The sequence below is a fragment of the Trinickia sp. Z7 genome, assembly GCF_056498045.1.
This window is the reverse complement of the sequence record NZ_JAUEQW010000016.1, coordinates 1-102,429: the sequence shown is the minus strand read 5'-3', so window position 1 is coordinate 102,429 and position 102,429 is coordinate 1. Positions and strand designations below refer to the sequence as shown.

The following is a 102,429-nucleotide window of genomic DNA, read 5'->3' as shown; positions in this document are numbered from 1 at the left end:
CCGCTTGCCGCTGCGCCGTCGTTTGCGTCATCTCGCACCTCCCTCGTTACCCGGTAACCGTCGATATGAAACATGTTACCCGGTAACGGGGCCCCTTACGACGTGTGGCGGATCTAGCGCTTACAATTGACCAATCTGTCTTCTGCTGGGGGCCGGTGCGTCGATAACCTCCGGCATGCCTTCGGCCCAGAGATGTATCTGGGAGTGGAAACGCGACATCTTCGTTACGAAGAACCCGACGCTGCGCGATTCAGTTGAAGAGTTGTCACTTCCCGGTACCCGCCGCATTATTCAAAGCTGGATTGACCAGCAGCCTAACTACCCGGTAGATGGCAGTGCCGAGGAATACTCGTTTTACGCTGAAGAATGCTATCCGACCTCGCTTGACCGTCGAGCCTTCTTTCACCATTTCATCGCAGCAGCCAAACCACACGTTGGTTACAAACTCACCGCGTTGCTCGCGGACGCTGGTTGCGTTCGCACCGTCTGGACGACGAACTTCGATAGCCTCGTAGCGCGCGCCTGTATGGCTGCCAATGTTGTATGCGTCGAAGTCGGGATAGACACGCCGCATCGCGCCTCGCGCCCACAGAACGGCGACGAGCTGCGGCTAATTTCCCTGCACGGTGATTTTCGATACGACTACTTGAAGAATTCGGTCGCAGAGCTTCAGGAGCAGGACGCTATTCTTCGCGAGGAATTCCTGCACGAGCTCAAAGACCACGACCTGGTAGTCATCGGCTACAGCGGCCGTGACCAATCGCTGATGAGGGTTCTTTCCGCCGCATACTCTGCTCATTCCAGTTGCCGGCTTTATTGGTGTGGCTACGGCGCCGAGCCAGCGGCCGAGGTCCGGCAGCTCATTGGTTCAGTCGACCCCGCACGCGAGTCTGCGTTCTACATCGATACCGTCGGCTTCGACGACGTAATATCGAGGTTGGCTTTGCGCCGCCTGTCGGGCGAGCGACTGGAGCGGGCAAAGAAGGTCATCGAGGCGGCGTCGCCGACCGTCGGGCAAAAAATGGCGTTCGCGGTACCGCCGCTGCCTGTCAGCGCTCTGGTAAAAGGCAACGCCTACCGTCTCGGCTATCCTAAGAACGCTCTCAAACTTGACCTGGCACTGCCCGAGCAGGGCAGTTGGCGAGACTGGCTTTCTGAGCGGATGCCGCCTGAACTTGGGCAAACCGTGGTATTCGAAAAGGGGGCGCTGTGTCTCGGAGAAATGGCAGTTGCCTCGCGTGTGTTTGCCGAGGCACTTCGAGTATCGCCGACCCGTGTAGAGATTTCGGACGAAAACATCGTTTTTGACGGCAGAGTTACATCCCTGTTTCGAAGGGCGCTCGTAATGGCAGCAGCAAGAACGCTCGACGTTCATACAGACTGCCGCCGGCGAATCTGGGAGCCAGTTCACTACCAAACGCGAGACCTGGACCGCATTACCTATCGGATACATCGAGCGCTCTCCATTAACATCGTCGGTGTGGACGGTGTCCCCCACGTCGTGCTAACGCCGGAAATTGTCGCAACGACCGAAGATGGCGAAGTCGCACCACTCGAACCGCAGAAGGCGCTTCGAGTGGCGATTTACGGATTCCAGCACAACGACAAGTTCGATGGCGACCTCATGTATTGGGTGCGCCAGTTGGTAGACAAAGAACTGGAAGCCGACGGAGACGGCTCGTTCACCATTTCGAAAATCCCTCTGTACGCAGGACTCGCCCAGAAGGGCAAGTCCGCACTCCCGCCGAACCTCGCGAGGCATGCCAAACAGAACGGCATCATCGTTGCCGACGCGCCGCTCGTCTTTGGTGCGAAAGTCGGCAAGTCCGAAGCGCGCAATCCAAACCCGCTACACGGGTTGGTCATGAACCGCCCGTGGGACCATTCGCTGACCGCGAGCCGGCTGTGCCCATCGACTGTAACCGCTGTCATCTGCCCCACCGATTTGTCCGGAGGATTTGAGCGCTTCCTTAAAGGTTTGCAGGAGGTCGCGCGCCCAGAGCAAAGCGAACGGGACTATCTGCACGACTTTCCAGGGTTTCCCGCTGCCTTCGGGTTGCCACTTCGAGTGCCAGCAAGAGGCGATACGACTTGGGTGACTTTGGACGATGGTGTCTCGACCGACGCTCTAACCGGTGCCAAGCAGCTTGCGCACAGGATATGCGAGGCGCTCGACCACCTGCGCCGAGCCCGACCAAGCGATACGGTTCTTGTATTTGTGCCGCGGAGATGGGAATCCTTCAAGCTCGTCGACACTCCGCACGAGCGATTCAACCTCCACGACTACATCAAGGCCTACGCCGCGAGGCATGGTCAAAGTACTCAGTTCGTCCGAGAGGAAACGTCCCAGAATCCCTATACCTGCAGAGTGCGATGGTGGCTCTCACTCGCTTTATATGTAAAGGCAATGCGTACGCCGTGGCGCCTCGATGCGCTCGATGAAAATACCGCTTTCGTGGGCATTGGCTACAGCCTCGACGGCGATGCTGACAGAGGAAACCATGTCCTGCTCGGATGCAGCCACCTCTATAGCGCTCGCGGCGAGGGACTCCAGTTTCGACTTGGGCGCATCGAAAATCCGGTGATACGCGGCCGCAATCCATTCATGTCTGAAGACGATGCACGGCGGACCGGGGACACCATAAGACAGTTGTTCTACGACTCGAAGATGCACCTGCCAACGCGTGTCGTCATTCACAAGCGCACGTACTTCACGGAGGAGGAGCAGCGCGGACTGGTGCAGGGTCTGGACGGGGTCAAAAATATCGAGCTGATTGAAATCAATGTAGAAGACTCGCTCCGGTATCTCTCGTCCAAGGTGAAGGACGGTAGATTCGAAATCGACACGTTCCCGGTGTACCGGGGAACCACCATCATTGAGAGCGACGACACGGCACTACTTTGGGTACATGGCGCAACACCAAGCGCACAGAACAAGTACTGGCGGTACTACCAGGGCAAGCGACGGATTCCTGCACCGCTCAGAATCCGTCGCTTTCTCGGTCAGTCAGACGTCGTTCAATGCGCCACAGAGATTCTCGGGCTCTCGAAGATGAACTGGAATACGCTGGATTATTACTCCCGGATGCCCGCGACGCTGGATTCCGCCGGAAGCATCGCAAAGTTCGGCGCTTACCTTGATGGCTTCACGTCCGCTCCGTACGACTATCGGCTGCTGATTTAAGCGATTGAGAGCTCTGGCCGCATGCCTACCAACTACGGAGACTCTTGGTGAATAAGACGTTTCAAATAGCTCGTTTGCTCGGCGTGACCCACGGTATCGGCGCAACGCCCAATCCTCGCCGAGTCGGTCACGTTCCGAAATTGGCGGTCACGTTCGCGAGATACGTACCTATGCGATGGATTGTGATGTAGCAGCGGCAGTGTGGGAATCAACGGGAATCGCGTCAAGCTGGCAATATTTCCGCTGTTGGGGCTCATCACGGCGCTTGAGCGACATGGAGGAGGGAACCTCCATCATGCGTCGCAATCGTAGATGTCGCTATATGTCGCATCCTTGACTACAAAACATCGACAACATGACTCACAAGTCCATCTTGGCCTGCGAAGTGGGCCGCCGCCAGTACTGGACCACCAGCGACATTCACGTCTTCAAGACATTGAACACATGGTCTGGGTGCGAAGAGGATGACATCAATGTTCGAGACGTCCCGCAATTCAAGCGATGGAAGCGCATCGTCGAGACCCTTCTCCAGGCGTTGCACGATGAAAAGCATGTTCTTGTCATCATGGACACAGCTCATGCCGCCGACGAGATGGCCATCCGGCGCCGACTCGCCATTGGTTTCTTGAAGGAATATGTAGAAGAGCGCGCCAAGCACCATCAGGCGTTGGACCTTCTCGTCGCGAATGGCTTCTCCTTCGATGAAGCCTATAGCATGCTACGACCGATTCACTGACGGATACAGACTCTCGCCTATTTCCAAAGATGGGGGCGTCCCGCGCACGTGGATTTGACTGCCCAGCGTCTGGACCTTTAATTAAGACGAGCCATCGAAGGATGGGGCTCCGAGGCTTTGCTCGCTTGTGGCACGCCTCGTCGTGTGACGCGTGCGCTTCTTTTGGAACTTGGCGGGAGCGACTGGCGGCAACGATGGTAGCGGGGCGGGCGTGAGCGCGGCCACTTGAGGAACCGCCGTCGCTTGCGCTTGGGAAAAACCGGTACCAAAATTCCAGAACGCGATGAATGCACATGCCGTGGCTCCGACGACAACTATTCCTCCCACCAGAAGGCCAACTCTCAGCTTCTTTCGCAGCGCGGAAAGCGTGGCGCCGGAGGCAATCGCACTCTTGTTAGCTTTAGCGGCTTCAGCCTTTGCTGCAGCCAAATTGTCATTCGCCGCCTTCAGGCTTCTTTGCGCATCGGTCAGCTCGCCCTTCAGTGTATCCATTCGTGTCGCAATTTGATTCGCTCCTGCCCGTTGGTCGACAACTTGCTGTCTCAAACGCGCGACCTCCTCGTCAGCTTTCTCAAGACGCTTTTGATATTCATCTCGCATTGCATTTCTGTCTGCGTTCGCCTTGAGCAGATTCTGTTCAAGCTCTCGAATCAGTTCCTCCAGAAACTCTTTTGAGCGTCTGTCACTGATGACTGTTCCTGCCAAGAAGCCCCCTTGCTCCAATATTCCGCAAATCCAATTCACATGCTCCTCTTCGCGCTGCGCCGTGCTGTCATTTTCATGGCGGTATTCGAAAAATTCGGGAAGTTTGACCTCAACGACGGGTATATCAAGCTCCCGCAGTTGCTGTTGTTTTTCGACGGGCACCGCGTGTTTGTGGTGAACCTCGATGTACACCTCGCCCTCCCACCGCGTTGCGAGGTTCGTTGCCGACGTGAACCGAAGGTATGCGTCTGCGAAGTACTTGCCATCGTCAAACACAATTTCCTTTTCAGTTTCACCAGCGTGCATTTCGATATTATGCTCCCCGAGCCCGTCGAGCTTTAGCCGGGTTCGAGTTATTTTCGAAATTGCGTCCTTGAACAAACGGTGTGACAGCGACTCTCCCGGTCCGCCCTTTGCTTCGTCGGCTTTGTTCTTGTACTTAAAGAATGTCGTTCCGCTCTTGAGAACCACATGTTCCATCGGCCACCTTGAGCCCGACTTATGGGGACTCCAATAGGTCTTCCCGAGCGGTTTGCCCCCGTGTGGAATACGTGCGGCGCGTTCATGAGTGGCGCTGACGTGGGCTTGCCCGGTTTTATTCACATATGCCCAAGGATGTTCTACTGCCATCGTTTCTATCCCGTAACATTTAGCGCCGAGTGGCTCACTATCGGACCCGTGCAGAAGTGCCGCACCAAGACTTACTACCCCACTGAACAACGGCACTGTCCCACGAAAACTTTAGGGTGACCGGTCTTGTCATAATGTAACCTGTCGAGTGGTCACAGTATTTCGCAGCCCCAGTTATACCGTAACTCAAAATGACGCGCCCATTTCGTACGCCAGACGTTCAGGTGTTGTTTCGCCTAAGCTCACTTTGCGAGAGTGGTCGGAACCTGCCATACGTCAACGCGGCCATCAGGGCGCTCTGCTACCAGGTCGTCGAGGCCCTGCGGGGCGACTGTGTCTTCATCGCACTCGAAACGAACGCGAGTGTACCGCGTCGGGGAGTCCAACCAATCGCATAGAAGATTCACTCCCTGCATGGTCTGGTAGACGTACCCCGCAGCGATAATGGCCGTAGTTTTGACTTCTGCGCTCATAACCCGCGCCTCCACCGTTAAACCACTTTTGCAAAGGCGAACAAACTTATCGCTGGGCCGGCCGTGAAATCGGCCTCCGCCGTCGATAGCCGGTCACGGATTCATTGCCGATGGTTGATGCCAAGGAGGGTGTGAGCCTCCGCTAACGCTTCATCTGCTTCCCGCTTTCGCGCACCATATTCTGTCGCGAGCGTGGTCGTGACCTTTGCGAGGCCCTCGACGGCTATCCCTAGCGGCCCAGCTAGGGTCTCCAGTCGTTTCCGTAGCCAAGCGCGCGAGGCAGGGACAACTATCGCTACACACAATGCGGCCAGCACGCCCAGCCAAACCTCGCGAGGAATTTTCGCCATCGCGATTCTTGCTTTGGAATAGAAGAATTTTGCTGCGCCGGACAAAGCATTCAAGCTAACGCCGCCGAGCATGTAGCCGCTGACCTGAAACGTCACCTGGACGGCAGCTGCGCGCGAATAAGCGCGCAAAGTTGCCATGACGGCGATGGGGGGCACACTGGTCCCCCCCATGCCCGCGATGTCTTTGTCAGCTGTGACGATGGTTGCATTGATTTTTTCTTGCAGGCGGATATATGGAATGTCCTTTGGGTCTCGGTATTCGAGATTGTCATTGGGGATGCCACCAACATCCACAAAATTGATTCGCGCTCGCAAACGTGCCCAGTGCTCACGCAGTTCCTCAGGCTTGGCGCCCTTATTGACGATGAGCGGGATGTACTTATCTACTTCTATTTCGAGGAAAGTCGGAGCCCACGCAACCACAGTCTCGACCTCGAGGACTTCAAGAAGGTCGGAACGCACATCTGGATTCTTTCGCTTGATGGTCGCCCAAGTAAGCTCTCTAATGACGACGTTCGCATCGAGAATCAAATCGACCTGGAAAAGAGATGCCAAAAAAGCCAGCGGCGCACCATCGCTATATAACTCTCGGAACTCTTTTAGTGTGTCGGACTGAATGTGGCTGTCGCGCATGGAGTCCCCGTGTTCTCTTCCCGTCAGTATTGATATATCGCCTCGGCTACCCGCTCAGGTTGTCGAGGTCGATGCTGAGTACTCGACATATTAGCGGATTAGAACACCTTTCCGCCGGCCAAGACGAACACGAAGCACTGTTGGCACGGTGCAACGTTTCCGCGCACGATGTTCGCACCATGGCCCGGTAGCTGACGCGAGGCGACCGCGGCGTCAGGACATGCAGAATATGACGAGGTACCTGTAAATTTATCGGTGCCAAAGGGCAATGTGCTGCGCGTCGACTCGAATGGTTCCCAGCCAGAAGTAGTTCGCTGATGGAGGCGAAGGTCTACAAAGGCTATTCGATTTGGGGACATGCTATCCGGCAAGGCCACGAATACGCTGCCAGCGGCACCGTGACCCGAAATAACAAGCTAGTTGAAACATCCGGTGTGCTGGGCACCTTCGAAAGCGAAGACGAGGCGCAACTCGTCGGCCTCAACTGGTGCCGCGCGTGGGTAGATAGTCATGACTGAGGGTGGCCGTGCAAGACTCGTAAGCAGACCTCGTCCCAATCGGGCTCTTTGCGAGCCACGCTGACAAACAGTAACCCGTCAGTAGATGCTAGACTGCCGCGAACACCACAGCGCCTTGATGACCGACCTCGGCAAAGAACCGCGTGAATCGATACGTCTCTCCGTTGATGCTCAGTTCGTTGAGACCAGACTCCGTGGATTCGAGAATGGTGTCAGCGAGGTTGCTCTGAATCGCGCCGCACTTAGGCAGGTCCTCGTCCGACATGGTTTCGTCGCCGACGTACAGCGTGCAGTTGCCGCTGCTTTGGCTTTTCAGCATGATGAGGTGCCCGCCTCTATCCAGGGTAAGCTCCAAGTACTCGCATAAAGTCGCCATTGCTTCCACGCTTGATGCGACATCATGTCCAGAAGTCGACCTCATTGCTACCCCCCGAATTTCTACCATGCACTAGCTGTCATCGTACTCCACGTAACCACCACGAGGAGACCGAGGAACTCGGTGGATGCATCCGACGATGCGCTGGCGGTGTGTCGCAAGGACTCGGTGGGATGCCATCTGGTGGGCAAGCCGGGCTAGCCCAATAATTTGTCGGCGCTGTGGTGTCGCTTCCTCGTGACGCGTAAAGGGCGGTCTGCCGTAGGCTTTAACAGTACCTTCGACAAGGCTGATGTGGGCGAGCAGAGAACGACGCGTCCTCGCCATCGAAGCGACTGCTTCTTAGCGGTGGCGTTTCGCGGCGTGTCCTAGCGAAACTCCTGGCAGTAGTCGGACGCAATGTTGGCTGCCAGACGCAGCGCCATACGGTACCGCTTCCCACTGCGCATTGCGTGCAATACGCTTTTGTCGCCAAGTGAGCCCCTGCGACCAACCAAAAAAAGATATTTCGCAATCGGCGGAATGTCAGGCGCCAGGCGTTTCAGAAGCTTCTTGAGTCGGTGCTGGTCGAGCGAGCCCTCGGCAAGCACCGCCGGGAAGTACGGTTTGCGACCAACTATCACTGAAAACACTTCTCCGCGCAGTTCTAGTTGTAGCAGCCGAGCGCAGGATATCCCTTTTTGTCGGCAAAACAGCCTAGGCGCCAAGAGCTCTCGACTGCGCACAAGCTGGCGCCGACGCCGGCGTACATTCCCGTCGTAAATCGCGATTCTCGGCATAGGAACAGCCCTCACTCGTACGTTACTGATTTCCTTCCGACCTGGATTTTTCGGCGGATGCGCCTTTTTCCTGTGCTTACAACCCCGCTAGCCGGAAGTTGCGTTGTGAGTCCTGCGTTGTAGTCGCGCGCGAGCCGGCCTGGCCACACCTCGATGTGCAGTCGTCTAAAGGTCTGCGCGGCAATCACCTCGAACGGCGCCGCCGGTGCCAGTTGGCCGGTCCATTTGTTTATTCGTGTTTTGCAGTACACCCCACGGCTGACGCGCAGCAGGCGTCCATCGTTGACCATCTTTGCAAGCACGCGGCCGACTTGCGCAGGGCTGCCGAGCGATGCAACATCGGAGCGCAAAACGACGACACCCGCGCGGCGTTTTATCGAACGCGTGATTCGGGCCTCAAGCTTCATCTCTGAACATCGCTTGTAGCTTCACTTGCAGCTCGGCCAGCACCTCCGGTGCGCTGATTCCAAGCACTTCATCTGTATGCACTAGGTGGTCGCGGCACCATGCTGGCCACCCGAAATCGTCATCGTCGATGGCGAGCCACGCCGCCGGACGTCTGCGCACTACGTCAGCCCATACTTGCACGCCTCGCGGTGCCACACGAAAGAACTCGTCATCCATGCCGCTGTGCCACGTTGCGCCTACGACGCGCTCTCGCAATCCCTCCGGAAGGCGCCGAGCTACTTTGTGAACGCTCCGATAGGCGCGAACCCACGACGTGCTCAATACAATTTTCACGGAGGGATAAGGCGTAAGAACATCCTCGAGCAGTTGAGCATTCTCGAACAGTCGATGCCCCGGTGGGGATGCAACGTAGGGACCAAGTCCCGCTCGTACCCTGACGTTTTGCGGCATCAGCGTACCGTCGAAATCGACGTAGAGCACATTACCGCCAATGTGGCGGGGTGGTGGGATGCGAAAGTTCGGCTCCCCGGGTAGCATCAGTAGAGCCCCGGTCCTTGCAAGACACGAGCGAGTTCGCGCAGCGCCCTGCATGCAATCTTCCCTCGCTGCTTGCGGTGGGCCTCTGCCTTTTCATCGGCACCGGTCATAAGCTGATGGAGATAAATTCAGTAAATGTCGATGACGCATGCGTGCTGGAACGACGCGTTTTCAAATTCGAGAGCTTTCGGACTCGTCGCACTGTATCGGTTGCGCGCGTAGCCTCTGGGATTTGCGATGACACGGCACTTTCCAACCCTGTAATCAAAAGAATCGTGGACGTGGCCATGGAACCAGAAATCCGCCCGCTCAACCAAATCTGTTAGGTCACTCACAAAGGCTGCGTTGGTAATATCGCCGGCATACCGCGGATGTACGGACGAGGGGTGTACTCCGTGATGCGTGACCACGACTGTCTTGCCGTCGTAGGGCTGTTGAAGCTGCTCCCCTAACCAGGCGCGAGCCTTCGCGTGTTCACGAAGTGCATATTCTGGGCGGAAGCGGTCTCCGACTGCTGTACGGATTACACGATGGTCATTAAGATGGCGCTGCGCACTCTTCATCGCTTGACGCTGCAATTGAGCGCCGAAGAGAAGGTAGTCCGTCCACAGGATGCAGCCGAGAAATCGGACGCCTCCGAAATCGACGATGTCTCGTTCGAGAAATCGAATCGAGGTGTCTTGCGTTCGCTCCTTCAGCCTCATGAAGGTGTCTTCATAACATTCATGATAGAACTCGTGATTTCCGGCGACGTAGATGACAGGTACTGGCCAGGCTCCGAACAGCTCGACCGCGTCGCTTGCTCGGGTGATGTCGCCAGCCAGCACCAGCACGTCGACCATGTGCGCGTGCTTTATCAGGGTCTCGCCGGGGAATTGCTTGGCAAGCAACTCCAGGTGCAGGTCAGAAGCAAGCTGGATTCGCATTCGAACCTGCCTTCATGGCTTTTCCCCGTGTGGCTGTGCCCAAAGTGTTGGTATCGCGGCAGCCGATACTGCTATGTCGACATCGAGCGGATAGTGACGCAAGAGGCACACGGCGAGCGACTGAACGAGACCGGCCACTGAGACCTCTTCGGCCACCGCGAGTATCTCGAGAAGGGCTCGTGTCTCGACGACAGCCTTCGTGCGCTCATAGGGCGTGGTCATCCTTTGCTCCCGTCAACGGTGTCGACACACGGGGCAGTCAACAGCCCGTCCGTTACGTCGCGGCGTAGCCTGCGCGTCTCCAGTGCCGGATAGACCAGCCAGCGAACTCAACAACAGACTCGTTGCTGAAGGGCTTCGCTCGAGGGGTCTCCATGGCGCGCGCAAGAACCGCAATAAATATTGCGTTTAATCATATGCGCTGGACAAAGAAAAGCAAGGACGACGCACACGGCGTCACAGGCCGGCCGATGCTCTCGCCGCCGCGACCAAGTCTTCCGTATCGATGTAGCGCTCAAGGCTCCGGCTTCCCAGCGTGGCCAAACACTGCAGCGTGAGCGCGAGCGATGCGGTACCTTCAGTCAGATGAGCGACGAGTGTGCGTTCGGACACGCTGACGCCAATCGATTGCAAACGTCTCGTCAGTTCTGCTGGTGTTACCCAAGGCTGGCACGCGAACTCGGATGCGAGTACGGCTGCCGCGCGGCTCTGCCAATTCCCTTCGAGTTCCATCGCGCTCGACCATTGCGCGGGAGGTTGGGCGCCCGATATCTCAATGATTTGCAGGAGAAGGGAGAGCTTCGGAGAACCCCGGAAGAGCTTGCTCAGCAAGGAGCCTTCGGTTTCGGAAACGCCCGATGCCGAAAGTGCGCTCGCGAGTTCGGCGTAGCTCAGGTCTTTGCGTGCAAGCGCGACCTTAATGACGCGACTGGCAAGGCGAGTCCACTGAGTATCTGGCTGCACGAAATGTCTTGACCTCTTTGAAGGGCCTACTATGATAAAGACCGCAATGAAAATTGCTGTTTATGGTGACTCGACGAGATGCCGTCGCTCGCTTGCGGGCGGCAGCGTCCCCATTCGCGATTCATTTTACGAGGACTGTTCCGGCGCGGCTAGCGCCTCAGGATTTTTGGCTTCCCGGGAGACTGTCGCTTACCGCGCTCGGGCTTCGCTTTCGACGTTTCTTAAAGGGCGAGTTGTCACGTTCGGGGAGACGTTACGGCCGGCGCATAGGGCGCGAACGGACGGTGTCTAACCCTTCCTGCTGAGGTCACCGATAGTTGCAAGCGTACCGCACGCGTTTTGGGCCGACGCAGTTTGCGTAACCGCACCTCTAAAACGCTCGCGCCGCAGCACGCCACAATGCATAGCCCCATCTAAATTTTAGATACCGGGCCCCCTGTCTATACGCCTCGTGAACATATTTTGCGAGGACACGATGACTGACGGTAGCAACGCATACCTTTGCTTTGGCCCTTGGTCGGTTGACGGACCAGAAACCCTTGGCAACTGCGTCTGGATAGGAGGTGTGCGATGAGCCGCACGCCTGCGTACTATGGCCGTCGCAGTCGACTGAGCGCGGCAAATACCGGAATCCGCCACACGGCATCAACCTACGGTAAGGCGAAGTTCGGCACTTACAGCGAGAAGGCGGACGGCCACCTGATTGTCGAATCCGATGCCGAGCGATTTGTCACGCATCTGTTGGCGATTGACCCGCGCGTCAGAGCTTTCCAGCCTCAGCCGTTTTGTGTCGACCTGATTGACCAGCGCCTGCTTTTCACGCGAGAAGCTGTGCGCGAGGCATGGCATAAACATCGCGACGTGTCCGGCCCGAAGTTCTATACCGTCGACTTCAGTATCGACTGGCAAGACGGCCTCCACCACGCCATCGAGGTCAAGGCAGAAGGCTTCGAAGGCGACGACGTCTATTGGGACAAGGTTGCACGCGCTCGCCCGGTTCTGGCCGCCAACAACTATCCCCTGCGCACCGTGGTTGTTCCGGCGAACACGTCGCATCCTATTCGGATGAATTCGCGGGTGCTTAAACAAGCCGCCCACCATGTCCGCTCGCACCTGAACGAAGAACTCATTGAGAGGGTCACACGGCGCTGCGAGGACCATCCCATCTCGCTCCAAATGCTGTGTTCGGACCTCGCACTTTCTCCGTCGCTCATCCCCGTCCTGCTCGTCGGCGGCGTGCTCGCGGCAGACCTAGTTCGTCATCCAATCTGCGGCGCGCTCGAGCTGTCCGTCGCGTATGGCGACTTGGACCATCTCTGTCTTCTCGAAGGAGTCGAACGATGACCCGCACACTGCTCCTTCACGACCGGCTCGCTCCGCCCAGGAGTCACGACGCCTACCTGGAGGTCCTTGACCCCAGCCCGCGGCTTGGATACGTCAAGGTATTTGATGCTGAAAAGCGCGAGGACAGATATGTCTCGTTGGCGAAGATTCTCGCCGACATCTACGCCGGCGAGCTTATGCTGCTTCGCCTCGGCAAGCCACGTTTCAGTCATGCGGCGCAACCCGACGACAATGCGCTTCATGAACGAAGCATCTTCATTCGTGAGGCAATGCGGCGCATTCATTCCATCGAGAAGCAGCGAGGCCTAAGCTTTCGGCAGGCGTATCTCCTCGCCGCAGAACAGTACGGCAGTGAGGCTGCCTTGCCGCCGTATCCATTTCCACCCCAGTCAACGATGTACCGGTATCGAAAGTCGGAGATGGCAGGACTGCCCGTACTTCGCGGCAATAAAAACAAGGGAAATCGCGAGCCCCGATACCCCAAGGAAGTCGTCAACACGATTTGCACGGTCGCGGAACAGCACTACCTGGTGCCTATGTCTCGCTGGTCGCTGAAGAGAGTGACTGACGATGTCAACCTCAAGGTGCATGGCACATTTTTGCCAGCTACTGGCACGGCGATAACCGCCAGATACGTCAAGAACACCATTTTGCGCTTTGCTAGTGCAGACCCCCAACACGACCGAATGCTCCCGACGGATGCCGTGTCTGGAAAGTCATTTGCGAAAAGGCGTATCCGGGCGGAAGTGCCGTTCGAGCGCGTCGAGCAAGATGCACTGCACCTTCCGTTCGTCGTCGAGACGCCGAGCGGGGTGACCAGCCAGCTCTACCTCGTGCATGCCGTCGACTGCTGCACGAGTTACCCACTCGGCTGGCACTTAATTGTCGGCGCTCCGACCGACAGGGAGTCGCTCGCGTGCGCGGAAATGTATATGGCCCCTGTCAAGCTGAAACGCTTCAAGGAAATGGGCATCGACCACGACATGAACGTATGCGGCACGCCGGGGCAGCTTGTCTTTGATAACGGTCCAGAAGCCAAAACCAGTCGCATCCAGAATTTGGAAAGGTTGGGGGTAGATGTAAAGCATTGCAGGGCCAGGGCCGGGCACGAAAAGCCCTACATCGAACGCCTCAATCGCTCGCTCAAGGAAGCGCTGGAAGGGCTGCCGGGCTGTACTCGTATGGACGGAAAAGACGGCCAACGCGACCCCATTGCGTTGGGCGACCAACTTATGACGCTGGATGAACTCGAGCGCTGGATTGTGCGCTGGTTTTACGAACGGTGGATTCACGCTCCGCTTGAGCGCTTGCAGTGGGATGCCGTCCTCTCAGGGTTGTCCAAGGGCGACACGCCGGCCGCGCGCTGGAAGTATTTCGAGGAGTCGTGCTTTGCGATTTCACTTCCGCCCTCACGTGCCGAATGGCTCGCAGCACTTTACGAGCATACGGAGCGTCGGTTGAGCCGAAAGACGGGCATCACGATAGACGGGCTGCATTACAAGGGCGACCAAATCGGGCCCCTGATTGCCAGATATGGTGAGCAGCGGCCGGTTAGAGTCCTTTTCAACCCGGACGACTTTCGTCGCGTTTATGTCTACGAGGGCGATGATTTGCCCCTTATTGCGCTGTTATATGAGCACCTGACACCCGAGACGCCAGCTTGGTCATTCAGCGAGGCGAAAGAGCGGTTCAACAAGCACAAATCTAGCTTCAGTCCGTCCCCGCAGGCGGAAAAGTTCGACCGCGATATGCATGGGAAAGCCGCGTCCGACTCCCTTGCGCCCAAGCGCAAGAAGCCGAGCAAATATGACAGAAATCGGGAAACCGCGCGCCGAGAGAAGGAGGCCAGGGCTATTGAGCGTGCAACCAAGCAGCCGAGCCCGCAGCTTCCGCCAGCCTTCACGTCAGGCGGGTCGAATGCAGGTCAGGTCACGCCATCCACCGCTGTGTCGCCTGTCAGTCAGATGCTCGGCGAGGTGTCCCTGCTTCCCTTGGTGGACCGTGAAAGCGGGGATTTGTTGAAATGACACCTGCACAAAAGCTGCGTCGAAATATTGAAGGTTGCGAGCTTCAGCATTTGTTGTTCGTCGAGCACTTCAGACCGCTCCGGCAGCGCATCGAGGACGCCATGGACGGGGGAGCAAGCCGTATCGAGCGCGTGATGGGGCCGTCGCGGGTTGGCAAGACTATGCTCATCAACGCATTGCGACGGGCCTTTCCCGAAACGAGGGTGGACGGGCGACGCCACGTGCCTGTACTTGTCGTGCCCGTGCCCACGCCCGTATCGCCGCTGCTGCTGCCGTCTAGCGTTCTCACCGCGCTAGGCCTGCCGGTGCAACGAAGTATCACGTCGGGCGCGATGGGCAACCGCATGCTGGACCAGTTGAAACTCGCCGGCACGCGCACCGTGATTTTCGAAGAGGCAAGTCACCTGGTCGAACCGGGTGCGCGCGTGCCGCCGCGTTCGGCGGGAGACTGGTTCAAGGCACTGGCGGACTCGCACAATCTGACGGTGTTTCTGTTCGGCGTGCCGCGTCTCGAGCGTCTCTTTGAACATAACGAACAGTTGCGCATGCGCGCGTCGGCGCCGCGTCGCTTTTTGCCTTACGACTCCCGTATTGTTGAACACATGAATGCGTTCCATGTCTGCGTAATGACCTACGCAAATCTTTTTAGCGAGTCCGGCTATCCAATAGCTTTGCCGGCACATGCGCTCACATACCAATGCTACCTCATGACTGGCGGGTTGACCGGAGTACTAAGTCGGTTCATGCAGGAACTCGCGAGCCAAATGGCGTATGAGTCTCCCAGACTACTTACGTTTGATGACTGCAAGGCGGCAGCGAATGCTATCGAAGCCGCCGGTTCGCGCCACTTTCGGGCATTTGCGAATCCGGAGTCCATGCAGGCGGATGTCGCCCCCGCTGCGCTTCACCAAGCTTTCGTGCAAGTGATGAACGACAACGACCTTGCTGTACAAATCATCGCTGAACAGGTCGGAGGCGCCCGGTGACTCTTGTCCTAACTTATGCGCCGCGAGATGACGAATCGGGGTTCGGCTACTACCGGAGGCTTGCCGCGGATAACATCCTGTCTAACTGGCGCGAGCTGGCAGGACTCGCCGACATACAACGCAATCGAAGCGCATTGCTCGCGCAAGCTGATTTTGTCGCCGGACAGCTTGGCCTCGAAAGCACATGGGCACATTTTGCAAGCCAGCAGGAGGCTGTGTGCCGCAGATGGGGGCGCCTGCATCGAACCCAGAACGACGCTATTTGTCCGGAATGCCTCGCTGACGAACCGTATCTGCGTCATTATTGGGAGCATGCTTACGTCACCGCGTGCCCTCACCACCGTATCCGCCTCGTCGACAGATGCAACGACTGTGGGGAGTTGCTCTCGTCGAATCGTTACCACATCGACCGCTGCGATTGCGGCCATGAATTGCGCGCGCTTCCCCGCATCGAGTCCACCCCTAGCCAGCACTGGCTGTCGACATTGATTGCGAGCGGCGGCAAGCAGTCCGGCGGTATAGAGCCAGTTGTGTGCGCCGTGGATGTCAACATCCTCGGCGACGTTGTGCGTCTGCTCTGCCTGTATGCCGACCCGGCGTTGCCGCCACTTCGTAGAAACGCTGCATTGCCGAAATCCGTCGACGAAGCCATCGGGTTGCTTGAGCCCCTCGAAGGTCTACTGGTCGAGTGGCCGGCAAAGTTCACGTCGCATGTGGAGGGGCGTATAAGAGCCGGTCGGCCGGATGCTCGAACTCTTAATACACTGCTTGGCCCCTGGTACGTCAGCCTTCGAAAACTTTGTCAGGGTACGGCGCTTGAGCTGCTCCTCAAAATCGTCATCGAAGTTGCTGCCGAGCGATTCGACGGTGTGCTCGGATTGGACTCCGCAAAAGCGCTCGTCGAGACCGCAACGGACCACATGCGCGCACCCGATGCCGCCAAGGCCATCGGCGTTAGTGCGTCTCGTTTGCACACCGCAATTCAGGCGGGCGAGTGTGACTACCGCACGCGCCGCGTGGGAACCCGCGGACACGTCTACGAAGTCCCAAGCGCAGAAGTGTCCCGTATCCAGCAACGGCGCCGTGAGTGGATAAGCGGTGCGCAGGCTTGCGAAACGGCAGGCGTTCCGTCGTCGGTGCTCGAGCACATGATGGCCGCCGGCGTGATTCGCTCGGACATCAACTGGCGCCATGACATCCTGAAGGGCGGTCAGGTCGAGCGCCGCTCGCTGCTGGGACTGGTCGAGCGCGTTCGCGATGCAGCCGAGCCTGCTGCAGCCTCCGATGACGAGAGAGTCGTATGGTCAGCATTCACCAGTCGACGTATGGGCGACCGTCAGGCTATCCAGAACCTGATGCAGGCAATCGCTGACGGCAAGATAAAGGCGGTCGTTCGCGGCCGCCGACTCGGCGACATGGCTTTTCGCCGTGACGACGTCGCGACGTACTTCGGCACGCCGTTGCTCGAAGCAGGTATGTCGATTCAGCAGTTGTCGAAGTTCACCGGCTGGAAGTGGGAAAGCATCTCACACTGGATAGACCAGGGCCTGCTCGATTCGCAGTCGATTGTGCTCCGCGGCCAGCCGTGCCGCGTGGTACTGCCTCATCAGCTGCTGGCCTTCCGGCAGACGTATGTGCCTCTTGCAGACCTCGCTCGCGGCATGGGCACGAAGTCGTCGGCATTGTCGAGGTCGCTGTCCGGCATTGAGCTTGTTGGCGCCCAGCAGCTTCCAGGTGGAAATGCGCGCGGCGGCCTGGTCCGGATTTCAGACCTCGGGCGACTGGCTGTTCTCGGGGCGAGAGCTGGGCACGACCTGTTTGTATCCGCATCGTTGACACAATGAGAAAGCAAGCGAGCGATACGTCGAACCATCGGCGTGTCGCCTGGCCGGCATATACGTCGCCAGCCATGCACAGGTCGGGCTCGCTCGTTTTGCCGCCAGGACTTTCGGCAAGAAACGCGAAGGGTATGACGTTCCACCACCAGGAGACTACGATGCCCATCTGGAAACCACGCCCCGCTTCCGAATTGCCGAAGATTCCGTTATCTCGATGGCGCATATTCGAGACGGAGGATGGGAGCCGGCATTTTGTTGGCGTGGATATGCTTGACTCGTCGGGGCGCGTCAGCTCCCCGATAGTGACGTTCGACCCTGTCACCTTGCAGGGTACGACTCAGACGGGACGCATTTATGAGCTGGTCGGCAGGAAAGGCTGGTCATTGAATGTTGAGTACGTCTGGAAGAGGTGGTGCGAACTGTACGAGGTCACGTCGTACACCGACGTCACCGAACGCCTGCTTGACGGAGCTGACGATGACAATGCCATATGAGCGCACGAAAGCCGTTATTGAGACGCGAGAGCTGTTACAGCTGCTCGCCGCTTCCGACGACGTAGCCAGCGGCATCGATATTCACGCAATTGCGGTACGGCTACTTCGGCACTACCCGCTGGACGTCGACCTCGATATTTCCGCTGCAGCACTGCCGGGAGTCTGGGCGGCCCCTGAACATTCGCAAGTTAGCGCAGCAGCAACTCCGGAATATTCAGGACGTGCGCGGTCCGGCGGCGGAGCCGACATGCAGCAACCTAGGAGCAGATGATGGCCGAGCAGCATGTGGTTCCTGACGATTTCCCCAGAGAGCCGTGGCCCGGAGTCGTACCCGGTGCGCAGCCCAAGCTTCTGGTGCACGAGAAGGACGGGCGGTATTGCATCGGTCTCACAGACGATGAGTTGTGGACGCGCCATGAGGTCTGCGAAGACCTCGCGCGCCAGCTGGCGGCATATACATCGCGAAAAATGTCCGAGCACGGCTGGCCGTTGGACGATGCGCTCGGGAAGGTCGAAAGGAGCGTGAACGGCAAGGTCAGCGCCGGTCAATGAGATTTTTCTCCCGCGGAGATTGCGTGGGTGATGAAGCGCACGCGTGCGTTACTGTCGGGGCCGGAGAACGGCAACGATAGCGGGCAATGAACATCGACCTTGTACCGAAGAACGAGCGCGATTCTCTCGCGCTCGTAGGAGAACAGGCAACCACCGGACGGTGGTCGAACGAGGGCCGTCTTCATCGCCAGCTTCCCAAGCATCACCCGAACCAAAGGAGATAAGACATGAAGCGGCTCAACCCATTCGCCGAATCGCTTCTCCGCTTCGCATCATCGCAGAGGAATATCGACCGGGTGGCGATGCGGCTCGGTGGGACCGTCTCGGTCCTTGCTGCAGCACTCGCCGCCGCAATCACGGTCGTGCTGATACTACGGTGAACCATCCCTGGCCTTACAATCGTTCTCCACATCGCGCGGGGCCGCAGTTGAAGGGCCCGACTTCACCAGGACAGACCGACAGCACAGCTTCCACGGGCTACGCTTTGCCCGCATTTAGCGCGTCAAGGTCTGTGGGAACTGCCGCAGCAGACTTTTCTGCCCACTCCCGGAATCTCGGGTTAGCCTCGAGCTCGACTTGCGTCGGCAACCTAACCTTTTTTCGCGCACGAGCATCATCCATTCCCGCGGCAATTACCGGGTTCCATTCGCTATAGCTGTACCCGATTGACGGATGGTTCACGCGGATGACAACAACATCATCAGGCAACTCTGGAAGCCACGCTTGCATTGCTTTGCCCAGTACGATGATGGCATCCGGTCTCACAACGTCGACGACCTCGGGCAATGCCTTCGCCGCAGTCCTCCAGGCATCCGGACTTGGCCGGTCGCCTGCGCTCGGAACAAATTCCTGCACAAAATTATAGAAGACGACATCCTCCCACACTGCGGCACGGTCCGCGGCCTTCAACTGATGCGCCGCGGTCAACCCGAGAAGTGTGCAGGCGGTTGTGGTGAAGAACCTACCTTTCGCCTTCTGCCCCAGCCACCTTACCGTTTCGGCCGTGACACTTCGGCGCAAGTGATGCTCCGGTCCGTAGTGGGATTCCCCCAGAAGCATCAGCCGCAGACCACGAAATCCTGTGGTCGCATAGTTGGCGCCAATCCAGGGTTCGAACTTTACTTGGCTCATAGTCTCTCGCTTTCCTTCCGCGTAGGCTCGCGGCCGTGCGTCGGTCGCGAAAACCAGACTCTATTCGAACGAGGAAACCATACACAAGCGAAAATCGCGACCTAAAAATTATTTTTGCTCCCAGAGCGAGAAACGCTTCCTCAAAGGATTCTTCGCCCGTGGCGTACAGCCAGCATAGAAGAGGAGTTTTCGATGGATGCGATTTACGGCACGAACGCTGTCTCCATGGCAACAGTCTGGGTGTGTCGGGAGTGCTCGGCACGCGACCCCGTAGTTGGTCGAATGTGCAAAGGCCCGTGGGGCGACGCCATCGCTACGCTACGGCAAACATTGCAGACACGCGAAGTCTTCCAGTCGAGACAAAAATCCAGACATTCGTTGGTCGGCTTCGACATCTGGTTATCCGCGATTCCGTACAAGCAGAGATGGCAGCTGAGCAACGCGCCCTCGCCGCGGCTAAGGAGGCCGAGCGCGTGAGACTGGGCGAGATTCGCCGAGTTGCGCTTGACCAATTGAAGCATGTCGAGGAGTGGGCGTCGAAACTCGAGCGAGCAAATCGCCTGCGAGCACTGGCGGTCGAGTTCGAGTCAAAGCAGCTGAGGTCGTCGGACGACGTCGTCGATGCGGCGTGGATACGACGGGCCGCAGACTGGCTGGACCCCACTGTCGATTGCCGCTGGGACGATGTGGACAATGCTCCAGCTAGATATGGCGAGCTATAGTGATTTCGTTGGCTGGCCGAGGTTGCGCATGCTCGTCTAGGTCGTAGGTACCCCCGGTCCGGGAATCTGGGAACGGGTCGCCCCTGTTCCAACCATCAATCCTGTGATGCTGACCCGAAGCGCAAATCGTCGTGCTGTCCGGCTAGCCGGACAGCACGCTCCTCCTCTCGCCTATTCACCGCTATGCTGACTTTTCACTGGCGGTGACACGGACGCAGGCGCACTGGGCGCCGGCGCCACATCGCATATTTCAGGGAGGGATGGCCATGGCCATTGTGTATGGGCGCTGGGACTTCATCGTCCGTAATCTTGAGACTAACGACGAAGACGAAGTCAGCGTTTATGACGAAGACATCGAGGTCGAGAGCACACAAACGGATACCGAGGACGACAAGCAGCGCGAGTCGGTATATCTGATGGCTCGCGTCCACGCGTTCGACGGCGACGTCAGCTTCACCGTTCGCCAGTATTTCGACGTTTTCGGTCCGAACGTCTTCAACATGGGCCCGTTGCGCATCGAGGACATCGCGCCGGGCCACTTCGCCGTCTCGGTCGACACCAGCGACCCGGAGAGCGGCGTTTCGGTGGAAGCGTCACCGTTGCAGACCGAAGAATAATGCGTACTACCACGGCGGTCGTGTATCGCGGCCGCCGCGCGAACCTTGCGGTAGCCGCGGGATTTCTCTGTGTCTATGAACGTATTCAGCTGGGCCGGTCTGCAGAGATTTCGTAAATCTTAGAGATTTGCTCGTCAGTTGCGCCGATGGTGGGGGCTGCCCATTACAACGCTCGCATCGTCATTTTAGGTTCATGCGTTCTGCACGCATGTCCGTGTCACCGGACATTTCCGACCGCATACGACTGCAACGCGACTAGCATCACGAAAGTAAATGACACAACAGAGCCTCTGATGAGCATCCCCACATCCCCGCAGACACTTTTCGACCTCGGATTCGAGCATGGCGTCGAAGCGGGCGACGACCCGTCCATTTTCGAGATGAGTTCACGCGTGCTCGAATATCGACTTGGGTACGTGCTGGGCCGCAGTTGCAGCGTGTGCGTCCAGAAGATTAGCCGGCGCGAAGCGGCGTGCGTCGCGGGTGCACTGGCCGCGCGATTCGATGTTCCGCTGAAAGATATCCTTGCCGCGATGGTCCCACAGGAAGAACACGTCGCGCTGGTTCGCGATGCCTACAGCGTCGGCGGCAAGAGTCGCTGAGGATGCGGGGCAGTTGGTCCCAACCAACTTATACCGTCGCGGCGGTCCGCTGATACTGCGGTTCCCGCCGCTTCAGCTTAACTTCGATTCCGTCGACCGTCGCCCATTTGAACGCCGTGCGAGAGGAGGTCACTCTCGTGCTGCACGCTCTCGGTGTGGAGGCCTTCCGAGGGGTAGCGTTCCAGCACGAGTGTGTCCTCTACGCTATCGAGCACCTCGGCCCGCGACTCTTTGGCGGCGGGCTGAACTGAGGCCTGAAGCAGCCGTGAGCAGACTCGCTAACGCGCGGGTGGGCAGCGCCTCGATTTCTTCGGCACAAGCCATCAGCATCGCATGCACGAACCACCGCATATGGTCGGGCACACCGTACTGCGGCCGGATGTAGCGCGTGCGCAGTTTGCCGCACGCGAGGTAGTAGGGGCAGGCAGCGTTGGCGTACGGGCTTGCCCATTCTTCAAGCGTTCGCCCGGTACGCCAGTAGTAGTCGCGGATGTCTTCGTTGACAGTGGAAAGAAGCGAAATCGCAAGGGCCGTCCACGGCTCGCGGTCGCGACGCGCAAGCAGCCGGATATTCCGCTCACCGACTTCAAGAATAGTGCGCCAGGGTTCTGGCAGCTTCGTGAAGCGTTCTAATTTCTTCATTCTCTCACCGTATGGTGTGCCGGGAAACGCTACTGTATTGGCACTAGCAGAAGAAGAGCGACCCTACTGTCCGGCGTGACGGACATTGCAGCGTGCGCGGCCTCGACTGCCGCATAGCATGAGAGCAACCGCGCGTTCGAAATCTCAGTTGTTCGGGCGCTGGAGGTCTGCTACATTTACCGCACGGGTTCCTGGAACCGCCCCGGGTGCGAGGTACGGCTACAACGTACGTAAGCGCCCCGAATGCCCCTGTGGTTTTCGAAAAGGCAACGCCGCCATACTGACCAGCAGTTCCAGCTTTTCCTTCGGTATCGAACCGGAGGGTGCTGGTAGTCGTCCGTCAGTTGTGAGCGTTCCTTGTAGTTGTCGTGCTAGGCTGCCGAGATGGCAGGCAGTGCGGCGACTGGTCGCGCCGTGGATGCCACGGTCTTGCGGCCCTTTTCGACTCGCAGGATATTCGAAATGCCCCAATCAACTCTCTCTTCGCTGCGCGAACCTGTCCGCTCCTATTTGGGCGAGGCCAGCAGGTACTTCAACCAGTTCTTGAATTGCACCCCGCCCTCCGAACGCATTCGCCTTCTACGAAAGCGGTTCGACCGGGTTGTCGATGAAGTCCAAAAGCTTTCTCCGCGTCTCAATCTGAGTGCAATCCGGAATGCGCTTGCGAAAGCGATTAGCTTCGACAACTACAACGGGGACAACGGGTTCGTCCCGCAATGCGCAAAGCGGCTAGCGGCTGCGGAAGACACCAGCGACGAGGCGTGGTTGCCCTTCTGCGATGCGCTTGTACTGATGCAACTGACCCCGCGTGGGCCCGCTTCCGACTTTGTTCGTGAAGCGAATGCACGCTTTGCAGCCAAGCTGCATGAAAACCTGCCATCGGCTCCTTCAGACGCTGGGTTCACCGTCCTTGCCAAGATGCTTGGAGCAACATCGATGGGAATTTCCTACGAGGCGCTAATGACGCGAGGTCTGCCTGAGCCCGCGCAGTGGAAGGCGTTTGAGTGGGAGGTGCCGGCTGGCCAGTTGGCTGTGCTTGCGAGCGCTGCGCTTTTCCTCGGGTTCGACGCGCCAGAACTCATGACGGTGGTCTGCGACGAAAAGTTCGCACGTGGAATGAACGAGCAGGTTCTGCAGGCGACGGCCCATGTGATTCCGCTTAAACGCCTTGAAATTGCCGCGTACATCGAGCGCACCTCGCCTGACCTGTTGCAGTACCTCGACCGCTTTAAACACTTCGAGGACACGGATATCGAATCACTGCCAATTGCGGTTGTCTGCAGCGATGCCATCGCCGCCTGGCTGTATCTCAATTCGCAGGAAGTGACAGGCACGAACACCGGTTTTACCGCGTTACAACTCGAGCGTCTGGCCAAGGAGGGCTCGCGTCGCGGCAGGGCGTGCGAGTCCGCATACTGGAAGTCGGCCATGCACGAACGAAGGTATGCATTGAAATGCGTCGTGGCGTGCCCGGCATGCCGTCATCCTGCCGACGTTACGGTACATGTCCTGCCGACCAAATCACATACTGGCGAATGGCACTTGCGCTGCGCGTGCGGACACGTCGAGAGTCGTTATGACCGAGAGGACTGGCGGATGCGGTGGTCGATTTTCCGTTGCGATTGCCAGCATTGCACGACGCTTCGGGATGGTATCCGGCAACGCATGGCGCCGGTTAGCCGGTCAGTGTCGGAACGCACAAAGCGCTCTGAGACACTGGTGACAGCGCTGATGGAGGACGCACTGCAAGGGCGTAACGGCCTATCGACAGATGAAGAGGGCCACGTGCTTCGAGACGGCCAGGTGATCGGTCACTACTCGGCGCCGCTGGTCCTTCCATGGGCCAACTTCGCTCCTCGTGATTTTGCTGAGGTGCCCGACCCGTCCAGCATCGACGAGAAGGCGAGACGAGGTCAGCCTTGGGAGTGGTTGAGAGCTACGCTGGGGCAGGACCACGACAAATGGGTGTGCCGCGAGGAGAGCCCCATGCTGGGTGAAGACAAGGCGTCAGCGCGATTGATGGACCACCAACCAATGGATGAATTTAAGCGGGGATTTGATGCTGAAAGCGACGCGTCGTTCAAAGCGTGGGCACGCGCCGTTGAGATTCTTAACCATCGCACATTCGCTCTTCCGCTTTCCATCACCGTGTGGGAGAAAGGCACCCCGGTTCCTACTTGGATGCCTCCCGCCGAGCGCGCAAAGTGTTTGAGTGCTTCCGCCTGACGTGAAGACGCCCGGAACCTAGTTCTGGGCAGTTACGTACCTCACGTCAACGATAGCGCGCTTGCTAGGGCCTTCGAATACTGAACTTCCGACGGCCACAAAAGGTCGCAGGCCGCACTCGCGTCGTCCGCGCACGGCAACGCGGCCATCTCGAGTGCTTGAGCGCAGTTTGTGCGCTGCGATTCCTCCGTTTTGCAATCTGCTGGCCCCGACCATCACGAGGGGTGTTCTGCTTTGGGCGCCTGGCCTTTGCGAGAGCGGAAAGGGTACACAACGCATTGTCCGGCTGGCCGGACAGTCGGCAGCACAGACAATCGGTTCCGATGCTGAAATGAAGCTCCTAAACAACGTTGTCGAATGTCAAACGGGGTTTCAGATGAGCAAGAGCAAAAAGAAGATGGCAGCATCGCCATTGCGGGGTGCGGAGGTCAAAGCGATGGCGCCCATCTCGCAGCGCGTTGCACGCGAGGTGGACCACCGCTATGCCAGGCTTGCGACCAGGGTCCGCAAGCAGGCGTGCACCACGCAGCTCGACTCGGTGCGTCGCGGGAATATCCACGAGACCGTCCTCGAGGAGACCTTCAACATCGATGCCGTTCGCAAGGGTCGGTCGGCGCGCGCCCAGACGGGTCATGGAAATGGCTTTGCTAATGACCGGTGCACGGACCTTCGGGTGGTGGATGGACAGGTTGTCAAATCACGCGCTCAGGTGAAGACCAGCGCGGACCCCAAGATGTCTGGCCTGCGTCTCGGTAAAGAGCAGTACGCCGCAAACGACCAGTTGCTCGTTCCTCACGGCCAGACCGCAGATGCGCAGGCGGCGCTGAGCGAGGCGGCAGCGCGAAACCGGCGCAGCGGCGTGCCGCGCAAACAGAAGCTCGCCGAAACGCAGGAAGCTGCCATACCGAAGGTCGACGACAAGCTGCGTTACGGCGACGTCGAAAGCAAGACGCTGACGGTCGAACAGGGCGACAGTCTGGCCCAGGGCAATCTGGACCAGATTGAACGCTGGAGGCAACGCGACCGGTTAGTCGAGCGCACAACAGGCGCGATTAAGGTAGGGGCTGCGTTTGGTGCCGTGGCAGGTGCGGTTCGCCATGGCAAGGCTCTTTTCGACGGCGAGGAGACTCTGAGCGAGGCCGCTATGGGAGTGGCAAAGGACACCGCAGTTTCAGCCGCGACCAGCGGAGCCACGGCGCTCACAGTCGAATTCATCGAGCGAGGAATTACGAGGGTTGCAGGTGATGCAATCGGAGGCAGCATGCAACGAATGGGCGCAGTGGGTGCTGGCCTTGGCGTAGGCATCAACCTCGTGCAGCATGCCCGGCACGGCACACTTACCGTAGGAGCCGTGGCTGAGGAAGTGACCACCGGCGCGCTTGCATGGGCCGGGGCGGAAGCTGGTGCCCTGTGCGGAGCCCCGCTCGGACCGGTAGGTATGGCGGTCGGAGGCCTTATTGGAAGCGCGGTCGCGGTAACGGCCGTGCGTCCTGCCAAGCACCTGTGGCGCTGGCTGTTCGGCTAGGAAAATGCCTGCTCAATTAGAAATTCGATTAGAAAGATGGTGCTTTTGTCTGGCAAACCAGACATTCCAATGGGCATTTCCAGTGATGCCCAGATACGATGCATCTCAATCGCGCTACGGGGGAGGAGCGACAGATGAGTGAGGACAGTCAGCGTCGCGTCGAGACCGCCGCGGCCAGTGCGAATACAAGGCTCGGCGGTTCGGCTGAAGCCGCCAATGAACCGTCCGACGGATTCAAGCTGGTGACCAAAACGCTTGCGCGGAACTTGGAGCGCGTACGCAACGTTTGCCACGATGATGAGAGTCCGGAGGGAAGGCCTCAACGCATGTCGCAGATTGACTTTTGTAAATCAGTCGGAATTGGTCGCGCCACCCTGACGGACCTACTGGCGGCTCTGAACGACAACTTCGAGAAAGCCAACGTCACGCTTGAGAGCCTATGTAAAATTGCGGACTACTTGGGCATTCCGCTCTTTTTCCTTTTCATGGGTCGCGATGACTGGACGCGTATCCGGGAGGCGCTGAGGTGGTACGACGGTGTCGGCGCGAACGAGGAGTATGTGGGCCAATCGAAGCACGGGGAGCCGACGACAAGCCAAAGCGAAAATCGCAAGAGGGATGAACTTCTCGACCTCGTTTGCAAGATGCAGGGAGTTTCCGTTGAGGAGCGAGCTCGTTGGGCGTCCACTGCGATTCAATTGATTGAAGGCTCGTTCCTAACGAAGGAGCAAACCAATGTGGAAGGCGCTGAAGTACGTGCGGCGCCACGCTGGAGAACACATACCGACGAGCCAGTTGTGCCGAAAGAGGAGCGGCGCAGACAGAAGGCCCTGATGGCTCTCGCTCCCTTGGATAGCGCGGCGGGCGAGGCGAAAAAAGAGGCGCCTGAAATACTGCGACTTATGACTATTGCTGTTATCGCGGGAAAGCGTGAACAAATGCTCCAATCACGATTCACCAACGGGAGCAAGGAATGACCATAAAGGCGAATGCACTGGAACTTGAAGAACTCCTCGCCGTTGCCGAAACGGCGGACCTTGACGTGCTGACCGACTACCTGACGGACAATGGGGCGGGGCGTTTGATGCTGGATGACAGTGTCTGCCGGACACTTGTCGCCTGCAAGAAGGAGACGCGCTATGAAGTCAGCCACCGCGAGCTCATTGCAAAAGAGATACGGCTGTTTGGCGGCAATACGCTCATGAACTTTGTGCGCGGGAAGGGGGTGCCCTATTCTGAAATCCTGCGAGACGTTGCGACGCATGTCGGGGTCAAGTTTGCGCAAGGTGACGACGACGCGATTATTGAAAGGGCGGTACTGGAATATCTGCTCAAGCGTGCCTGGGGCGAAATGCTGGAGGAAGAACACCTTCAGATGACGCAGGACCTAGGCCTCGGCGTGATGAAGGGCCCCGCAGCACTAGCGGCCCTGCTTACAGCCTTCAATGCAGGCGGCTTCACATCCTACCGCCTGGCCCTCATCGTCGCGAACTCTGTCGCCCGTGCCGTTATTGGCCGCGGCCTGCCCATGGCGGCGAACACGGTAGTAGCGCGAACGCTGGGCGTCGCGCTAGGCCCCATCGGGTGGGTCGTCACGGGGCTTTGGTCTATTGCTGACTTGGCAAGTCCCGCGTACAGGGTAACAGTCCCTTGCGTGGTGCAGATTGCCTACATGCGGCAGAAAGGTATCGCAACTGCGACATGCCCTACCTGCGGAAAAGTCAACGAAACTTCGGCCAGATTCTGCAGTGAATGCGGAACGTCACTCAACGCACAAGCAAGGAATTGAGCACAGTTCCTGTTGACGACGCTTACTTCACGTACTTCTTGATACGTACAGAAAGCACCACAAATGCTGAGCCGAATTCTCGAGACTAGTCAGCTCCGGACTGCCACCGAAAAGCTACGCGTCACGCTGAAGCATCACGCTTACCGTCAGCAAAAGGTGGAGTGGGGCACTCCGGCTGGAAGAAGCGACGAGTTCGATACATATGTGCTTCGTGCCAAATCACACGACATCTCTGTAGGTATGATGCTGCGCTTACCATACGCCGTTGTATCCATGAGAATCCCGGGGAACTGCGTTGCCTGAGCACATCTGCTACGAGTGTTTTATCGATGAGCACCTCCGCGAGTTGGTCCGTCGTGAGGGCGCCGTCGACGATTGCCGCGCTTGCGAAGAACAACGCGAAGGCATTACGGTTGGACGGCTCGGCAAAATCCTAGAGCCCATCATGGATGACTGCCTTCGCGTCGGCGATTCAGTCCGCGACATCGACGCCGACGGAGAGCTCTACTATCGCCAACTTGGAGACAGTCTTTCGGGTTGGGTTCAAGCGTTTCTCGGCAAACGTTACGACTTCGAAGACGAAATTGTGGACGCCATCGTCGCGGCCGATGACTACAACCCAAGGGATGGAGATGGGCCATTCTGGGACGACACGCAGAGCTATGAGCGCGTCCAGTAGCTGCCGCTCGAGGAAGATGTTTGCCATGCAAAGAAATCTGTTGTCACTCATCGGCGAGGGTCGCCCGCGTCGCGCGCTGTTCACTACCTACACGTTCAGCATCTCGTGGTTCGAAACAATCGTTCTTCCAGCGCTCCGCAAAACCGGCTGCGAGCAGATTGACGTGCTCGTCGACTCGCGCGAGGAGCGCAAGTCCACTGACGAAGCGACTTGTCTCGCCGCCGGCATCGAGTTTCGGGTCATTCCGGTGCTGATGCCGGGCAAGGCGGTCTTTCATCCGAAGCTCGTCTACATGAGGGGTGACACTCACGACCACCTCGTCGTGTCGAGCGGCAACCTGACGCTCGGCGGGTTCGGGAAGAACCTCGAAGTCGTTGACGCAGTCGCGTCCTACCAGGAGCCGGCTGTTTTCGGCGAGTTTGCGGATTTCATTGAAGACCTGGTGTACCGCTTGTGCTTCGCACCCGAAAACAAGGCCATTCTTTTTGAGTACGCGCACCGCGCGCGGCAGCATCGAATTGCCGCCGGCGACATCGACGGAGCGGCCCGCCGCACTTGGCTCGTTCACACGCTGCGCAACCCAGCTGCGGACCAGTTTGCCGTCCTCGCCGACCGCGTTGCCGAGCCCTCGACGCTCACGGTTCTGTCGCCATACCATTCGCCGTCGGGACAGCCCGTACAGAACCTCGCCGACGCTGTTGGTGCAGCGAATATCCGGGTAGGCATCGGCCGGAATCTGCGCGCGCCATTCGACAAGGCCAGCATGCGTTTCACCAGTGCCGTCGAATTTGTCGCCGCCGAGACCGCGGGCGCCGAGCGGTTCCCGCATGCCAAGTGCTTCGAGCTGCAGGGGCGCGACAGCGCGCTTGTCATGACTGGCTCGGTAAACGCAACCTCGCAGAGCCTTGAGACCACGACGAATGTGGAGGTATCGCTCGTTCGCCTGCTGGACCAGACGCCCTTCACCTGGGAATCCGTGCAGCCCATCGAATACACGCCATGCGATTTCCGCTCGGTGGCCCAGACGGCCGGTGCATCGGTGCAGGCGACCTGGCTGGCATCGCAGCGTATCAGGGGCGCCGTCTATCCAGCTCCGGGCGAGATGCGCGTCACCCTGGAAGTCCGGGGTGGAGAAGTCTGCCTGAAATCTGTTCCGGATGTTGCGCTCAACGAAAATGGCGAGTTCGACGTGCTGGTGCCAGACAATGTCGACTACAGGCACGCCCTGCGCGTCGTTCTGACGGGAGAGACGCTGCGGGTCTCCGGTTGGCTGAACGTCGAGGTGTCGCTCGCAGCGTCTGATGCGGAGCGTACTCTGCTGCGCGCGGCGCGCCGGATGCGTGACGGCGAGTTCAGTATCGACGACTTCCGTGCGGTGCTGGAGTGGGTGCAGTCTGTCAAGACTCGCGGGCAACCGCGGGAACCGGTCGCGCCGTCCGGCACAGGCGGTAGTGGAGGACAGGCGCGGGAGTCCGCTCAGCCCCAGCCAGCGTTGACATACGATGCGTGGCGCCGGGCGTTTGAGGACTTGGGGCCGCTCGGCGCTTCCGCTGCCGTGACACACGTTTCACTGGAAGCCGCGCTGGCATGGCTGAATTCGGACCTGGAAGAGGAAGAGCCGGATACATCGGTAGTAGGCGGCAGCGATGTGCCCGGCCGCAAGCCGAGGGACGCCGCGCTGATTCCTGGTCCTCGACTGAAGCTCCTCGAAACGACGAAGGACGAGTATTTCGATGACGACGAGGACGAAGAAGACGGGGACGCCGACGCGCGCGCCAAGGAAGCCCAGGAGACGATGTTCCAGAACTTCATCGCCAAGCTTCCGAACGGCCTGGAAGTCGACGCAAAATCGGCGCTTGTGCCGATGATTGTCGAGCTAACCGGCGGCGCGGTCCTGAAACGTGCGCTCGCAGGGCTGGGTCGTCCGCGCAAGGCAGACCCGAATGTGCCCTCGGAGCTGCTGGTCGTCGACGGATGGCTGAACCGTTACTCGAGGTTCGAATACAGCGCGCAAAACCGCGCGAAGCTGCTGCCGTTTTGCTGTGCGATGGCCTGCTGCGCCGCGCATTACCATCAGGATTCGTCACTCGAAGCCGTCAACGAGGCATTGCAGCGGCTTGCAGGCCGCGCGGTACCCGCCGAAGAAATCGAGCAACTCGCGCTCATCGGGCTGCATTCCCGGTGGCTCCGGCGGATTCCGGTCGAGAACCATGCCGAAATCGCCTCGTGCGCGCACGTCGTCGCCATGTGCGAAACCCTTTCTCAGAAGCTCGAAGAACTCATCGCCGTCATTGTCACCCGGCCGACCGAAAAGCCGTTGATTCCTCGCGAGTTCGAAAAGGTATTCGGAGCGGTGAAGCAGCACCGGCGCTCGGCGGACAAGGTGTTTGGCAACGTACATGCGCTGTCGAAAGCCTGCCCCTGCTGCTACGTGGCGCTGAAGCCCCGGGACATCACTGACCTGCTCGCGCTGCGTGCGGCGCTGTGCGCGGGCTGCCAGCGCGCTCTCTTTACGGGTCTCAACAAAGCAGAGCTGGCAAAGAAAGGCCTCGCGGGCCGCTACAAGGGGTAACCGACATGCTCACCAACCCAACCTACATCCCCGCAGTGCCGGACATGGATGCGGCCGACCCGCTGGGCACGGGCGCGCTCATTGAAATGTTCTACCGTTCTATATTTCCTGGCATCAATAACGTGGTTGCCCACGTTCGCATCTATTCGGCTATCTGCTGGATGGTCGGGCGCATCGAAGAGACAGCGGCGGAGATTCCTGGTGTGGACATGCTCGCGCTCTCGAAGACCGGGCTCGAAAAAATCCAGCTTCTGCTGACCTGGTACAACAGGCAGAATGTTGTGGGTATGGCGGGTGCAAACCGGGACTTTCCCACCGACAACAGCCTGAGAACGCTGAGTTTCACCGAGATTGCGACAGCAAAAGTGGCGAGGATTCTTGCAGACGACCCTGGCGCCACGATTACTGACCTTGGCGTCCAGTTTCTCTATGAGCTGCAGTACGAGCCTAGCCTCACCGGAGGGCTCGGATTTCTGGAGCGACATCCTGAAGTCCGTGACACCTACAGGCTCACCGCAGCAGGGAGGAAACTGGCAGACGAGTATGACAAGGCCGTTCGCGGTTCAAAGTGGTACGACTGGCTCGCGGACCTGAACAAGGTCACTACGTGTTTCGAAGAGGTCCAGGAAATGGGCGAGCTGCTCGATGTGCGGACTCCCTCGCCAGGAGAACGACGGGTTTTCGCGAGCGCTTATTACCCTGTGACGAAGGATGACGTCACCGGTAGCCGGGTCCAGTACCGGTGCAACGGCGTCACGCTGCTTCTTAGAGCGCTCGAGGCGGAACAGGCGAAGCGGGACCCGGAAACCTTGGGGGTCGATGTCGAAACATTGAGGATTACCATGGCTCGCGGGAAGACCCTCCAAGGGGTCCCTGTCAACCCGCAGGGTCTCGAGGAGTTCCAGGGCTGGTGGATGAACCTGCTGCTGCACGAACTCATCCGGCTATCGCTCGACACGCTTTCGCGAAACGTGGCAGTCTGGATTTATCACGCGACGCTGCTGGAATTGCCCCGACGCGACATTGCGATGTGCGCTGAGCAGCTCGGGAAAAGAATGGAGTCTGCGCTGCCGGACATATTCCGCAGCGATGTCCGAAGCTACGTCGCGCATCTGGATATGCTTCGTGGAGCCACCGCTGAGACCTTCTATGAGGCTTCCATTGTCGTTCCCGAACTTCGGGTCGACATGCAGCTGGAGAGGCTGCTGAAGGTCTCCAATTTTGACAAGGGAACGCCGGAAGAAAGGGCGGCGCTGGTAGAGGCCTATCAGTCGCTCGTGTTCTGCGCCGTCGAGGCGCGGCAGCTTTTTTCCAATCCTCATGTGGAACAAGTTAACCTGCGAAACGACCGGCTGCCGCTCGCGGTCCTGCGCGGCGTCCTCTCGGATTTTGAGGATGACCGGCCAGCTGCTTTCTTTGCCCACATCGTCCAGTTCTACGTCGTGCTGTTGCATTTCAACGTAGTGCGGGAGCGAACGGTGCGCCGCGACGCCAATAACCGGTTCATCTTCGCCATCGGCGAAGACGGGCTGGAGCAGGTCACAGCCAAAGGCGTGTTCCCGGGCGTGGGACTCGGTGCAGCTCGAAACCGCCTTCGCCAAGCACTCGTCATCCTCGCGCAGTGCGGGTTTGTCGAGAGTAGCGATGGGCCTAATTCTTTCGTTCTGACGGACGCGGGCCGCGAGCGGCTCACTCTCGGCGTTCCCAATTTGTAACCGGCCACGCCAACATCTGTAATCCAGGTGACGACTGAACGCTACATAGCGCGTCGATGCCCGTGATTCGGTCGGCCCGCACGCGATGCTTCCTGGCACGCCTCAAAAGCCGGCTGGCCGGCCATCCAGTTCAGGCATCGGGTCGATACCTAGAGCGCTCGTATTAAGTTCAGCCGCGGGGTACCCAAGGAATCGAACCGCGCTTTGGGTGCTCGCGGGCTGTCTCCGCACAGTCCGCACTCGTCGCGGCCCCGAACCGGACTACTCGATTCCTGTCTCGCGGTGTATGCCGGAATGCGCGTCGAAGAGCCAGTTCTCGACGCGCCGCTGAGTCTCCATGCGAATCGGTGGACCACATCAACGGTGACCATGATTTGCCTGATGCTGCTGGTCAGCGTGCCGGGTCCTGCTGGAGCAATTCGAATCAGAAACGCATGTACGTTAGGACGGGCTACGAGGTGTGTCTCGGCTCGTGGTAGTTGAATTGGGCGCCGGGCGTGCGATTCAAACGGTCCGAAGGGTCAGCGAGCGCAATTGCCCGCGTGTCGTCCGTATCAATCCACGGGAGCACGGCATCGCGCCGAATGTGGGGCTGGGTATTGCATCTGGGGCATCCCGATGCCCTGCGGCAACTCGACATCGCTTTTCTCAAAAGCTGTAGTCACGGTCCTGCGGCGCACAACATCGCTCTTGGTGAAACTGGTCTGGGCCATCTCGCACCAGTCTCCCAGCTCTCCAGCTGTCCAAATTTAGATGGCGCAATTCAAATAAGCGTTTGTTATTTGAATAAAACATGGTAAATTTTAGTCGAAGGTGAGGTGCGCAGCGCCGTAGGTTGGCGGGGGGCGCATACCTGCGGGTCAGGTCGTGGCAGTGTCAGTTCGCGACCGAGACACGCACTCCAAGAGCGAACAAATATGAAGACACGGCAAGAATCAATCGACTCCTTGATGCACGAATTTGTGGCGCGAGCGAACGCGCTGGGCCTCTTTTCTATCGTTGCCAGTACGACGGGAGGCGGAAATAAGGCACTTTTCATAGGCAACACCCTTGCCGAAGTGCTGGGGCCGTTCCGCGACATGGAGTGCGGCTGGACGCAGGCTCAAAAGGAAATTGGAACGGCGGAATCGCGCGAAACCTGCATTGCCGAGTGGTCAGATACGTGGCCGCCGCACCCAGACTGGGCGAGAGTGAACCCCAGGCCGAAGCTGCATCATCGAACGACGAAGACGACTTCCTATGAGTCAGGCAGGCTTACTGATTGGTATCCCGGGTCCGCGCGGCCCCGTCACGAAGGAACATACTCGACAACGACCGATAACAAAGAGGAATTCGCCTCGTGGTCAGGCGGTTTGTGGAAAACTTCCCACGGCCGTACTCCTGATTATTGGCGTGGCATAGATGTTGAGCGCAATGAAGACGAGCGGGAACGTCTGGCAAGTGACCTACGCGGTGGCGGCACTAGTGCACGTGCAGCCATCCCGCTTTTGCAGGACGCGATTGCTAGGCACGCGTTACGCGCGAGCGAAGGTGCCGACGCGCAGCGTGAGGCCGAGGCTGTGCTTGTCCTTTATAGAATCGCTCAAAGCACCCCCTCTTCGAGCGCGCTTCTGACCGAGGTTGAAACGGCCTATGTCGGTAATCTGGCTGTCGATTCTCGGGGGGAATTTCGCATTCGCAAATCAATGAAGGACTATTGGGGCTACTCTCCGCAAGAGCAAGACCTGTGCCCCGTTATGGTGTAACCGGTCCAGATTCGTGAGAGGCCGTCAGCATTTCAATTTAGGATACGAAAAAAATGGAAAAGCATCGAGAGGCACAACTTAGACAGGCGCTTGACGAGGTCTGGCTCACAGGAAGCAGCACCATTCGATGGGATGAATTCTATTTGTGGACGGGTGTCCAGCGCATTGCCAAAAAGCCTTGGCGCGTCGTCTACCGAACTTGGGAAGAATTGTGCGTTGAGCAGGGCTACGAGGAGGCACTTCCACTCCAGGTCATTTCACTTGACTTTGCGGTTGTGTTTCGTCGGGAGCCTCTGGAAAACGAGAAGGTTGAGAGTCTGGAGGATTTGGTCTGATGCGTCGCGGGGCGAGGGCCGGTGGCATAACGCCCAGTCTGGACTTGTCGAGCGCCAGTGCGGAAAAACTCGAAACCGGACCAACGGTGGCGACCGTGCTCGGCACGCCCTTTCCGCTAGACCTCACTCCTAAGCTCCACGACTCTGGCCGCGTGGGGCAGCCTCACACGCGGCCGCCTTATACGCACTATGTTGAACCGAGCCGGGTTGACGGAGCATCGGAAATACTCCGTGTTCTCCGTGCGAAATTGGGCGCAAGCCGTGGCCGAGATGCAAAATCATTTTGCTATTCGCCCCTTCATGGAAGTGGCCTTGCGCTCGACGCAGGAACATGTAGCTGGGTAGAGCAGGATGTTCTATCGGATATCGAACCCTCCGTGCATATTCGCTATCGGGTAATCACGGTGGCTGACTTTGTGCCAATCGGCTATTGCACGTTCACGATAAACGTTCGCATTGTGGATGGCATTGAAATCGATATCCACGAGGTCTGGTTGGCGGCAAAGTATCGTGGAATTGGCCTTGGAAAATCTTTAGCCGAAACCGTTGCTGAAAAGACTATGCATGCCATCAGCGTATTGGATGGCCGGCTGTTCGATGCCAGGCCTGCTTCAGTGACACATCGATTGAAGATAGGTGTAGGCGCCGAAATTCACTCGCCGTCGGGACGACAGTTCCTTAAAAATGTTATCTCGGCGCTAGATTTTGAGCTTCGTTTCTCTGAGTGGCTTTCCTTGAGCACGGAGTCGATAGCCGAAATTGAGCTATAGCCAAGAGCGCCGCACGCGAACGACTCAAGCGCGTCGAACTGCAAATCGGAGCAAGCTGGCCACCGGAGCGGGTCGCTTGAGCGCGAAGACGCTGTTGACACAGACCGACCGCGCCTTGGTCAGGCCGCTCGAGGTCGCGCGAGCGACTGCAATTTGAACGCCATCTGGCGGCTTTTGAAAAGGGAGTTGACCTGTGAGCACCGTTTCCGCAGAACACACTAATGAGTCACCTGAGACAGAGCGTCATGCCACCGCGCATACGGCCGTACTGCTTCCGCGCTACCGTGAAGAGACGAGGCTCAATACTGGTCTTATTCCGGCGATGAGGGTTCTGCGGAATGCGCACAATGACGGCACCACTTACGTGAATATGGGTGTGGCTTGCCGTGAGCACATGCGGCTCGCGGCCGAGTTGCCTTTTTATGAGGTCGCTTTCGAGGGAAAGGTTTATAGGCTCCTGGCTCGACCGGTGCCGGGACAGCAGACGGGACGTTGGGGCTCAGGTGTGAAGTACGAGTTCGTGCGCACCCGGGCTCCGGGCCTGTGCGTCGATGGCTGGTTCATGGACCCGCCGAATGACGTGCCCAATACGCCGCGCTCGCTTGTCGAGGAGCTTCAGGCTGCGCTCGGTGCCGCCTTCACGGACCTCGAAAACTTCCTTGCGAATGCGTACAGCATCTTTCACTACCGCCTAGCCCATGAGGGCCGGTACCCGACGACCATGGAGCCGCAGGGATACGCCTTTGGCGAGCTCTTCCTCATGTCGGCGGACAGCGAGGGTACGTTAAGCACGCTGTATGAGACGCCAAAGGGAACCAACGTCGAGCTGTGGACGATGTTCCTGCGCATCCTGGACGGAAAAAGCACGAAGCTGGTCGACTACGTCAACTCGAGCATGGCTGTAAGGGAGTTTGGCGAAGCGGGCGCTGCGAACTTGCATGAAGCGTTGCGCCGTCGCGACGGTCACTCACGGTCGACACTGGCCATGACCAACAAACGCTTTCTCGAGGTGTTCCCTCCCTCCGCACACACAACAGTCGTCAAGCGGGATGTGGGCCGCCACTCGTGGATGTTCTGAGGCGCGTGGTCTGGCGGACTGGACCTCTCAAAAGAAATACCGGTGGGTGTTGCGAGCGAGCAGCTTCGGGAGAAGTTGACACGTCTCCAAAGTGTCCGCGCTAACCCAAACAGGGTGGCAGCGATTCGTCGTCGTCTAACCATGCGCCCCGGTAATCTTCTCACCCCGCTTAACCACATGCGGCGACACCATTTCGCCAACGGAATCCGCTAGAATGCCCTTATTTTGCAGGCGCTTTTTACACAACGCGCCGGTCAACATTGACCTCAGGTGGTGACGGGAGAGCCTCGTTTTAGAAGCTGCGGACATGCCCTGTTTGAGGGGCTTGAAACGGAATTTCCCCGGTTATGCGTCTGCTTTTCCCATGTTATGCGTTCGCACCGGCCGGAGAGCCTTGTGTGGCAAGGGCCAGTTTCTCAGGTTATGAGGCTGTCTACAGGGCTGTAGCGGGAGCCATATAGCTGGATTTTGGGAGGCATCCATGTGGATTTTTATTGATGGATGCGCATCGATAGCTTAAATTGATGACCTCCCGCTGTGCAATCCGTAGGTAAAGACAACGGCCGCCCCAATTGGGATGGCCGTTTCTCCTAAATATTTGCAACAATCGAAGGCACGCCACGCGTATTTCTCTGGGTAGCCACTTGTTTGCAGCTCACCTCAGCACAACACCAAGATAGCGCCGCGTTTCGCTCGCGTTAGCGCCACATAGAGCAGCTGCCGACGATTGCTACCCTCAGCCTGCTCACCGACATACGAATCGGGTGCTACCACAGCTACGTAGTCGAACTCCAGGCCTTTCGCCCGGTGCATTGTCGCCATGTGCACCGCGCCTTGCTCTTCGGCGTGGTTGCTCTGAGCTGTAATCGTCACGGTTTTCTCACCCGCCTTCTGCAGCAAGAATTCCAGGGTGTCACGATTTTTCTCGCTGGATGCCACAACACAGAAACTGTGTGGTGGCTGGCCGTCTGCCGTCCCCGGCCACTGATGCAGGAACTCCCGGACTTTCTCGGCGGCTTGCTCCAAACCACTAACCTCGACCTGAACCGGAGCTGGCCCATGCGTAAGCGAGCGGTAGCGGTTCGACTCGTCCTGACCGTCATCGAGGTCATCGACCTCCACTCCTTCAAGCAGCGCGACAGCTTTCTGGCGAATTTCGTCGGTGGTTCGGTAGTTGATGTAGAGCTTTCTGGAACGTCCCCGGATGTCGATGCCACACTTGCTCATTGCGGCCCGATGACGACTGTAAATACGCTGGTGACCGTCACCGACAAAGAACAGGTCGTTCTCGCCTGCGAGAATCATTGCCCGGAGCAGCTTCAGGGCTTGCGGACCGAAATCCTGTGTCTCATCGATGACGATGGCGCTATAGGAGGGAATAAGCGACTTGTCGACGTCGAGCATGGACGCTACCTCACGGTAAGCGTCATCCACCTCCTTCAGCTTACGGGAGGCAAGCTGGCCGCGGTACTCCTCGAATACCGGCCACACGGCGTCGCGCTTTGCTCGGCTGAGCAGCACACCACGACCGGTGCGGCGTGCCTTGCGATACTCGTCCAGTGTGATGATTCCTTGAGCCAGGATGACTTGTTCAAGCTCCTGCTCATAGAAATTGTCCGGTAGCTCGAGGCTGTCGTCCTTCACTGCTAAAGCAGTGTCCCAAGCTTGACGGGCACCATCCTGCTTGCGGTCATAAACGATGCGATGCTCCAGCTTGCAGCTTCGCATAAAGCCGTGCACCCAGGCGTCGAGGTTACGTACCTCAAGCTTTTCGAGTGTTGCTGCTGCACATAGCGTACGCAGGTTCTGTTCGATGTCTGTAGCCAGGTTGCGAGTGAAGGTTGTGAAGAGTACCTTCTGTGCGTTGCCGGTGCACTTCTCGGCGAGCCACTTCGCGCGGTGCATGGCGAGAACAGTCTTGCCCGTACCGGCCCCGCCCAAGACACGGGCAGGGCCACTGAATTTTTTCTCTGCGAGCTGGCGCTGCGACGGATGCAGGAACACACGCCACTGAGCAAGCGGCGCGTTCAGAATAGCGGTCAGCGCCTCGTCATTATCCACCACGACAAATCGGGACTTCGACTCGGGCGTATCCAGTGCAGCGACAAAGTCTTCGGTGTCGACGACCTTATCAACGCGGCTCTCCCGTGCCATCAAAACCTGCGAAACTGTCTCGCCGGCGGCGACGAGGAACAGCCCCTCGTACGCCTCCACGGGCAAGCGTGCCTGAATGGCGTCCAGTTCAGCATCACTGGTAATGGCACGTACGTCGCTTAGTAATTCCTGAGGCACGCCGAGACTCATGAGCTCCCTGTCATCTAATGTGACAAACAAAGGCTGTGCCGGCAATGCCGTTACCGGTTCCCGCCGCGCCTCTCCCGGAATCTGCTCAGCCACATGCTCAAACGTAACCAGCTGCATCGCCCCCGTAACTGGGTTAATGGTGAGCTTGCGGTTTTCTGCCCAGCGATACGCCTCATCATGTGGACCCACGTAGAGCAGCACATAGACGTCGCCGGACGACGGCTTGAAAACGATGCCACGCCAATCGCCGTCTACGCGGACCGATTTCAGGTTGGGGTCGCGCGCACCCTTGATGTTTTCGTAGTTCGTGCCAGAGCTGGTCGGATTAGTCTGAAACCCGATAGCCCACTTTAGAACCTTCGTATGAATGCTGGACGGCAGCTTGGGCAGCTGCGCCAGAAATTCGCTGCTCAAGGCAACTTTCGGCTTCAGACTCACTGCGACTCCTCGTTTGGCATGCTGAGGTTCAGCTTGTTGGCAACAACACTCACCCAGTTGGCACCACTAATACTGGTCATGGATTCATCGAGAACAAGCACGGTCCAGCCTTGTGCTGCCCATTCATCTGCCAAATCCGACTGGTCATCGCGCAACAGCGCGAGCTTTTCGCCGTCCCAGCAGAGTTCCCCGTCAGCAACAACTTTGCCTTTCTCGTTGATGAGTTCGAGACCAGGCATAGGCACCGATGCACCAGCTTCTGCAAGTCTTCGCAACCCCGGCTGCATCTCTTTAAACGCCTGCGTTAGCACCTCCTGCCATGCTCCGCTAAGTGCGGCCGCCGAAACGGGCTGGGCTGGTGCCGAATGTTGCGCAGGAAAAGGCCGGAGTACATTGTAAGCATGGGCATCCAGGCCAGAAGTCGTCACTAGCCACATGGCTGGTAGCGTCTGAGTCGTGTTGAACACGTGCAACCACTGGCGCCAGGCTATATGCAGGGCTTCCCCGTTGTCGACACTCATATCCTCCAGAACCAGTACGCCCGGCGCGGCCCAGCTGATTGCACTGTCCAATCCTTTCTGTGCAATAACCATCGGCCAATTGCCCACCTGGTGGCACAGGGCGGTCTGCGATTTCGAAATGCTTGGGGCATAACCATTGCCAGGGTCACGCACATGTTCTGGCATGCGATGTGCCCACTGTGCCTGGACCTGGTTGCAGGCAGCAGCATCTTCCTGGGTACTCGGCACCATCAAGAAGCCCAGCCACAAGGCATTACGCTGCAACTGTCTGAGCCCGGGGTCATCCTGCGACGAAGCGGGTGTCGCGAGCCATGCGAGTAACCGTGCGAGCGCATGATGAGTAAAGGCCTTTTCCTGAGCACGTGGAATGTTCGGCGGTGGCTTAACACCTTGATGGCGAGCCATCGACACCAGTGGGGACTCGAGGTCAGTTTCAAGGTCGCCTTTGAGTGCGGCCGCCACATCGTTGTGCGTAACGGACCAGACCCAATAACGACCACTTGCCACGATGGCGCTACGTTTTACCGCGTCGGAACCTAGACAATTCTGATGGTCAGCCCAGCCATCGCAAAACACAGCGATGGGTCGCCGCGCAGTTGACGTCGTTGACCACGGCCAGATGACGAAGTCCGGCTTGCTGGCTATGGCCACACCCTCGTCGCCGCCCAGATTGCACTGCGGCTCAATCTTGTATCGCTGGCTACCGACCTCAAGCATGTAACCCGTCTTGCCGTTCACGACGTCCTGCACCAGTTTGATAACCGGCAAGCCACCAACACCACTAAGACGCTTCAACCCCTCTAAGAACCGGGCTTCTAGGACCGAGTCGAAATTCGGGTTGATGTAGATGTCGGAGATGGTGTCGACGGACTGAAGTTTGTCGAGAGAACCCACCAGTTCGCCTAGGACCGATTTCGCCATATCGCGCGAGACCAGCTCCATGTTACGGCCTAGTCGATACTGGTAGACGCACCGGTAGCAACCATCCTTCTCCGGGTCATTGTTGCACGAGCAGGCAGTAACTGCCTGCAACGCCATATGCAACACGTCCCCCAGCGTTTTTGCGCCTTGCTCCAGCAGTTCCTGCAGATAGCCCGTTCCGCCCGGAACAGAGTCGTAGAGCATGACGTAGAAGCGACGTGGTCCACCGTCCTTGCCCGGTTCGTCTTGGAGGACTATGCGCAAGTGGTCAACTTTGCCTCCATAGCGCTTTTTCAGGCCGAGCTGAACTGCAGCCATAAAGGATTGGACCACTCGCTCATCGACACCATTCTTGGTGTACGGCACTAAGATACGAAGTGCCTCGGATTCGAACTCGCGGTACAGATACAGACACTCGAGCAGGTCTGCTGGGTTATTGCTTTCGCGCTTCGGGCAGTCGAAGTTGTGATTCTGCTCCGTCGCATCGTCATTACGCCTCGGTGGCTTCTGCACTTTGCCGCAATGCCGACATAGCTTGAAACCGGGGCGCATTGAGGCCTTGTCAGCTACCTTGAACGTTTCGCCGTTCTTGGCCAACTCTCCAAAGTTGACATCGCGGAAGGTCACTCGGTCGATGAACTCAAAACCGAACGGCAATTGGCCGGTACTGATTTTCCAAGCCTTTCGCACATTCTCTGGCGAGAAATCTGCCATCAGTTGCCGGACGTAAAACTTCGGCTCACGGTCCTCAACGCTGTCGTCGATACGGACCTTGAGGTCGTTACTGTTCGCGATAGCTTGCTTGAAGCGCAACAGTGTTCGCTTCTGTGCGGCATCCGCCCACATTGCATCGCTGCAACGGGGACAAGCCATATGGGTGTCCGGCTCGATGTCCAGATTCTGCATGTAATGACACGATGGGCAGAAGCGCCATGGTTCTGTCCTCGCCAGATTCATGTTTATCTGGTCGACCTCAACGCGACGCTGGTTCGCGTAGAAGCGGTTTTCTGGGGCAAATTCCGACAACGCCGACTGTGCCGGCCGCTCGTACTTGAGCGTATTGAGCGTAACGTATCCGCCTTGACCGGCTGGGTCATCTGACCCGCGCTTGCGCCACAGTATCGACTTCAGTTCGATGCCGGACTCGGGGAACGCATAGTTTGGAATCAACCCCGCGTCAGTCAGCGTGTTGAGCAGGTCTCGGCTGTTGATTTCCTTGATTAGCTCCAACAGCTTGTCGCGCTCGCGCAGCAAGAGGTCGATTTCTTCCCGCGTTGCTTCATCCTGTGGGCGCTGCTGGAGTTTCGTTTTGAGCTTGTCGAGTTCGTCCTTACGTTTCTTGTAGGTACGACGCTCTTCTAGCAGCTCGGTCAGGGATTTCAACAGCCTGAGGCTCAAGCCATCAGACTCTCCCTCTCCCTGCATGAAATCGGTCAGCCGCGCGCAGACTGCGCCATTATTCCTGATAGCGGTTGGAAGCAGACTGATAAAGCCATCGAGCAATCGCTGCTCGTGCTGGAGAACGTAATCGCGCAAGATGTATGGGAAGCGGTCAAGCTTTGCCTGTTCCATCGCATCGAGCGCCTGAGAAGTCTTCTCCGGCAAGGCGCTGGTATTCGTCAGACTGGCAACCCAGTCGTCCATGCAGAAAGCGAACAACTGACGGCGAAGAACTTCGGCAGCACCCAGGAAGACCCCAGGCGGGGCCACCTCGCCACTAAGCATCTCAGCGGTTTCGGCAAAGAAATATAGGTCGTGCGGGCTGGCGCCATCGGCCAGTGTCGTCGCCATTGCATTACCGTCGCGACGGCCCGCGCGACCGATGCGTTGGAGGAAGCTTGCCCGGTTCGGCGGTACGGAGCACAACATCACGGACGAAAGGTCCCCGATGTCCACGCCCATTTCGAGCGTTGGCGTGGCCGAGAGCAGGTTTTCGTACCAAGGCTCTGGCTGCTTACTCTTGAATCGGCTTTCCAGTTCCTCGCGTTCGCCGCGCTCGAGTAGACCGGTGTGCTCAGCAGCAATGACACGGCGCAAATCGGCCTGACTGAAGCGTTTCGCCCACCAGCTCGCAGCATCCGACACCTGCAGCTCGTAGGTGAATTCCGGAGCGTCGAGACATGGCATGCCGAGAAGCAATTCCACACAGTCACCCGGTACCGGCAACCGCCGCTTGCTGCCGTCGGTCGCGATAAATGCGACGTCCTGATACAGGTAGAGTCGGTCTGGATTCAGTGCCCAGGTTTCGCCTTGGTGATGTTGCGTCGGCACCAGCAGGCCTGCATCGTGCAGAACCGACAGCGCAACCTTGTACAAGTCGGGTGCGATACCGTTCGGCAGGAGCGAATCGCGCCCCAACACCACATAGGCCCAACGGTCGTACCATGTGGGCCGCCGTGGATTAGTCAGCTTGTCGAATCCGCTTTGCGTCCCAAGCGTCAGAAATATCGGTCGGGCAGTGTAATCGCCAATCCCCGGCATCCATTCCGAACGCCCGCCAAGGTTGACCAGCGCCCATGTCTTGCTATCACCGGCATAGGAGGCAAGCTCCGGATGCATGACACCACCCCGCCGGCGCATGTGCGTGAGCATGCCCCACAACCACTGGCTCACGGTGTGTACCGTCAGGTCGCGAAGGCCATACTGTTCGCTATAAGCAGAGGTCAGCCTGGCAGCTACTGCCTCAACGTCCCCCCGCGGCACCGACAGTACCGCCTTGCCAGTCCGCTCGAGCGTACGTCCGCGCTGACTGTGGTACGTCATCTCACTGTAGGCCTGCCAGAGAAATCTTTTTTTCACACGCTCAGGCAACCTGCTGTCGGCCGGTAGTCGCTGATGCTGCAACAGCTCCACAGCCCAGTCGCGCTGCCAGGTCATGTTCGGTGCAATGAGTTCCGACACCCGCCGCTCCGGTGACATACACAGCACTGAGTTGCTCATGGCAAAACGCTGCTCCACCTGGTGCAGAAACTGACTCCAGGGCATTGCCGGCATCTGGAGTTCATCCATCACATGGGCCAAGGCTGTGCGGATGTTGTTCATGAACGTCCGGGCGCCAAAGAACCCGGCTCGGTGTGCGGCGTCCTGTACCGAATCCGAAAATGCGATGAGCTTCTTGTCGTCGTTGTATACGCTTGCCCAGCTGGATTCGACAATCTGTGAGCCAAGCGTGGCGTTTCTGGCACCGAGCAGCAGAAGCCTGTCGTCTTCGCCACATGCCGGGCACGTGGTGTCGTGAAGCGTGAATTGAGCGTCACCGCGCAACTGCGTACGCTGGGCCATCACCTGAAAGACTGCCAGTAATTCCTGGTAGCCACAAGCAACGCACGCTTCACCAGATGACTGCATCGTCCCGCAGGACACACATACGCACCGGTGCGTACCGTCAACACGGTTGTTCGCCCCAATACTTTTCGATGCGTACAGGCGCGTGGCCTCTGGTCGACGCGCAAACCACGTGTTGTAAATCTCGTCGAGCTTGACGGACAAACGCGAACTGCCTGGAACAAGACGAGACAGCCATCCAGTAGTACGGCATTGGCTGCACTGCACCATAGGCAGATACACGCCGTCACGTTCGCCCGGCAGGTCACGCTCACTGCGAAGCTTGACTTCTTCCGGAACGGTGCTGAGCTTGCCAACCATGCGCCGGAGTTCGCGCATCCAAAGCTGGATACGAAGCGTGACCAATGGCAGACCATGTTCACGGCGCGCCCAGGCAACGAGTACAAGCAGTGCGTCGCTCACCTTGCTCACTTCATCGCTGGTTGCGGATGGCATGCTGCGTGCGAATGCATCCGTCAAGTCTGGGTAGGCTACGGTTCCGTCTTTGGCGAGTTTGAGCAGGTTGACGAACAACTGGTGGCACTTGAGTAAAGCCCCGAGCTTCTCGCGCCATGTTGAATCGCGCACATCCGCTGGCGCAGTTGCTCCGACGAAGAACAATGGAAACCAAGCTGCCACCGCTGATTCAGGCGAATCATATTGTGCAGGGTCGAGCTGCTTAACGACCTCCGGTCGGTAGGCAAACATGTAGTCGACTGTCGAATCTTCGAGGAAGGCATCCATCGACTGACGACTTTCGGTAATTACCGATTCGTCTGGAAAGACTGCCCCGAATATTTCTTCTGCGTACTGACGCAGCGGGCTGGTATCAGATGCACCGCCAAGCGTTGCCGACGTGCCGGCACAGATGAGATGGTTGTCGGGAACCTTCAGTCTAGCGCGCAAACGGCGCAGCAATAACGCAAGGTCCGTGCCCTGAGCGCCATCAAACGTGTGTAGTTCGTCGACCACTACGTATCGCAGCGTAGTCGGCGTATTGGATACCCAAAGCTGTCGGTCCTTTGGGCGCAGCATCAGGTAGTCGAGCATCTTGTAGTTGGTTAACAAGATGTCAGGCGGGTTCTTACGCAGCGTTTCCCTATCCGTGATGACGCTATTTGGTGTCATCACGGTGCCCTGTCCAGGGGCCGCGACTTGGCCGCCTACATATAGGCCAACTCGAAGCCCTGCAAAAGCCGGCACCTTGGCCACCAGCTCAGCGATACGACGAGCCTGGTCCGAAGCCAGAGCATTCATAGGGTAGATGACCAGCGCCTTGATGCCCGTTTCGCCAGCGTGGCGCGCACGCGCACAATGGTCAAGAACCGGGTACAGGAAACATTCTGTCTTACCGCTGCCGGTACCGGTTGCGACCAGCGCACTGGCAGCATTACGGTTACTGGCGAGCCGCTCCCAGGCTCGCTCCTGGTGGCTGAAACCTTCGTACCGGGTGTCGAAGGTAGAGAAAAATTTTCGACCTGACGCACCAGTACTGAACGGCAGGCCAATTTGCACATAAGGCCCCTTGAGCCAGTTGTCTTCGCCGTCCACAAAACGGCTCATCAGACCGTGTGTGAATGAATCAGCTGGCTCAAATGCCGAAATTAGGAACTGCTTCAGGCCGGTCTGAATGTCTCGTGCAAGCAGAGAGGGCAGCATTTACGCTTCTTCCTGTTGTATGTTTTTATCTGGACCGGCTCACTTAACGAATCACTGACGAAGACTCGAACGACGCCCATGCGGTGCGATAGTCGCCTTCGCGATTGGCCCGTGCGAAGGGCGCAACATATTTGCGCTCAACCTCGCGAGGGCCGCCCGGGAGCGTGTCATCCATAACCCATTGAGTGATTACCGTGCCATTGGGGACCTTCGACTTGCCGCCGACCATGACGACGTCCTCACTGTCTCCCGCTTCAGCATCAGCGTAGGTCCAGAGGTCATCCCAGCCGAAGTTGCCTTCGCGCGCCTTGCCGTCTGGCGTGACGATACGAGTTTTGGGCGCGCCGCGAGCACCGGTACCTTTGCGCGGCAAACCCGCACCAACAAGCCCTTTACTATTGGTGAAAACAATCCGGCCATTGATGTCATACCAAGTATCGCGCTCGTAACCCTGCATCACGGGGAACTGCACGCGATAGATGAGCAGCAACTCGTCCAGCGTCAAACCAAGCGCCTGCGCGACCAATACGTCAATTTCCACTAACGCCATACGGCGTGCATAGTCGCTGCGCAAGGCACAATCACGTGTCCATGTGCTGGTGAGGCTCTGCCAGAAGTCTTGGGAAAGGCGGGCGTTGTCACCCTGGCTCCAGCTTTGCTCGGAAAAACTAAGGTCGTAAACTTCTTCCCACAATGGAGCATAGGCCCTTGTCAGGCAATTGAGGGCGGCATACCTCGCAGATAGAGCTGGATGTAAGGCTATGCGAGGCAATTGTGTCCAAGTACTGTGCAGATTCGAACGTCCTAATGTCTTGATGTAATAGTCACCAATGATTGTGGAACACACGATGCCAGTCACCAGCAGGTCATCCAGTTGTCGAAATGCATTCCCTTGCACCCCGTTCGTATGGCCGACACCGGGAGGAATAAGTACGCCAATCAACGTTCGTTCATTGGCTGAAGGAAGCATCGCACGGAATGCCAAGCGAAAATATTCAGTTATCGGCCTCGCATGCACTTCATCAAGCTCAACCCAGCTCACCCTAGGGATACGATTGAGATATTCCTCTCGGTCAGCCATCGGCTGATAGTTAGTGCGCGGTAGGTAGTCCTCTGGCAAAGTTTCAATATCAATAACATCGTAATGCCCTTTCTCGGTAGAAACCTTGCGAGGGCTTTTGTTGAAAGGATTCGCCAGAAAGAAATGCGGTCCAGACAAAATCAAATCTTCCGCTTTAGCAGCAAACCCATCGTCGCTGGGTAATCGGCGCGTGACAGTGCCATCGTGCTGCGCGTAAGTCTCGTCAAACATTACCGTAGAAAAATGGTCCATCCCCAAATCGGCCAGCCGACGCGGATAGGCAGCGAGCTTTCTGAGCACGCTACTTAGGGTCATGACGTGTAATGCTGGGAGACGTGCACGTAATGACGGTGTATTGGGGTCGTCGTAAAGTTGCGCAAATGTAGTTAGTGTCGCTTGGTCTACAAAAACAATACGGTCACGATGACCGGCAGTGTTCCATTGCCCCACGTCGTTTTTAATTCCGCCAGGTAACCCGGAGCCATCGTGTTGATAGCAGGCATCGATTGTGCTCGGTATATATAAATTCGAAATATTATCGAACTTTACGACCCCTCTCAATGCTCCATAGATGTTAATGCTGTACTTTGCCCGGTGCGCAATCGGAAACAGGATTTCTTGATTCTGAAACTGAAAATGCCGCCTCAATCGCGAGTAAATTCCCGTACGTAGAGCGCCCCCCTTGGGGTCATCATAGGTCCCCTCAGGATGCAACAAACCAGTCACACCATTGGCGCTATTTAAACTCCATGTCAATGGTACGAAACATTTGTACAAGTTTGTTTGCACACCCTTGAGCAGCGGATAATTCTGCGTCGCAGTCAGAAAACCTTGGGTCCCTTCAGACTCCTGCAATTCATTCAACCAATCAGCTTTCAGGTTAGGAAAGCGCTCGAAAGCATCAACCCGAAGCTTCGCCAAGTCGCTTGCGCTAATTTTTCGAATTGCGAAGATGGGATTACGCTCACCGAGGATGCCTGCTTCGTTCCATTCAACCTTAATCCACGGCGGATTCCCGAGAATCATGTCAAACCCACCGTTACGCAGCAGAACGTCCGCAAAGCATAACTCCCAGTGCATGAAGCGATGCGCTTCCGCAATGTCCTCGACTATTTCTATTCGAGGGAAATACTGGCGCAGTTTACTGATTCGTAACTGACCGTACTTATCGTGCAGCTTGGGCGAGCTTACCTCTTGCACCAAAGGAAGTCGGGTCTCAAAACCGCTAAGACTGCCCTGAATTTCCGGAACGAGAGCTTGCGGCTGCACGTGCTCAGCGGGGAGCAGGTCCAGCCCGAGTTGCGGAAATACATCCACCACGTTGCCTTCGAGAATGGCACCAACCTCCATCCACCATTGTTCGCGGCTCGGCAACTGTACGGATTCGGTAATTGGCCAGAACCACAACGCACACCAGTAGTCCATCACCAGCTTCAGACGTCGAAACGGTGTGGCCAGGTCACCGTCTTCGTTCAAAAGGCCATCGCGGCGAATCGCATCTTTCTCTGCACGACTAGAATGTTCGACATTAGTTTCTGCAGCCTCGTTTTCATGTGGCCACACGGCCATAGCATCCTCGGTACGTCGCCGGTCACGTGCAAGCGCATCGGTATGCTCCGCCCATAGCTCTTCCACTCGGATACTTAGCTGCTGAAGACGCCCGATTTCCGTATTCGACAGTGGGGCAGTGAACGCTTTACGCCACGTTTTCAGTCGTTCAAAATCTTGCGGATAAAGCTTTTTCGCATCCTTGTCCGTGTAATTCGCCATACCCGGGTCTGGCAACAAGAAATGCCAGATTTCATCCGCCTGGCGCGGAGCGCTAGCCGTTACCCGACGCGGCGGTTCGTCGTACCAAGCTGGCTTGGCTCCCTTGACCAACGCCGTAGCTTTAAACACTTGGTGACGTGCACCGATTAGGCTGTTACCCGTGAAAAGTTGATAGCCAAACCACGGCACACGCGCTGGAAGGGGGCGGCCCTGCTCATCTGTGTTCCCATAGATGGCATTCAGCCAGATGGATACCTCAGCCAGTTCCACCGCCACAGGGTTCAAGTCCACCCCAAATGCATTGCGGTCGGCGATGTACATGCGTACCTTCTGCAGCTCTTGTGGATACTTTTCGTGCGGAATACGTTGCTTTATCTCGACCTGTTTTCGTTCGAGATAGGCTTCCGATAATTGGTTAACGGCTTCGTTCAAGAACGCCGCGCTGCCCATCGCCGGCTCACATATTGTGAGCGTCAGAATATCGTCGGCGCAGGTGACGCGCTCCCCGGCCAGCAACTCCTTGAGCGCATATTTCACGAGGCACTGGGTCAGTACCTGCGGCGTGTAGTAGCTCGCGCTCTTCTGGCGGTCGCGGCCTGCCAAACGGTAGATGAACGAGCCTTTCGGGTACATGCGCAACTTACGGCGATTGTTCTCGTCGGTGTCGTATACCCTTTCGTCATCGCGATATTCGTCGATACGGCTACGCGGCACAAACCACGCGCTTTCGAGTTTGTCGGATTCGGAGTCGCTGGCACGCGGGCGACGGCTGGTTGCGTCGCTGCTTTCGTCACTACCTTCATCATCATCATCGTCGCTGCTGGTGGTGCTAGCCTTCTTCGGTGCCGGCTTTACTTCGTAAAGGTCCTCTTCCGCAAAAAATCCGCGGTAACTGAGCAGCGCCTCATACACTGCACCGAGCTGGTTGATGGAGAGCATCTGATAGCTCACACGACCACGGCGACGGCCTTTTCCCTGTGCTTTACTGAGCGACAGGAGATTGATGACATGCTGCCATACCCTGTTCGGGAACCGCACCTTGGCAAGCAACGGCATCGTGCTGTCGTCGAATAAGCGACTATCGAGCGGGGCCAGCGCAAAAGTCTCTACCGCACCTTGAGCCTCTCCATGCAGATGGCCCTGCTCATCCATGCCGCAACCATCGGCGACCAGCCTGAACAGGCGCCGGAGCGTCATGTCGAAATAGAAACCTTCGCGCGCCTGCTCAGTCGTAAGCGGCTGCATTTCCAGGTCTCGAAGGCTTTCCAGACTGTAACCCTTGAGGTAGACCTCGCTTTTTTGAATAGGCACGTAACCCAGCTCTGGTCGCGCTTCGATGTAAAACATGAAGAGCAACCGATAAACAAGGCGCAAGCATTCCAGGCTCAACGAACCGGCATCAAGCTTGTATTCACCGGAATAGACACTCTTCTTGCTGCCCGAGGCCTGCTCATCGAGCTGACGTGCCGCTTCGTTGCCGAGGATTTCGATAGCCTCGCGCAACGCATATTTGAGGTCTTCACTGACGCCAAAAGCATGTTTGTGTGCATTGCTGTCCAGGCTCTCAAGTAGGCTGCTACCCTCCCCAGGGGCAAGGCAGTCCTGATGAAGCAGTGCTGCACAGGCCTTGAGCGTATCCCCGTCCTTGCGGTCGAGGATGTCTGCCCAGTTAAAGCGAAGCGCGCGGTTGTTCGGCCACTTGTAACGGTCGAGCAGTAACCATTCGTCCTCGCCGACGAGCAACACATAGCGAGGAGGTTCGTCGGAACTAAACACCGCATCCGAAAGCATCGTCGCCCACGTCTCGCCGCGCAACCCGGGCGGTACCGGTTCGCCGCCGTAATGAAAATCGGAGAGCTGGTTGTCGAGGATGTCATCATCTTCGCCACTCGCGCGATAGGCCGGAACGATGGCGAGACGCGCGCCTTGTACATCCCACACCGGCACGGGTAGCCCAGGAATGAACTCGTGAAGCATGAGCGTGCGCGGCGGCCGACGATACCCGAGCGCCTGCAGCAGACCGGACTGCAACTCCATGAAGCACTGCCAGCGCTCATGAGCATCACGACCACGCGCTACTTGACCGCGCAATGAGAACCAGCGCTGAGAAAACCCCTGCAATCGCTTGTACGGTGCACGATGCGTTTCATCGCGAGGATGCTGTGCTTCCTCGGCATCCCAGTCAGCCAAACGCTCTTTAATGTCTCCCCTGAAAACTTCAGACAGGTAGGTATGGCTGTAAAACTCGTTTTCGTTGCTGATACCAGCAAAAGTTTGTACGGCGTCGAGAACTGGCATGGTCAGACTTTATTAGCTTGAGGATGGCATACACCTGCCAGGACTTGAATCCAGGGCTTCGGTTCAGTCGTCAAGGTGTCTTCTACCCAGCGACGATAGTCATCAAATACCTTGTGAATTTTCTGGCTGCCTCGCTCGAAGTGGGCTTGCTTGACGGTATCGAGCTTCTTGTCCAAATCCAGCGAGAGTTGTTCCATCTGGCGGCCTTGGAGACGCTCCAGGTCGGCGAGCGTGTCCTGTAGCCGGGTCTGCATATCGTCAGAGAACATTTGCTGGCGCTCTACCATGAACGCGTACATGGATTGCACCGCCAGCGGCAATGCTTCCTGCATCTGTGCCAGTCGCGCCTGAAGCGCAACCGATTCACCGGGGTTGGGCAAACTGCCGGCGTGAATGCCCGTCCGGACCACAAACGCATCGAACGGCACGAGCACGAAATCACCATCGCCTTTGCGACACGCGACCTGCCACTCCACGAGCAACGGCTGCCCTTTGCGGTTCGGAATCAGCGCCATCAGGATGAACGCCTGCTCGTCCGAGGCAAGCCTGTGGCTCTGCAGCAGTGGCGCCCGATGACGGCCAAAGTGCGTAAGCACTCGGTCACCCAGCCAATCCATGATGGGATGCTGCGGCCAAAGATAATGCTGCTGAGGCCATGTCTCATCTTCCGCTTTCGCCTGACGAGCTGCTTCAATCGCATCCATCATATGCTTCGGGCTCGCACATAGTGCGTAGTGGTCGTTCGCGGCCTGCACTTCGCGTGGTAGCTGACGCAAACGCTCCTGCAAATCGTGTGGAGCAGTCAGTGCGATGACTTGTTCGTCATCGTGCGAGGTCCAGTCACACAGCACCTGCTCTTGATTAAGCTGGGTAAGCGCAGTCTTAGCGTAGTGGTAATCACTTGGGAACAGCGATTTCGTCTCACTAACCTGGTCGAGGCTGCTAGCCGGTGCCGCCGTGTCGCTCACATGACTGTCAGCGCTGCCAGCGTCACCGCCAAAGAGCTGCATCAGCCAGTCACCACTGCCTTCTTCCGTACCATCGTTCGCCGCATTTCGGTCAAGCTCCGCTTCCACGGCTTCGGGCTGCACGCCATCTGCCATGAAATCAGATATTTTTTCCTCTTCTTTGCCCGGGTCAAAGACGTTAAGAAATGCCGACGGGTCACCGAGGTTCTCGTACGCCTGCTCATCCTTAGCCTGCAAAATCTCCAGGATGCGCAGGTCACCACGAATCTTTTCATTTACCGTTTCGGTAAACAGATACACGATTTTCGGCTGATGCTTTTGGCCGTAACGGTCCACGCGACCATTGCGCTGCTGAAACACCATCAGCGACCACGGAAGGTCAAAGTGCACCAAGCGATGGCAGAAGTAATGCAGATTCAGACCTTCGCTTGCAACATCTGAGCACAGTAGTACCCGTATCGAGTCTTCCTTGCGCCCAAAGCGTTCGACGAGTTCCTGCTGTTCGGTATCGGACATGCCCCCGTGCAACACGGCAAGATGCTGTCCTAGCTTGAGTTTGAGGTCAGCAGCCAGCTGGTTCTCGAGCCATTTCAACGTTTCGATACGCTCGGAGAAAATAACCAGGCGGTCTTCAGCGTCGTCGGGTTGCCAACCGAACTCGTCCGAGCGCAACTGTTTGAGCAGACGCTGGTACTTGCTGAAGCCATCTGCTCGGGCCTCGCCGACTAAAGTTTCGAGTGTTCCGCACAGGATTTGAAGCCCGTCCACTTCCCGCGATTCTTCGGGCGTGAGTCCTGGTTTGTTTTGCAACGTGCTGATACGCCGTCTGGTCGACTCCAATGCCGCTGCGGGGCTCGAGAACAGCGCCTTTTGCATGCCGACGCGTTGCAGCTCCTGTTGTCGCCCACCTTTTCTCTGACCACCCTGAGTGAATGGCACCTCAAGCAAGGCGCGATATGCGGCTTCTTCCTGTGCGCTAGCTGCCTGCCGCAGGCACACAGTCTGGCGCTCCCGGAAGTCCGATTGCACTTGGTCCTTGATGTCTTTTTTGAACCGACGGATGACCAACCCCTTGTTGCGGAAGTCGTCTGGCGTGTAGTTGTCCGGGTCAGAAATGGCGGTCGGGTCGAGCAGGCTCATTAGCGACGCAAAACTGCGTGCGGAGCCATCGTGTGGCGTTGCAGACAGGAGGATGAGTGTGTCGGAACGGTTGGAAATCAATCGCGCCAAGCGCGCACGACGAGACAGACTACCTTCACCTGCCCGCGCAGCAACGTTATGGCATTCGTCGATGACGATGATGTCCCACCAAGCATTTTCAAGGTAATTCCGGTATTCCAGATTGCTCTTGAGCGTATCGACGGAGATGATGCTACGGTCGAAGTAATTGAATGGATTATGGTTCGCTGGAATTCGGTTCCGCACCCGGGCGAGCCCCAGGGAGTCAAGACGCACCAATGGAATCGTGAAGCGACTCCACCATTCCTTCTGGAACTGCGTGAGCATCGCTTTCTGCGTAACGACGAGGATACGCTTGCCGCGGCCGCGCTGAATCAACTCTGTGGCCAGAATCCCCGCTTCCAGCGTCTTGCCCAACCCCACCGCATCAGCAATCAGGATTCGCGAGCGTGGTTGTTGCAACGCCTGCAGTGCGGGGTCGAGCTGGTACGGCACGACGTTCATCACACCACGGTGTCCCAAGTGGATGCGGGCGTCATTCGCGACACTCCGGCGCCGCTGGCTTTCCAGATATAGCAGCGTCGCGTTAAACGTGGGACTGGTATCCGGTACCAGTTGTGTTTTGGCCGGGTCGAGCACCTCAATGTGGCCTTCCAGCTCAGTCAAGAACAGCGCTGACTGGCCTCGGACCAGTTCGGAAATGCCATCGCAGCTCAGTAACCAGCCCCCATCAGTCGTCGGGTCGACTCGGCGAATGAGCCATTCTTCATCTCGGATAAGGGCACGCGAGCCGGGCGCGAAGGGGAGCATATCGTTTGTATTTCCCAAAGCAAATTTTTTTCTGCTTGCTGCAGCCAAAGACACCGCCTAGACAGTAGATAGACGCTGGCCATTCCCGAGAATCGGTTCGCAGCATTCCCCGTCTGCAATAACCTGTTGTGCCGTCGTATTCCCGCAAAAGCACGATGTTCGTGTCTAAAGATTTCAGTTAGGCGCTCCGAAACTGGCGGCTCACTCCCGTCATTGATACGCGGTAGGTATACATGCGCTTGCTGACGCCGTAGTTCGTGATGACGTCCTCGTCAGTCATTCCCTGTCGCTTGACATGAACTAAGGCGTCACGAGGCAGCAAAAGTACGCCAGCCAACCAGTCGGCCTCTTCTTCTTGCTCCTTGTCATACGCTTTCAAAAGCATTAGCCCCTCAGAAGAGATGCTCATCTGCTCAGGCTCATGATTGCGAATCCGATGCGCGAGCTCATGCATTAGGTCGCTCGCCTGGCGGGCAGGCGAATGAGACGAGTTCAATATAACGAGTGTCTTTTCGCCGACAACAAGGGTTACGGCCGACCAGCAACTCGGCGTGCCGTCGTTGCGCAGCAATATGTCCCTCGTCTCAGCAGGCAGACCCGGGACATCGACCGGCGTCCACACCCGAATTCCCAGATGAGCTGCTAGCTGTCGCGCGCCTAGTGGGGCGGTCGAGGACAAACCGAGCTCCTGGCGAGTGCTGGCTGAATACCGCTCGCACCAGGCTTTGTATCCACGCTGCACAGTCTGCTCAGACCTCTTCCTTTAGAAGCGCCTCCTGAGCAAGAACAATCATCTCGCTCAGAGCTTTGGCGCTGTCTGCACGTATCGCGGATTCCTTTTTGAAATGCACCTGGGCCCGTGGTACCGCTGAGGATGCTTGCACTAGGCCAAGGAAGGTTGCTGGGTCTTCTCCCAGCCACGCGCAAATTTTCCCGAACGTTTCTAAATCCGGGACCTTCTGATTCTCCACCCGGGAAAGGGTGGCGGGACTGATGCCTACTTCCTTGGCCGCCTCTCGAACACCACGACCATCTCTACGCCGGAGGATGTGCTGGGCGAGCACGTCCATTTTCACGTGTTCCATTTTCCTCCCGTCTTACAAATGAGACAAAAACCGTTTGACTTAAGAAACGGAGCGTGCAAAACTGTTTCACATGTAAGACGAAGTCTGGCATCCAGCTCGGCTCACGTCAACATCGCCGCGAGGCGCCTGTCAATATGACGCAACGAGGTTTGAGATGTCCGCAGACGAAAAACGTGTTGAAGAGACCATCATCGTCGAGGCGACCGGCCGCGACGGCGAACAAATCATTGAAATCATCGACGTGGAGGTCTGGGTACGCGAGAAGAAGCCCATCCTCCACGGCCACAAGTACCGGATTCGCATCGACAAGGAATACTACGTCGTCGACGTTCCGCATCTGACGGGAGAGGAAATCCTGAAGCTGGCGGGCAAGACCAGCGCCGGCTATATCCTGACGGAAAAAGTCGGCGGCCAGATGTGCACCGTCGAGCCGAACCAGACGGTCAATTTCGTCGAGGGAAAGGTAGAGCGCTTCGCGACCATTCCGAAGGAAGTCCAAGAGGGTGAGGGCCCTGTTCGCGCCGACTTCCAGGTCTTGGAGGAAGATGCCGAACATCTCAACGCAAAGGCCTGCACGTGGGAGGCTATTGCTGCGCCCGACGGCTTTCAGCGCATCGTTGTCCGTGGGTTCGAGCCGCCGCCTGGATATACGCCGACAAAAGTCGATATGTTCGTGCTCATTCCTCGCGGCTATCCCGATGTCCAAATCGACATGGTGTACTTTTATCCCGGGTTGGCGCGCGCGGACGGCCGCGCCATCCGCGCACTGATTACCAACAACTTCGAAGGCAAGGTTTGGCAAGGCTGGTCACGTCATCGCACGCCGAATAGCCCGTGGCGCCCGGGTATCGACAATCTCAGTACCCACCTCGCACTGGTCGATAACTTCCTTCGTGCGGAGTTGTCGAAATGACAACGGGAAACCTGCTTTCGGTGTTGGCGATGTCCGGCAAGCATCGCAAGCGGTTGCGTGACCATCTGTTTCCCAGGGATGGCAAAGAGGCGGTGGCTATCGCCCTCTGCGGTCAGGCGATTGGCTCGAGTCGCCATCAGTTGCTCGTGCACGAAATCATCCCGGTCCCGTACGATGCGTGCAGTATTCGCGAGCCGGATGCCGTGTCGTGGTCAGTCGCCTCTGTGCTTCCCGCTCTAAATCAGGCGATGAAGTGTGGGATGACCGTGGTGAAGTTCCATAGCCACCCTAGTGGCTTTCCGGAATTTTCCACATACGACGACGAGTCCGACCAAGCATTCTTCACCGCGGTCGACAATGTCTTGGGGAACGAGGATGCTCGAGCAAGCGTCGTGATGCTGCCAGACGGCCGCTTCTTCGGTCGGCACGTCACCAGCGGTACGTTAGGTCGCGGCATCGACTTATTCCGCATCGCCGGAGACGACTTTGAGTTCATCCATTCAAATACCGGAGACCTTGATGCGTCAGGAACCCCAGAACACGCATTGCGCCTGATTCAAACATTCGGTGAAGGCACATACCGCACGCTTCAAAAGCTGCGCATAGGCGTTGTTGGAGCATCTGGCACCGGCAGCATCGCCGTCGAACAGCTGGCTCGCAATTGCGCCGGCGAGCTACTTCTCATCGACCCAGACCACCTCGAGCGGAAGAATCTGAACCGGGTTCTGAATTCACGGGGTGCTGATGCCGATGAGAGGCGTCTTAAGGTCGAACGCGCTCGTGAATCCGTCCTAGCCATGGACCTCGGCACAGTAGTTAACGTGCTTGCGAACGATATATACGACCGGGATACCATTCTCGCGCTCGGGGAATGCGATGTGCTTTTTGGCTGCGTCGATTCGGTGCTGGGTCGCCATATTCTCAACAAGGTTGCGTCGCACTTCTTGATTCCGTTCATCGACATGGGCGTCCGCATCGATGCCGATGGAAAAGGCAATGTCGCCCAAGTGACGGGAGCCATTCACACCCTCCAACCTGGTGGCTCCAGCCTGCAAAGTCGAGGCGTCTATTCGCAAGAGGACCTCAATGCGGCATTCATGAAGAGGCTTGAGCCTGCCAGGTATCAGGAAATGCTCAAGTCGGGATACGTCAAGGGTGTAGAGGTTGACCGCCCCGCAGTCATTTCCCTCAATATGCTGGTAGCAACCTATGCCGTCAACGAACTACTAGCGAGACTTACGCCCTACCGAGTTGAACCGAACGCCGAATTTTCACAGTGGCGCATTAGCCTGTCTGACCCAGACGTGACCATGCACCAGCGCGACGGGGATGTTTGCGTGGCATTCGCAAAGCGAATCGGATTTGGGGCCCGTGAACCGCTACTCGGAATCCTGGACCTCCAAAAATGCTGAAGCTACTGCCGAGGCTCTATAACCACCTCCTCGGGTACGTTGACGGCCTGTTTGGTCGCTACACTGTGGTTGTCGTTGATGACCTTCCTGATGACATGCAAAAACGTAAGCTGTATGCGGTGGGGGAGGACGGCCAATACTGGCTCGCGGCTTTGAAATGTCCGTGTGGGTGTGGAGAAACTATCCAGCTTCCCATGATGGACGGCCAGCGTCCGAAATGGACTCTCACGCACAAGCAGAAGCGTCATCCAAATCTCTCGCCGTCTATCGACCGCACGGTTGGCTGCCGGTCCCATTTTTGGCTGAAGGCCGGTTCGATTCACTGGTGCGAATAACACGCTCAGTATCCAACGCTTCATACCCGGGCGACCTCTCCATGGCGCTCGACGTCTACCACCCGCACCCGCTGGCTGCCAAATCATCCGGTATCCTCGAGGGAAACTATTCCGCAAATCACTATGGCGCCCAAACGAGCACGCGGGCGGGCGCGAAGGCCGCCGTGTGATAAGGGCCCGGGTGGGTCAGTTTTACTTTGGCGATTCGCCGGAAAGCGGGTCAGTTTTAAACCGGCGTTGACATGAAGCCAATGAAGCGCCCCGCAGCTTTCGAGTTCGGACTCTGGCTGAAGCCGGGCTTAACCCCAGTGGCCAGTCATGCCGACAAAGAGTCCCATTCGAGCGACGAACACAAACAGAAGCCCATCGGGGTGTCGTATTTCCGCTTTTGGTGCGGCCTTGTCGCAGCGATTTGTCGTTTTTCAGCTTTCCAACCGCACGATTTGTCGTTTTCCAGCTAACGAAACGATGTCGTCGCCTCGCTTTCGGCAGAATAAACGCGCGGAAACCTTGATGCGGCGGACCTCTCGGAGCTTGGATAGAAATTTCGCAGCTTATGGGTCTGTCTACATCGACCAGCTCAGGCAACGGAAAGCCGACCATGCGGCGTGAATAGCGCGCGACCAGGATGACCTGACCGCGGGGGAGTCATCTAGTTAGTCTGCACCGCCGGTGCAGCACGAGACTGGCACAACTGACGAATGAGCACGCCGTCAACTCTCATCCTGGTCAGCCGGCTTTTGTAGCTAATCCGCATAGTCCATTTCATCAAAGAACCCACTGAGCTTATCGCGAGCTTGTACGATGCAGTCTCAATGCTGCATTTGGGTTGCGCGACACCACGGGGCGCGCGTCGAGTCATGCCAACCAGGCAAGGAGCGAAAACAGATTCTTGTTTCGTACCACCTTGGTCAGCCAGGGACAAACTGAAAATCAATCCTCGAACTCGCGCCGCGTCGGCAATGGCTGTCGCGTCGCCAGAACGCGGCAAAGTGGTGGCGAGAGTACGCTCCCCACATGCGGACCCAATTGGCTGGCCAGGGTCTACGATTACCGCTTACATCTTCGCGGTCATGGCCAGGTAGCGGTCCCGGTCGGTCGGTCGTCTGTGCCCCTCAACCAAATGCAAACGAACCCGGCGGCCGGTTGTCGGCGAACTCTCGGGGAGCCAAAACCATGCTGCGGAGCAGTTCGCCGGCTCCAGGTTCTGCTGGCTCGCCTATCCCGATTACTGAGTCTACAGATACTATGGGCCGCATCGACTTGCAATAACTCCGCGCGCTGCGGGTCATTTTCTTCGGGCGTCGCCATACGTGCGATGCGGAGTACAAGCGAACGCGATGCGGAGTACAAGTCCAATCGATGTGGAGTACAAGTAGGTGCGATGCGGAGTACAAGTTGCACAGCCGTTTCGCAGAACAGAATATTTACGAGCGCTTGCCGCGACATTTCAGAAAGTTCATAAATTTTCATTTCATGCCCTGTCTTGAGACATATACGGATATGTCTCCACTTTCATGTGTTTGCAATGACACGACCGACAACGTCGACTCGCCGTTCTGCCGGCATCGCGCAGTTTTCCACGCGGGCCATCAGGGCGCTTCATGGCGCTTTTCGAAATTCACTTCCGCAGGCTTCGCTTACCCCGCGATGCCGTGGCGATGAAACTCACCGTCGTGTTCTCGGTGCATCGGCATGACGAGCTTGCAGACGCCAACGAATGCAGCGAACAAAGTCGCGGAGCTTCGCGCGCTCGCAAATCTCACGGCGGAAGCAGCCCTTTCCGCAGCGCCTGGCCGGCAAGTGACCGTGCTCGAAGCGGCAGGGCAGCTTGGTCGCTTCGCCGACGGACTCGAACGTCGAGCAAAAAATGCGCTCTCAGAACCAGCGGTCCTTGAGCTGCCGTCGAATGCGACAGTGGAAGAAGTCCAACGCGCGCGGCGCCGGCAGGCTGCACGGCGCGGCGCTGAAGTGTATCTCCCGAGTTGGTCCACGATGGCGCGGGCGCTGCCCAACGCATTTCTCCGCTCCGCTCTGTTTTCTGCTGGACGCACCGTGCAAACCGACAACGCTGCCGTACTGTCGGGCGACCCCTCCCTCCTGGTGGCCGGAAAAGAAATTGCTACGTTCCGGACCATGTCCTTGATTTTCAGCGGGTACGAATTGTGTCAGTTTGACCGCATCGTCTACGCGACGTGCCTGGACTACTACCGTGAAGTGCCACTATGTCCCGAAGAGGGTACCCGGCACCTGCGAACCACCTTTTACGAGTTCGCCCATCGAATGGGCAATGAATATAGCGTCAAGGCGCATCGAGCCATACGCGCGAGTTTGCTTCGGCTGAGTCTTGCCCAGATGCGCATGCGCTACAACCGGCTGAATATCGAAATACCGAAGCTTTTGTCTGTGACGTTCGAAGACGGTGCGGTTTCTGAAGATTTCAAGGGAAGTGATGTGCTTCTGCTGTGCGCGACGACATCCATCGCGGAACTGTTCGGGCCCGGAAGCTGGACCGCAGTCGAGGATGAAGCTGTGAAATTTGACGGGCTCAAGGGCTGGCTCGCAAGCTTCTATGCAGGGCATGCAGGCCCGCAGTGGTTGCCAATTTTGACGTTGTATCGCCTCTCGGGCTATGAGTCCCATATTCGCAATTTTCGGGCAAGTCTCGGTCGTGCGCTCGAAAAGCTCAAGCACCCTCGGACGCCGGCGTGCTGCCAGGTGGCGAAATACGATTTTTCGAAAGACGGCAAGAAGATTCGCGTTGTTCGCACAGAATGGCATGCCAGCGTCAACGAGGCATCCGGCGCGTAGGGAGTTGCCAGTTCCGAAAAATGGCGCAACCGGAGGTATTCAGTTCCTCGTCGCTGCGCCCCGCATAGCTTCCTGGGGCACATGTCTCGTTGCGCGCGGTCGACGTCGCGGCCGGTTGTTTCTTGAAAAATCTCGCACGATTCACTACGGTAAACTCACGTTGGCGCAATGTCGGCGTGTGGTTTTGAGAATGCACCTGACTTCGGATTCGTGACCTGCTCACCGGTCGGACCCCTATTTATGAGAGGGTACGTGGCCGAGGTGGGGTGATGGGACAGGTCGTTTTCAGAGCGAAGCAGCAAGGCGCCGTTTTCTCCGCGGTGAAGACTCATGACCTTGTTGTGCTCACCTTGTTGAGCACCGGTAGTTGGTGTGGCCGGCACTCTGGCATTACCTGCGCGTCGCCGTGCCGCGCGGGTCAATTTCCCCGCAAACCGCGTCAAAAATCTCCCCTTGAGCGCACATTCGACGTCGCGAGCCGATGCATAACCCGTTGTTTTATTGAAGATAAATATCGGGTTCGTAACGTCTCCACTACAAGCCTGTCACGCTGGCGTTACGTGCTTGGAACGCCTCCAGTACACGCCTGTAACGTGAAAAAAATTTTCGCTCGAGACATCGTAGACGGCGTAAGACTTTGCTCGTGTAACGTTTCGCTCACCGGCTGTTTGGCGAGTAAATTTCCTAAAAATCCTGTCGTTAGCACGTCGGTTAATCACTTGTTTGACCGTATCGTGTATCGCAGTTCCTCCACAACATCGCTGAGCCCGCTCAGTCTGGCCACCACTTTTATGCTCGTCGCGACATTTGCGCCGCGAGCAGTCCTGCCATGGTGCATGGCGGGAGGTGCGGAATGAGAAGCGCACCGTCCTATGGCGTTCGCAGCCGTCGAGGTGCGGCCAATGCTGGCATCCGGCCCACCGCCCGGACGTATGGCAAAGCTCGTATTGGCACATACGCCGAGAAAGCCGACGGGCACATCACCGTCGAGTCGGACGCAGAACGCCTTGTTTCACACCTGCTCAGCATCGACCCGCGCGTGCGTTCGTTCAAGCCGCAGCCATTCACTGTCGACCTCGTTTTCGAGCGGGTGCTTTTCACGGCGGAAGAGCGGACCGAGGCGCGAGAGGCACGTGGCGGTCGCGATGGCGCGGTGGAATACACCCCCGACTTCGCCGTCGTGCAATCCAATGGCCTGCAAGCGGCGTACGAAGTCAAGCTCGAAGGCTTCGAGGGCGACAGTCAGTACTGGGCAAAGCTCGAACGCGCCCAGCTCGTCCTGGAGGCGAACTGTTATCCACTCGCTACGGTCGTTGTGCCCGCAGATGAAAGGCATCCCGTGTTGGTCAATGCGCAGTTGCTGAAGTCGGCGGCTTCGCGCGCCGCGGCATACCTGACGCCCGACATAATCGAACGAGTTGAGTGCTATTGCGAGACGGGTCCGGTCTTGCAACGGGCATTGTGCGATGACCTCCAGCTTGCGCCGAATTTTATCCCCCTCTTGCTGGCAACGGGCGTGCTGCAGGCAGACCTCGCACATCACCACATCTGCTCGAACCTTGAGCTGTCCCTCGCGTACGGCGACATCAGCCATTTGTGCCTGATTGAGGAACTGCGGCCGTGATGACCGACCTGCTCAATGGCGACCGGCTGGCACTGCCAGGCAAACCCGAAAGCTATCTCGAAGTGATGGACCGCCATTTGCATGGCGGGTGTATCCAGGTGTTCGATGCGGAAAAGCGCACAGCGCGATTTGAAGATGATTCGACGATTCGCAAAGCCATCTCTACCGGTGCCCTCGTATTGCATCGGAAGGGCATGCCGCCCGTCAGCGTCGCAGCGCAGGCCAATGACCTCGTGCTGGCCGAACACCGGCGCGTGCTGACCTGGGCCCTGCGCCGAATTGACAAAATTTGCGAGCAGCGCGGCATGTCATTTAGCGCGGCCATTCCGCTGGCGCGTGAAGCGTATGAACGGGAGCGCGTCGCTGAGCGTATGACGCGCAAATTTCCCTCCCGCACCGCGCTTTTCGACGCACGCAAACGTCAGGAGTCAGGGCTTCCAGTCCTCAGTGGCGACAAGAACAAGGGGAACGCTACCCGTCGGTATTCGGAAAAGCTCCGGAAGTTCGCACTAGATGTCATCAAGGAATACTTTCTCGTCACGGAATCGAAGTGGACGATTCTGAAGGTGACGGACTATGTCAACCGTGAAGCGCGTCGCCGCGAGCTGCACGTCGCCCCACATCCAATAAGCCGGAAATTCGTTGCCAGTCTGGTTCTCGAGGCAACGGCTGACGCGGAATACGACCGAATGGACCCGCTTGACCGGGTCGCAGGCAAATCGCATGCGACAAGGCGAATCCGGGCTCCCTTCCCGTTCGCACGTATCGAGCAAGATGCGCTGCACCTGCCTTTCGTCGTGAAGACGGAGGACGGTGGCATTTCTCGCGATGTCTGGTTGGTTCTCGCCGTCGACGCCAACAGCGGTTATCCAGTGGGATGGCATCTCGTGATTGGCCAACCCCGAGAAATGGATTCGCTCCGATGCCTCGAGATGTATCTAACGCCTGCGAAGGGCGTCCGTTTCAAGGCGTTGGGCATCGCACACACATTGAACATTTACGGTACGGCCGTCCAGATTATTTTTGACAACGGTTCCGAGGTTAAAGGCGCGCGCATCGTCCGCCTCGAGGTGTTGGAAATCGATGTCAAGCACTGCAAGGCCAAGGAAGCCCAGGGTAAGCCGTTCATCGAGCGACTGAACAAGTCGTTGAAGGAAGCAGTGGAGCTTCTGGAGGGATGCACGCGTTTTAACGGAAAAGATGGTGCGCGTGACCCGGTTGCGCTGGGCGATAAGTTGAAGACGCAAGAAGAGCTCGAACGATGGATTGTTCGATGGCTCTACGAAGACTGGGTCAACACTCCACTCGACCGTTTGCGCTGGGACGAAATGCTCGTTGATTCTGTCAAAGGCAAGACACCGCTCGAGCGCATGCGATGGGCGACCGAAGAGGCCGGCTATCCCATCCCGATGCCACCGCCGCGCCAGGAGTGGATGGCTGCGCTCTATGAACACGACACGTGCGCGTTAAGTGCGAACACTGGCGTAAGCGTAGAGGGTTTTCGTTATAAGGGGCCGGCCATCACGTATCTGGTGAGCAAGTACGGCGACCACGCGCCGCTTTACGTGCTCTACAACCCTGACGACTTTCGCGAAGTCTACGTGTATGAAGGTCACGAGCTCCCGCTCGTCACGCTGACACACGAGCATGTTCGCCCTGACACGCCTGCGTGGACATTTAAGGAAGCGAAGGAGCTGTTCAAGGCCAGTAAAGATGGCGGACCTGTTCCGCCGGAAAAAGAGCAGTTCCTGCGTGACCTGGATGCCGACGTCACCAAACACAAACCGGCACGCCGGGCCCGCGGCAAGCGGGCGGAAAGTCATGAAACCACGCGTCGCTCCAAAGTCCTGGCCGCTGTTCAGCGTGCAGTCGACAACCCTCTTTCTTCGGGCGCGCCGTTCGGGCTACCCCCGTCGACCAATCCATGCCTGCCTGAAGAAGAATTTGCATCGGATGCTGTCTCATACGACGACGCTCCGGTGATGAATATGGTGAATAAACATACGGGAGAAAAACTGCGGTGACGCCTGTTCTGACACCTGCCCAGCAACTGCGCCGAGACATTGAGGCATGCGAACTTCCGCACCCGATGTTCGAAGAGCTCCGCATCACGCTCAAGCGGCTTATCGACGACACCCTCGCTGGCTTCGAATCCAAAATCATTCGGGTGCCGGGGCCGAGCGGGGCCGGCAAGAGCTCGCTGATTACGAACCTGGCGCGCGATTACCCAGAATACCGCGTCGATGGGCGACGCCATGTCCCTGTGCTCGTGGTGAAACTGCGTTCTGGGGTCTCGGCAAAAACGCTTCCCAAAAGTGTTCTGGAAGCCCTGGGCATTCCGGTGGTGCGGCGCAGCCAGACGGCCGGAGACCTGGGCGTGATGATGGTGGACCAGTTGAAGAAAGCAGGCACTCTCGTTGTGATTTTTGACGAAGCGTCCCATCTTGTGGACGAGGGTGCACGCGTATCCACGCGTGCGGCTAGCGAGTGGTTCAAGACCCTCTTCGACGATTTAGGGGGGATGCTGATTCTCTTCGGTATTCCGCGGTTGGAGCGGCTATTTTCAGCGAACGAGCAACTGCGTCGCCGCTCAATTCCGGCGAGGAAATTTCTGCACTACGCTGCGAACCATGCCAGGGAAATGGCGGCATTCAATGCATGCGTCGCAAATTATGCTGGCCTGTTCGCGGCAGCTGGGTATCCGATTGATGTGCCTGCTCGCGCATTGACCCAGCAGTGTTATCTGCTGACAGGTGGCCTGGTTGGGGTACTTGCCGATTTTATGAAGGCGCTCGCCAGTTTGATGGCCGATGAAGCACCGCATGCCATCACCTACGCGGATTGCCAGGCGGCGCTCGCGTACGTCGACCACGCAGGTTCGCCGCATCAACTGTCTTTCCAGGATTCTGGTATCGAAGACGCCGGAGTAGCGCCCGCGGCACTGCAGCAGGCATACGTCCACGTATTGAACAGTAACGCCATGTCCGTGCCTGTTCGCAAAAATTCAGGAGATAAACGATGAGTCTTTCTCTCATTTATGCGCCAAAGGACGACGAGTCCGGCATGGGTTACTACCGGCGATTGTCCGCGGATAACGCTCTGTTCAATTGGAGGATTCTGGCGGATATGGCCGGCGTGGAGCGCAATCGCCGCGCCTTGCTCACGCGCCCAGGCGACGTCGCCGAAAGCCTCGAGCTTGAACTCGCATGGACCGAGTTCACCGAAAAGCAGGAAATACAATGCAGAGACTGGGGCCGTCTGCATCGCGTACATTCGGATGCGGTTTGCCCAGGTTGCCTCGCGGAATCACCTCATCTTCGGCACCACTGGGAGCATACGTATGTGACGGCATGCTCAACGCACCGAACGCTTCTGGTCGACCGGTGCAATTCGTGCGGCGAGCATCTTTCACAAAATCGGCTTTACGTCGGTCTCTGCGAATGCGGCCAGGACCTCAGTTGCCTGCCACGTGTGCCGGCGACGAAAGCCCAGCAGTGGCTGTCAGCGCTGATTGAGAACTCTGGAAGGCAACCAGTGAGCAAGCCGGTCCTGCGCAACGTGGACATTAGCCTGCTGGCAAAAGTCGTCCGAACGCTCTGCCTGTATGCAAACCCGGCGCAACGAGGGTTGCCTCGCGGCGCTTCAATGCCGAAATCTGTTGACGAGGCAGTCGAATTTCTCGCGCCGCTTGAAGACCTGCTGGCCGACTGGCCGAGGGGATTTCAGGCACACGTCGAGAAGCGTATCGCGGCCGGTCGAAAAGACGCCCGTACGTTGAACACTTTATTGGGTGAGTGGTACATCGGCTTGCGCAAGCTCTGCCAAGGCACGCCACTGGAGCCGCTCCTGCAAATAATCGTCGACGTCGCGGCCGAGAAATCCGACTGTATCCTCGGCTTGGACTCGTCCAAGGACATGGCCATGGATGCAACCGGCTACATGCGCGTACCGGATGTCGCGAGGGCATTCGGTGTCAGCGCTTCGCGCGTGCACGACGCCATTGCGACTGGCGAATGCGAACATCGCACGCGCCGCACCGGCACACGCGGCCAGGTCTATGAAATCCCGCGTGCGGAGGTGGAGCGCATTTTGCAGCAGCGTGCCGAATGGATTTCGGATGTTGCGGCATGCGAGCTGGCAAGCGTCCCCCTCGCCGTGCTCGAACGTATGAAAGCCGCTGGCGTTATCCGCTCGGACATCCGCTGGCGCGAGGACCTGCTGAAAGGCGGCCCGGTGCGATACCAGTCCCTGCAGGATTTGTATGCGCGCGTGGAGCGGCACGTCGAGCCCTCGGTTGTCCCAGCGGATGCAACGCTTACGTGGGCTGAATTTACCAGTCGCCGCATGGGCGACCGCAAGGCCATCGAGGCGCTGATGTATGCCATTGCCGACGGAGCCGTGAAGGCTGTCGCACAGGGCCGCACGCTCGGAGAGTTCGTATTCCGGCGCACAGATGTATCGGAGTATTTCGGCACGCCATTGCTCGAAGCCGGCCTGTCGATTCAGCAACTTTCCCGCGAGACCGGATGGAAGTGGGAATCCATTCAGCATTGGGTGGACGAAGGCCTGCTGGAATCGGAGGTGATTCACCGTCGTGGTCAGCCATGTCGAGTCGTGCTGCCCCACCAGTTGCTCGCGTTCCGGCGGACCTATGTTCCGCTCGCAGACCTGGCGCGGGAAATGGGAACGAAATCATCGGCGCTGTCGCGCCACCTGTCCGGCGTCGCCTTGGTAGGGGCGAAACAGCTGCCAGGTGGCGCGATGCGTGGTGGACTGATTCGTATCGCTGACCTGGGACGCCTGGCGGTACTCGGCGCGCGAGCCGGGCAAGACCTGTTTGTACCGGCGGCCTGATTACCGAACTTGTTCATCAGGAGCAGGTCCGGCGTATTCGAAGCGTGCACGGTGCCGATATGCCCGAGACCGGGAACGATATGGGCATCGACGGGTTCGCCCGGCCGCCTCGCTGTCTCGTCATCACCCGTCACCACAGAGGAGGGACATATGCTTTCAGAAGATAATCTGGACCTTGGGATTGCACTTCGGAAGATTCACGAGCTTGCTATGTCGGATGGCGATTTAGGCTACGCATACTGGTACGAAATCGGTCAGCTTCTACGCCGGGCCGCTGGCATGCAAGCCGAAATAGATTCGCTCACGAAGGAGTTGGAACGATGTCGCGCGATGCTCGCTCACAAGACTGGTTGAAAGTGGTGTCATGGCCCCTTGCTTAAACATGTCGCACCGATGATGGTCGGCGTGTTCGGCACGGCAGCACAGACGATACTCCGACCATCAGGTTGCCATCCACTACACTGCCGATTTACGTCCAGCGGATGGCGACACGCGTCGCACCTGATGATTTGTGTTCGCGGGTCTCAATTTGCAACTGGCACTACGTGAAGTTTCGACTATAGGGTCGCGCTGAATTGCTGCTGGTCGAGAGAAATCGTTGCGATTATGGACTCGAACTCCGCCATCAAGTCCGGATGTCGGTGCAGATAGCACGGCGATGTGAACCAACCACGCGTTCATTTTGGCAACGCCGGCATCATTCGCGTGAGACAGCAGGTAGAAGCCAGAGTCCAGCGGACGGGGGAGCCTGATGACGTCCATCTTTGCAATTGGCCTGACGCTCCGCCGCGCATTGCGCAACCGCTGCATACTGCGGTTGCGCTCGCGATACGCCGGATGAGCGGCTCGATATTCGCGCCAGTAGCTCGAGTGGCCTGCGCGCCATTTCGCCTGTGCCCGGGCCTGGTTGTCGCGATAGTCGCTATCGATACGGAGCCGATTGCGCTGCCAGTCGCGCCGACGGGCGCGCTGGCACTCCTTCGAGGAGCAATATCGCTGACGCGGAACATGCAGCAGCGGCACAAACACGTTGCCACAGGCAAGACAAATGCGTTTCGATTTCATGAGCCCCTCCAGTTCGGATTGCGACGGGCGCAGCTAGGGCGTTTCGGCGTCTTCGCAAAGGGACTACACTCAATTTCTTCCCCCGCCCGGGAGCCAATATGTCGACAGACGGGAAATTTTCGCCATCGATTGCCGACGCGGTGCAGCTCGCGCGCGCACGTATGGACGAGATGTTCAGGCGTGTTGGGGCCAGTCTGCCTTCCGACGTTCGGCGCGAACTCGCCGCCGGCGTGGAGGCAATACTCGTTGACGTTCTGAGCCGGCATCCCGCATGGCCGCATGATACCGACGACTTCCTGTCCATCGCCGAAGCGGCGACCCTGCTATTCGTGTCACGCCCGCATATCTCGAAGCTGCTGGAGCAAGGGAAACTGGAGCTCCATCATGAACAGGGGAGCGACCGATTCGTCACGAAGGCATCGGTGCTGGAGTATTGGGCGGGCCGCCAGGCCGCAGTAGAGGCCTATAACGCATCGACGTCCGACGAAAAATGACCTGGCCGTTGCGCGCTACCAAGCACTTTGAGCCCGACATCGACACCGGACTCACGTGCATGGTTGTCGCGATAGCCGCTGCTGTTACAGAGCCGGTTGTTGTGCCAGTCGCGCCGACGGGTGATGGGAGATGGTCACGGGAGACGTTCGTCGGAAACGTATCGTGTGACGAGGTCGGCTCAGCCGTGAGCTGAAAATCCGACGCGATGCTTCCCGAAATCCCACCCGATACTTCCCACGGCCCGCTGAGCCTTATCTGACAGGGCTAGAAATCCGACATTATGGGTTTCGCTACAGGGGCGGGCGGCGGTGTAGGTCGCCTCGTGGGCTGAGAAATGCGGACCCGTAAGTTATGAAACTTACGGGTCTCTTTTTGATAGCATGCGTCGGGCTCTCGCTGAAGGATAAGCGGTTGGATAAACTGGGCGTTATCTCCGGGGAATTGCATCACCGTTTGGCCGCCGCCTTGTCGCGCCGGCGGCGCGCTAGCACGTCGATGGCGGCGTCGTGCTGATCGACGGCCCGCCAGAGGCGACGTCCGTTTTTACGTATCGAACGCTAAAACGTCACATCCTCCAATTCCAACATCGTCACGACATCCGGCTTGGTCGGCGAGAAAAAAGCGTCGTAGTTTTCGATACGATTCTTGTCGGGGCTGAAAAGTCCGTTCAAGTGAAATACCTTGCCGTCGATCCTCAGTGTGCCGTCATCTGACAACTCGTACTCGATCTTTTGCCTGGTAGCATTCGTCAAGCTATACCGCCCGACGACATTGCCGGCCTCGTCCCTCAAGACGATGCCGGCGATTTTTTCGTCTGGCTGACAAGCTGAACCATCAGCATTCACATAGCGTACTTGCGTCGGGAGAGCGAGTGCTCTGTCCGGTTCGCGCCGTATTTTCGGCTCGTTGTATTGGCCAGGTCGGATTTCATAAAATTGGCGGATACCGCTGTCATCGAGATTGACCATGCGGTAATCCGTGACGGCGGTGCTATCCGGCCCGTCCGATTTGGTGACAGACGTCCATTGCCCACACCGGAAGCCGACGTCCCAGGTCGTGCCTTCGATCTCGACCGTCTCGCGAGCGGGGCGCCTTGCCCGGAGTCCTTCGAGGCGAGCGTCAACGCGTCCGGGAGGCGCTCCCTTCGATGTTTCCGCTGACGCCGAAGCGCCGCGCTGCCCATCATGCTTCGCGCCGGCGGCAGGCCTGTCGAATTGCGGCCCGCCTATCGATGGAATGGAAGACATAATGGATCCCGAGATGGTGAGCCGTGAGCATAGGGGATGGCCATGCCCATTCGCGCTCATCGCGCGAATGCAGGTCTGGCGACGCGAAGCCCACGCGGTATGCATCGAATCGACCGCTTTGGCGGTGACATAACGAAAGGTGCATCGCGTTGCGCCTGCGTCACATCGATGTCTTCCATGCACTCACGCGCATGGGCTCGCTCTCGGTCCGGTCCGATCCGGCTTTCACATCGAACAAGAGGATTTTTGCAATGAAACACGAGGATCCAATGCGCCCCATATCGAACACCTTCGCGACGCCTCTCGACTTGTACAGAGCAATTTCGCGCGTATGGGCCTCAGACACATCGAGTCCGACCCATGCCTGGTCACCATCGAATCCTGCGCAGAATCATTGCAGCGTCACATCGCTCGTGGTGCACGACTATTTCGGTGGCGAAATTCTCACGACGCGGACATCGGGCGGTACGCACTTCTACAATTTGATCGACGGGAAAAAATGGGATCTTACGGTGAGCCAGTTCGCCGAACCGATCCCGTATGACGACACCCCTTCCACTCGCGAAGCGGCTTTGGCGGACACCTCGCAGGACAAATACGCGCTATTGGCAAAGCGACTGAAAGGCAGCGAATAGGTCGGCCGATCGGGACAGGGGCCGCAGCGACGTCTTCGTCTTTAGACCAGCACCGTTCGATACGCGCCGCCAGTCATAGCGGAATCCGCTCTCGGTCACACTTGGCCGGCGGGCGCCCGCCCTAAAAAAACACATAGGAGGCTTCAGCTAGCGCCCCGGATGCCGTTATTCATCCATCGTTCGTATTTTAGGCGGCGCATACCGATGCCTAGAGAGAGCAGCGGCTGTATCGCGTGCAATAAGGCCTCGGGAGGGCATGTTGGGACTCATCGTTGTTTACCAAAGCCGCTGTCGGAGCCTAAGTGCGAAATCGGTTGACCGCGCCGCCCAATGCTCTGAGGGAAATAATCCCGTTAAAATAGCTCGGTCGATATTGCGGGCGATATCACAAGAGCGTCGGGTGCAACCACTGATCCCGGCTGAACGTCGGTTCGCCGCATCAAACGCATGAAAGTCCAAAATTCCCGACGGTGGGCTCCGCGAGGCCGCAAACGGTGGGTGATCGCGGCGACGGCGCTTTTCGCCGCCGCGGCCATTCGATCTGTGCTTCACCCGCTGCTCGGCCCGATCATGCCGGGCACCGCCTTTCTCATCGCCGCCGTGCTCGTGGAATATTATTGCGGCCTTGCGCCGGCATTCAGCGTGATGCTCGCGGGACTCTGCCTCGCGGATTACCTGTTCGTCCCGCCGTACGGACGCATCGACATCATCGACGCGTCGGATATCCGTCTGCTGGTCTCGTACCCCCTCATCACCGTTGTGGTCATCACGCTCGTCGAGCGCTTGAGGCGCGCCCAGTTTCGCGCCGAGCTGCTGGCGTCTGTCGCGCTCTCGCGCTATGAAATGCTCCTGCGCGGCGATAACGAGCGCCTAATCGCGCGTCGTGCTACGGATGAAATGCATCGCATGCTGCATCACATCGCGCAGCACAATCAATCGCTCATTCTCATCAAGGCGCTCGATCCGGCAACGAGCGCCCCGCCCGGCAGTTTCGTCGCGACAGCGGCAACCTCCACGGCCGCCGGAATCGTCGACGACGAAGCATTTCTCACGGGTATCGCATACGGCGCCAAGCATTCGCGGGTGCATCGGGATGATCTCGCGCGCGTGAACGAGCGGCTCGTGCCGGGTCATCACCGCATGCGTTTTCTATCGAGTGGGCACGGTTGGCGCGCGGTCGAATGTGTGTGCGAACGATTCACTACGGCGTCCGGTGAGTTTCTAATCCTACGGGCGGAGGATTGACCATGAACCTTTCTCCGTTTCCCACTGCTCAGGGCGGCGATCACGCCGTTCTCCTTTTGCACGGACTGTCGAGCTCTCCGGCGGAATTGAGGTTTCTTTCCCGCGCGCTCGTCGAAGAAGGCTTCGTGACCCATACCCCCGAACTTGCTGGCTACAGCGCCGGCAGGGGGCATAGGCAAATGGAACAGTGGATCGGCGCAGCCGTCGCCGAATTTGACGCGCTTGCAGCACGACACCAACATGTCTCGGTGTGTGGCCTGTCCATGGGCGCGACGCTGGCGGCCGCCGTCGCTCAACAACGCCCGACCGCGCGGGCGTTGTTGCTGTTATCGATCACGCTCAGTTACGACGGTTGGGCGATTCCTTGGTACCGATTTCTGCTCGACTACGCCTATTACACGCCATTACGCTCGCGCTACCGTTATCGCGAGCACGAACCCTATGGCCTGCGCAACGAGGCATTGCGCTCGAAGATTGCACGCGTGATGCAGAGGGACGAAATCAGCGAAGTGGGGCCCGCATTCATTGCGATGCCAGCGCTTCACGAAGCAAGCCGGCTTGCGCGCTCGATGCGCAAGAAGCTGAAGAGCATTAGCACGGACTGCCTCATCATTCACGCGATCGACGACGAGACGTCCAGCCCGCATAACGCGCGCTTCGTCGTGGCGAACGTCGGCGCGTCGTTTCTGCGCACCATCTGGCTCGACGACTCGTACCATATGATCACATCGGACAACGAACGCGAGGTCGTCGCGCGGGAATGCGCGCTCTTCCTGCGCGAAAGCGTCGCCGCGTCGGCACCCAGCGGCAATCAAACGCCAGTCGTATCAAGGGCGCTCGCGCGGCGCCTCAGACAGTTGGCCGCCGTGGCGAGGAAAGCATGATGCTCGACATCACTTCTTTTGGACGCCGGCGGCTAGCGCTCGCAGCGGTAAGCGCGTGTTGCACGATGAGCGTCGCGCACGCCGATGAACCGAGGGCGAACGACGATTGGAAAATCTCGGTAGGGCCGGGCATGTACGTGTTCCCCAAGTTCCCCGGTTCCTCGCAGCTGCAAATGCTTCCCTTGCCCGTCCAGGACATTTCATGGAAGGACCGTGTGTTCTCCCAGGGACCGGATGTGCTCGGTGTCAACGTCCTGCATGGGGAGAACTATCACGTCGGCATGTCGTTGAGTTTCGACTTCCAGTCGCGATCGTCCTCCGACGATGCTCGCCTCAGAGGGTTGCCCGATGTGCACTATGGGCCGAAGCTGCGGCTCTTCGCCGACTACACGGTTTGGGCGTTCACCGGCGCGGTGGCGGCCTATCAGGACATCGCGGGAACGGGACAAGGTCTGATGGCGATGGCTGATCTGTTCGTCTCGGCGCCGATCGGCAACTGGCTCGTTTCGATGGGGCCGGGCCTCACCTGGGCCAACGCGACCTATACGGGAACCTTCTTCGGCATTACGCCGCAAGAAAGCGCAGCATCGGGATTGCGGCGGTACGACACCGGTTCCGGCTTGCGCGATGCGCATTTCAATGCGAGTGCGACATACAAAATCAGTGCGCACTGGTCGGCAAGCGTCCAAGCCGTTGTGGGACGCCTCGAACGTTACGCCGCAGGCAGTCCGATTACCGAGCGCCGGCTCGACCTCAACGGCATGGCGTCCGTGCTTTACCGCTTCTGATAGCAACGAAAGTCTTTCGCGCGATTTAACCGGGGAGGCGGCGATTTTCTCGCCAACGAATACGCTGCTTGCCGAGCGAAGACGAGGTTGGGATCGGCTGAGGAAGTGACCATCAATCGTTCGTCGTGGCGCTCCGAACTTCACGAAACCAGCTAGATCGTCGCGATCAGCAGTTCTTCCGCATTGGCTGGCGGACGCAGACCGTCCGTTCGCCCGCTGAAGTAGCGTTGCGTGAGGTCATCCGCCGAGACGTGACGCGCATCGCTGAAACCAGCTGCCATTGCAAGCGCGAGCATTCGAGCGGGCGTGAAAAAACTGATGAACGGAGTCCCGCTTGCCTGCGCGGCGCGAGTGGCCATTTCCAGCGCGGGCCGGACCGCGGGATCGGCCTGTTCGAGCGGAAGCAGGAACGTCATCGCGAGCGCCGAGCCTGGCGCAAGCGTAGCCACTTCACGCAGTGCAGCGCGGTTGGCCTCTTCCGTCAGATACATGCTGACGCCTGTCGATACGACGACGGCCGGCTTGCTCGCATCGAATCCGGCTGCCGCTAACGCATGCCGCCACGAATCGCCCGCCTCGAAGTCGACCGATATGAAGCGTAGCCAGTCCGGCGTGCCGAAACCCAGTTCGCTCAGGCGCCGACGCTTCCACTGCTGCGGGCCAGCCCGATCGACTTCGAAAACCGTCATCCGCGATGCGAGATCCGGGTGTCGTTGAGCAAAGCTATCGAGGCCGGCACCTAGAATCACGTACTGCGTCAATCCCTGGGCGGCGCGGCCGATGACAAGATCTTCGATGAAACGCGCGCGTGCGACGATCGATGCGCGAAATGGCCGTGTGAACGTCGGATCCATGTCGCCGCGTTGCTGCCAGTCTGGCGCAGGAGCGAGCAGTTGCAGGCCGATCGTATCGTCGAGCACATGCGGGGGCGGATCGATGGTCGCGTGGAGCGCGCGCCACAGTGCGACGCGCGCAGCGGTGCTATCGGCGCCGTCGTTCGTGCTGTCATGGGGCATCGAAGGCTCCCCGTACGGTTAGTGATCGCCCGCGTTGCCGGGCGCCTGGAGCCGCCATACGCGACCGTCGGGATCGCGCACCGTCATCTCGCGCGTTCCCCAATGCGTGTCCTCGAATGGCGTGAGCACTTCAACGCCCGCACCGGGTGAGAACTCGCGTTCGTCGGGTACGCGAATGACCACCTGAGCCTCCGGTGGATTGCTCGCAGGGACTTCCGCAATGAATAGATACGGGCCGTCGCCTTTGGTCAGCCGCCCGGATTGATGGTCTGTTTCGAACTCCAGCGTGAAACCCAGCGCCTGAAAGAACTTTGCCGCTTTGCCCCAATTGTGGGTGGTGAGGAAAACGGCCTCGATGCCGTGCTCGGGGCCACCGCGGGTTGTCTTTTCGGCCATGTTGTCACTCCTTTCCGGAAGAACGTGGTTTGGCAGTCCTTGCAGTGAGGTACTCGCGCAGCGCATCGGCGACCAAGGCCGATAGCGACTGCTCGGATTCGATCGCGTAGTGCTTTACCTCCCTAATCAAGCCGATCGGGAGGTACACGTTGAATTGCTTGACTGCGTCATCTTCGCTCATGGGGTTAGTTTGCTAGCATGCTAGTGCGATGTCAAGGGCGGTGAATTTTTGAATGGTTGCGATCGCACGGTCAGCAAGCCATGCAGCATCACGTTTTTGGCGATCGATCTTCCGCGCCGCCTTCAAGGCGCAGGTGCTACCTGCCGATAAGCACTTACGCCTTACTGGACGATCACGATGACCCACGAAGACAAAGAATTGGCCGGCAGCTCACTTCAGGCCGAATTCCTGCGCCACGAGGAAAGCCTTGCACCGCCCGGGCCCCAGCTCGGCGACGACGATCCCGCTGTTTATCGCACGCTGCTCGAATCTACCCGGGCGATCCCTTGGAAGATCGATTGGACGACGATGCAGTTCGCCTATATCGGCCCGCAGATCGAAGCGTTGCTCGGCTACGCGCCGTCTAGCTGGAAAACGGTCGAGGACTGGGTTGCGCGCATGCATCCGGACGATCGTGAGGCCGTGGTGAATTTTTGCGTTTCTCAGTCGCAAGCGGGCACCGATCACGAAGCGGACTATCGCGCACTGACGGCCGACGGCGGCTACGTGTGGATTCGCGATGTTGTACACGTCGTGCGCAAGGAGAACGGCGACGTCGACTCGTTGATCGGCTTCATGTTCGACATCAGCGAACGCAAGCGCACGGAGGAACGGCTCGCGGAACTCCAGCGCGAGCTGGAACGCTTGTCGCTGTCCGACAGTCTGACGGGCGTCGGCAACCGCCGCATGTTCGACACTGTCATCGCGCGCGAATGGGCGGGCGCGGCGGCGTCGGGCAAGCCGCTGTCGCTCGTGATGATCGACGTCGATTTCTTCAAGTCATACAACGATTATTACGGTCACCTGCAGGGCGACGAATGTCTCAAGCGCATTGCGCGTGTGCTCGACGAGGCTGCCGGGCCGAACGCGTTCCTCGGCCGGTTTGGCGGTGAGGAATTCGTGCTCGTGCTTGCGGAAACCGATGCCGATGAGGCCGTACGCGTGGCGGAGCGTTGCCGCACGCTGATCGCGGATGAAGCCATCGCGCACCTGCGCTCGCCTCACAGCCAGCGAGTCACGGCGAGCTTCGGAGTGGGCACGGTGGTGCCCAACGAAGGCATCGACATCATGGCGTTCATCAATCTAACGGATGCGCAGCTCTATCAGGCCAAGGACCAGGGACGCAACCGCATTTCGGCGGTGGACCGCGCAGGGATCGGCGGGGAGGGGTTCAAGCTGCAGTCGCGCTGAGCGTTTGATGGTGCGGTGAGCCTTCGGGCGTATGTGCGCTTCACGCAAGTCGAGCGAGGGTAGTGCCGTCGATGGTCGGGTTGTTGGGGCGATGGCCGGTAAAAGCAATTGACGCGTCATGAAACTAGATGCGCCGCGCGAGCGCACCGGCCAGAAAATCGGTCGCACTGCGCACGCGGGTCGATACAAAGCGTCGCTTGGGCCAAACGAGGCTCACTTCCCTAGGCTGTTGCAAAAAATCGTCGAGGACCGTAACGATGTCCGGGTGCCGGAACTCACCCACCAGCGAAGCGCGGTTAAACATGCCTATGCCGACTCCGGCCAGCACGCCTGCAAGAATCGTTTCGACGCTATTGGACGACAGGTTGCCGCGCACCTGCACATTGAACTGGCCCTCCGGCCCGACGAAAGGCCACTCCGTCATCTCGCCATAGACCAGGCAGTTGTGGTCCGCGAGTTCGGCAGGAGTACGGGGTACACCACACTTCTCAAAGTAACGGCGCGATCCGGCGCACACGAGCGAGGTCGAAGCCACACGACGCACCACCGAATCGGGCTCCTCGATGGGGCTCACTCGAATCGCAAGATCGATCCTGTCCTCCACCATATCGCGTACGGCGTCGGACAGAACCATATCGATCCGCAAGCCAGGATGTTGCGCCAGCAAGGCGGGAATGAGTGGCAGCACGTGCAGTCGACCGAACGTCGAGGGTGCAGCAATCCGGATGAGCCCCGAAACGTCGAGCGTGGCGCTGGTTAACTCGCTATCCGCAACTTGGATTTCGTCCACCAATGGCCGCGTGCGCTCGTAGTAAAGCTGCCCTTGAACGGTCAGCGTCACCTTGCGGGTGCTACGGTGGAGCAGCGCCACACCGAGCCGTTTTTCCAGCGCATTTACGGCTTTACTGATGGCAGACTGTGACTCGCCGATCCTGCGCGCGGCCGCAGAAAAGCCGCCCGCCTCGACGACGGCGATAAACGCGTTCAATTCGTGAAACCGATCCATTGCACGACTCCGGCTGCATGCACGCCGCAATTAATTCCAGATTGGAATAGGTCTTATGGTGGCCGACGTAATTATCATTCGATCTAGCCGCAATTACCATTCTCCGCATGCCAACTCTGTGCAGGAGAATAAGCGTGAACTATCCGATCATCGGTTTCGGCGCGGTGGGGCAAGCCTTGGCGCGCGTCTTTGCCCGCAAAAGCATTGAAGTCGCTGTAGCCAGTCGGCGGCGGCAGGCGCGTCGTGTGCCTATCCAGTGGGAATTCCCATGCACGAAATAATCAAGTGGCCCGAGGAGATGAAACCGAGCCGCTCTCCGATCCATTTCACCAACGAGCTCGAGGTCTCGGCATCCGTCGAAACGATCTGGTCCCTGCTAACCGATTTCGCGTCCTGGCCAGCTTTCTATCCCGGCGTCCAGCATGTGCAGTCGCTCGATGGCGGCGAGAGCTTTGGCCTCGGTACGAGATTCGAGACGAACCTCGCGGGCCAGGACGTCTTCGCATCCGTGCAGGAGTTCGAGCCGATGACCCGCATTGCGTGGGGCGGCTATCCAAAGGTCTCGGAAACGTCCATGGCCTATCACGCCTGGATCATCACGCCGACGGCACGCGGATGCCATCTATGGACCGAGGAGACGATGCAGGGACCGCACTGGCTAGAACTCGCGAAGCAGGCACCTGACGTGTTCTGGCTCACCCACGAGAAGCTGCTCAGGAACCTCGCCGAAATCGCCACGGCGCGTGAGCGTTCCGACGGCTAACGCTGCTGAAAAACGGAGATCCGATACATGATCGACAAAGTCAACTGGCCGGAACGTTATGACCCGCGTACGTCGGCAATTTACGCGCTCAACGACATCGACGTGAAAGCACCGCCTGAAGTGGTCTGGAAACTGCTCGTCGACGCCGAGCGCTGGTCGCGCTACTTCCCGGCCGAGGATCAGGTCAGGATACGGTCCGGCGAGCCGGAACTCGCGCTTGGCACACGCTACCGCCGTGTGACGGTCGGCTTTCCGATGTCGCTCGTCGTCACTGAATGCGAGCCGAACCGGCGACTCGCGTGGGCAACGACGGTCGATGGCGATGAAAGCGGTTCAAGCGCGTATCACGGCTGGGTGATCACGCCGACCCAAGGTGGTTGTCATCTGCTGACCGAAGAGACGCAACAAGGTCCGTTCTTCGTGGAACTGATCGGCAGGACGCATCCCGGTGCGCTCTATCGCTACCACCAAGAATGGGTCGAATGCATCGCACGAGCCGCTGAAGCGGAAGTAACACGGAGATAAACGCCATGAAGATCGAACTCAATGGCCGCAAGGCAATCGTAACGGGCTCCACCGCCGGCATTGGTCGCGCGATTGCCGAAGGGCTGGCGCGCGCAGGCGCTGCCGTCGTAGTCAACGGCCGGACCCAGGAGCGTGTCGATGCCGCGCTCCATGAAATGCGCGCCATCCTGCCGAACGCGGAACTGACCGGCGTCGCTGCCGACGTTGCGACATCCGAAGGCTGCGCGGCTTTGTTCTCACAAGTGCCGGTGGCCGATATTCTCGTCAATAACGCAGGGACAGCGCGGCTGAACGACTTTTTTGCACAGGACGACAGCGAATGGCTAGATCTCTTCCAACTCAACGTGATGAGCGGCGTTCGCACCGCGCGCTATTACGTGCCCAAAATGACGGAGCTGGGCTGGGGGCGCGTCGTGTTCGTCAGCAGCGAGTCGGGGCTGAACATCCCGAAAGAAATGATCGACTACGGCGTGACCAAGACCGCGATGCTTGCGGTGTCGCGGGGGCTAGCCGAACTTGTTGCCGGCACGGGCGTGACCATCAATGCCGTGCTGCCCGGCCCGACCAACTCCGAAATCCTTTCGAACTGGATGAGGGCGACAGCACAAGAGCAGGGGATCACGCAGGAGCAGGCTGAGCAACAGTTTCTGAAGAGTGCACGGCCAACGTCGCTGATCAACCGTTTCGCCACTACGAACGAAGTTGCAAACATGGTTGTCTACGCGTGCTCGGAGCAGGCGTCGGCAACGACGGGCGCGGCGTTACGCGTGGATGGTGGCGTGGTTCGGACAATTGGATGAGACAACGGCTGGCGATGAACGGTGAAAGGCTGCTGATGGCCGCGATCGGTCCCATGTAGCCCCGGCGAACGCCCGCGATGCAGCACAGCTCGCGTCCGGCCGCACGCGACCCAGAGGCGTCACTCCACCCCGCGACGCTTCGATGGCAGCTACCCGACTACAACGACCACTTGGCACAGGCCCGTCTGGCGACGGGCGCTCCGATCTTTCGGAATGGACAAATGCAACGGGAGTCATTGTAGTGTGTTGCATTACAGGCTACAATGGCGTTCATGATCAAAACCTTCCGACATAAAAGGCTCGAACGGTTTTTCATGAAAGGCAGCAAGGCCGGAATCCAACCGCATCACGCGACGCGCCTTCGTATCCAGCTAACGGCTCTGAATTCAGCCACAAAGCCGGACGACATGAACGCTGCGGGCTGGAAATTGCATTCGCTCGAAGACGATCTGAAAGGGCATTGGTCGATTTGGGTCAACGGAAACTGGCGGCTGACCTTCACGTTCGAAGGTACGGACGCAATCCTGGTCGATTACCAGGACTATCATTAAGGTGATTGTTATGACGATGATGCACAATCCTGCGCACCCAGGCGAGGTGCTGCGGGAATGGATCCCTGAGGACATGACCGTGGGGCAGGCGGCGCAGGCGTTGCAGATCAACCGCGTTACGCTGTCCAACGTGCTGAACGGCAAGTCGGGCGTGACGGCCAGTTTCGCGCTTAGGCTTGCCGCGTGGCTCGGCACGTCGCCCGAAATGTGGGTCGGCATGCAGGCGCAATGGGATTTGTGGCAGGCGCTGCAGCAGCCTACCCCGAAGATTAAACCGCTTCCTCGGCACGCGGCTTGATGCAATGATCCCGCACCTTGTCGGCATCATGCCGAATGCAGTGTTCTTCCGAGGCGTGTTCCCTCGCGCAGCCATTGTTCGCCCGACCGGAGGCGCGCCCGCGTAAGCGCGCCTCAGATCCCGAGGAATGCGTTATCGATCTACGGCAGATCGATTTATGTGGCAATGTCAGTAACGCCCCATTTTGGCCAGCAAAAACGAGTTCTACGCGGTGTTTTCGGAAGGACGCAGCCGACCCATCTCTGCCCTTGCACGTCTCATCCTGTAACCGGCGGCTGCGGAGACCCAGCGGTCATTGGTTTATTCGCGACAGCCGGCACCTCTTCGGCGACTGCCGCCGACACCGCAGTTACGAGGTTCCGATCAGCACGTCGGCAGGAATATGCAGCCCATCGTGCAGCTTGCGGATCATGGCGAGGCTCAACGCGCGCCGGCCGGCCAGCACCTCATACACGCGGTTGCTGTTCCCGATGTACGGCTGCATGTCGGGGACCGACAGGCCCGCCTGTTCCATCCGAAATTTGATCGCGTCGATCGGGTTCGGCGCCGCCATCGGGAAGTGCTCAGCCTCATACTTCTCGACGAGGATCGCCAGAATCTCCAACTCGTCGCCTTCCGGTGTGCCCGGAGCAGGATCCATGTCGACGAGCGCGGACACCGCCTTCAGGGCGGCCTCGTAATCGGCCACGGTTCGAATCGGGTGAATGTCCATCTCGTTACTCCATTTCTACGGTTGCCGCATCGACCTTGTCGTATTCCGCGTGCGTGCCGACAAACTTCACATACACCACGCCGATCTGGTAGGCCACCGCGACGATCAACCGGAAGTCGTTGCCCTTGATGTTAAAAACCACGCGGTTCCGACCGACGAAGCTGGCGCTGGCGTACTGGTCCTTAATGTTCTGCGGGGTCTTCCAGTTGGCCTTCGACGCTTCCGCGTGCCACGCTAACAACGGCTGTTCGGCTTGCGCGTGACGCGCGATGAAGTCAAGCAAGGTTCTTTTGGCAACGATTCGCATGCCTTGCATTTTAGTCCCAATTTGGGACTGGTGCAACACTGCCTGGAAATGCCAGCTGCGGGCCAGCCCCGTCGATTGGGCGCGTCGGCGCGGTCTGGGGAACGCTCGAAAACGATATATACTGTTTATATCGTTTATCAATCACGAGGGGAATATGAGCGAAACCAGCATCCGCAATCCTGCAAAAAAGGTCGTTCGCATTCCCAAGAATGCAAACGGCCATGCGAAAGACAACGGCAAGCAAGCGCACGAAGCAACGACGCCGACGGCCGAAGTCGCGGTTACGAAACCGGCTCTGACCAAGGTTGCAAAGCAGAAGCGCGCCGTAGTCGCCGAGCCGACGTCAGCTGCGCCCACCGCTGAAGTGAAAGTGAAGCGCCTGAAGAAAGAAAAGGTCGTGCGTGACAGCTTCACAATGCCGAAATCCGACTACGAAAAAATCGCAGCGCTGAAGCAGAAATGTCTTGATGCAGGTGTGTCGGTGAAAAAGAGCGAAATACTGCGGGCTGGCCTGCTCCTGCTCGAATCGACCACGTCCAAGTGTATTCGCCATGCTGCGCGACGGCACCATTTACCAACCCAAAGCCACCCCTAATGCTTGACGAAAGACATAGGGGCACCCCCCCGTGTCCCAGTTCGACCCGCAAGAGACCGTCATGTCGCCCCGAAGCAGCCGTTCAGTTCCGCGCAGATTTGCATGGAGCAACAGTCGCCTGGGGCCGGCGCTCCTTATATTGCTTGTTCAACGAATTTCCGCGGCGTATGAACGCTGATATGCGACGAATTCCATCGAATTACCGTAGCGAACAGATCGTCAAGTTTGTACGGCGCAACGATATGAATCATCCGGCCGAAGGTCGGCTCTAGGCCGGGCCTGCAGAGTTACCCTCAAGTTTCCGACACTGCGTGCCGTATACGCGTCTTGCGAATGAGCATAACGGAAAACTACGAGACATGCGAAAACTCAATTTTTTTGTGGCCGTAACGACGATGTCCATCTTGTCGGGATGCGGTGCCCTAGGTCCTTCGCCGTACAAAGAACCAATGGAAGGCGACACGGCTACCCTCGTGTTCAAGAAGGGCGGCCATATGTTGGTGATACCTAACATTTATTCTGGAGCGGCCGAATGCACCGATAGAACTAAGCTGCCGCCCATTCCCGATGATGGGGAAATTTCGCGTCGAATTGTGGCGGGGCGCCCGCTCTCGTTTTCTCTTTCACGCACAGAGAACTATCTGTCAGCAGGCTGTATAGCTACGGTCACATTTTCGCCCGAGCCGAATCACCGCTACGTCGCTCAGGTGAGGGGTCATGGGTTCACGTGCCATATAGACTTGGTCGATGCAGGAAAGCCGGGCGACGAATATATCCCGTCCATGACGGTGCCCAAATCAGACCGCACATGGCGCCGCCCCTTGAGCGAGCGGGGGCCGTTCTGCACAGATTAGCCCTTCGGCGAAAAGCGAATACTTGTCTTGCATCACCGGTATTCCTGGCCTCATCAGCAGTGTGCGCTCTATTTTGGAAGGGGCTCCAAGGCGAGATCGCTGGGGTAGCGATCTCTCATGCTCCGACGGACAAGATATCCTGACTGCGAAGTCACATTTCTGAATAGGGTGTAACCTGCACTCGTCGTTGCGCCAGGGCGACCGTGCATAAAGCTCCAATACCGATCGTCTTCGTCCAGGCAGGCAACCGCATGAATGATCGAATCAGAGGTCGCGTTCGCCAGTGAGTTCGCGAACGAGCCGGCGAGCGAGCGGCACATGTCCAAATGAAATACCCGATGGCTCTCTTCAACCACGACCGTTGCGGTGCGACCTTCACCAAAGGCGATGTCGATGGTTTTATTCTTCATCGCGTCGTCACCGGTTGTGTCGGACACGACATATCGTCCCTGGAACTCAGTCGAATAGTCGTCGGATACGATTTGAGCAGTACTGCATCCGCCCAACAGAACCGCGCAAGCGCATCCAGTCGTGAAGGCTTGAAGCAGCTTGACCAGTAAGTTCTCGTTCATCAAATCTCCGCGTAGTTTTCCATGTGGTATTCAGCCCAATGTAATGTCGACGCGCCGCGAAAAAACTTGAGGTCCAAGGAGACTACCGCTGCCCTCGGCAACGCATGCCGCAGACGCCCGTCATCGATCGCTTCTTTTCGGCTCGAGTATGAATCGTCTCCCTTAGCGCGTGCATGCCCCAGTGACTCTAATCCGTCGTCGCTAGTCGTATCCGTTTTGTTAGCCCACCAGCGAGAATTCCCGTGGCGGCGCTTCTTAGTGCGACGAATGCTCTGCTCTAACTAGACCACAAGCAAATCGAACGGTGAAATCGGTTATGCGCTAGCGGAGCCGGCCGACCACTTTGGGATGCTATCGGTGACTGACCGCTCCTGTCCGAGGTTGTGTGAAAACTCCCGCCGAACGCACCGTTTGACAAGCTCGGCTCGCCAGATGGCCGCGTACGAGCTCCGGAGCGGTTCGAGAGGGGGTAAAGCGATACCCGAAAACCGGATAGTTTCGAGTTTTCACACAGCCTCGGCCGATCAGCGCCGTACGCCATCCGTCCAGGGAAATCCACCCTTTGCGGTAGACCGCCCATCGGCCATTCCCGCCATCCCATTGATCGCCGCCCCCGCTCCGATAGCTTGAGACAAGCCGATCCCCATCGGCCTCCTCACGCTCGGAGCCTCGGTCATGATCACGCTTCCCCGCCTCTTGCTTCCCCGCACTCGCACGCCGTCGCTGATCGCGCTGCTCGGCCTGCTGTCGCTGATGCTGCTTTTCGTCGCGGCGCCCGCGCATGCGGCCGACCTGTTTTCCCCTGTGCCCGGCGACATGTCGATGAAGCTCTTCGTGAAGCCGCTCTTCGGGCCGGTCGTTGACGGAAGCTCAAGCCCGTTGAGCGGGATCCTCGGTGCGTTCAACGCCGGCGTCCTGTTCTTGGGCGGCATCTTCGCGGGCTACACGATCATCGCCGGCACCATGTCCACGGCGCACGACGGCGCGCTGCTCGGCAAGAAGTGGAGCACGATGTGGATCCCCGTCCGCACGAGCGTGGGCACCGCCGCGATCCTTCCCACGATGAAGGGCTTCTGCGCAGCCCAGGCGATCGTTGTTTGGCTGGCGATCCAGGGCATCGGTCTGGCGGACACGGTGTGGTCTCAGTTTGCCTCCAATCCCCTCGGCTCCGACGGTCAGGTCTACACCGGCGTGGACATGACATCGAACGTGCGCAAGCTCGCGACGAGCCTGCTCTTGGCCAACGTCTGCGCCGAGTCAGCCAACCAGGCGATTGCGAAAGACCGCGCCTCGGGCGGCATGGGTGCGCGCGTCTTCGGGTCGATGACCTTCGGTCCGACGCCCTTCTCGAACACCTCGCCTTCAGGCCAGGTGCAAACGGGCTACACCTACGGCGAGACCAGCGACCGGCTCGGGCTGCAAGCCGCGTGCGGCTCCGTGACCCTGACGCTGTCAGCGCCGCCATCGAAGAGCGGCATCGAGCCGACCGGCCAAACCCAGGAACAGCTCATCAACGTGCAGAACGTCACGGCGACCGTCGAGAAAGCGCACCAGACCGCCCTGCCCGCTCTGCAAGCAGCGATGAACGCCCTGGCGAAGCAGATCGTCGATCCGAACAGCAGCGTATCGGCGCAGCAAGCCGCCGCCGCGATTGACGTCGGCGTGAACGCCTACGCCCAGGCCATCGCCAAGATCGGCAAGGCCGCGGCTGCGCAGCAGGTCGATGCGGACTACATCAACGCAATGCGTGCCGACGGGTGGGCCTACGCGGGCCTCTACTACGTCAAGATCGTGAAGGCCCAGTCCGACATCGCCGCAGCTATCAGCGCGATCCCGGCGTCCCAAGGCATGTCGAGCGCGAGCCGCACAGCGCTGTCGCTTTTCGTGGACGACATCGACGTCAACTTGAACAAGGCGAACGACATCCTGGCGCAGAACAACGCGGGCGGTGGCAGCGGTGCGGATCGGATCATCGCGTGGTTTGCGACCGGCAAATCGGTCGTGGACTCGACGCTCAGCGGTGGTGGCCAGGTCAACGCGAACCCCCTGCTCGCCGTGGTCGAGCTCGGCCACTCGATGATGTGGTGGGGCGAAGGCGCATTCACCGCAGCGTCGTCTGTGTCGCTGCTTGGCGTCATTCCACGCGTCAGCAACGTCATGCAGCTCGTCTACACGATCATTTCCGGCCCATTCGCCTTGATGTTTTCGGTGCTCGTCGGCGGTGGCGCGATGCTCGCGGTCTATCTGCCAATGATCCCGACGCTGATGTGGTACACCGCCGTTTTCTCGTGGGTCGTGACGCTGGCTGAAGCGGTGATCGCCGCGCCGATCTGGATGTGCATGCACCTGCACCCGGCGGGTGAAGAAACCGGGAAAGCTTCGTCCGGGTACTCGCTCATCCTGTCGCTGACCGTGCGCCCGGCGCTGATGGTTTTGGGGCTTTGCATGGCGATCGAAATCCTGCCCTTGGCCGGCGGGTTCGTCATGGGCACGTTCGCCATCGCTTTCCACATGAGCGTTACGTCGGGCCACTTCGCCGGGCTGTTCATCACGCTGGCCGGCTGCGTCATGTTCGTGACGACCATGGTCTTGATCATCCGCAAAACCTTCTCGCTCATCCACGTCATTCCGGACCAGATCTTGACGTGGATCGGCAACGGCGCGGGCCAGCTCGGCTCGACGATCAAGGAAATGGACGGGACCGCGCACAACAAGATGGCGGCGGCGTTCTCGCACACGACCAAGGTGGCCGGCGCCGCTGGCGGTGGATTGGGTAACGCACTCGGACGGGATCCAAACGGCAAGGGAAAAGGCGGCGGATCGAAGCCGGACCGCGATCCAGGCATCGCGATCGGGCCGCGCGAGCCGGAAGTCGATGATCCGGCTGGCAAAAATGACGAGGCGAAGGGCAAGCCGGGCCAGAGCGTTGCGGGCGACGAGGGCAGTCTGAGCGAGGCGCGGAGGGCGGCGAAGGATGCGGAGGGAGGTGCGGCCGGAAGCAGCGCTCGTGGCGATGAGGCTCCTGTTGCACGTGAGGCGAAGGTGTCGAGCCAAGAACCGGAGCACGGTGCGGCGCCGACCCGCGAATCGCAGTCGCCCAAGGAGAGGCCGGCTGAACGCGAGAGCATCGCCCAGGTGACGGGGCGCCCGGTCACAGAGCGTAAGACTACCTTGGCGGAAGACCTCGCAGCGTTTCAGGCATCGCTGGAAAGCCAAGTGGCGCGAGACAGAAACGACAACGATGCCGCCCAATGAAAGGCACATGACGACCCCGTTCTGCCGTTCAACTTTCCCGAGAGCGGCCGTTCGTGCGCCCGATATTTTCCTAGAGGAAGCTTTGCTATGATCGTCGGCAACACGTTGATTGGAAGTGGAAAGTGGGCATCACGTACCGTTTCATTGACGACCCCGCGAGGGAGTCGCCCATCATACAGTGGTTTCGCCAGCTAGCCGAACCACCGCTCGAAGTGGAGACCGAGCGCTCGCGAGTTTTATATTTTAGGGAGTCGGGCCCATTGCAATACGCTGAGGACGGTTCGATCGATCCTCAAACTTCACCAATTGTGATCGTGGTCCTGCCACGAGTAACACACCGAGCATTGTGGACCGTTGGCGAGGTCCATTTCCGTACTGCGGCCTTGCGGCGCCGACACCCGAAACTACATCGCATCGCCAACGCGTTTCTTGCTTGGATCAGCGCGCACGAATGCGTTTATTCGCTTGAAAATCGTTCAGGTGATTTTAGCTATTTCCTCGAAGGCTCAGTCCGAAACGGCGACTCTCCTGTGTTCGCATTCGAACGTGGACTTACGGCGCTCAACGACGGCCAATATATGGTCGGGGATTCGGATAACGACTTGCGACTGAATCAACTTTGTCGACTTCTGCGGCTTAGAGGCTTCGATTGCGGCGATAATTGAGGCTTCCAGCACCGATTGTTAGCGATCTCGCCACCGTTGTCGAACGTCTCAAATTGGCCGATCACCGACCGAGGCGAATGTCGCGGCTCGCCCTACCGCGGACGCTCGCGTGGGCGAACATCCCCGGGCAGTTAACAGCGAGACCCGGACATTCGAGCAAGTGTCCGGGTACGACGTTTGGCCGAAGCTAAGGTTGAGGCGGCCAGATTGGCCCGTCTTTGCTTTGTGCCCAACACCGTAATGCTGCGATGAGGTGATATTGCCTAAAGGCATACGCGGATTGGCCGTTATCCCGCGTATAGACGACGAGGGGGCACCGTGAGGCAAAGCGATTGGTCGTGGGTTGCGGCAACTCGGGTTTGGTGGGCTTTTACTTGGCGAGCGGTGCTCGCAGGTCTTTTTTCGGCATTCATCGTCGGCCTCCTCGCCGGATTTGTGGAAGGCCTGCTGGGCGCGGGACGGCACCCAGCGATCGGCATAATAATCGGTATGGCTTGCGGTATTCTCGCGAGCTTATGGGCGATGCGTTCCGCCCTTGGGCGAACTTACTCGGGCTTCCGGATCACGCTCACGAGGACGTATTAGGCGCGCAAGCACTCGTAGCAAGCTATGGCGCTAGCGCCGTGAGCGTGGTGAAACCCGTTTTTACAATCGTCGGCCCGTCACCCCAAAAACCGCTTGATTGCCGCTGAAAATTCGACCTCGTTGTCGAGCATCATCAGATGGCCGCTATCCGCGATCGTGTGGCTTCCAGCGCATTTTTCCAACGCCCAGTCCGGCACGGCCCAGTCTTTGCGCGAATGCTCTCCGGAAAGCAGATACACCGGATGCCGATCGAAAACCTCCTCGATCAATCTCAAATAATCATTGTTTCCCGTTGTCGTGACTACGGACTGGCCCATCGCACGGAGAGTGGACGCCGGCTGATGAGCAAGCCACCGGGCGGCGATCTCGCGGATATGCGGTGCCGGTTTCATAACGGAACCGGCGATCCAGCCTAGCGGGTCAGCACGGAAACCCGCCAGCATCGCATCTGTGGCAACTCGTAGCTCTCGACGTGAAGCGTGCCGATGAAACCATGAACGAAAACAGTGGGAGAAACGTTGTGCATGTTCTGAGACGGGCATGTTGAAGTCATGAAGCGGGGCGTGCACGAAGGCGCACCCCGGCAGCCCAGCTGCCCCGTGCGCCCCTTGCAATACAGCCCCATCATCCAATATGATTCATATACGTTTCGTATATGGGGCCACCATGGGCATAGTAAACATCGACGAAGACTTGCACGATCAAATCCGCAGAGCAAGCGGGGTCTCATGCCGGTCGATCAACGCGCAAGCGGCCTTCTGGATCAAGATCGGCATGTTGTGCGAAATGAATCCAACGCGCAGTTTCAACGAGATCGTCTCGCGTGAGCTGCGCGCCGCGGGCGTAGTCGAGAAAGCCATCATGGCTCCGTCGCCATGACGAAGCGACCCGAAGAGATCGCACTGCTCGCTCAGTCGGGCAAGCTGCTGGCCGATGTATTCGGTCACTTGGATCGGCTCGACTTGATCGGCATGTCGACCATGCAGGTGAACGACCTGGTCGATAGCTTCATCGTCAACGAACTCAATGCGCGTCCGGCAAGCAAAGGGCAATACGGTTTCGCCTACGCGCTCAACTCGTCACGCAATGACGTGGTCTGCCACGGCGTTCCGTCCGCGACCGAAATATTGCAAAGCGGCGATATCGTCAATTTCGATATCACGTTGGAGAAGAATGGCTACATTGCCGATTCCAGCAAGACCTATCTCGTCGGCACGGTATCGCCGCAGGCCGAGCGGCTCGTGCAAGTGACCTACGAAGCGATGTGGAAAGGCATCGAGGCCGTTCGTCCAGGTGCCCGGCTTGGCGATGTGGGGTATGCCATCGAGCGACACGCCCGTAAACACGGCTATTCAGTCGTAAGGGAATATTGCGGGCACGGCATTGGGCGGGAAATGCATGAACCGCCCCAAGTGTTGCATTGGGGCCGGCCTCGAACGGGCTTGGTCCTGCAGGAAGGAATGGTGTTCACCATCGAGCCGATGCTCAATCAGGGGCGCCATGCCGTGAGAACGGAAGACGATGGCTGGAGCGTCGTCACGCGCGACGGGCAATTGTCCGCGCAATTCGAGCACACCGTCGCCGTGACGCGTGACGGCGTGCGCGTGTTGACGCTGCGCCCGGAGGAAAGGGTGCTCAACTGACGGCAGGTGGCGTAAAGTCCTCGATCTTTTCGGCGATCGATATGCGATGAATTGTCGATAATTCGGGTATTCGCAAATCCGTGCCAAGCGGTGATCCGCGAGGCTTCACTGAACGAAAAGCCTGCTGCCTGAATGCAGCCATTGAGATCTTCCATGACCGAACCCCGTCTGACATTCCGTGACCAGAACGAATGGGAAAACTGGTTGACGCAAAATGGCGGTACCTCGGCCGGGATATGGCTTCGCCTCGCCAAAAAGGGCGCCGGGCAGCCCACCTTGACTTACGCACAGGCTGTTGAAAGCGCCCTGTGTCACGGCTGGATCGACGGGCAAAAGCAGGCGGAAAACGAAGAATACTGGCTGCAACGTTTTACTCGGCGCTCCGCAAAAAGCATCTGGTCCAGGCTCAACAGAGAACGCGCCGAAGCGCTGACCGCCGCAGGCAGAATGCTGCCGTCGGGCATGCGAGAAATCGAGAAGGCCAAAGAGGATGGCCGCTGGGAGGCGGCCTATACGTCACCCAGCAATTCGGTCGTGCCGGACGACCTGCAGGCTGCACTGGATGCCCATCCCAAGGCCTGCGCGTTCTTTGCAACGCTGAACGGCCGAAACCGCTACGCCATCCTGTTTCGGATCCAGAATGCCAAAAAACCGGAAACACGGGCGCGCAAGATCGAGGAGTTCATCGGCATGCTCAATCGCGGCGAAACCATTCATCCCTAGGCCAGGACGGCAGAGAGCCTTGCTGCGTATGCGGCCGTGCCGGGGAAAGAGAACGAATGAAAGAGGAAGAACAACCGGCAAGCGTCGACGTGAAAATGATCGATCCGCCCCTTGCTTCAGCATTTCCGAGACTTGACGCTGCGCCCCAAAAGGCGCTCGTGGCATCGTGCAGACGGGCCACGGTGTCACGCCGTTCCGGTACATGCGCCTCATATAAGAAGCATAAAAGCGATGGAGAGCTGCATTGTGCTGCATTTATGAGGCCAAGGAGTGGTCCTCATGAATTGCACGCTACAAATTTTCCTAGACGATGCTTGGCTCGACTGCGCACAGATTGAGCATGAGGACAACCGCCGGCACTGGAATCACCTCGTCATGTACGCGGTGGAACACTCCGATGCCCCGCTGTCTCTTGCCGAGCCAGTGGATACCGATTTCCGAACGGCTCGGACTATGCCGGCGTTTATGTACGATCTCGTTCCGCAAGGCGAGGGGCGGCGCTACCTGCCCACACCCCGATCCGACCAGCGTTGAGGTATGCGCGATCATCTCCCTCGATGACTCGCGTTCACGCTATAGCAAGCTGGAATCGCATTCTTCTTGGGCTGCTGCGCCTTATCGATTGCCGCTCGCACGCATCGATGCGAAGATTCGCTGATTCGACCTCGGAGGCCTTTCAGGAAAGACAAAATGATCTCGCACGTTTGCATCGGCGTGAACGACTTCGATAAAGCCTTCGCGTTCTATTCAAGGGTAATGGCCGCACTCGGGCACGAATTGAAATTCTGCGAACTCGAAAGGCCCTGGGCCGGTTGGATGGCGAAGGGGCGAGCGCGGCCGCTCTTCATCATCGGCCGCCCCTACGACGGCCATCCCGCACAAAGTGGCAACGGCCAGATGGTGGCGCTTCTCGTGCCCGATCGCATCTCGGTGGACAATGTGTACGCCGTTGCATTGGCGAACGGAGCCGTTTGTGAAGGCGAGCCCGGCCTTCGGCCCCATTACCATCCCGACTACTACGGCGCGTACTTTCGCGATCTCGACGACAACAAGATCGGCGTGTGCTGTCACGAGCCGGTTGCGAGTTAGGCCTCACTCGGCGATGGGGATGTATTTGCGCTTCTCTCACCCGAAGGGGCGTCACCGCGATCCTTGCGTCGCGAGCCGCCCGTTCCCCGCCACGCCCCTTACCCGGCTCGCCGACGCAAGCGCCGCGAGGCTGATCATCGCGGTCCCCATCACATAAAAACTCGGCGCGCTCCGATCCGCCGTTGCGCTGATCAGCCAGGTCACGATAACGGGCGTGAACCCGCCGAACACCGTCACGCCCACGTTATATGCGACCGACATGCCGGTGGAGCGCGTCGCCGTGGGAAACAGTTCCGACATCAATGCAGGCAATGCGCCGAAATAAATCGACTTCAACAGCGCCAGCCAAGCAACGAGCCCGAACAACGTCACCTTCGATAGATGATCGATCGTGTACGAGAAAGCGGGATACGAGGTGACGACGAAGAGCAGTGCGACCGTCGTCATCTGCGCGAGCCTGCCGATGCGATCCGATAGATGCCCCGCCACCGGCGTCACGCATGTCAGGATCGCGCCGCCGATCATCGTCGCTGCAAAACTGGTCGACGCGGGTAGATGCAACTCGCGAATCGCGAAGGTGGGCACATACTGCAGCAAGTAGTTGACCGATGTCGATACGGCCAGCGCCCCGGTTGCGACCAGCATCATGCGCTTTTGCGTCGCAAACACGTCGCGCACCGGCGTTTCGGTGCGGACCGCTTCGGTGAAATCGGCGGCGTCTTCGAGAAAGCGGCGCAGATACAACCCCACCGGACCGATCAGCAAGCCCAAGAAGAACGGCACGCGCCAACCCCATGCGTCGAGTGCTTCATGGCTCAGCCACCGACTGAGCGCGAAGCCGCATGTTGCCGCCATCAACGTCGACAGGCCTTGCGTCGCAAATTGCCAACTCGCGAGGAAGCCGCGCCGGTGCGGGGCATGCTCGATCAGCATCGCCGTCGATGCGCCGAACTCGCCGCCCGCCGAGAAGCCTTGTATCAACCGCGCAGCAAAGACGCCGATCGGCGCCGCAAGGCCGATCGTCGAGTAGCTCGGCATTAGCGCAATGATCGCCGTCCCCACCATCATGAGGCTCACCGACATCATCAATGCGGCTTTGCGCCCGCGCCCATCGGCGTACGCGCCAAGCACGACGCCGCCGATCGGCCGGACGAGGTACGACGCGCCGAAGGTGCCGAACGTCAATAACAGCGACGCCGTTTGATTGCTTGTCGGGAAGAAGTGCTTGCCGATGTAGATCGCGAAGAATCCATAGATCGCGATGTCGAACCATTCGAGCGCGTTGCCGGCCGAGGTCGCAAAGACGATTTGCACGAGGCTCAACGGCTTGCGTGTGGCGGCGGGGGAAGACGAGTGGCTGGGGTTCATCGCGACCTCGATCGGTTGCTTGACGATGATGAAGACCGGCGTCGAGACACCTCGACGCCGAAGTGGAGCGGGCGCGGCCGAGTCGGCCTATTCGATAACCGAGGCATGGGAAGCCGACGCTTCGCGGCTAGTCGCGCGTAGTTCGACGATGCGCCGCGCGTCTTCGCCGAGGTCCCACCAGATTCCTGCCATGACGCTAAGCGCCTCGCGTGCGACGGAGCCGAGCAGATGTTCGTTCGGCGCATGTTGCGAGCATGCCGGGTACGAGTGCGGGATCCAAAGCGTCGGCAATCCAAGCGTTTCGGCGAATACATCGTTCGGGACGGTGCCGCCGAGGTTCGGCAGCAACGCGGGCCTCTTCGCCGTCGTATTCGCAATCGAACGCAGCGCCCAATCGACCCATGGGTCCTCGGGATCGAGGCGCGTGGCGGCCGCCGTGCGCGTCACGCAAACTTGCACTTCGGTGAAGTGGTGTCGGGCGAAATGCGCGGCCAGATGTTCCGCGATATGCGCACTGTCGGTGCCGACGACATAGCGCAATTGACACGTGGCGCGCGCAACCGGCGGGATGGCATTGACGGGCGCATCGGGGTTGCCAGCCTTGAACGCCAGCACTTCGAGCGTATTCCACGCGATCACGCGTTCGGTCGGCGTCAAGCCCGGCTCGCCCCACTCGGGGTCGATCTCGGGAGCGTTCGCATCGCCGCCCAATTCGATATCGGCGAGGGCACGGCGGACGGCGTCGGAGACGGGCGGTGGTCGTAGTCCATCGACGACGATCGCACCGCGCCTGTCGACGAGGCTAGCAATCGCATGCGCGAGCACGATCGCCGGGTTGCGCAACACCCCGCCCCAGTTGCCGGAATGGTGCGCGCCCTCGCGCAAATCGACCGTCAAATCGAAGTTCACTCCGCCGCGCGAGCCTAAAAACACCGTGGGGCGCTCGCCACTGACACGCGGGCCGTCCGATGCGATGAACACATCGGCGGCAAGCGCCTCGCTTTCTTGCGCGCAGATCTCGTCGAGGCCCGGCGAGCCGATCTCTTCGCCCATTTCGAAGATGACCTTCACGTTGTAGCCAAGCGTGCCGCCGCGCGCGTCGAGCACCGCACCGAGCGCCGCCAAATTGATCGAGTGTTGGCCTTTGTTGTCGGCGCTGCCGCGTCCATACCAGCGATCGCCTTCCACTGTCACTCGCCATGGCGCGAGACCGGATCGCCATTGTTCGTCGTAGCCGCGCACCACGTCGCCATGGCCGTAGGTGAGCACCGTCGGTAGGGATGCATCCTCGATTCGTTCGGCGATGAGGAACGGCGCGCGCGCGGCGGTCGGATTGGCCACGATCCGATAGGTGAAACCGAGCCGCGCGAGCGTGGGTGCAATTTCGTCGGCAAGGTAGGCGTGGAGCGTATCCGCTTGAGACGGGTTCTGGCTTTCCGTGCGAAAGCCGATGCGGCGGGTTAGATCGTCGAGCAGTCGGCCGTTGTCGTACGCCTGTCTCGCGCGCTCGATTGCATCCGCGCGACGGCTTTTGGTGAGCTGGCTCCCGTTCATTGCATGTCCTCGGCTGGCTAGTGACACCGAGGTTAGGAACGCCAAAAATTCGCAACAATTTCAATTTTGTCGATTAGGCTTGCCGAAAAGGCAACGCAATTTTTGGAGGGGACACATGCTGCACGGAATCGCCCTGCGCTACTTCGTCGAAGTCGCGCGCACGGGGTCGCTCGCCGCGGCTTCGGAGCACCTGCACGTTGCCGTGTCCGCCATCAGCCGGCAAATCGGCAAGCTCGAAAAAGACGTCGGCGCGCCGTTGTTCGAGCGGCTGCCGCGCGGCATGGTGTTGACCGAAGCCGGCGAATTGCTTGCCGAGCATGCCCGGCGCACGCTGCTCGAAGCCGACGCGGTGCTCGGAGACATTTCAGCAGGCAAGACGCGCGGCGGCCGGCTCGTGCGCATCGCGTGCACGGAAGGTTTCACGCGCTCGTTCCTGCCCGCCGTGCTCGCGCGGCACCATGCGGGCACGCCTAACGCGCGCTATGCGCTGCGCTCGGGTACGCCGGCGCAAGTCGAGCATTGGGTCACGGTGGGCGAAGTCGATATCGGTGTGGCGTTTTCAAGCGGCAATACGCCTGCGCTCGAGGTGGCGTATTCGATCCAAATGCCGGTGCGCGCCTTGCTTGGCGTCGACCATCCGCTTGCGTCGCACGCATCGCTCACGTTGGCCGATCTGCAGGCCTATCCCGTCGCCCTGCTCGAGCGCGGGACGACCGTGCGGCAATTGTTCGATTTGTGTTGCTCGACACGCGGCATTCGCATCGAGCCGGTGCTGAGCAGCAACAATTCGGCAGCGCTGCACGCTTTCGCGGCGCTTGCGGGAGCCATCACGCTCGGCAGTTCGGTGGCGTTGAAAGGCATGATGAACGAGACTGGCGTCGTATGGCGGCCCATCGACGAACCGGTGTTGAATCAGCGCGTGCTGCAGATCAGCACGATGCGCGAGAGAAGGCTCCCCGCGGTCGTGAAGGAATTGCTAGCGACGATGGTGGAGATGATTGCGGACGAATGACGGCGCGCGGCGCTTGCACGATGCGCGCGGTACCGCATTGACGCAGCGTCGTTCCGGAACATCGCTTGCTGTTCTCATAACGCATATGAAGCGATTTCTCGGAGGGATTCGATGTTTACGACGCGTCCATGGCATCCGCCGACGCTCGGCAACCCTGCGTCGTTATGCGCCGCCGCCGTTTTGCTCGGCGTCATCTACGCGGGCAGCACGATCGTCACCCGCTCTACCCGCTTTATCAACGCACGTTCGGCGTATCGGAGGTGACGATCACGCTCGTGTACGCCACATATGTGATCGGCAATTTGGGTGCGCTGTTCGCGTTCGGGCGAATCTCCGACCAGGCCGGGCGCCGGCTCGTGAGTCTTCTCGTGCTGGCCGTCGGCGGCGTGAGCACGTTGTTGTTCTTGTTCGCCGCGCATCCGGCCATGCTTTTCATCGCGTGCGCAGCGAGCGGCCTTGCCATCGGGGTGGGCGCTGCCACGGCCACGGCGTGGATCACCGATCTACACCGCGCCGCCGACAAGGCGTTTGCGAGCAGGCTTGCCGCGGCGGTTAATCTGATCGGCCTAGCGGTGGGCGTCCTGGTGTCCGGGTTGCTTGCGCAGTTCGCGCCGCAACCGCTGCCCCTCGCCGGTCGGAAACCCCAACCGCACACGTTCACGTTCCGGGCGCGCTGAAAAACGCCCTGTATTCGGAAAAAATACCCGATTTATTTGAGATTTCAATTCACCACAAAGGTATTATTTTCCTGTCAATGCGATCGAAGATGCTCTCCATTGCGATTGGGTAAATCGCCCGTTTAAAAGCGTTCCCCGAGTTGCTGCTATCGATTAATTGTTGCAACTCGATTAAAATCGCCGCTTCTCAGAATAATCTGTCGGTAAAACAGGGGCGTGGCATGGCTTCCAATAAGCTTTTCGACGCAGCATACGACGGGGGAATACAACGCAATCGGCTGCTCAAGCTCGATACGCCACTCGGGGACGACCAGCTGTTGCCGCTGTATGTGAAAGGTGTCTCAAGTATTGGGCGCGACTATGAGTTCGTCGTGGATGCGGTATGCACGCGCTCCGAAGCGATCGACGTCAGGGCGTTGATCGGCGCCTCGGTCACGCTATGGATCCAGCAAGCGGATCGAACGTACCGGCCGCATCATGGCTATGTCCATACCGCGTCGCGGTTGGGCGCGGACGGTTATTTGAGTTTCTACCAGATCCGTTTTTCGTCGTGGCTGCATTTTCTCCATTTGCGCCGCGATATGCGCGACTGGCAGGAGCAAAGCGGCGAGCAAATCGTGGCGGACGTTCTCGATGCGCACCCCCAAGCGCGCGGCGCTTATCGTTTCGACTTGCGGCAGGCGATGCCGTCGTACTCCTACCGCGTGCAATGGGAGCATGACTGGAATTTCGTGCATCGAAGCTTAGAAGAGGCGGGCGTGTTCGGCCGGTTCGAGCAGGCCGAAGACGGCAAATCGCATACGCTCGTGCTCATCGACGATCTGTACTTCGTGCCGGCGCTCGGCGCCGAACCGGTTCGTTTCGTGCGCACCGGGTTGCGCGAGGAAACGGACGGCTTCACGCAATGGAACGAGCGGCAACAGATCCAAAGCGCGACGCTGACGACGCGCACTTTCGATTACAAGCGTCCCGATTGGACCAAGCACGTTAGCGGTGACGTCAGCCGCCCGGATCGTGCGGTGCCGAGTCAAGGCGAGGTATACGACTACACGGGCGGCTATACGTGGGGCGTGCGTGAGCACGGCGACGATCAAGCGGCCGTTCGTCTCGAAGGCTGGGCGTCGCAGGCTCAGCGTTTTCACGGCATCGGCAGCTTGCGCGCGGCGATGCCCGGGTATTGGTTCACGCTCGAGGGGCACCCCGTGCATGACGCCGGCTCGCCGCAAGATCGTGAATTCGCGATTCTGTCGACGGCCTGGACGATCCGCAACAATCTGCCCGGCATGGAGGATGTCGCGGATTTCTCCGGAAGCTTGAGAGGCGAGATAACTGAAGCTTCGGCGGCGCCGAGCGGCGGCGGTGTCGTCGTCAAACACGCCGACGGCAGCGAAGGGTTCTTTCAAGTGGAAATCGAGGCGCAGCGGCGGCGTTCGCCGTTTCGCAGTCCGTTCGAACACAAGAAACCGATCATGCAGTGGCAGCCGGCGATCATTGCGGGGCCCGAGGGCGAAGAGATATACACCGATGCCTTGAATCGCGTGAAGGTGTGGTTTCCATGGAATCGGTTGAACGAGCGCGACGAGAAGGCCTCCTGCTGGGTGCGTGCTGGATTTGCCGATGCCGGTTCGACGCGCGGCGGGCATTTCCCGATGCGCGCGGGCGATGAAGTGCTGGTGGGTTTCGTCGGCGGCGAGTGCGATAGGCCGGTGATCGTCGGCCGCATGCACGGCGGTACGACTCCGCCGGTTTGGCATACGACCGGATTGTTGTCGGGGTTGCGCTCGAAGGAATACGGCGGCAGCGGATTCAATCAATTGGTGTTGGACGACGCCACCGGCCAGAACCGCATCCATCTCGCCACGACGAGCGAGGATTCGCATCTGCATCTGGGCTATCTGGTCGATCAAACGGGCAACAAGCGCGGCGAATATCTGGGCGCAGGTTTCGATCTGAAAACCAACGCCTACGGTGCGATTCGAGCGGGGCGGGGGCTATACCTTTCGACGCACCCGGCATCGGCGAAGCAGCCGTTCGATGCGCGTCCCGCGGTGTCGCAACTTGCCGGTGCTCAAAGCGTGATCGATGCGCTGTCGCAAGCCAGCGTGAATCATCAAGCCGAGAGCCTTCAGCAAGGTCACGATTCGCTCAAGGCTTTTGCGGATGCTACGCAACATGCGGTAGCCGGCGATGCTTCGCGCGGGCGCACGGCGGGCGGCGGCGGTGGCAGCGCGAACGGCTTCACCAAACCGGTCATGTTGGTCGCGGCTCCGCAAAGCATCGCTGCGTCGACGCTGCAATCGACGCATGTGTCGAGCGACGAACACGTCAACATCGTCAGCGGCCAGAGCGCGCACATCGTCGCGGGCAAGTCGCTGATCGCGAGCGTCTCGGACAAGATCAGCTTGTTCGTTGAGAACGCGGGCATGAAGCTGTTCGCCGGGAAGGGCAAGGTCGAGATTCAGGCGCATACCGACACGATCGAATTGACGGGCAAGACGACCGTGCGGATGCTCGCCACGACGGAGATGGTCAAGGTCGCGGCGCAGCAGGGTATTTTATTGACATCGGGTGGCGCTTATATCCGCATCAAGGACGGGAACATCGATATTCATGGGCCTGGCAGCGTCGATGTGAAGGGGGCGAAGCGCGTGTTTGCAGGGCCGGCGAGGATGGATGTCACGCATCCGGATTTCAACGACATGCCGACCAAGCGGCTCGCGCTCAAACTCCATGCTTCGCCGGACGCGCCCAATAGCGTGCCGGCCGGGATGCCGTACAAGCTTTTCGCGGACGGCGCGCTCGTCAAGCAAGGGGTGATCGACCGCACGGGGTATTTGCCGATCGATCATCACGTCACGACGCAAAACTATCGGCTCGAGCTGGCCAACGGCACGACGCATGAGATTCCCGTGCCCGGCGATTATCGCGGCGACGCGGACAACGGCCGGCTCGCGAACCAAGGTTTTCAATTCCACGAAGGATTGGGCGGCGGCGATGCACCGGCCGGAGACCGTGCGCAACATCGCTCGAGCTATAACGATTTGTTGAATCCGCCGTCGGACGCATAAGCCATGGCTACGCCCACATTCGACTGCAAGATCACGACGCCGATCGCGCTCAATGAGACCAACACGGCGAAGAGCACGATGCGGTGGTTCGTGCACAAGACCGAATACGATCCGCGGTGGTGCGAGTTCAGATACCTGGTGAACGGGCAGCGCGCGTTCGGTTCGCTCTACCAGGACATGCTCGGTGCGAAGCATTCGATCGACATCATTTGCTGGGGCTTTCAGCCGTCGATGTACTTCGTGCGCGATGGGGGGAAGTCCATGCGCATCGGGGAGTTGCTGGCGCATAAGGGCGAGAAGGAGAACGTCAAGGTGCGGTTGTTGTGTTGGCACGATCCGACATATCTATCGGAGACGAGCGAGAACAACATGCCGGGCTTCGACGGCAAAGTCACGACCACGAAACGGATGCTGCCTGACTTTGCGTACGAGCGGATCTCGATGATGAGCCCCGACTACCAAACCGACGAGGAGATCGCGTTTGATTTGAAATGGTATTGGCGCGCCAATTTGAACAACGTGACGAACACCGTTCACAAGAACGCGGGCGATCAAGCGCTCGACGAACTCTCCCTGTCGCGATTTATGCCGACGACCTGGCTAGAGGACGCATCTAACTTTGTGATGAACGAGGCCGTCGGATTCAAGAACCTGGAGTTGGCGACGCGAACGTTCGATCTGTCGGAGCGCGCGGAGATCATCGAGAGAATCCGTGCCCATGGCAAAGCCGCCGGATGGAGCAGCAAGCAGATCAACGGCATGTGCCAAGGGATGGGCGGCATACCCACTCACCACCAGAAAATGGTGCTGATCGATTATGAACACCCCGATCTAGCCGTGGGCTATGTCATGGGGCACAACATGCTCGATCAGTACTGGGATACGGACGAGCATAAGGCCGTGCCTGCGACGCCGAAGACGGGGCGAAGCGGACCTTCGCCGTGGCAGGACATTTCGAGCCGGGTGAGGGGGCCGGTGCTGCAGGATTTGAACGCGAATTTCTGCCAAGCGTGGGACCAAGCCACGGGGCAGAAGCTGGGGGACGCGCGCAAAAAACTCGGCGTGGCGGGCAAGCACGAGCTTTGTCTCGGAGGATCGAGTAACGCGCGGGGGATGATGGCCCAGGTGCTGCGCACGCAGTCGCAACATGGCAAGACCGATATCGGCAAGGCGTATCTGCAGGCGCTGAACAATGCGACGCAGTATGTGTTCGTGCAGAACCAATACTTTCGCTGGGAGGACTTCGCCGACACGATCAAAGCTGCGGCGGTCAAACAGCAACAGGCGGGGCGCGACCCGGGCAAGCATGGGTCGATTTATCTGTTTGTGATCACGAACTCGACAGATGTTGCCGTGGGCATGGGGACGCTGACGACCTATCAGATGCTCGAGTCGCTGGGGTATGGTGACCGGATGCCGGGGGTGAAGCGGGCGGAAACCGTGGATCAACTGGCGGCGAGAAAAGCGTCGCTGCAGGCCGCCCTCGCTAAGGAACAGCAAGTCGAGCAACGCATGCGGACACAGGGCGTGGATCCCGCTTCGGCCATCGGCGTGATGAACTATCTGCAGGATAGCGAGATCCGGCAGCGTCAGATGTGGGCGGAGATTGGGGAGATTGAGGGGCAGGAGCGAGCGCTGGCGCAGCAGGCGGGTGACGCAAAGACGCAAACACCAGGCGCAGACCTTGGCGCCACGTCACCGGGCGGCACGCCTACGCTTAAGGTAATCATCTGCACACTCGTCGCGCCGGATTCGCCGCCGCGCGCCTGGGTTCCTGTATACGTACACGCAAAAGTGATGATCGTCGACGATGCTTTTACGACGTTGGGCTCGGCGAATATCAACTTTCGCAGCATGAACGTTGATAGCGAAATCAATATCGCGCTCGAGAACGGGCAGGTTGCTAGTGGATTGCGGCGTGAGTTATGGGGGTTGCATACGCGCGTGGCAGACCCGGGTCGATCGGACAAAGACCGTCAACAGGAGACTATCGACGGCGCAAATGCGACCGGGCAGAATGGTTCGGCAGTGGCGTTCAAAGCATGGTCCAACATCGTCGTGCGAAACAAAGCCCTGAGCGACTCGGGCGCAGCGCCGGTGAGCTCGCTCGTCGAATTTTTTCGGTCATCGAACGACCGCTCATACAAAGACTAGGTAATGAAACGCCAACTTGTCATATTTTTAATTGCTGTTTTGCTTTGCTCGTGTACGAAAAAGGAACCACCAGTGTCTCAGCCCTCCAACTTGAATGCATTGCGAGCAAACCTGGCATTCACCTGCGTGCATGAGACGTCGCACCTGCCACAACTGAACTCGGATGCCGACAAGCTGTTTCTCTACGCGAGATACCTGCAAAAGGAAGCAGGTCAGAAGGACTTCGACGACATCTTGCGGTATTACCGCATTGCTGCGGCTTACGGTCATTACAAGGCCAACCACAATGCGCAACTGCTGATCACGCAAGGGCTCGCGCTTTCGCCGACGGGCCGGAAGGAAGCCGTCGATCTAGCGATGCAGCTTGTGCAACAGAGTATCCCCGGGGGCTACTACGACTTGGGCCACTACCTTGAGATCGGGTACGGTGTTCAGCAGGATGTGGGCGCTGCGATGCGATACATGCGCAAGGCAGCCGATCTTGGTAGCCCGGAAGCCCAAGATTATGTGGCTAGCAAGCTCAATCCGATTGAAATGGCGCCCGATATTGCTCGAAAGATGTGGCGCTGTGCTGCAGAGCAAGGTTACGGACGCGCGGCAAATCAGCTTGGTGTCGTTTTATCAGTTGATGGCCGGTTCGAGGATGCGCTTTCTGCGTTTCAGCTCGGGGTGCAGGCGGGCGAGACGCAGTCGGCGTACAGCCTTGAGCAAGCGTTCCGAGGGCCGTCGCCATCCGACAAGATAAATTATCTCGGACTCGCAAAGGATCCCGAGCGATCGAGGCGATATAAACTGATTGGCGACTTCATCGACAGGAACGACGGCCGAAATCCGAAGGTTCCCGATATCGGAAAAATTGTCCCACTCCCGCCTGCGCCGCTACCAGCCTGGGATGGCACCTTCCAATGGGAAAAAGAGCAAGCCGCGGCCAAGCCGCCGGAGAAGCCATCAGATGACCTCGTCAATCGACTGGCGAAGGGCAAACATCTCGATCCCTCGACAGGCTTGCCGTTACCAGGCTCGACGGCACGGACCTCAGAGTCGGAGCAGCAACCGGCATTGGCAGAAGAGCGTGTGGATCGTCTCCCGCTCGGCACGGTCGCGCTGACCGGCGATAAGTGTCCTGAAGACGGTATCTGGTGCGCAAACCTAGGCGCACGGCAAGCGACCAATGCGCAACGCCGATTCGCGAAAGGCGAAACATTGCCTCCGCTTTCAATTCAAGCGCCGAGGCAGATTGCCATTCTCGATCGCTGGATGGGCGCGAGGGAGCAAACCGAAAAGGTCATCTGGCAGCTGGTGTCGTACGAAAGCTAGGCTGAGTGTGAGGTGCGTCGAATCAGGTGATCGGAGATGGACCGGCGCATTGGCCCTCGGTCGAACGTCGTCACCTGTAACCGTAGCCAGCGCGACGCCCGCACCTCGTTACTGAGTCGGCCCTGAACAATTCATTTTGCTCGGCAAATGAGTTCACGCTGCCGACGGCGTAGCGGTTTCGAAGCCAAGCAAAGCGACGAGAATCAGGGCGTAAAAAAGCCGCAGCTTGCGCAGGATCAT

Annotated in this window: 85 protein-coding genes and 1 pseudogene; 57 read left to right on the top strand and 29 right to left on the bottom strand. The window is 58.7% G+C overall.

The window, feature by feature from the left end; all coding sequences use genetic code 11:
- Window positions 1-175: 175 nt before the first annotated feature.
- On the top strand, window positions 176-3,184 hold the full coding sequence (locus QQS38_RS22265; RefSeq protein ID WP_479647522.1) for an SIR2 family protein: 3,009 nt from the start codon (window positions 176-178) through the stop codon (window positions 3,182-3,184).
- Between the two features lie 355 nt (window positions 3,185-3,539).
- Entirely contained in the window at window positions 3,540-3,920 is a 381-nt protein-coding gene (locus tag QQS38_RS22260; RefSeq protein ID WP_479647521.1) for a hypothetical protein, read from the top strand.
- A gap of 81 nt (window positions 3,921-4,001) precedes the next feature.
- Here the strand turns inward: QQS38_RS22260 and QQS38_RS22255 are convergent, their stop codons facing one another.
- Window positions 4,002-5,255 carry a hypothetical protein gene (locus QQS38_RS22255; protein ID WP_479647520.1) on the bottom strand — a complete coding sequence of 418 codons (1,254 nt, stop codon included), beginning with the start codon at window positions 5,253-5,255 and terminating at the stop codon, window positions 4,002-4,004.
- Between the two features lie 574 nt (window positions 5,256-5,829).
- On the bottom strand, window positions 5,830-6,711 hold the full coding sequence (locus QQS38_RS22250; RefSeq protein WP_479647519.1) for a PIN domain-containing protein: 882 nt from the start codon (window positions 6,709-6,711) through the stop codon (window positions 5,830-5,832).
- A 317-nt stretch (window positions 6,712-7,028) separates the two neighbouring features.
- Here QQS38_RS22250 and QQS38_RS22245 point away from each other — a divergent pair, with 317 nt between their 5' ends.
- A complete protein-coding gene (locus QQS38_RS22245) occupies window positions 7,029-7,229 on the top strand; it encodes a hypothetical protein (protein WP_479647518.1) in 201 nt (66 codons plus the stop codon).
- 88 nt (window positions 7,230-7,317) lie between these two features.
- On the opposite strand, the gene QQS38_RS22240 is transcribed toward QQS38_RS22245, so the two are convergent.
- The 6 genes from QQS38_RS22240 to QQS38_RS22215 all read right to left on the bottom strand — a co-directional run bounded on the left by QQS38_RS22240 (window position 7,318) and on the right by QQS38_RS22215 (window position 11,218).
- The gene (locus tag QQS38_RS22240) at window positions 7,318-7,548 is read right to left on the bottom strand and encodes a hypothetical protein (protein WP_479647517.1); all 231 of its coding nucleotides are present in this window, start codon (window positions 7,546-7,548) and stop codon (window positions 7,318-7,320) included.
- A gap of 847 nt (window positions 7,549-8,395) precedes the next feature.
- On the bottom strand, window positions 8,396-8,791 hold the full coding sequence (locus QQS38_RS22235) for a DUF6088 family protein (protein WP_479647516.1): 396 nt from the start codon (window positions 8,789-8,791) through the stop codon (window positions 8,396-8,398).
- Window positions 8,781-9,272: an HAD domain-containing protein gene (locus QQS38_RS22230; RefSeq protein WP_479647515.1), complete on the bottom strand. Its 492-nt coding sequence runs from the start codon at window positions 9,270-9,272 to the stop codon at window positions 8,781-8,783. The genes QQS38_RS22235 and QQS38_RS22230 overlap by 11 nt, the downstream gene beginning before the upstream one ends.
- 185 nt (window positions 9,273-9,457) lie before the next feature.
- Complete coding sequence (locus tag QQS38_RS22225; RefSeq protein ID WP_479647514.1) at window positions 9,458-10,255, bottom strand: metallophosphoesterase; 798 nt, start codon at window positions 10,253-10,255, stop codon at window positions 9,458-9,460.
- Between the two features lie 12 nt (window positions 10,256-10,267).
- Window positions 10,268-10,477, bottom strand: a complete 210-nt coding sequence (locus QQS38_RS22220; RefSeq protein ID WP_479647513.1) for a BPSL0761 family protein — start codon at window positions 10,475-10,477, stop codon at window positions 10,268-10,270.
- Between the two features lie 234 nt (window positions 10,478-10,711).
- Complete coding sequence (locus QQS38_RS22215; protein WP_479647512.1) at window positions 10,712-11,218, bottom strand: DUF6471 domain-containing protein; 507 nt, start codon at window positions 11,216-11,218, stop codon at window positions 10,712-10,714.
- A gap of 570 nt (window positions 11,219-11,788) precedes the next feature.
- Between QQS38_RS22215 and QQS38_RS22210 the strand changes: the two genes are divergently transcribed.
- The 8 genes from QQS38_RS22210 to QQS38_RS22175 all read left to right on the top strand — a co-directional run bounded on the left by QQS38_RS22210 (window position 11,789) and on the right by QQS38_RS22175 (window position 18,839).
- On the top strand, window positions 11,789-12,562 hold the full coding sequence (locus QQS38_RS22210; protein ID WP_479647511.1) for a hypothetical protein: 774 nt from the start codon (window positions 11,789-11,791) through the stop codon (window positions 12,560-12,562).
- Window positions 12,559-14,589 carry a Mu transposase C-terminal domain-containing protein gene (locus tag QQS38_RS22205; protein WP_479647510.1) on the top strand — a complete coding sequence of 677 codons (2,031 nt, stop codon included), beginning with the start codon at window positions 12,559-12,561 and terminating at the stop codon, window positions 14,587-14,589. The genes QQS38_RS22210 and QQS38_RS22205 overlap by 4 nt, the downstream gene beginning before the upstream one ends.
- The gene (locus tag QQS38_RS22200; protein WP_479647509.1) at window positions 14,586-15,575 is read left to right on the top strand and encodes a TniB family NTP-binding protein; all 990 of its coding nucleotides are present in this window, start codon (window positions 14,586-14,588) and stop codon (window positions 15,573-15,575) included. The genes QQS38_RS22205 and QQS38_RS22200 overlap by 4 nt, the downstream gene beginning before the upstream one ends.
- Entirely contained in the window at window positions 15,572-17,419 is a 1,848-nt protein-coding gene (locus tag QQS38_RS22195) for a TniQ family protein (RefSeq protein ID WP_479647508.1), read from the top strand. Before QQS38_RS22200 ends, QQS38_RS22195 begins: the two co-directional genes overlap by 4 nt.
- 152 nt (window positions 17,420-17,571) lie before the next feature.
- Window positions 17,572-17,907: a hypothetical protein gene (locus tag QQS38_RS22190; RefSeq protein ID WP_479647507.1), complete on the top strand. Its 336-nt coding sequence runs from the start codon at window positions 17,572-17,574 to the stop codon at window positions 17,905-17,907.
- The gene (locus QQS38_RS22185; RefSeq protein ID WP_479647506.1) at window positions 17,801-18,178 is read left to right on the top strand and encodes a BPSL0761 family protein; all 378 of its coding nucleotides are present in this window, start codon (window positions 17,801-17,803) and stop codon (window positions 18,176-18,178) included. The genes QQS38_RS22190 and QQS38_RS22185 overlap by 107 nt, the downstream gene beginning before the upstream one ends.
- Window positions 18,175-18,459 (top strand): hypothetical protein, encoded by a 285-nt coding sequence (locus QQS38_RS22180; protein WP_479647505.1) that lies wholly within the window; start codon window positions 18,175-18,177, stop codon window positions 18,457-18,459. The genes QQS38_RS22185 and QQS38_RS22180 overlap by 4 nt, the downstream gene beginning before the upstream one ends.
- Before the next feature lie 227 nt (window positions 18,460-18,686).
- Window positions 18,687-18,839, top strand: coding sequence for a hypothetical protein (locus QQS38_RS22175; RefSeq protein ID WP_479647504.1), 153 nt, complete (start codon window positions 18,687-18,689; stop codon window positions 18,837-18,839).
- 97 nt (window positions 18,840-18,936) lie between these two features.
- Here the strand turns inward: QQS38_RS22175 and QQS38_RS22170 are convergent, their stop codons facing one another.
- Window positions 18,937-19,590, bottom strand: coding sequence for a hypothetical protein (locus QQS38_RS22170; RefSeq protein WP_479647503.1), 654 nt, complete (start codon window positions 19,588-19,590; stop codon window positions 18,937-18,939).
- 988 nt (window positions 19,591-20,578) lie between these two features.
- Between QQS38_RS22170 and QQS38_RS22165 the strand changes: the two genes are divergently transcribed.
- A complete protein-coding gene (locus QQS38_RS22165; RefSeq protein WP_479647502.1) occupies window positions 20,579-20,929 on the top strand; it encodes a hypothetical protein in 351 nt (116 codons plus the stop codon).
- Window positions 20,930-21,222: 293 nt separating this feature from the next.
- Window positions 21,223-21,531, top strand: coding sequence for a hypothetical protein (locus tag QQS38_RS22160; protein WP_479647501.1), 309 nt, complete (start codon window positions 21,223-21,225; stop codon window positions 21,529-21,531).
- 204 nt (window positions 21,532-21,735) lie between these two features.
- Here QQS38_RS22160 and QQS38_RS22155 read toward each other — a convergent pair whose 3' ends face one another.
- Window positions 21,736-22,173, bottom strand: coding sequence for a hypothetical protein (locus QQS38_RS22155; protein WP_479647500.1), 438 nt, complete (start codon window positions 22,171-22,173; stop codon window positions 21,736-21,738).
- A 462-nt stretch (window positions 22,174-22,635) separates the two neighbouring features.
- Between QQS38_RS22155 and QQS38_RS22150 the strand changes: the two genes are divergently transcribed.
- The 11 genes from QQS38_RS22150 to QQS38_RS22100 all read left to right on the top strand — a co-directional run bounded on the left by QQS38_RS22150 (window position 22,636) and on the right by QQS38_RS22100 (window position 36,607).
- Entirely contained in the window at window positions 22,636-24,399 is a 1,764-nt protein-coding gene (locus QQS38_RS22150; protein ID WP_479647499.1) for a hypothetical protein, read from the top strand.
- Window positions 24,400-24,775: 376 nt separating this feature from the next.
- Window positions 24,776-25,924, top strand: coding sequence for a hypothetical protein (locus tag QQS38_RS22145; protein ID WP_479647498.1), 1,149 nt, complete (start codon window positions 24,776-24,778; stop codon window positions 25,922-25,924).
- Between the two features lie 134 nt (window positions 25,925-26,058).
- On the top strand, window positions 26,059-26,901 hold the full coding sequence (locus tag QQS38_RS22140) for a helix-turn-helix domain-containing protein (RefSeq protein ID WP_479647497.1): 843 nt from the start codon (window positions 26,059-26,061) through the stop codon (window positions 26,899-26,901).
- Window positions 26,898-27,713, top strand: a complete 816-nt coding sequence (locus QQS38_RS22135) for a ubiquinol-cytochrome C chaperone family protein (RefSeq protein WP_479647496.1) — start codon at window positions 26,898-26,900, stop codon at window positions 27,711-27,713. Before QQS38_RS22140 ends, QQS38_RS22135 begins: the two co-directional genes overlap by 4 nt.
- Window positions 27,714-28,008: 295 nt before the next feature.
- Window positions 28,009-28,392 carry a hypothetical protein gene (locus QQS38_RS22130; protein WP_479647495.1) on the top strand — a complete coding sequence of 128 codons (384 nt, stop codon included), beginning with the start codon at window positions 28,009-28,011 and terminating at the stop codon, window positions 28,390-28,392.
- 25 nt (window positions 28,393-28,417) lie between these two features.
- Window positions 28,418-30,964, top strand: a complete 2,547-nt coding sequence (locus QQS38_RS22125) for a hypothetical protein (RefSeq protein WP_479647494.1) — start codon at window positions 28,418-28,420, stop codon at window positions 30,962-30,964.
- A gap of 5 nt (window positions 30,965-30,969) precedes the next feature.
- The gene (locus QQS38_RS22120; protein ID WP_479647493.1) at window positions 30,970-32,679 is read left to right on the top strand and encodes a hypothetical protein; all 1,710 of its coding nucleotides are present in this window, start codon (window positions 30,970-30,972) and stop codon (window positions 32,677-32,679) included.
- A gap of 917 nt (window positions 32,680-33,596) precedes the next feature.
- The gene (locus tag QQS38_RS22115) at window positions 33,597-34,424 is read left to right on the top strand and encodes a hypothetical protein (protein ID WP_479647492.1); all 828 of its coding nucleotides are present in this window, start codon (window positions 33,597-33,599) and stop codon (window positions 34,422-34,424) included.
- Window positions 34,425-34,477: 53 nt separating this feature from the next.
- Window positions 34,478-34,759 carry a hypothetical protein gene (locus QQS38_RS22110; RefSeq protein WP_479647491.1) on the top strand — a complete coding sequence of 94 codons (282 nt, stop codon included), beginning with the start codon at window positions 34,478-34,480 and terminating at the stop codon, window positions 34,757-34,759.
- Between the two features lie 377 nt (window positions 34,760-35,136).
- Complete coding sequence (locus tag QQS38_RS22105) at window positions 35,137-35,529, top strand: GNAT family N-acetyltransferase (RefSeq protein WP_479647490.1); 393 nt, start codon at window positions 35,137-35,139, stop codon at window positions 35,527-35,529.
- 193 nt (window positions 35,530-35,722) lie between these two features.
- Window positions 35,723-36,607 carry a hypothetical protein gene (locus tag QQS38_RS22100; RefSeq protein WP_479647489.1) on the top strand — a complete coding sequence of 295 codons (885 nt, stop codon included), beginning with the start codon at window positions 35,723-35,725 and terminating at the stop codon, window positions 36,605-36,607.
- Window positions 36,608-37,267: 660 nt separating this feature from the next.
- On the opposite strand, the gene QQS38_RS22095 is transcribed toward QQS38_RS22100, so the two are convergent.
- The 6 genes from QQS38_RS22095 to QQS38_RS22070 form a co-directional block, all read right to left on the bottom strand.
- On the bottom strand, window positions 37,268-39,349 hold the full coding sequence (locus QQS38_RS22095) for a UvrD-helicase domain-containing protein (protein ID WP_479647488.1): 2,082 nt from the start codon (window positions 39,347-39,349) through the stop codon (window positions 37,268-37,270).
- Entirely contained in the window at window positions 39,346-45,774 is a 6,429-nt protein-coding gene (locus QQS38_RS22090) for a DEAD/DEAH box helicase (protein ID WP_479647487.1), read from the bottom strand. The genes QQS38_RS22095 and QQS38_RS22090 overlap by 4 nt, the downstream gene beginning before the upstream one ends.
- Window positions 45,775-45,817: 43 nt before the next feature.
- The gene (locus tag QQS38_RS22085) at window positions 45,818-50,923 is read right to left on the bottom strand and encodes an Eco57I restriction-modification methylase domain-containing protein (RefSeq protein ID WP_479647486.1); all 5,106 of its coding nucleotides are present in this window, start codon (window positions 50,921-50,923) and stop codon (window positions 45,818-45,820) included.
- A gap of 2 nt (window positions 50,924-50,925) precedes the next feature.
- Window positions 50,926-53,928 carry a DEAD/DEAH box helicase gene (locus QQS38_RS22080; protein ID WP_479647485.1) on the bottom strand — a complete coding sequence of 1,001 codons (3,003 nt, stop codon included), beginning with the start codon at window positions 53,926-53,928 and terminating at the stop codon, window positions 50,926-50,928.
- 130 nt (window positions 53,929-54,058) lie between these two features.
- Entirely contained in the window at window positions 54,059-54,451 is a 393-nt protein-coding gene (locus QQS38_RS22075; protein WP_232424560.1) for an ImmA/IrrE family metallo-endopeptidase, read from the bottom strand.
- 178 nt (window positions 54,452-54,629) lie between these two features.
- The gene (locus QQS38_RS22070; protein ID WP_026131766.1) at window positions 54,630-54,965 is read right to left on the bottom strand and encodes a helix-turn-helix domain-containing protein; all 336 of its coding nucleotides are present in this window, start codon (window positions 54,963-54,965) and stop codon (window positions 54,630-54,632) included.
- 154 nt (window positions 54,966-55,119) lie between these two features.
- Here QQS38_RS22070 and QQS38_RS22065 point away from each other — a divergent pair, with 154 nt between their 5' ends.
- The 9 genes from QQS38_RS22065 to QQS38_RS22025 all read left to right on the top strand — a co-directional run bounded on the left by QQS38_RS22065 (window position 55,120) and on the right by QQS38_RS22025 (window position 67,268).
- On the top strand, window positions 55,120-55,878 hold the full coding sequence (locus QQS38_RS22065) for a multiubiquitin domain-containing protein (protein WP_479647484.1): 759 nt from the start codon (window positions 55,120-55,122) through the stop codon (window positions 55,876-55,878).
- Complete coding sequence (locus QQS38_RS22060) at window positions 55,875-57,290, top strand: HesA/MoeB/ThiF family protein (RefSeq protein ID WP_479647483.1); 1,416 nt, start codon at window positions 55,875-55,877, stop codon at window positions 57,288-57,290. The genes QQS38_RS22065 and QQS38_RS22060 overlap by 4 nt, the downstream gene beginning before the upstream one ends.
- Entirely contained in the window at window positions 57,284-57,625 is a 342-nt protein-coding gene (locus QQS38_RS22055) for a ubiquitination-like system serine protease family protein (protein ID WP_479647482.1), read from the top strand. The genes QQS38_RS22060 and QQS38_RS22055 overlap by 7 nt, the downstream gene beginning before the upstream one ends.
- Before the next feature lie 1,695 nt (window positions 57,626-59,320).
- The gene (locus QQS38_RS22050) at window positions 59,321-60,436 is read left to right on the top strand and encodes a replication initiation protein (RefSeq protein WP_479647481.1); all 1,116 of its coding nucleotides are present in this window, start codon (window positions 59,321-59,323) and stop codon (window positions 60,434-60,436) included.
- Between the two features lie 853 nt (window positions 60,437-61,289).
- The gene (locus tag QQS38_RS22045; RefSeq protein ID WP_479647480.1) at window positions 61,290-62,060 is read left to right on the top strand and encodes a hypothetical protein; all 771 of its coding nucleotides are present in this window, start codon (window positions 61,290-61,292) and stop codon (window positions 62,058-62,060) included.
- On the top strand, window positions 62,060-64,084 hold the full coding sequence (locus tag QQS38_RS22040; RefSeq protein WP_479647479.1) for a transposase: 2,025 nt from the start codon (window positions 62,060-62,062) through the stop codon (window positions 64,082-64,084). The genes QQS38_RS22045 and QQS38_RS22040 overlap by 1 nt, the downstream gene beginning before the upstream one ends.
- Window positions 64,085-64,149: 65 nt before the next feature.
- Entirely contained in the window at window positions 64,150-65,082 is a 933-nt protein-coding gene (locus tag QQS38_RS22035; RefSeq protein ID WP_479647478.1) for a TniB family NTP-binding protein, read from the top strand.
- Window positions 65,079-66,914 (top strand): hypothetical protein, encoded by a 1,836-nt coding sequence (locus tag QQS38_RS22030; protein WP_479647477.1) that lies wholly within the window; start codon window positions 65,079-65,081, stop codon window positions 66,912-66,914. Before QQS38_RS22035 ends, QQS38_RS22030 begins: the two co-directional genes overlap by 4 nt.
- A gap of 150 nt (window positions 66,915-67,064) precedes the next feature.
- Window positions 67,065-67,268, top strand: coding sequence for a hypothetical protein (locus tag QQS38_RS22025; protein WP_479647476.1), 204 nt, complete (start codon window positions 67,065-67,067; stop codon window positions 67,266-67,268).
- Window positions 67,269-67,370: 102 nt separating this feature from the next.
- On the opposite strand, the gene QQS38_RS22020 is transcribed toward QQS38_RS22025, so the two are convergent.
- Entirely contained in the window at window positions 67,371-67,979 is a 609-nt protein-coding gene (locus QQS38_RS22020) for a hypothetical protein (RefSeq protein ID WP_479647475.1), read from the bottom strand.
- A 98-nt stretch (window positions 67,980-68,077) separates the two neighbouring features.
- Here QQS38_RS22020 and QQS38_RS22015 point away from each other — a divergent pair, with 98 nt between their 5' ends.
- Window positions 68,078-68,473 (top strand): helix-turn-helix domain-containing protein, encoded by a 396-nt coding sequence (locus QQS38_RS22015; protein WP_479647474.1) that lies wholly within the window; start codon window positions 68,078-68,080, stop codon window positions 68,471-68,473.
- A gap of 450 nt (window positions 68,474-68,923) precedes the next feature.
- On the opposite strand, the pseudogene QQS38_RS22010 reads toward QQS38_RS22015, so the two are convergent.
- A pseudogene (locus QQS38_RS22010) lies at window positions 68,924-69,004 on the bottom strand (IS6 family transposase); the annotation flags it as partial.
- Window positions 69,005-69,031: 27 nt separating this feature from the next.
- Window positions 69,032-69,721, bottom strand: coding sequence for a hypothetical protein (locus tag QQS38_RS22005; protein WP_479647473.1), 690 nt, complete (start codon window positions 69,719-69,721; stop codon window positions 69,032-69,034).
- Window positions 69,722-69,972: 251 nt separating this feature from the next.
- Between QQS38_RS22005 and QQS38_RS22000 the strand changes: the two genes are divergently transcribed.
- From QQS38_RS22000 to QQS38_RS21985, 4 genes are all read left to right on the top strand, one after another.
- Entirely contained in the window at window positions 69,973-70,356 is a 384-nt protein-coding gene (locus QQS38_RS22000; protein ID WP_479647472.1) for a YunG family protein, read from the top strand.
- 447 nt (window positions 70,357-70,803) lie between these two features.
- Window positions 70,804-71,601 carry a DUF4118 domain-containing protein gene (locus tag QQS38_RS21995; protein ID WP_479647471.1) on the top strand — a complete coding sequence of 266 codons (798 nt, stop codon included), beginning with the start codon at window positions 70,804-70,806 and terminating at the stop codon, window positions 71,599-71,601.
- 2 nt (window positions 71,602-71,603) lie between these two features.
- Window positions 71,604-72,485, top strand: a complete 882-nt coding sequence (locus tag QQS38_RS21990; protein WP_479647470.1) for an alpha/beta hydrolase — start codon at window positions 71,604-71,606, stop codon at window positions 72,483-72,485.
- A complete protein-coding gene (locus tag QQS38_RS21985; RefSeq protein WP_479647469.1) occupies window positions 72,482-73,273 on the top strand; it encodes a MipA/OmpV family protein in 792 nt (263 codons plus the stop codon). The genes QQS38_RS21990 and QQS38_RS21985 overlap by 4 nt, the downstream gene beginning before the upstream one ends.
- 152 nt (window positions 73,274-73,425) lie before the next feature.
- On the opposite strand, the gene QQS38_RS21980 is transcribed toward QQS38_RS21985, so the two are convergent.
- From QQS38_RS21980 to QQS38_RS21970, 3 genes are read right to left on the bottom strand one after another with little or no spacing between them, the layout of a single operon-like run.
- Window positions 73,426-74,289 carry a class I SAM-dependent methyltransferase gene (locus QQS38_RS21980; RefSeq protein ID WP_479647468.1) on the bottom strand — a complete coding sequence of 288 codons (864 nt, stop codon included), beginning with the start codon at window positions 74,287-74,289 and terminating at the stop codon, window positions 73,426-73,428.
- An 18-nt stretch (window positions 74,290-74,307) separates the two neighbouring features.
- Entirely contained in the window at window positions 74,308-74,685 is a 378-nt protein-coding gene (locus QQS38_RS21975; protein WP_479647467.1) for a VOC family protein, read from the bottom strand.
- A gap of 4 nt (window positions 74,686-74,689) precedes the next feature.
- Window positions 74,690-74,866, bottom strand: a complete 177-nt coding sequence (locus QQS38_RS21970) for a CopG family transcriptional regulator (protein WP_479647466.1) — start codon at window positions 74,864-74,866, stop codon at window positions 74,690-74,692.
- Window positions 74,867-75,043: 177 nt separating this feature from the next.
- On the opposite strand from QQS38_RS21970, the gene QQS38_RS21965 reads away from it, so the two are divergent.
- The gene (locus QQS38_RS21965) at window positions 75,044-76,096 is read left to right on the top strand and encodes a sensor domain-containing diguanylate cyclase (protein WP_479647465.1); all 1,053 of its coding nucleotides are present in this window, start codon (window positions 75,044-75,046) and stop codon (window positions 76,094-76,096) included.
- A 124-nt stretch (window positions 76,097-76,220) separates the two neighbouring features.
- On the opposite strand, the gene QQS38_RS21960 is transcribed toward QQS38_RS21965, so the two are convergent.
- The gene (locus QQS38_RS21960) at window positions 76,221-77,102 is read right to left on the bottom strand and encodes a LysR family transcriptional regulator (RefSeq protein WP_479647464.1); all 882 of its coding nucleotides are present in this window, start codon (window positions 77,100-77,102) and stop codon (window positions 76,221-76,223) included.
- Between the two features lie 134 nt (window positions 77,103-77,236).
- On the opposite strand from QQS38_RS21960, the gene QQS38_RS21955 reads away from it, so the two are divergent.
- The 6 genes from QQS38_RS21955 (at window position 77,237) to QQS38_RS21930 (ending at window position 80,039) form a co-directional block, all read left to right on the top strand.
- Entirely contained in the window at window positions 77,237-77,383 is a 147-nt protein-coding gene (locus QQS38_RS21955; protein WP_479647463.1) for an NAD(P)-binding domain-containing protein, read from the top strand.
- 17 nt (window positions 77,384-77,400) lie between these two features.
- Window positions 77,401-77,865 (top strand): SRPBCC domain-containing protein, encoded by a 465-nt coding sequence (locus QQS38_RS21950; protein WP_479647462.1) that lies wholly within the window; start codon window positions 77,401-77,403, stop codon window positions 77,863-77,865.
- 27 nt (window positions 77,866-77,892) lie between these two features.
- Complete coding sequence (locus tag QQS38_RS21945) at window positions 77,893-78,390, top strand: SRPBCC domain-containing protein (protein ID WP_479647461.1); 498 nt, start codon at window positions 77,893-77,895, stop codon at window positions 78,388-78,390.
- Window positions 78,391-78,395: 5 nt separating this feature from the next.
- Window positions 78,396-79,190, top strand: coding sequence for an SDR family NAD(P)-dependent oxidoreductase (locus QQS38_RS21940; protein WP_479647460.1), 795 nt, complete (start codon window positions 78,396-78,398; stop codon window positions 79,188-79,190).
- A 272-nt stretch (window positions 79,191-79,462) separates the two neighbouring features.
- On the top strand, window positions 79,463-79,741 hold the full coding sequence (locus QQS38_RS21935; protein WP_479647459.1) for a type II toxin-antitoxin system RelE/ParE family toxin: 279 nt from the start codon (window positions 79,463-79,465) through the stop codon (window positions 79,739-79,741).
- A gap of 10 nt (window positions 79,742-79,751) precedes the next feature.
- Window positions 79,752-80,039: a HigA family addiction module antitoxin gene (locus tag QQS38_RS21930; protein ID WP_206956137.1), complete on the top strand. Its 288-nt coding sequence runs from the start codon at window positions 79,752-79,754 to the stop codon at window positions 80,037-80,039.
- A gap of 349 nt (window positions 80,040-80,388) precedes the next feature.
- Here the strand turns inward: QQS38_RS21930 and QQS38_RS21925 are convergent, their stop codons facing one another.
- Both QQS38_RS21925 and QQS38_RS21920 read right to left on the bottom strand, forming a co-directional pair.
- Window positions 80,389-80,751 carry a helix-turn-helix domain-containing protein gene (locus QQS38_RS21925; protein WP_479647458.1) on the bottom strand — a complete coding sequence of 121 codons (363 nt, stop codon included), beginning with the start codon at window positions 80,749-80,751 and terminating at the stop codon, window positions 80,389-80,391.
- A 4-nt stretch (window positions 80,752-80,755) separates the two neighbouring features.
- Window positions 80,756-81,058: a type II toxin-antitoxin system HigB family toxin gene (locus tag QQS38_RS21920; RefSeq protein WP_479647523.1), complete on the bottom strand. Its 303-nt coding sequence runs from the start codon at window positions 81,056-81,058 to the stop codon at window positions 80,756-80,758.
- Window positions 81,059-81,212: 154 nt separating this feature from the next.
- Here QQS38_RS21920 and QQS38_RS21915 point away from each other — a divergent pair, with 154 nt between their 5' ends.
- Entirely contained in the window at window positions 81,213-81,653 is a 441-nt protein-coding gene (locus QQS38_RS21915; RefSeq protein ID WP_479647457.1) for a hypothetical protein, read from the top strand.
- Between the two features lie 922 nt (window positions 81,654-82,575).
- Here QQS38_RS21915 and QQS38_RS21910 read toward each other — a convergent pair.
- Complete coding sequence (locus tag QQS38_RS21910) at window positions 82,576-83,079, bottom strand: hypothetical protein (protein ID WP_479647456.1); 504 nt, start codon at window positions 83,077-83,079, stop codon at window positions 82,576-82,578.
- 675 nt (window positions 83,080-83,754) lie between these two features.
- Here QQS38_RS21910 and QQS38_RS21905 point away from each other — a divergent pair.
- Window positions 83,755-86,334: a DotA/TraY family protein gene (locus QQS38_RS21905; protein WP_479647455.1), complete on the top strand. Its 2,580-nt coding sequence runs from the start codon at window positions 83,755-83,757 to the stop codon at window positions 86,332-86,334.
- A gap of 1,327 nt (window positions 86,335-87,661) precedes the next feature.
- Here QQS38_RS21905 and QQS38_RS21900 read toward each other — a convergent pair.
- The gene (locus QQS38_RS21900) at window positions 87,662-88,027 is read right to left on the bottom strand and encodes an alpha/beta fold hydrolase (protein ID WP_479647454.1); all 366 of its coding nucleotides are present in this window, start codon (window positions 88,025-88,027) and stop codon (window positions 87,662-87,664) included.
- 223 nt (window positions 88,028-88,250) lie between these two features.
- Between QQS38_RS21900 and QQS38_RS21895 the strand changes: the two genes are divergently transcribed.
- From QQS38_RS21895 to QQS38_RS21875, 5 genes are all read left to right on the top strand, one after another.
- A complete protein-coding gene (locus tag QQS38_RS21895) occupies window positions 88,251-88,463 on the top strand; it encodes a ParD-like family protein (protein WP_479647453.1) in 213 nt (70 codons plus the stop codon).
- Window positions 88,460-89,227, top strand: a complete 768-nt coding sequence (gene map / locus QQS38_RS21890; RefSeq protein WP_479647452.1) for a type I methionyl aminopeptidase — start codon at window positions 88,460-88,462, stop codon at window positions 89,225-89,227. The genes QQS38_RS21895 and map overlap by 4 nt, the downstream gene beginning before the upstream one ends.
- Window positions 89,228-89,380: 153 nt before the next feature.
- Window positions 89,381-89,950, top strand: a complete 570-nt coding sequence (locus tag QQS38_RS21885) for a YdeI/OmpD-associated family protein (protein ID WP_479647451.1) — start codon at window positions 89,381-89,383, stop codon at window positions 89,948-89,950.
- A gap of 279 nt (window positions 89,951-90,229) precedes the next feature.
- Entirely contained in the window at window positions 90,230-90,484 is a 255-nt protein-coding gene (locus QQS38_RS21880) for a hypothetical protein (RefSeq protein ID WP_479647450.1), read from the top strand.
- Between the two features lie 156 nt (window positions 90,485-90,640).
- Window positions 90,641-91,039, top strand: a complete 399-nt coding sequence (locus tag QQS38_RS21875) for a VOC family protein (RefSeq protein ID WP_479647449.1) — start codon at window positions 90,641-90,643, stop codon at window positions 91,037-91,039.
- Between the two features lie 51 nt (window positions 91,040-91,090).
- On the opposite strand, the gene QQS38_RS21870 is transcribed toward QQS38_RS21875, so the two are convergent.
- Entirely contained in the window at window positions 91,091-92,407 is a 1,317-nt protein-coding gene (locus QQS38_RS21870; RefSeq protein WP_479647448.1) for an MFS transporter, read from the bottom strand.
- An 87-nt stretch (window positions 92,408-92,494) separates the two neighbouring features.
- Entirely contained in the window at window positions 92,495-93,961 is a 1,467-nt protein-coding gene (locus QQS38_RS21865) for a M20 family metallopeptidase (protein WP_479647447.1), read from the bottom strand.
- A 115-nt stretch (window positions 93,962-94,076) separates the two neighbouring features.
- Between QQS38_RS21865 and QQS38_RS21860 the strand changes: the two genes are divergently transcribed.
- The 5 genes from QQS38_RS21860 to QQS38_RS21840 all read left to right on the top strand — a co-directional run bounded on the left by QQS38_RS21860 (window position 94,077) and on the right by QQS38_RS21840 (window position 102,189).
- Window positions 94,077-94,973, top strand: a complete 897-nt coding sequence (locus QQS38_RS21860) for a LysR family transcriptional regulator (protein WP_479647446.1) — start codon at window positions 94,077-94,079, stop codon at window positions 94,971-94,973.
- A gap of 128 nt (window positions 94,974-95,101) precedes the next feature.
- Window positions 95,102-95,650 (top strand): MFS transporter, encoded by a 549-nt coding sequence (locus QQS38_RS21855; protein ID WP_479647445.1) that lies wholly within the window; start codon window positions 95,102-95,104, stop codon window positions 95,648-95,650.
- Window positions 95,651-95,871: 221 nt separating this feature from the next.
- Entirely contained in the window at window positions 95,872-98,718 is a 2,847-nt protein-coding gene (locus QQS38_RS21850) for a type VI secretion system Vgr family protein (RefSeq protein WP_479647444.1), read from the top strand.
- A 369-nt stretch (window positions 98,719-99,087) separates the two neighbouring features.
- Window positions 99,088-100,872 (top strand): phospholipase D-like domain-containing protein, encoded by a 1,785-nt coding sequence (locus QQS38_RS21845; RefSeq protein ID WP_479647443.1) that lies wholly within the window; start codon window positions 99,088-99,090, stop codon window positions 100,870-100,872.
- A 3-nt stretch (window positions 100,873-100,875) separates the two neighbouring features.
- Window positions 100,876-102,189, top strand: coding sequence for an SEL1-like repeat protein (locus QQS38_RS21840; RefSeq protein WP_479647442.1), 1,314 nt, complete (start codon window positions 100,876-100,878; stop codon window positions 102,187-102,189).
- The last annotated feature ends 240 nt before the right edge of the window (window positions 102,190-102,429 follow it).

Coding starts and splice junctions, on each gene's coding strand:
- QQS38_RS22265 (WP_479647522.1), top strand. CDS start 176: ATGCCTTCGGCCCAGAGATGTATCTGGGAGTGGAAACGCGACATCTTC.
- QQS38_RS22260 (WP_479647521.1), top strand. CDS start 3,540: ATGACTCACAAGTCCATCTTGGCCTGCGAAGTGGGCCGCCGCCAGTAC.
- QQS38_RS22255 (WP_479647520.1), bottom strand. CDS start 5,255: ATGGCAGTAGAACATCCTTGGGCATATGTGAATAAAACCGGGCAAGCC.
- QQS38_RS22250 (WP_479647519.1), bottom strand. CDS start 6,711: ATGCGCGACAGCCACATTCAGTCCGACACACTAAAAGAGTTCCGAGAG.
- QQS38_RS22245 (WP_479647518.1), top strand. CDS start 7,029: ATGGAGGCGAAGGTCTACAAAGGCTATTCGATTTGGGGACATGCTATC.
- QQS38_RS22240 (WP_479647517.1), bottom strand. CDS start 7,548: ATGCTGAAAAGCCAAAGCAGCGGCAACTGCACGCTGTACGTCGGCGAC.
- QQS38_RS22235 (WP_479647516.1), bottom strand. CDS start 8,791: ATGAAGCTTGAGGCCCGAATCACGCGTTCGATAAAACGCCGCGCGGGT.
- QQS38_RS22225 (WP_479647514.1), bottom strand. CDS start 10,255: ATGCGAATCCAGCTTGCTTCTGACCTGCACCTGGAGTTGCTTGCCAAG.
- QQS38_RS22220 (WP_479647513.1), bottom strand. CDS start 10,477: ATGACCACGCCCTATGAGCGCACGAAGGCTGTCGTCGAGACACGAGCC.
- QQS38_RS22210 (WP_479647511.1), top strand. CDS start 11,789: ATGAGCCGCACGCCTGCGTACTATGGCCGTCGCAGTCGACTGAGCGCG.
- QQS38_RS22205 (WP_479647510.1), top strand. CDS start 12,559: ATGACCCGCACACTGCTCCTTCACGACCGGCTCGCTCCGCCCAGGAGT.
- QQS38_RS22200 (WP_479647509.1), top strand. CDS start 14,586: ATGACACCTGCACAAAAGCTGCGTCGAAATATTGAAGGTTGCGAGCTT.
- QQS38_RS22190 (WP_479647507.1), top strand. CDS start 17,572: ATGCCCATCTGGAAACCACGCCCCGCTTCCGAATTGCCGAAGATTCCG.
- QQS38_RS22185 (WP_479647506.1), top strand. CDS start 17,801: ATGTTGAGTACGTCTGGAAGAGGTGGTGCGAACTGTACGAGGTCACGT.
- QQS38_RS22180 (WP_479647505.1), top strand. CDS start 18,175: ATGATGGCCGAGCAGCATGTGGTTCCTGACGATTTCCCCAGAGAGCCG.
- QQS38_RS22175 (WP_479647504.1), top strand. CDS start 18,687: ATGAAGCGGCTCAACCCATTCGCCGAATCGCTTCTCCGCTTCGCATCA.
- QQS38_RS22170 (WP_479647503.1), bottom strand. CDS start 19,590: ATGAGCCAAGTAAAGTTCGAACCCTGGATTGGCGCCAACTATGCGACC.
- QQS38_RS22165 (WP_479647502.1), top strand. CDS start 20,579: ATGGCCATTGTGTATGGGCGCTGGGACTTCATCGTCCGTAATCTTGAG.
- QQS38_RS22160 (WP_479647501.1), top strand. CDS start 21,223: ATGAGCATCCCCACATCCCCGCAGACACTTTTCGACCTCGGATTCGAG.
- QQS38_RS22155 (WP_479647500.1), bottom strand. CDS start 22,173: ATGAAGAAATTAGAACGCTTCACGAAGCTGCCAGAACCCTGGCGCACT.
- QQS38_RS22150 (WP_479647499.1), top strand. CDS start 22,636: ATGCCCCAATCAACTCTCTCTTCGCTGCGCGAACCTGTCCGCTCCTAT.
- QQS38_RS22145 (WP_479647498.1), top strand. CDS start 24,776: ATGAGCAAGAGCAAAAAGAAGATGGCAGCATCGCCATTGCGGGGTGCG.
- QQS38_RS22140 (WP_479647497.1), top strand. CDS start 26,059: ATGAGTGAGGACAGTCAGCGTCGCGTCGAGACCGCCGCGGCCAGTGCG.
- QQS38_RS22135 (WP_479647496.1), top strand. CDS start 26,898: ATGACCATAAAGGCGAATGCACTGGAACTTGAAGAACTCCTCGCCGTT.
- QQS38_RS22125 (WP_479647494.1), top strand. CDS start 28,418: ATGCAAAGAAATCTGTTGTCACTCATCGGCGAGGGTCGCCCGCGTCGC.
- QQS38_RS22120 (WP_479647493.1), top strand. CDS start 30,970: ATGCTCACCAACCCAACCTACATCCCCGCAGTGCCGGACATGGATGCG.
- QQS38_RS22115 (WP_479647492.1), top strand. CDS start 33,597: ATGAAGACACGGCAAGAATCAATCGACTCCTTGATGCACGAATTTGTG.
- QQS38_RS22110 (WP_479647491.1), top strand. CDS start 34,478: ATGGAAAAGCATCGAGAGGCACAACTTAGACAGGCGCTTGACGAGGTC.
- QQS38_RS22090 (WP_479647487.1), bottom strand. CDS start 45,774: ATGCTGCCCTCTCTGCTTGCACGAGACATTCAGACCGGCCTGAAGCAG.
- QQS38_RS22085 (WP_479647486.1), bottom strand. CDS start 50,923: ATGCCAGTTCTCGACGCCGTACAAACTTTTGCTGGTATCAGCAACGAA.
- QQS38_RS22070 (WP_026131766.1), bottom strand. CDS start 54,965: ATGGAACACGTGAAAATGGACGTGCTCGCCCAGCACATCCTCCGGCGT.
- QQS38_RS22065 (WP_479647484.1), top strand. CDS start 55,120: ATGTCCGCAGACGAAAAACGTGTTGAAGAGACCATCATCGTCGAGGCG.
- QQS38_RS22060 (WP_479647483.1), top strand. CDS start 55,875: ATGACAACGGGAAACCTGCTTTCGGTGTTGGCGATGTCCGGCAAGCAT.
- QQS38_RS22055 (WP_479647482.1), top strand. CDS start 57,284: ATGCTGAAGCTACTGCCGAGGCTCTATAACCACCTCCTCGGGTACGTT.
- QQS38_RS22050 (WP_479647481.1), top strand. CDS start 59,321: ATGACGAGCTTGCAGACGCCAACGAATGCAGCGAACAAAGTCGCGGAG.
- QQS38_RS22045 (WP_479647480.1), top strand. CDS start 61,290: ATGAGAAGCGCACCGTCCTATGGCGTTCGCAGCCGTCGAGGTGCGGCC.
- QQS38_RS22040 (WP_479647479.1), top strand. CDS start 62,060: ATGACCGACCTGCTCAATGGCGACCGGCTGGCACTGCCAGGCAAACCC.
- QQS38_RS22035 (WP_479647478.1), top strand. CDS start 64,150: ATGTTCGAAGAGCTCCGCATCACGCTCAAGCGGCTTATCGACGACACC.
- QQS38_RS22030 (WP_479647477.1), top strand. CDS start 65,079: ATGAGTCTTTCTCTCATTTATGCGCCAAAGGACGACGAGTCCGGCATG.
- QQS38_RS22025 (WP_479647476.1), top strand. CDS start 67,065: ATGCTTTCAGAAGATAATCTGGACCTTGGGATTGCACTTCGGAAGATT.
- QQS38_RS22020 (WP_479647475.1), bottom strand. CDS start 67,979: ATGAAATCGAAACGCATTTGTCTTGCCTGTGGCAACGTGTTTGTGCCG.
- QQS38_RS22015 (WP_479647474.1), top strand. CDS start 68,078: ATGTCGACAGACGGGAAATTTTCGCCATCGATTGCCGACGCGGTGCAG.
- QQS38_RS22005 (WP_479647473.1), bottom strand. CDS start 69,721: ATGTCTTCCATTCCATCGATAGGCGGGCCGCAATTCGACAGGCCTGCC.
- QQS38_RS22000 (WP_479647472.1), top strand. CDS start 69,973: ATGAAACACGAGGATCCAATGCGCCCCATATCGAACACCTTCGCGACG.
- QQS38_RS21995 (WP_479647471.1), top strand. CDS start 70,804: ATGAAAGTCCAAAATTCCCGACGGTGGGCTCCGCGAGGCCGCAAACGG.
- QQS38_RS21990 (WP_479647470.1), top strand. CDS start 71,604: ATGAACCTTTCTCCGTTTCCCACTGCTCAGGGCGGCGATCACGCCGTT.
- QQS38_RS21985 (WP_479647469.1), top strand. CDS start 72,482: ATGATGCTCGACATCACTTCTTTTGGACGCCGGCGGCTAGCGCTCGCA.
- QQS38_RS21980 (WP_479647468.1), bottom strand. CDS start 74,289: ATGCCCCATGACAGCACGAACGACGGCGCCGATAGCACCGCTGCGCGC.
- QQS38_RS21975 (WP_479647467.1), bottom strand. CDS start 74,685: ATGGCCGAAAAGACAACCCGCGGTGGCCCCGAGCACGGCATCGAGGCC.
- QQS38_RS21970 (WP_479647466.1), bottom strand. CDS start 74,866: ATGAGCGAAGATGACGCAGTCAAGCAATTCAACGTGTACCTCCCGATC.
- QQS38_RS21965 (WP_479647465.1), top strand. CDS start 75,044: ATGACCCACGAAGACAAAGAATTGGCCGGCAGCTCACTTCAGGCCGAA.
- QQS38_RS21960 (WP_479647464.1), bottom strand. CDS start 77,102: ATGGATCGGTTTCACGAATTGAACGCGTTTATCGCCGTCGTCGAGGCG.
- QQS38_RS21950 (WP_479647462.1), top strand. CDS start 77,401: ATGAAACCGAGCCGCTCTCCGATCCATTTCACCAACGAGCTCGAGGTC.
- QQS38_RS21945 (WP_479647461.1), top strand. CDS start 77,893: ATGATCGACAAAGTCAACTGGCCGGAACGTTATGACCCGCGTACGTCG.
- QQS38_RS21940 (WP_479647460.1), top strand. CDS start 78,396: ATGAAGATCGAACTCAATGGCCGCAAGGCAATCGTAACGGGCTCCACC.
- QQS38_RS21935 (WP_479647459.1), top strand. CDS start 79,463: ATGATCAAAACCTTCCGACATAAAAGGCTCGAACGGTTTTTCATGAAA.
- QQS38_RS21930 (WP_206956137.1), top strand. CDS start 79,752: ATGACGATGATGCACAATCCTGCGCACCCAGGCGAGGTGCTGCGGGAA.
- QQS38_RS21925 (WP_479647458.1), bottom strand. CDS start 80,751: ATGGACATTCACCCGATTCGAACCGTGGCCGATTACGAGGCCGCCCTG.
- QQS38_RS21920 (WP_479647523.1), bottom strand. CDS start 81,058: ATGCGAATCGTTGCCAAAAGAACCTTGCTTGACTTCATCGCGCGTCAC.
- QQS38_RS21915 (WP_479647457.1), top strand. CDS start 81,213: ATGAGCGAAACCAGCATCCGCAATCCTGCAAAAAAGGTCGTTCGCATT.
- QQS38_RS21910 (WP_479647456.1), bottom strand. CDS start 83,079: ATGAACGAGAACTTACTGGTCAAGCTGCTTCAAGCCTTCACGACTGGA.
- QQS38_RS21905 (WP_479647455.1), top strand. CDS start 83,755: ATGATCACGCTTCCCCGCCTCTTGCTTCCCCGCACTCGCACGCCGTCG.
- QQS38_RS21900 (WP_479647454.1), bottom strand. CDS start 88,027: ATGCTGGCGGGTTTCCGTGCTGACCCGCTAGGCTGGATCGCCGGTTCC.
- QQS38_RS21895 (WP_479647453.1), top strand. CDS start 88,251: ATGGGCATAGTAAACATCGACGAAGACTTGCACGATCAAATCCGCAGA.
- map (WP_479647452.1), top strand. CDS start 88,460: ATGACGAAGCGACCCGAAGAGATCGCACTGCTCGCTCAGTCGGGCAAG.
- QQS38_RS21885 (WP_479647451.1), top strand. CDS start 89,381: ATGACCGAACCCCGTCTGACATTCCGTGACCAGAACGAATGGGAAAAC.
- QQS38_RS21880 (WP_479647450.1), top strand. CDS start 90,230: ATGAATTGCACGCTACAAATTTTCCTAGACGATGCTTGGCTCGACTGC.
- QQS38_RS21875 (WP_479647449.1), top strand. CDS start 90,641: ATGATCTCGCACGTTTGCATCGGCGTGAACGACTTCGATAAAGCCTTC.
- QQS38_RS21870 (WP_479647448.1), bottom strand. CDS start 92,407: ATGAACCCCAGCCACTCGTCTTCCCCCGCCGCCACACGCAAGCCGTTG.
- QQS38_RS21865 (WP_479647447.1), bottom strand. CDS start 93,961: ATGAACGGGAGCCAGCTCACCAAAAGCCGTCGCGCGGATGCAATCGAG.
- QQS38_RS21860 (WP_479647446.1), top strand. CDS start 94,077: ATGCTGCACGGAATCGCCCTGCGCTACTTCGTCGAAGTCGCGCGCACG.
- QQS38_RS21855 (WP_479647445.1), top strand. CDS start 95,102: ATGGCATCCGCCGACGCTCGGCAACCCTGCGTCGTTATGCGCCGCCGC.
- QQS38_RS21850 (WP_479647444.1), top strand. CDS start 95,872: ATGGCTTCCAATAAGCTTTTCGACGCAGCATACGACGGGGGAATACAA.
- QQS38_RS21845 (WP_479647443.1), top strand. CDS start 99,088: ATGCCGGGCTTCGACGGCAAAGTCACGACCACGAAACGGATGCTGCCT.
- QQS38_RS21840 (WP_479647442.1), top strand. CDS start 100,876: ATGAAACGCCAACTTGTCATATTTTTAATTGCTGTTTTGCTTTGCTCG.